General features: G+C 75.4%; 102 protein-coding genes, 1 tRNA gene, 1 other RNA gene and 1 pseudogene (1 of these 105 running past the window's edge). 58 read left to right on the plus strand and 47 right to left on the minus strand.

The window, feature by feature from the left end:
* Nucleotides 1-874 (plus strand): tetratricopeptide repeat protein (locus ACZ3J7_RS04375; RefSeq protein ID WP_465616729.1); only part of this gene is annotated, 874 nt, incomplete at its 5' end.
* Nucleotides 875-1,063: 189 nt separating this feature from the next.
* Here ACZ3J7_RS04375 and glnA read toward each other — a convergent pair.
* Nucleotides 1,064-2,425: a type I glutamate--ammonia ligase gene (gene glnA / locus ACZ3J7_RS04380; protein WP_014135480.1), complete on the minus strand. Its 1,362-nt coding sequence runs from the start codon at nt 2,423-2,425 to the stop codon at nt 1,064-1,066.
* Nucleotides 2,426-2,732: 307 nt separating this feature from the next.
* On the opposite strand from glnA, the gene ACZ3J7_RS04385 reads away from it, so the two are divergent.
* Together ACZ3J7_RS04385 and ACZ3J7_RS04390 are read left to right on the plus strand one after the other, a co-directional pair.
* Nucleotides 2,733-4,478 carry an NAD+ synthase gene (locus tag ACZ3J7_RS04385; protein WP_465616731.1) on the plus strand — a complete coding sequence of 582 codons (1,746 nt, stop codon included), beginning with the start codon at nt 2,733-2,735 and terminating at the stop codon, nt 4,476-4,478.
* Nucleotides 4,479-4,687: 209 nt separating this feature from the next.
* Nucleotides 4,688-5,464: a putative protein N(5)-glutamine methyltransferase gene (locus ACZ3J7_RS04390; RefSeq protein WP_465616733.1), complete on the plus strand. Its 777-nt coding sequence runs from the start codon at nt 4,688-4,690 to the stop codon at nt 5,462-5,464.
* Between the two features lie 10 nt (nt 5,465-5,474).
* On the opposite strand, the gene ACZ3J7_RS04395 is transcribed toward ACZ3J7_RS04390, so the two are convergent.
* The 3 genes from ACZ3J7_RS04395 to ACZ3J7_RS04405 form a co-directional block, all read right to left on the minus strand.
* Nucleotides 5,475-6,536 carry an endonuclease/exonuclease/phosphatase family protein gene (locus ACZ3J7_RS04395; protein WP_465616735.1) on the minus strand — a complete coding sequence of 354 codons (1,062 nt, stop codon included), beginning with the start codon at nt 6,534-6,536 and terminating at the stop codon, nt 5,475-5,477.
* 175 nt (nt 6,537-6,711) lie between these two features.
* Entirely contained in the window at nt 6,712-7,374 is a 663-nt protein-coding gene (locus ACZ3J7_RS04400; RefSeq protein WP_465616737.1) for a TetR/AcrR family transcriptional regulator, read from the minus strand.
* Nucleotides 7,375-7,397: 23 nt separating this feature from the next.
* Nucleotides 7,398-9,011 carry an MFS transporter gene (locus ACZ3J7_RS04405; protein ID WP_465616739.1) on the minus strand — a complete coding sequence of 538 codons (1,614 nt, stop codon included), beginning with the start codon at nt 9,009-9,011 and terminating at the stop codon, nt 7,398-7,400.
* Nucleotides 9,012-9,238: 227 nt separating this feature from the next.
* Here ACZ3J7_RS04405 and panB point away from each other — a divergent pair, with 227 nt between their 5' ends.
* From panB to ACZ3J7_RS04420, 3 genes are all read left to right on the plus strand, one after another.
* Nucleotides 9,239-10,114, plus strand: a complete 876-nt coding sequence (gene panB / locus ACZ3J7_RS04410) for a 3-methyl-2-oxobutanoate hydroxymethyltransferase (protein WP_465616741.1) — start codon at nt 9,239-9,241, stop codon at nt 10,112-10,114.
* A gap of 86 nt (nt 10,115-10,200) precedes the next feature.
* Nucleotides 10,201-11,181 carry an ATP-binding cassette domain-containing protein gene (locus ACZ3J7_RS04415; protein ID WP_465616742.1) on the plus strand — a complete coding sequence of 327 codons (981 nt, stop codon included), beginning with the start codon at nt 10,201-10,203 and terminating at the stop codon, nt 11,179-11,181.
* Nucleotides 11,178-12,005: an ABC transporter permease gene (locus ACZ3J7_RS04420; protein WP_465616743.1), complete on the plus strand. Its 828-nt coding sequence runs from the start codon at nt 11,178-11,180 to the stop codon at nt 12,003-12,005. The genes ACZ3J7_RS04415 and ACZ3J7_RS04420 overlap by 4 nt, the downstream gene beginning before the upstream one ends.
* An 18-nt stretch (nt 12,006-12,023) precedes the next feature.
* On the opposite strand, the gene ACZ3J7_RS04425 is transcribed toward ACZ3J7_RS04420, so the two are convergent.
* Nucleotides 12,024-15,353 carry an ATP-binding protein gene (locus ACZ3J7_RS04425; protein ID WP_465616745.1) on the minus strand — a complete coding sequence of 1,110 codons (3,330 nt, stop codon included), beginning with the start codon at nt 15,351-15,353 and terminating at the stop codon, nt 12,024-12,026.
* A 198-nt stretch (nt 15,354-15,551) separates the two neighbouring features.
* On the opposite strand from ACZ3J7_RS04425, the gene ACZ3J7_RS04430 reads away from it, so the two are divergent.
* Nucleotides 15,552-16,370, plus strand: a complete 819-nt coding sequence (locus tag ACZ3J7_RS04430; protein ID WP_465616747.1) for a site-2 protease family protein — start codon at nt 15,552-15,554, stop codon at nt 16,368-16,370.
* Between the two features lie 13 nt (nt 16,371-16,383).
* Here the strand turns inward: ACZ3J7_RS04430 and ACZ3J7_RS04435 are convergent, their stop codons facing one another.
* Both ACZ3J7_RS04435 and npdG read right to left on the minus strand, forming a co-directional pair.
* Complete coding sequence (locus ACZ3J7_RS04435) at nt 16,384-16,578, minus strand: hypothetical protein (RefSeq protein ID WP_465616749.1); 195 nt, start codon at nt 16,576-16,578, stop codon at nt 16,384-16,386.
* A 152-nt stretch (nt 16,579-16,730) separates the two neighbouring features.
* On the minus strand, nt 16,731-17,432 hold the full coding sequence (npdG, locus tag ACZ3J7_RS04440) for an NADPH-dependent F420 reductase (RefSeq protein ID WP_465616751.1): 702 nt from the start codon (nt 17,430-17,432) through the stop codon (nt 16,731-16,733).
* Nucleotides 17,433-17,479: 47 nt separating this feature from the next.
* Between npdG and ACZ3J7_RS04445 the strand changes: the two genes are divergently transcribed.
* Together ACZ3J7_RS04445 and ACZ3J7_RS04450 are read left to right on the plus strand one after the other, a co-directional pair.
* Nucleotides 17,480-18,058 carry a hypothetical protein gene (locus tag ACZ3J7_RS04445; protein ID WP_465616752.1) on the plus strand — a complete coding sequence of 193 codons (579 nt, stop codon included), beginning with the start codon at nt 17,480-17,482 and terminating at the stop codon, nt 18,056-18,058.
* A gap of 79 nt (nt 18,059-18,137) precedes the next feature.
* Nucleotides 18,138-19,454 carry an MFS transporter gene (locus ACZ3J7_RS04450; protein ID WP_465616754.1) on the plus strand — a complete coding sequence of 439 codons (1,317 nt, stop codon included), beginning with the start codon at nt 18,138-18,140 and terminating at the stop codon, nt 19,452-19,454.
* Nucleotides 19,455-19,464: 10 nt separating this feature from the next.
* Here ACZ3J7_RS04450 and ACZ3J7_RS04455 read toward each other — a convergent pair whose 3' ends face one another.
* Complete coding sequence (locus tag ACZ3J7_RS04455; RefSeq protein WP_465616756.1) at nt 19,465-19,689, minus strand: hypothetical protein; 225 nt, start codon at nt 19,687-19,689, stop codon at nt 19,465-19,467.
* Between the two features lie 113 nt (nt 19,690-19,802).
* Between ACZ3J7_RS04455 and map the strand changes: the two genes are divergently transcribed.
* A complete protein-coding gene (gene map, locus ACZ3J7_RS04460; RefSeq protein ID WP_465616758.1) occupies nt 19,803-20,648 on the plus strand; it encodes a type I methionyl aminopeptidase in 846 nt (281 codons plus the stop codon).
* Nucleotides 20,649-20,738: 90 nt separating this feature from the next.
* Here the strand turns inward: map and ACZ3J7_RS04465 are convergent, their stop codons facing one another.
* Nucleotides 20,739-21,443 carry a bifunctional DNA primase/polymerase gene (locus tag ACZ3J7_RS04465; protein ID WP_465616760.1) on the minus strand — a complete coding sequence of 235 codons (705 nt, stop codon included), beginning with the start codon at nt 21,441-21,443 and terminating at the stop codon, nt 20,739-20,741.
* 411 nt (nt 21,444-21,854) lie between these two features.
* Between ACZ3J7_RS04465 and ACZ3J7_RS04470 the strand changes: the two genes are divergently transcribed.
* Nucleotides 21,855-22,073 (plus strand): hypothetical protein, encoded by a 219-nt coding sequence (locus ACZ3J7_RS04470; protein ID WP_465616762.1) that lies wholly within the window; start codon nt 21,855-21,857, stop codon nt 22,071-22,073.
* A gap of 10 nt (nt 22,074-22,083) precedes the next feature.
* Here the strand turns inward: ACZ3J7_RS04470 and ACZ3J7_RS04475 are convergent, their stop codons facing one another.
* Nucleotides 22,084-22,758, minus strand: a complete 675-nt coding sequence (locus ACZ3J7_RS04475) for a PadR family transcriptional regulator (RefSeq protein ID WP_465616763.1) — start codon at nt 22,756-22,758, stop codon at nt 22,084-22,086.
* 161 nt (nt 22,759-22,919) lie between these two features.
* Between ACZ3J7_RS04475 and ACZ3J7_RS04480 the strand changes: the two genes are divergently transcribed.
* The 3 genes from ACZ3J7_RS04480 (at nt 22,920) to ACZ3J7_RS04490 (ending at nt 25,022) form a co-directional block, all read left to right on the plus strand.
* Entirely contained in the window at nt 22,920-23,318 is a 399-nt protein-coding gene (locus tag ACZ3J7_RS04480; protein ID WP_465616765.1) for an ACT domain-containing protein, read from the plus strand.
* An 89-nt stretch (nt 23,319-23,407) separates the two neighbouring features.
* Complete coding sequence (locus tag ACZ3J7_RS04485) at nt 23,408-24,433, plus strand: serine hydrolase domain-containing protein (protein ID WP_465616767.1); 1,026 nt, start codon at nt 23,408-23,410, stop codon at nt 24,431-24,433.
* A gap of 142 nt (nt 24,434-24,575) precedes the next feature.
* Nucleotides 24,576-25,022, plus strand: a complete 447-nt coding sequence (locus ACZ3J7_RS04490; protein ID WP_465616769.1) for a DUF7144 family membrane protein — start codon at nt 24,576-24,578, stop codon at nt 25,020-25,022.
* Nucleotides 25,023-25,158: 136 nt separating this feature from the next.
* On the opposite strand, the gene ACZ3J7_RS04495 is transcribed toward ACZ3J7_RS04490, so the two are convergent.
* Nucleotides 25,159-25,716 carry a GlcG/HbpS family heme-binding protein gene (locus ACZ3J7_RS04495; RefSeq protein ID WP_465616771.1) on the minus strand — a complete coding sequence of 186 codons (558 nt, stop codon included), beginning with the start codon at nt 25,714-25,716 and terminating at the stop codon, nt 25,159-25,161.
* 239 nt (nt 25,717-25,955) lie between these two features.
* Here ACZ3J7_RS04495 and ACZ3J7_RS04500 point away from each other — a divergent pair, with 239 nt between their 5' ends.
* Nucleotides 25,956-27,170 carry a sensor histidine kinase gene (locus ACZ3J7_RS04500; protein ID WP_465616773.1) on the plus strand — a complete coding sequence of 405 codons (1,215 nt, stop codon included), beginning with the start codon at nt 25,956-25,958 and terminating at the stop codon, nt 27,168-27,170.
* Between the two features lie 59 nt (nt 27,171-27,229).
* Entirely contained in the window at nt 27,230-27,859 is a 630-nt protein-coding gene (locus ACZ3J7_RS04505; RefSeq protein WP_465616775.1) for a response regulator, read from the plus strand.
* A 58-nt stretch (nt 27,860-27,917) separates the two neighbouring features.
* Here the strand turns inward: ACZ3J7_RS04505 and rnpB are convergent.
* The 3 genes from rnpB to ACZ3J7_RS04520 form a co-directional block, all read right to left on the minus strand.
* Nucleotides 27,918-28,319: RNase P RNA component class A (gene rnpB / locus ACZ3J7_RS04510), an RNA gene on the minus strand.
* Nucleotides 28,320-28,371: 52 nt separating this feature from the next.
* Nucleotides 28,372-29,835 carry an MFS transporter gene (locus tag ACZ3J7_RS04515; protein ID WP_465616777.1) on the minus strand — a complete coding sequence of 488 codons (1,464 nt, stop codon included), beginning with the start codon at nt 29,833-29,835 and terminating at the stop codon, nt 28,372-28,374.
* A gap of 75 nt (nt 29,836-29,910) precedes the next feature.
* Nucleotides 29,911-31,365: an RNB domain-containing ribonuclease gene (locus tag ACZ3J7_RS04520; protein WP_465616779.1), complete on the minus strand. Its 1,455-nt coding sequence runs from the start codon at nt 31,363-31,365 to the stop codon at nt 29,911-29,913.
* 98 nt (nt 31,366-31,463) lie between these two features.
* Between ACZ3J7_RS04520 and ACZ3J7_RS04525 the strand changes: the two genes are divergently transcribed.
* Together ACZ3J7_RS04525 and yaaA are read left to right on the plus strand one after the other, a co-directional pair.
* The gene (locus ACZ3J7_RS04525) at nt 31,464-32,003 is read left to right on the plus strand and encodes a DUF3995 domain-containing protein (protein WP_465616781.1); all 540 of its coding nucleotides are present in this window, start codon (nt 31,464-31,466) and stop codon (nt 32,001-32,003) included.
* A 165-nt stretch (nt 32,004-32,168) separates the two neighbouring features.
* Nucleotides 32,169-32,969 (plus strand): peroxide stress protein YaaA, encoded by an 801-nt coding sequence (gene yaaA, locus ACZ3J7_RS04530; RefSeq protein WP_465616783.1) that lies wholly within the window; start codon nt 32,169-32,171, stop codon nt 32,967-32,969.
* A 138-nt stretch (nt 32,970-33,107) separates the two neighbouring features.
* On the opposite strand, the gene ACZ3J7_RS04535 is transcribed toward yaaA, so the two are convergent.
* The 3 genes from ACZ3J7_RS04535 to ACZ3J7_RS04545 are packed head-to-tail and all read right to left on the minus strand — an operon-like array spanning nt 33,108 to nt 35,889.
* Entirely contained in the window at nt 33,108-34,271 is a 1,164-nt protein-coding gene (locus tag ACZ3J7_RS04535) for a bifunctional RNase H/acid phosphatase (RefSeq protein ID WP_465616785.1), read from the minus strand.
* Nucleotides 34,272-34,275: 4 nt separating this feature from the next.
* Nucleotides 34,276-35,016 (minus strand): zinc ribbon domain-containing protein, encoded by a 741-nt coding sequence (locus tag ACZ3J7_RS04540; protein ID WP_465616787.1) that lies wholly within the window; start codon nt 35,014-35,016, stop codon nt 34,276-34,278.
* Nucleotides 35,017-35,052: 36 nt separating this feature from the next.
* Nucleotides 35,053-35,889, minus strand: coding sequence for a Nif3-like dinuclear metal center hexameric protein (locus ACZ3J7_RS04545; protein ID WP_465616789.1), 837 nt, complete (start codon nt 35,887-35,889; stop codon nt 35,053-35,055).
* A gap of 515 nt (nt 35,890-36,404) precedes the next feature.
* Between ACZ3J7_RS04545 and lanL the strand changes: the two genes are divergently transcribed.
* From lanL to ACZ3J7_RS04560, 3 genes are all read left to right on the plus strand, one after another.
* A complete protein-coding gene (gene lanL, locus ACZ3J7_RS04550) occupies nt 36,405-39,185 on the plus strand; it encodes a class IV lanthionine synthetase LanL (protein WP_465616791.1) in 2,781 nt (926 codons plus the stop codon).
* 45 nt (nt 39,186-39,230) lie between these two features.
* The gene (locus tag ACZ3J7_RS04555; protein WP_465616793.1) at nt 39,231-41,138 is read left to right on the plus strand and encodes an alpha/beta fold hydrolase; all 1,908 of its coding nucleotides are present in this window, start codon (nt 39,231-39,233) and stop codon (nt 41,136-41,138) included.
* A 235-nt stretch (nt 41,139-41,373) separates the two neighbouring features.
* Nucleotides 41,374-41,526 (plus strand): hypothetical protein, encoded by a 153-nt coding sequence (locus ACZ3J7_RS04560; RefSeq protein ID WP_465616795.1) that lies wholly within the window; start codon nt 41,374-41,376, stop codon nt 41,524-41,526.
* Between the two features lie 143 nt (nt 41,527-41,669).
* On the opposite strand, the gene ACZ3J7_RS04565 is transcribed toward ACZ3J7_RS04560, so the two are convergent.
* Nucleotides 41,670-42,749: a Zn-dependent alcohol dehydrogenase gene (locus ACZ3J7_RS04565; RefSeq protein ID WP_465616796.1), complete on the minus strand. Its 1,080-nt coding sequence runs from the start codon at nt 42,747-42,749 to the stop codon at nt 41,670-41,672.
* Between the two features lie 145 nt (nt 42,750-42,894).
* On the opposite strand from ACZ3J7_RS04565, the gene ACZ3J7_RS04570 reads away from it, so the two are divergent.
* The 5 genes from ACZ3J7_RS04570 (at nt 42,895) to ACZ3J7_RS04590 (ending at nt 48,683) form a co-directional block, all read left to right on the plus strand.
* Nucleotides 42,895-44,238 (plus strand): M48 family metallopeptidase, encoded by a 1,344-nt coding sequence (locus ACZ3J7_RS04570; protein WP_465616798.1) that lies wholly within the window; start codon nt 42,895-42,897, stop codon nt 44,236-44,238.
* 71 nt (nt 44,239-44,309) lie between these two features.
* On the plus strand, nt 44,310-44,975 hold the full coding sequence (locus tag ACZ3J7_RS04575; RefSeq protein ID WP_465616800.1) for a class I SAM-dependent methyltransferase: 666 nt from the start codon (nt 44,310-44,312) through the stop codon (nt 44,973-44,975).
* Between the two features lie 240 nt (nt 44,976-45,215).
* Nucleotides 45,216-46,451: a hypothetical protein gene (locus ACZ3J7_RS04580; protein WP_465616802.1), complete on the plus strand. Its 1,236-nt coding sequence runs from the start codon at nt 45,216-45,218 to the stop codon at nt 46,449-46,451.
* A 7-nt stretch (nt 46,452-46,458) separates the two neighbouring features.
* A complete protein-coding gene (locus tag ACZ3J7_RS04585; RefSeq protein ID WP_465616803.1) occupies nt 46,459-47,481 on the plus strand; it encodes an N-acetylmuramoyl-L-alanine amidase in 1,023 nt (340 codons plus the stop codon).
* 236 nt (nt 47,482-47,717) lie between these two features.
* The gene (locus ACZ3J7_RS04590; protein ID WP_465616805.1) at nt 47,718-48,683 is read left to right on the plus strand and encodes a hypothetical protein; all 966 of its coding nucleotides are present in this window, start codon (nt 47,718-47,720) and stop codon (nt 48,681-48,683) included.
* 217 nt (nt 48,684-48,900) lie between these two features.
* Here ACZ3J7_RS04590 and ACZ3J7_RS04595 read toward each other — a convergent pair whose 3' ends face one another.
* Genes ACZ3J7_RS04595 through ACZ3J7_RS04605 form a run of 3 tightly spaced genes read right to left on the minus strand, consistent with a single transcriptional unit; the run spans nt 48,901 to nt 52,086 of the window.
* A complete protein-coding gene (locus tag ACZ3J7_RS04595) occupies nt 48,901-49,980 on the minus strand; it encodes a prenyltransferase/squalene oxidase repeat-containing protein (protein WP_465616806.1) in 1,080 nt (359 codons plus the stop codon).
* Entirely contained in the window at nt 49,977-50,717 is a 741-nt protein-coding gene (locus tag ACZ3J7_RS04600) for a class I SAM-dependent methyltransferase (protein ID WP_465616808.1), read from the minus strand. The genes ACZ3J7_RS04595 and ACZ3J7_RS04600 overlap by 4 nt, the downstream gene beginning before the upstream one ends.
* A 49-nt stretch (nt 50,718-50,766) precedes the next feature.
* Nucleotides 50,767-52,086: a glycosyltransferase family 4 protein gene (locus tag ACZ3J7_RS04605; protein ID WP_465616810.1), complete on the minus strand. Its 1,320-nt coding sequence runs from the start codon at nt 52,084-52,086 to the stop codon at nt 50,767-50,769.
* 215 nt (nt 52,087-52,301) lie between these two features.
* On the opposite strand from ACZ3J7_RS04605, the gene ACZ3J7_RS04610 reads away from it, so the two are divergent.
* From ACZ3J7_RS04610 to ACZ3J7_RS04635, 6 genes are all read left to right on the plus strand, one after another.
* Nucleotides 52,302-52,973 carry a TetR family transcriptional regulator gene (locus ACZ3J7_RS04610; RefSeq protein WP_465617247.1) on the plus strand — a complete coding sequence of 224 codons (672 nt, stop codon included), beginning with the start codon at nt 52,302-52,304 and terminating at the stop codon, nt 52,971-52,973.
* A 249-nt stretch (nt 52,974-53,222) separates the two neighbouring features.
* Nucleotides 53,223-54,611, plus strand: a complete 1,389-nt coding sequence (locus tag ACZ3J7_RS04615; RefSeq protein ID WP_465616812.1) for a prenyltransferase/squalene oxidase repeat-containing protein — start codon at nt 53,223-53,225, stop codon at nt 54,609-54,611.
* A complete protein-coding gene (locus tag ACZ3J7_RS04620; RefSeq protein ID WP_465616814.1) occupies nt 54,608-55,411 on the plus strand; it encodes an SCO2322 family protein in 804 nt (267 codons plus the stop codon). The genes ACZ3J7_RS04615 and ACZ3J7_RS04620 overlap by 4 nt, the downstream gene beginning before the upstream one ends.
* A 2-nt stretch (nt 55,412-55,413) precedes the next feature.
* A complete protein-coding gene (locus ACZ3J7_RS04625; protein ID WP_465616816.1) occupies nt 55,414-56,598 on the plus strand; it encodes an energy-coupling factor transporter transmembrane component T in 1,185 nt (394 codons plus the stop codon).
* Nucleotides 56,595-58,241: an ABC transporter ATP-binding protein gene (locus tag ACZ3J7_RS04630; protein ID WP_465616818.1), complete on the plus strand. Its 1,647-nt coding sequence runs from the start codon at nt 56,595-56,597 to the stop codon at nt 58,239-58,241. Before ACZ3J7_RS04625 ends, ACZ3J7_RS04630 begins: the two co-directional genes overlap by 4 nt.
* Nucleotides 58,238-59,074 carry an ECF transporter S component gene (locus ACZ3J7_RS04635; RefSeq protein WP_465616820.1) on the plus strand — a complete coding sequence of 279 codons (837 nt, stop codon included), beginning with the start codon at nt 58,238-58,240 and terminating at the stop codon, nt 59,072-59,074. Before ACZ3J7_RS04630 ends, ACZ3J7_RS04635 begins: the two co-directional genes overlap by 4 nt.
* A 61-nt stretch (nt 59,075-59,135) precedes the next feature.
* Here ACZ3J7_RS04635 and ACZ3J7_RS04640 read toward each other — a convergent pair whose 3' ends face one another.
* A complete protein-coding gene (locus tag ACZ3J7_RS04640; protein WP_465616822.1) occupies nt 59,136-59,450 on the minus strand; it encodes an antibiotic biosynthesis monooxygenase family protein in 315 nt (104 codons plus the stop codon).
* A gap of 32 nt (nt 59,451-59,482) precedes the next feature.
* On the minus strand, nt 59,483-59,998 hold the full coding sequence (locus ACZ3J7_RS04645; RefSeq protein WP_465616824.1) for an anthrone oxygenase family protein: 516 nt from the start codon (nt 59,996-59,998) through the stop codon (nt 59,483-59,485).
* Between the two features lie 102 nt (nt 59,999-60,100).
* Here ACZ3J7_RS04645 and ACZ3J7_RS04650 point away from each other — a divergent pair, with 102 nt between their 5' ends.
* Nucleotides 60,101-61,060, plus strand: a complete 960-nt coding sequence (locus tag ACZ3J7_RS04650; RefSeq protein WP_465616826.1) for an AraC family transcriptional regulator — start codon at nt 60,101-60,103, stop codon at nt 61,058-61,060.
* Between the two features lie 15 nt (nt 61,061-61,075).
* Here ACZ3J7_RS04650 and ACZ3J7_RS04655 read toward each other — a convergent pair whose 3' ends face one another.
* Nucleotides 61,076-62,443, minus strand: coding sequence for a cyclin family protein (locus ACZ3J7_RS04655; protein ID WP_465616828.1), 1,368 nt, complete (start codon nt 62,441-62,443; stop codon nt 61,076-61,078).
* Between the two features lie 337 nt (nt 62,444-62,780).
* On the opposite strand from ACZ3J7_RS04655, the gene ACZ3J7_RS04660 reads away from it, so the two are divergent.
* Entirely contained in the window at nt 62,781-64,223 is a 1,443-nt protein-coding gene (locus tag ACZ3J7_RS04660; RefSeq protein ID WP_465616830.1) for a peptidoglycan-binding domain-containing protein, read from the plus strand.
* Between the two features lie 18 nt (nt 64,224-64,241).
* Here the strand turns inward: ACZ3J7_RS04660 and ACZ3J7_RS04665 are convergent, their stop codons facing one another.
* Nucleotides 64,242-64,832: a TMEM165/GDT1 family protein gene (locus ACZ3J7_RS04665; protein WP_465616832.1), complete on the minus strand. Its 591-nt coding sequence runs from the start codon at nt 64,830-64,832 to the stop codon at nt 64,242-64,244.
* 149 nt (nt 64,833-64,981) lie between these two features.
* Nucleotides 64,982-66,607, minus strand: coding sequence for a dolichyl-phosphate-mannose--protein mannosyltransferase (locus ACZ3J7_RS04670; protein WP_465616834.1), 1,626 nt, complete (start codon nt 66,605-66,607; stop codon nt 64,982-64,984).
* A 127-nt stretch (nt 66,608-66,734) separates the two neighbouring features.
* On the opposite strand from ACZ3J7_RS04670, the gene ACZ3J7_RS04675 reads away from it, so the two are divergent.
* Nucleotides 66,735-67,742 carry a DNA polymerase III subunit beta family protein gene (locus ACZ3J7_RS04675; RefSeq protein WP_465616836.1) on the plus strand — a complete coding sequence of 336 codons (1,008 nt, stop codon included), beginning with the start codon at nt 66,735-66,737 and terminating at the stop codon, nt 67,740-67,742.
* A 76-nt stretch (nt 67,743-67,818) separates the two neighbouring features.
* Here the strand turns inward: ACZ3J7_RS04675 and ACZ3J7_RS04680 are convergent, their stop codons facing one another.
* Complete coding sequence (locus ACZ3J7_RS04680) at nt 67,819-69,108, minus strand: MFS transporter (RefSeq protein WP_465616838.1); 1,290 nt, start codon at nt 69,106-69,108, stop codon at nt 67,819-67,821.
* A 153-nt stretch (nt 69,109-69,261) separates the two neighbouring features.
* On the opposite strand from ACZ3J7_RS04680, the gene ACZ3J7_RS04685 reads away from it, so the two are divergent.
* Nucleotides 69,262-69,825 carry a MarR family winged helix-turn-helix transcriptional regulator gene (locus ACZ3J7_RS04685; RefSeq protein WP_465616840.1) on the plus strand — a complete coding sequence of 188 codons (564 nt, stop codon included), beginning with the start codon at nt 69,262-69,264 and terminating at the stop codon, nt 69,823-69,825.
* A gap of 122 nt (nt 69,826-69,947) precedes the next feature.
* On the opposite strand, the gene ACZ3J7_RS04690 is transcribed toward ACZ3J7_RS04685, so the two are convergent.
* The 3 genes from ACZ3J7_RS04690 to ACZ3J7_RS04700 all read right to left on the minus strand — a co-directional run bounded on the left by ACZ3J7_RS04690 (nt 69,948) and on the right by ACZ3J7_RS04700 (nt 73,146).
* The gene (locus tag ACZ3J7_RS04690; protein ID WP_465616842.1) at nt 69,948-71,753 is read right to left on the minus strand and encodes a glycosyl hydrolase family 18 protein; all 1,806 of its coding nucleotides are present in this window, start codon (nt 71,751-71,753) and stop codon (nt 69,948-69,950) included.
* Between the two features lie 266 nt (nt 71,754-72,019).
* Nucleotides 72,020-72,538 (minus strand): hypothetical protein, encoded by a 519-nt coding sequence (locus ACZ3J7_RS04695; RefSeq protein WP_465616844.1) that lies wholly within the window; start codon nt 72,536-72,538, stop codon nt 72,020-72,022.
* Between the two features lie 44 nt (nt 72,539-72,582).
* The gene (locus tag ACZ3J7_RS04700) at nt 72,583-73,146 is read right to left on the minus strand and encodes a DoxX family protein (RefSeq protein ID WP_465616846.1); all 564 of its coding nucleotides are present in this window, start codon (nt 73,144-73,146) and stop codon (nt 72,583-72,585) included.
* A gap of 114 nt (nt 73,147-73,260) precedes the next feature.
* Here ACZ3J7_RS04700 and ACZ3J7_RS04705 point away from each other — a divergent pair, with 114 nt between their 5' ends.
* Nucleotides 73,261-73,578 carry a barstar family protein gene (locus tag ACZ3J7_RS04705; protein ID WP_465616848.1) on the plus strand — a complete coding sequence of 106 codons (318 nt, stop codon included), beginning with the start codon at nt 73,261-73,263 and terminating at the stop codon, nt 73,576-73,578.
* A gap of 17 nt (nt 73,579-73,595) precedes the next feature.
* Entirely contained in the window at nt 73,596-74,237 is a 642-nt protein-coding gene (locus ACZ3J7_RS04710) for a MarC family protein (RefSeq protein ID WP_465616850.1), read from the plus strand.
* 67 nt (nt 74,238-74,304) lie between these two features.
* On the opposite strand, the gene ACZ3J7_RS04715 is transcribed toward ACZ3J7_RS04710, so the two are convergent.
* Nucleotides 74,305-74,736: an Lrp/AsnC family transcriptional regulator gene (locus tag ACZ3J7_RS04715; RefSeq protein ID WP_465616852.1), complete on the minus strand. Its 432-nt coding sequence runs from the start codon at nt 74,734-74,736 to the stop codon at nt 74,305-74,307.
* Between the two features lie 165 nt (nt 74,737-74,901).
* Here ACZ3J7_RS04715 and ACZ3J7_RS04720 point away from each other — a divergent pair, with 165 nt between their 5' ends.
* Both ACZ3J7_RS04720 and kynU read left to right on the plus strand, forming a co-directional pair.
* Nucleotides 74,902-75,732, plus strand: a complete 831-nt coding sequence (locus ACZ3J7_RS04720) for a tryptophan 2,3-dioxygenase (RefSeq protein WP_465616854.1) — start codon at nt 74,902-74,904, stop codon at nt 75,730-75,732.
* A 17-nt stretch (nt 75,733-75,749) separates the two neighbouring features.
* Nucleotides 75,750-76,979: a kynureninase gene (kynU, locus tag ACZ3J7_RS04725; RefSeq protein WP_465616856.1), complete on the plus strand. Its 1,230-nt coding sequence runs from the start codon at nt 75,750-75,752 to the stop codon at nt 76,977-76,979.
* Between the two features lie 67 nt (nt 76,980-77,046).
* On the opposite strand, the gene ACZ3J7_RS04730 is transcribed toward kynU, so the two are convergent.
* Nucleotides 77,047-78,474, minus strand: coding sequence for a choice-of-anchor A family protein (locus ACZ3J7_RS04730; RefSeq protein ID WP_465616858.1), 1,428 nt, complete (start codon nt 78,472-78,474; stop codon nt 77,047-77,049).
* Between the two features lie 160 nt (nt 78,475-78,634).
* On the opposite strand from ACZ3J7_RS04730, the gene ACZ3J7_RS04735 reads away from it, so the two are divergent.
* Nucleotides 78,635-79,294: a 4'-phosphopantetheinyl transferase family protein gene (locus tag ACZ3J7_RS04735; protein ID WP_465616860.1), complete on the plus strand. Its 660-nt coding sequence runs from the start codon at nt 78,635-78,637 to the stop codon at nt 79,292-79,294.
* Between the two features lie 39 nt (nt 79,295-79,333).
* Here the strand turns inward: ACZ3J7_RS04735 and ACZ3J7_RS04740 are convergent, their stop codons facing one another.
* A complete protein-coding gene (locus ACZ3J7_RS04740) occupies nt 79,334-80,119 on the minus strand; it encodes an inositol monophosphatase family protein (protein ID WP_465616862.1) in 786 nt (261 codons plus the stop codon).
* Between the two features lie 94 nt (nt 80,120-80,213).
* On the opposite strand from ACZ3J7_RS04740, the gene ACZ3J7_RS04745 reads away from it, so the two are divergent.
* Both ACZ3J7_RS04745 and ACZ3J7_RS04750 read left to right on the plus strand, forming a co-directional pair.
* On the plus strand, nt 80,214-81,200 hold the full coding sequence (locus ACZ3J7_RS04745; RefSeq protein ID WP_465616864.1) for an Lrp/AsnC family transcriptional regulator: 987 nt from the start codon (nt 80,214-80,216) through the stop codon (nt 81,198-81,200).
* Nucleotides 81,201-81,238: 38 nt separating this feature from the next.
* The gene (locus ACZ3J7_RS04750) at nt 81,239-81,475 is read left to right on the plus strand and encodes a DUF2277 family protein (RefSeq protein WP_014135580.1); all 237 of its coding nucleotides are present in this window, start codon (nt 81,239-81,241) and stop codon (nt 81,473-81,475) included.
* On the opposite strand, the gene ACZ3J7_RS04755 is transcribed toward ACZ3J7_RS04750, so the two are convergent.
* From ACZ3J7_RS04755 to ACZ3J7_RS04770, 4 genes are all read right to left on the minus strand, one after another.
* Entirely contained in the window at nt 81,444-81,929 is a 486-nt protein-coding gene (locus ACZ3J7_RS04755) for a hypothetical protein (RefSeq protein ID WP_465616866.1), read from the minus strand. The genes ACZ3J7_RS04750 and ACZ3J7_RS04755 overlap by 32 nt on opposite strands.
* Before the next feature lie 101 nt (nt 81,930-82,030).
* Nucleotides 82,031-82,579: a carboxymuconolactone decarboxylase family protein gene (locus ACZ3J7_RS04760; RefSeq protein WP_465616868.1), complete on the minus strand. Its 549-nt coding sequence runs from the start codon at nt 82,577-82,579 to the stop codon at nt 82,031-82,033.
* A 142-nt stretch (nt 82,580-82,721) separates the two neighbouring features.
* On the minus strand, nt 82,722-83,540 hold the full coding sequence (locus ACZ3J7_RS04765; RefSeq protein WP_465616870.1) for a S1 family peptidase: 819 nt from the start codon (nt 83,538-83,540) through the stop codon (nt 82,722-82,724).
* Nucleotides 83,541-83,674: 134 nt separating this feature from the next.
* A complete protein-coding gene (locus tag ACZ3J7_RS04770; protein WP_465616872.1) occupies nt 83,675-84,301 on the minus strand; it encodes a TetR family transcriptional regulator in 627 nt (208 codons plus the stop codon).
* Between the two features lie 99 nt (nt 84,302-84,400).
* Here ACZ3J7_RS04770 and ACZ3J7_RS04775 point away from each other — a divergent pair, with 99 nt between their 5' ends.
* Nucleotides 84,401-84,541, plus strand: a complete 141-nt coding sequence (locus ACZ3J7_RS04775) for a hypothetical protein (protein WP_465616874.1) — start codon at nt 84,401-84,403, stop codon at nt 84,539-84,541.
* On the opposite strand, the gene gcl is transcribed toward ACZ3J7_RS04775, so the two are convergent.
* Nucleotides 84,531-86,312 (minus strand): glyoxylate carboligase, encoded by a 1,782-nt coding sequence (gcl, locus tag ACZ3J7_RS04780; protein WP_465616876.1) that lies wholly within the window; start codon nt 86,310-86,312, stop codon nt 84,531-84,533. The two genes, ACZ3J7_RS04775 and gcl, sit on opposite strands and share 11 nt — an antisense overlap.
* Nucleotides 86,313-86,588: 276 nt before the next feature.
* Here gcl and ACZ3J7_RS04785 point away from each other — a divergent pair, with 276 nt between their 5' ends.
* Complete coding sequence (locus tag ACZ3J7_RS04785; protein WP_465616878.1) at nt 86,589-87,239, plus strand: NAD(P)-dependent oxidoreductase; 651 nt, start codon at nt 86,589-86,591, stop codon at nt 87,237-87,239.
* Between the two features lie 63 nt (nt 87,240-87,302).
* On the opposite strand, the gene ACZ3J7_RS04790 is transcribed toward ACZ3J7_RS04785, so the two are convergent.
* The gene (locus tag ACZ3J7_RS04790; protein ID WP_465616880.1) at nt 87,303-88,844 is read right to left on the minus strand and encodes an APC family permease; all 1,542 of its coding nucleotides are present in this window, start codon (nt 88,842-88,844) and stop codon (nt 87,303-87,305) included.
* Nucleotides 88,845-89,168: 324 nt separating this feature from the next.
* On the opposite strand from ACZ3J7_RS04790, the gene ACZ3J7_RS04795 reads away from it, so the two are divergent.
* Nucleotides 89,169-90,554: an acyltransferase gene (locus ACZ3J7_RS04795; protein WP_465616882.1), complete on the plus strand. Its 1,386-nt coding sequence runs from the start codon at nt 89,169-89,171 to the stop codon at nt 90,552-90,554.
* Between the two features lie 44 nt (nt 90,555-90,598).
* On the opposite strand, the gene ACZ3J7_RS04800 is transcribed toward ACZ3J7_RS04795, so the two are convergent.
* Nucleotides 90,599-91,147: a flavoprotein gene (locus tag ACZ3J7_RS04800; RefSeq protein ID WP_465616884.1), complete on the minus strand. Its 549-nt coding sequence runs from the start codon at nt 91,145-91,147 to the stop codon at nt 90,599-90,601.
* A gap of 118 nt (nt 91,148-91,265) precedes the next feature.
* Here ACZ3J7_RS04800 and ACZ3J7_RS04805 point away from each other — a divergent pair, with 118 nt between their 5' ends.
* The 7 genes from ACZ3J7_RS04805 (at nt 91,266) to ACZ3J7_RS04835 (ending at nt 98,758) form a co-directional block, all read left to right on the plus strand.
* Nucleotides 91,266-91,796 carry an NUDIX hydrolase gene (locus ACZ3J7_RS04805; protein WP_465616886.1) on the plus strand — a complete coding sequence of 177 codons (531 nt, stop codon included), beginning with the start codon at nt 91,266-91,268 and terminating at the stop codon, nt 91,794-91,796.
* 1,409 nt (nt 91,797-93,205) lie between these two features.
* The gene (locus ACZ3J7_RS04810; protein WP_465616887.1) at nt 93,206-93,376 is read left to right on the plus strand and encodes a hypothetical protein; all 171 of its coding nucleotides are present in this window, start codon (nt 93,206-93,208) and stop codon (nt 93,374-93,376) included.
* Between the two features lie 6 nt (nt 93,377-93,382).
* The gene (locus ACZ3J7_RS04815) at nt 93,383-93,862 is read left to right on the plus strand and encodes a hypothetical protein (RefSeq protein ID WP_465616889.1); all 480 of its coding nucleotides are present in this window, start codon (nt 93,383-93,385) and stop codon (nt 93,860-93,862) included.
* 207 nt (nt 93,863-94,069) lie between these two features.
* Nucleotides 94,070-94,357: a hypothetical protein gene (locus tag ACZ3J7_RS04820; RefSeq protein ID WP_465616890.1), complete on the plus strand. Its 288-nt coding sequence runs from the start codon at nt 94,070-94,072 to the stop codon at nt 94,355-94,357.
* 818 nt (nt 94,358-95,175) lie between these two features.
* Nucleotides 95,176-95,418, plus strand: coding sequence for a hypothetical protein (locus tag ACZ3J7_RS04825; RefSeq protein ID WP_465616892.1), 243 nt, complete (start codon nt 95,176-95,178; stop codon nt 95,416-95,418).
* Nucleotides 95,419-95,507: 89 nt separating this feature from the next.
* A complete protein-coding gene (locus ACZ3J7_RS04830; RefSeq protein ID WP_465616894.1) occupies nt 95,508-96,593 on the plus strand; it encodes a glycosyltransferase in 1,086 nt (361 codons plus the stop codon).
* The gene (locus tag ACZ3J7_RS04835) at nt 96,593-98,758 is read left to right on the plus strand and encodes a hypothetical protein (protein ID WP_465616896.1); all 2,166 of its coding nucleotides are present in this window, start codon (nt 96,593-96,595) and stop codon (nt 98,756-98,758) included. Before ACZ3J7_RS04830 ends, ACZ3J7_RS04835 begins: the two co-directional genes overlap by 1 nt.
* 248 nt (nt 98,759-99,006) lie before the next feature.
* Here ACZ3J7_RS04835 and ACZ3J7_RS04840 read toward each other — a convergent pair.
* Nucleotides 99,007-99,078 (minus strand) — tRNA-Val (locus ACZ3J7_RS04840).
* Nucleotides 99,079-99,259: 181 nt separating this feature from the next.
* On the opposite strand from ACZ3J7_RS04840, the gene ACZ3J7_RS04845 reads away from it, so the two are divergent.
* Both ACZ3J7_RS04845 and ACZ3J7_RS04850 read left to right on the plus strand, forming a co-directional pair.
* Nucleotides 99,260-100,513: a hypothetical protein gene (locus ACZ3J7_RS04845; protein WP_465617249.1), complete on the plus strand. Its 1,254-nt coding sequence runs from the start codon at nt 99,260-99,262 to the stop codon at nt 100,511-100,513.
* A gap of 26 nt (nt 100,514-100,539) precedes the next feature.
* The gene (locus ACZ3J7_RS04850; protein WP_465616898.1) at nt 100,540-100,755 is read left to right on the plus strand and encodes an FmdB family zinc ribbon protein; all 216 of its coding nucleotides are present in this window, start codon (nt 100,540-100,542) and stop codon (nt 100,753-100,755) included.
* 124 nt (nt 100,756-100,879) lie between these two features.
* Here the strand turns inward: ACZ3J7_RS04850 and ACZ3J7_RS04855 are convergent, their stop codons facing one another.
* The 3 genes and pseudogenes from ACZ3J7_RS04855 to ACZ3J7_RS04865 form a co-directional block, all read right to left on the minus strand.
* On the minus strand, nt 100,880-101,698 hold the full coding sequence (locus tag ACZ3J7_RS04855) for an HAD family hydrolase (RefSeq protein ID WP_465616900.1): 819 nt from the start codon (nt 101,696-101,698) through the stop codon (nt 100,880-100,882).
* 31 nt (nt 101,699-101,729) lie between these two features.
* A pseudogene (locus ACZ3J7_RS04860) lies at nt 101,730-104,247 on the minus strand (phosphoribosyltransferase).
* 245 nt (nt 104,248-104,492) lie between these two features.
* A complete protein-coding gene (locus tag ACZ3J7_RS04865) occupies nt 104,493-105,665 on the minus strand; it encodes an HpcH/HpaI aldolase/citrate lyase family protein (RefSeq protein ID WP_465616902.1) in 1,173 nt (390 codons plus the stop codon).
* Between the two features lie 314 nt (nt 105,666-105,979).
* Between ACZ3J7_RS04865 and ACZ3J7_RS04870 the strand changes: the two genes are divergently transcribed.
* Entirely contained in the window at nt 105,980-107,041 is a 1,062-nt protein-coding gene (locus ACZ3J7_RS04870; RefSeq protein WP_465616904.1) for a TerD family protein, read from the plus strand.
* 40 nt (nt 107,042-107,081) lie between these two features.
* On the opposite strand, the gene ACZ3J7_RS04875 is transcribed toward ACZ3J7_RS04870, so the two are convergent.
* Nucleotides 107,082-107,825, minus strand: a complete 744-nt coding sequence (locus ACZ3J7_RS04875; RefSeq protein ID WP_465617251.1) for a TerD family protein — start codon at nt 107,823-107,825, stop codon at nt 107,082-107,084.
* A 216-nt stretch (nt 107,826-108,041) separates the two neighbouring features.
* Here ACZ3J7_RS04875 and ACZ3J7_RS04880 point away from each other — a divergent pair, with 216 nt between their 5' ends.
* Nucleotides 108,042-109,190: a DUF2637 domain-containing protein gene (locus tag ACZ3J7_RS04880; RefSeq protein WP_465616906.1), complete on the plus strand. Its 1,149-nt coding sequence runs from the start codon at nt 108,042-108,044 to the stop codon at nt 109,188-109,190.
* A 79-nt stretch (nt 109,191-109,269) separates the two neighbouring features.
* Here the strand turns inward: ACZ3J7_RS04880 and ACZ3J7_RS04885 are convergent, their stop codons facing one another.
* Both ACZ3J7_RS04885 and ACZ3J7_RS04890 read right to left on the minus strand, forming a co-directional pair.
* Nucleotides 109,270-110,352: a DUF475 domain-containing protein gene (locus ACZ3J7_RS04885; protein WP_465616907.1), complete on the minus strand. Its 1,083-nt coding sequence runs from the start codon at nt 110,350-110,352 to the stop codon at nt 109,270-109,272.
* Nucleotides 110,353-110,412: 60 nt separating this feature from the next.
* On the minus strand, nt 110,413-110,988 hold the full coding sequence (locus tag ACZ3J7_RS04890) for a TerD family protein (protein ID WP_465616908.1): 576 nt from the start codon (nt 110,986-110,988) through the stop codon (nt 110,413-110,415).
* Between the two features lie 400 nt (nt 110,989-111,388).
* Between ACZ3J7_RS04890 and ACZ3J7_RS04895 the strand changes: the two genes are divergently transcribed.
* Nucleotides 111,389-111,539, plus strand: the 5' end (the start) of a protein-coding gene (locus ACZ3J7_RS04895) for a protein kinase domain-containing protein (RefSeq protein WP_465616910.1). The gene runs 2,222 nt beyond the window's last position; 151 of the gene's 2,373 nt are visible here — the first part of the coding sequence; it begins with the start codon at nt 111,389-111,391; its stop codon lies beyond the right edge, outside the window.

The following is a 111,539-nucleotide window of genomic DNA, read 5'->3' on the forward strand; positions in this document are numbered from 1 at the left end:
CTACGAGACCACCCTGGTCCAGAGCGAGCAGGTCCTCGGCGACACCCACCCCGACACCCTGATGAGCCGGAACAACCTCGCCGGCGCCTACGAGTTGGTCGGGGACCTGGATCGCGCCATCCCGCTCTACGAGACCACCCTGGTCCAGAGCGAGCAGGTCCTCGGCGACACCCACCCCGACACCCTGATGAGCCGGAACAACCTCGCCGGCGCCTACGAGTCGGCCGGGCGCCTGGATCGCGCCATCCCGCTCTACGAGACCACCCTGGTCCAGAGCGAACAGGTCCTCGGCACCACCCACCCCCACACCCTGATGAGCCGGAACAACCTCGCCGCCGCCTACGAGTTGGTCGGGGACCTGAGCCGCGCCATCCCCCTCTACGAGACCACCCTGGTCCAGAGCGAACAGGTCCTCGGCGACACCCACCCCGACACCCTGACCAGCCGGAACAACCTCGCCGGCGCCTACGAGTCGGCCGGGCGCCTGGATCGCGCCATCCCGCTCTACAAGGCCACCCTCGCCCAACGGGAGCAGGTCCTCGGGGACACCCACCCCCACACCCTGATCAGTCGGAACAACCTCGCCTACGCCTACAGTTCCACCGGGGCCCTGGACCGCGCCATCCCCCTCTACGAGACCACCCTCGCCCAGCGCGAGCAGGTCCTCGGCGACACCCACCCCCACACCCTGATCAGTCGGAACAACCTCGCCGCCGCCTACGAGTTGGTCGGGGACCTGGGCCGCGCCATCCCGCTCTACGAGGCTGCTTTCGCCCAGAGCAAGCTGGTTCTCGGCGCTACCCACCCTGACACCCTGACCATCCGCGCCAACCTTTCAGCGGCGGTGGAAGCGTCGAGCAGAGCGGTTGAGTGACCCTGCCGTCCCGTTCGGCCCCCGATGCGCGACGGACCCTGCCCTTGACGCACCTTGGGCCGCGCATCCGGTGAGCCAGGCATGTGCGGGAATTCCCACGGCTCAGGCGGCCCAGGAGCGGGAGAAGCCCCGTCGCGGGTGTCGTTTCCGCACCTGCGACGGGGCCTCTCCCGTGTCCGGGCCCAGGGCCTACAGCACCTGGAGGACCTTGCGCAGCTCGAACGGCGTGACCTCGGAGCGGTACTCCTCCCACTCCTGGCGCTTGTTGCGCAGGAAGAAGTCGAAGACGTGCTCGCCCAGGGTCTCGGCGACGAGTTCGCTGCGCTGCATGAGGTCGATGGCCTCGCCGAGGTTCTGGGGCATCGGCTGGATGCCGAGGGCGCGGCGTTCGGCGTCCGTCAGGGCCCAGACGTCGTCGTCGGCGCCGGGGGGGAGTTCGAGGTTGTCCTCGATGCCCTTGAGGCCGGCGGCGAGGGTGACGGCGTAGGCGAGGTAGGGGTTGCAGCCGGTGTCGAGGGAGCGGACCTCGATGCGGGTGGAGCCCTGCTTGCCGGGCTTGTACATGGGGACGCGGATGAGGGCGGAGCGGTTGTTGTGGCCCCAGCAGATGTACGAGGGGGCTTCGCCGCCGGCGCCCGCGGTGCGCTGGGAGCCGCCCCAGATGCGCTTGTAGGAGTTGACCCACTGGTTGGTGACGGCGGCGGTCTCGGCGGCGTACTTGAGCAGGCCGGCGATGAAGGAGCGGCCGACCTTGGAGAGCTGGTACTCGGCGCCGGACTCGTGGAAGGCGTTGCGGTCGCCCTCGAACAGCGACACGTGGGTGTGCATGCCGGAGCCGGGGAAGTGCGAGAACGGCTTGGGCATGAAGCTGGCGTGGACGCCCTGTTCGAGGGCGACCTCCTTCATGACCAGGCGGAAGGTCATGATGTTGTCGGCGGTGGAGAGCGCGTCGGCGTAGCGCAGGTCGATCTCCTGCTGGCCGGGGGCGCCCTCGTGGTGGCTGAACTCGACCGAGATGCCCATGGATTCGAGCATGGTGATGGCCTGGCGGCGGAAGTCGTGGCCGATGCCGCGCGGGGTGTGGTCGAAGTAGCCGGACTGGTCGGCGGGGGTCGGCGGGGTGCCGTCGCCGGGGAGGTCCTTGAGGAGGAAGAACTCGATCTCGGGGTGGGTGTAGAAGGTGAAACCGAGGTTGGAGGCCTTCTCCAGGGTGCGCTTGAGGACGTAGCGCGGGTCGGCGTAGGAGGGCGAGCCGTCGGGCATCAGGATGTCGCAGAACATCCGGGCGGTGCCGGGGTTCTCGGAGCGCCACGGCAGTATCTGGAAGGTGGTCGGGTCCGGCTTCGCGATCATGTCGGACTCGTAGACCCGGGCGAAGCCCTCGATCGCCGAGCCGTCGAAGCCGATGCCCTCCTCGAAGGCCTGTTCCAGTTCCGCCGGGGCCACCGCCACCGACTTGAGGAACCCGAGCACGTCGGTGAACCACAGCCGGACGAACCGGATGTCACGCTCTTCGAGCGTACGAAGCACGAACTCCTGCTGCTTGCCCATGGGGACAGTCTCACCTCTGCTCTTTACGCCCGTGTTACGCCGCCCGCACCGGCCGGCCCGGCCCGGCGAAGACCTCGCCCGGACCGCGTCGCCACCCATCATGGCGGATCTTCGCCCGGTTGCCGATCCCTGGCGGCTCCGGGAGGGAACCGGGAGCGGAACGAACGGGCACCGGGCCGGAACGGGCGGCCACCGGGCCGGAACGAGCGGGCACCGGGCCGGAACGGGCGGCGGAACCGGGCGTCCGACCTGCCGACGGGGGGTACCCCCGCGACATAGCGTCAGTTAGACGATTACACTCGGGGGCATGCCGAATCTGCGTCTCGCCCTGTGCCAGATCGACCCCTGGGTCGGTGACCTCGCCCGCAACAGCGAGGAGGTGCTGCGCTGGTCGAAGCGGGCCGCCGAGTCCGGCGTCGACCTGATCGCCTTCCCGGAGATGGTGCTCACCGGGTACCCGGTGGAGGACCTCGCCTTCCGCGGCTCGTTCGTCGAGGGCTCGCGCGCCGCGCTGGTCGACCTGGCGGCGAAGCTGGCCGCCGAGGGCCTGGGCGACGTCCCGGTGGTCGTCGGCTACCTGGGCCGCGGCGAGCCGGGCAGCCGGTACGCGGGCCGGCCGCAGAACTGCGCGGCGGTGCTGCGCGGCGGCGAGGTGGTGACCCGGTTCGCCAAGCACTTCCTGCCGAACTACGGCGTGTTCGACGAGTACCGGTACTTCGTGCCGGGTGACCAGCTGACGGTGCTGCGGCTGCACGGCGTGGACGTCGCGCTGGCGATCTGCGAGGACATCTGGCAGGAGGGCGGCCGGGTCGCCGCCACCGGCCAGGCCGCCGCCGGCCTGCTGCTGTCGATCAACGGTTCGCCGTACGAGCGCGACAAGGACGACGTCCGGCTGGAGCTGGTCCGGCGCCGGGCCGCCGAGGCGGGCTGCCCGCTGGTGTACCTGAACATGGTCGGCGCGCAGGACGAGCTGGTCTTCGACGGCGAGTCGATGGTGGTCACCGCCGACGGCGAGCTGCTGGCCCGCGGCCCGCAGTTCGAGGAGGCGCTGCTGGTCCTCGACCTGGAGCTGCCGGCCGCGGCCGAGGACGGCCTGCCGGACGGCACGGTCCTCGCCGACGGCCTGCGGCTGACCCGGGTCGACCTGGGCGGCGCGCCGAAGGAGCGCCCGGCGGAGCCGATCGCTCCGGAGGTCGTCGAGCGGCTGGACGACGAGGCCGAGGTGTACGCGGCGCTGGTCGAGGGCACCCGCGCGTACGTCCGCAAGAACGGGCTGCGCTCGGTGCTGATCGGCCTGTCCGGCGGCATCGACTCGGCGCTGGTCGCGGCGATCGCGGTGGACGCGGTCGGCGCGGAGAACGTGTACGGCGTCTCGATGCCCTCGCGCTACTCCTCGCAGCACTCCCGGGACGACGCCGCCGAGCTGGCCCGCCGCACCGGCCTGCACTTCCGCACGGTGTCGATCGCCCCGATGTTCGACGCGTACATGGGGGCCACCGAGCTGACCGGCCTGGCCGAGGAGAACCTGCAGTCCCGGCTGCGCGGCACGCTGCTGATGGCGATCTCCAACCAGGAGGGGCAGATCGTCCTGGCGCCGGGCAACAAGAGCGAGCTGGCGGTCGGCTACTCGACGCTGTACGGCGACTCGGTGGGCGCGTACGGGCCGATCAAGGACGTCTACAAGACGCTGATCTTCAAGCTGGCGCGCTGGCGCAACGCGGCGGCCGAGGCCCGCGGCGAGGTGCCGCCGATCCCGGAGAACACCATCGTCAAGCCGCCGTCCGCCGAGCTGCGGCCGGACCAGGTGGACACCGACTCGCTGCCCGACTACGACCTGCTGGACGCCGTGCTGGCCCGGTACGTCGAGGGCGACGAGGGGCGGGACGCGATCGTCGCCGCCGGGTTCCCGGCCGAGGTGGTGGACCGGGTGGTGCGGCTGGTGGACACCGCCGAGTACAAGCGGCGGCAGTACCCGCCGGGCCCGAAGGTCTCGCCGAAGAACTTCGGCCGCGACCGCCGGCTGCCGATCACCAACCGCTGGCGCCAGGGGTAGCCGGCCCCGGGCCGGGAGCGGCTGGCAGCGGGGGGAGCGAACGGCTAGGGTGAGCGCCGCGGCGCGCGCCAGGCGCGCCGAGTGCGCGCCCGGCGCGCCCGGACCGAGGAGGTGGGAGAGATCACCGTGCAGGTCATCGAGGTGCTCCCCCGCCACCAGGTCGCGGCCTGACCGGACGGGGAGCCCGCCAGGCTCTTCGAGAGGTCCCCGTGTCACTCCCCCCTTCCCCCGTGATCGACCGGCTGCGCGCGGCCGGGTGCGTCTTCGCCGAGGACGAGGCCCGGCTGCTGCTGGCCGCCGCCCCCGACCCCGTCCGGCTCCGCGAGATGGTCGAACTGCGCTGCGCCGGCCACCCGTTGGAGCAGGTGGTGGGCTTCGCCGAGTTCGCCGGGCTGCGAGTCTCGCTCGCGCCCGGCGTGTTCGTGCCGCGCCGCCGCAGCGAGTTCCTGGTCGAGCGGGCCGCCGCGCTGGGCCGCCCGGACGCGGTGCTGCTCGACCTGTGCTGCGGCTCCGGCGCGATCGGCGCGGCGCTGGCCGCCCGGCTCGGCCCGGACGTCGAACTGCACGCCGCGGACGTCGACCCGGCCGCCGTGGCCTGCGCCCGCCGCAACCTCGCCCCGTACGGCGGACGGGTGCACCTGGGCGACCTGGACGCGCCGCTGCCGCCCGACCTGCTCGGCCGGGTCGACCTGCTGCTGGCCAACGCGCCGTACGTGCCGACCGGCGAGATCCCGCTGCTGCCCCCGGAGGCCCGCGACCACGAGCCCGCCACCGCCCTGGACGGCGGCGCGGACGGCCTGGCCGTGCAGCGCCGGGTCGCGGCGGCCGCCCCGCGCTGGCTGGCGCCCGGCGGGCACCTGCTGATCGAGACCAGCGCCCGCCAGGCCCCGGCCACCGCCGCCCTGCTGGCGGCCGCCGGGCTCGCGCCCCGCACCGAGCAGGACGAGGAGCGGGACGCCACCGTGGTGGTGGGCGTCCGCGGGTAGGGCGGACGGCTCAGTAGCGGTAGTCGGCGGCCACCGCGAGGTGGTCGCTGGCGTCCGCCGGGAGGGTGCGGGAGTCGGTCGGGACCAGGCCGCCCTTGCTGAGGATCTGGTCGATCCGGGCCATCGGGAAGGACGCCGGCCAGGAGAACCCGAAACCGTCGCCGACCGCGCCCTGGGCGGAGCGCAGCTGCGAGGTGATCGGGGCCAGGCTGCGGTCGTTCATGGTGCCGTTCAGGTCGCCGAGCAGCAGCACCTTGCGCAGCGGCTCGTGCTCGATCGCGTCGCCGAGCGCCTGCGCGCTGACGTCGCGCCGGCCGGCCGTGAAGCCGCTGTCGAACTTGACCCGGACCGAGGGCAGGTGCGCGACGTACACCGCGAGCGGGCCCTTGGGGGTGGTGACCTCGGCCCGGAAGGCCCGGGTCCAGCCCATCTTGAGGTCGACCACCGCGACGTCGTCGATCGGATAGGTGGACCACAGGCCGACGGTGCCCTCCACCACGTGGTACGGGAAGGCGCCGGCCAGGCCCTTCGCGTACACGGGGGCGGCGGCCGCGGACAGCTCCTCCAGCGCGACGATCTCGGCGCCGGAGCCGGTGAGCATCCGGATGGTGCCCTGCGGGTCGTCGTTGGCGGCGGCCACGTTGTGGGTGAGCACGGTGAAGTCGCCGGGCCCGCTGCCCTTGTCGACCAGCAGCGCGCCGAACAGGTTCAGCCACACCGCGCCGGGCAGCAGCGCCGCGACCAGCGCCGCCCCGGACCGCCGCCACAGCGCGAGCCCGAGCAGCACCGGGACGGCCAGGCCCAGCCAGGGCAGGAAGGTCTCCAGCAGGCTGCCCAGGTTGCCGACCGCGTTGGGCACCTGGGCGTGGAACACCAGCAGCACGGTGACCAGCAGGCCGAGCACGGTGAGCGGCCACCCGCGCCGCCAGTGGAACCAGCGGCGCAGCGCCGCCCGCCGGCCCTCGCCCGGCCCGTCGGCCGTTCCGTCCACCGGTGTGCCGCCCGGCCCCCCGGCCGGACCCCCGTCGGGCCCGTCCGCCGCCGCCACCGCCGGGCCGTGCGCCCGCACCATCCACCACTCCTCGCCGCCGTGCCGGCCGGCTCTCCCGCCGACCCCGTCCCCGACCTGCCCCGATCCGATTCTCGGCTCAGCCTATGACGGGATGGACGCGGCGAGGCGCCCGGGAAGTTCCGCCCCTGCGCCGGACGGGGGCCACCGGGACGGAACCGGGACGGAACCGGGACGATCAGCGCACGGCCGCCGGGACGGGGACGGCGCCGATGCCCTGCAGGACGGCGTCGACCATCTGCCGGGGCAGGTCCGGGTCCTCCAGCGGGGCGTCGTCCCACAGGAGGGTGCGCACCAAGATCGGGCCGATCAGCAGCTCGCAGAGCAGCTCGACGTCCAGGTCGCCGCGGAGTTCGCCGGCCTCGACGCCGCGCCGGACGATCTCCCGGACCATCTCGCGGCGGGGGCGCACCACCCGCTCGTGGTAGACGTGCTTGAGCTCGGGCCAGGCGTTCATCTGGCCCAGCGCGGACTTGACGATCCACCGGGAGCGCTTGAGCAGGCCGCGCCGGCGCATGTAGTCGACGGCGCTGATCAGGTCGTCCCGGTAGGTCGGGCCGTGCATGGCGGGCGGCGGCTCCTCCAGCCGGGCCACCACGTCCACCAGCAGGGCCTCCTTGTTGGACCAGCGCCGGTAGATGGTGGCCTTGCCGACGCCCGCCTCGGCGGCGATCCGCTCGATGGACAGCTCGGAGAGGCCGTTGCCGCCCTCCATCAGCTTCTCGACCGCGGCGTAGATGGCCTGTTCGGCGGCCTCGCTGCGCGGGCGGCCCCGCCGCGGAGCGTCCTGCTCCGCGGCGGGGCCGTGGCACGGCTGGAGCGGAGTGTCGGCGCTCGTCATGGCCCCATTCTCCACCCTCGGCCTCACACCTTGGCGCTGCTCGCGCCGGACGCGGCCCGGTCCTGCGGCCCGCCCGCCGGGGCCGGTGCCCCGGGCGCGGCGCTCCGGCCGGGCAGCAGGAGCAGCGCCAGCACCGCGCCGAGCACGGTGACGCCCGCCGAGACGCCGGAGACCACGTGCATGGCGTGGATGAAGGCGTCCTTGGCCGGGTCGACCAGCGCGGGCAGGTGCAGCTTCTCGGCCGTTCCGAGGGTCGACTCGATCGACTCGCCGGCCCGGTCGCGGAACTGCTCCGGGACGTTCGCGAGGTGGTCCTCCATGCCGTTGCGGTAGACCGTGGAGAGCAGCGCGCCGAGCACCGCGATGCCGAGCGAGCCGCCGACCTGGCGGAAGGTGTTGTTCAGCGCGGAGCCCGCGCCGGCCTTCTCGCGCGGCAGCGCGCCCATGATGGCGACCGTCACCGGCGGCATCACGTGCGCCATGCCGGTGCCCATCACGAAGCCGAGCACGATCAGCAGCCAGATCGGGCTGCTCGCGGTCAGGAAGGCGTAGCCGAGGAAGCCGAGGGTGACCAGCAGCATGCCGCCGGCGCAGGTCGCCCGGATGCCGAAGCGGTCGACCACGAGGCGGGCCCGGGGCGCGAAGACCAGCTGGGCGACCGCCAGCGGCAGCATCAGCTCGCCGGCCTCCAGGGCGCTGTAGCCGCGCACGCTCTGGATGTAGAACACGCCGAAGAACGAGACGCCCATCAGCGCGAAGAACACGATGCCGACCACGCCGATCGAGGCGGAGAACACCTTGTTGCGGAACCAGGTGACGTCCAGCGCCGGGTGCCGGGTGTGCTTCTCGAACAGCACGAAGCCGACCAGCGCCAGTAGGCCGACCAGGGTGGGGACCCAGGCCTCGGGGGCGGTGAAGTCGGCGAGTTCGCCGCCCTTGATGATGCCGTAGATCAGCGCCACCAGGCCGACGATGGACAGCAGCACGCCGACCGGGTCGAGCTTGCCGGGGTTGGGGTCCTTGGAGTCCGGGACCAGCCAGCCCATCAGGCCGAGCGCCACGAGCACGATCGGGACGTTCACCAGGAAGACCGAGCCCCACCAGAAGTGCTCGATCAGCAGGCCGCCGGTGATCGGGCCGATCGCGATGGCCAGGCCGACCGCGCCGGCCCAGATGCCGATCGCCTTGGGCTGCTCGTGGCGTTCGAAGACGTTCATGATGATGGCCAGGGTGGCGGGCATCACGAAGGCGCCGCCGAGGCCCATCACCGCGCGGTAGCCGATCAGTTCGCCGGGGCTGGCGGCGAGCGCCGACAGCAGCGAGCCGAGGCCGAAGACCAGCATGCCCGCCAGCAGCGTCCACTTGCGGCCGAAGCGGTCGCCGAGCAGGCCGGCGGTGAACAGCAGGCCGGCGAAGACCAGGGTGTAGGAGTTGATCGCCCACTCCAGGTCGCTCTGGCTCGCGCCGAGGCCCACCGGGGCGGGGGTGGCGATGGTCTTCATCGCCACGTTGAGGATCGAGTTGTCGAGGACGACGACGAGCAGGGCGAGCACCAGGGTGCCCAGGATCCACCAGCGTCGGCGGTGCACGGCTTCCGGGACCCGGGGGGCCTGGGGAGCGGGGGTCGGCGAGGTCATGCGGACAGCCTAGCGAGGTTTTCAATACGAGACGGTCTCGTATCGCTGTCCGCAGGGCAAGGAAGGGTAAAGACTTCCCGTCGGCGCCCGCCGCCCGCCGGCCGCCCGCCGCCCGACACGGAAGGGACTCCCGACTCTTTGCGCACGGCCCGGGGCGTGCAAGCATGGAGCCAGATCCGGGGACGCCGCACGGCGCCACGAGACGACACACACCAGGAGTCTGTTCGATGAACGCCTCTCCGCTCCAGCCTGCCCAGACGCAGGACGCGCCCGTCGGCACCACCCTCTACGGCGGCGTCACCAGCCGCCGGGTGACCGTCCGGGACCTCGCCAAGGCCAAGCGCAACGGCGAACGCTGGGCGATGCTCACCGCCTACGACGCCCTCACCGCCGGAGTCTTCGACGAGGCCGGCATCCCCGTCCTGCTGGTCGGCGACTCGGCGGGCAACTGCCACCTCGGCTACGAGACCACCGTGCCGGTCACCATGGACCAGATGGTGATGCTCTCCGCCGCCGTCGTCCGCGGCACCCGGCGCGCCCTGGTCGTCGCCGACCTGCCGTTCGGCTCCTACCAGGAGTCCCCCGCCCAGGCCATGCACAACGCCGCCCGCCTGATGAAGGAGGCCGGCGTCCAGGCCGTCAAGCTGGAGGGCGGCGAGCGCAGCGCCCGCACCATCGAGCTGCTGGTCGACGCCGGCATCCCGGTGATGGCCCACATCGGCCTCACCCCGCAGTCCGTGCACGCCTTCGGCGGCTACCCCGTGCAGGGCCGCGGCGACGAGGCCGCCCACCAGCTGCTGCGCGACGCCAAGGCCGTCCAGCAGGCCGGCGCCTTCGCCGTCGTCCTGGAGGCCGTCCCCGCCGACCTCGCCACCCAGGTCACCGAGCACTCCGCGATCCCCACCGTCGGCATCGGCGGCGGCAACGGCACCGACGCCCAGGTCCTGGTCTGGACCGACTTCGCCGGCATGACGGCCGGCCGCGTCCCCAAGTTCGTCAAGCAGTACGCCGACCTCCGCGCGACGCTCGCCCGGGCCGCCACCGAGTTCGCCGCCGACGTCCGCGAGGGCACCTTCCCGGGCCCGGAGCACAGCTTCAGCTGACCGCCCGCTCCTCCGTCAGCCCGCTGTCATCCCCCCTGACAGCGGGCTGACAGCCGGGTGACAGCCGCCCCGGGCACGGTGTTCCCATGACACGAATCGAGCGGAACGCCGTGGAGGTCCACGGCATCGTGAAGCACTACGGGGAGACGAAGGCCCTCGACGGGGTCGACCTGACGGTGCGCGAGGGGACGGTGCTGGGGCTGCTCGGGCCGAACGGGGCCGGGAAGACCACCCTGGTGCGGGTGCTGTCGACGCTGATCAAGCCGGACGCGGGCAGCGCCGTCGTCGGCGGCTACGACGTGCTGCGCCAGCCCAAGCAGCTGCGCCGCACGATCGGCCTGACCGGCCAGTACGCCTCGGTGGACGAGCTGCTGTCGGGCTACGAGAACCTGTACCTGATCGGCCGGCTGCTGGACCTCTCCGCCAAGGACGCCAAGGCCCGCGCCGCCGAGCTGCTGGAGCGGTTCTCGCTGACCGAGGCGGCCAGGCGGCCCGCCAAGGGCTACTCGGGCGGCATGCGCCGCCGCCTGGACCTCGCGGCGTCGATGATCGGCCGCCCGAAGGTGCTGTACCTGGACGAACCCACCACCGGCCTGGACCCGCGCACCCGCAACGAGGTGTGGGACGAGGTGCAGCGGATGGTCGGCGAGGGCTCGACGGTGCTGCTGACCACCCAGTACATGGAGGAGGCCGAGCAGCTCGCGCAGGCCCTGACCGTGATCGACAAGGGCCGGGTGATCGCCAACGGCGGCGTCCAGGAGCTGAAGGAGCAGGTCGGCGGCCAGCGCCTGCAGGTGCGCCCGGCCGATCCGGCGCAGCTGCCGGAGATGGTGCGCGCCCTGCGCGAGGCCGGCATCCCGGCCACCCTCTCCGCCGAGACCGGGCTGCTCTCGGTGCACCTGACCGACGACGCCCAACTGACCACCGTGATCGGGGTGCTGGGCACCCGCGGCTTCCCGGTCGCCGGGATCGACACCCAACTGCCCAGCCTGGACGAGGTGTTCCTGACCATCACCGGCAAGTCCGCCGTCCCCGCCCAGTCCCGCGCCAAGGAGGCCGTCGCATGAGCACCGCCACGCTGAACCCCGCTCCCGCCGCCGCTCCGGCCGGCCCCGACGACACCCGGATCGGGCCGCGGGCGAACCTGCGGCACCTGGGCGCGCTGACCCGCCGGAACCTGATGCGGATCAAGGCCGACCCGGAGTCGATGCTGGACGCGCTGCTCGTCCCGGTCATCATGATCGTGCTGTTCGTCTACGTGTTCGGCGGCGCGATGGCCTCCGACCAGCACACCTACATGCAGTACATGGTGCCCGGCCTGCTCGGCACCACCGGCCTGAACCTGGCGATGGCGCTCGGCACCGGCCTGAACACCGACTTCCAGACCGGCGTGATGGACCGCTTCCGCACCCTGCCGATCGGGCGCTCGGCGGTGCTGCTGTCGAAGATGATCGCGGAGACGCTGCGCGCGGTGGTGGCGTTCGTGGTGCTGATCGGCTTCTCGATGGTGCTCGGTCTGGACGTCGCGGGCGGGCCGCTGAAGCTGCTGGCCGCGGTCGGCCTGTCGCTGGTGTTCGGCTCCTCGCTGATGTGGGTGTCGATGCTGCTGGGCATGTCGCTGCGCAGCGCCCAGGCGGTGCAGGGCATGTCGATGCTGGTGATGATGCCGCTGCAGTTCGGCAGCTCGATCTTCGCCGACCCGACCACCATGCCGGGCTGGCTGCGGGCCTTCACCGCGCACAACCCGCTGTCGGCGCTGGCCGACGCCTGCCGGGCGCTGATCAACGACCAGCCGGTGGGCGGCTCGGTGGTCACGGTGCTGCTCTGGTCGGCGGCGATCACCGTGGTGACCGCGCCGCTGGCGGTGGCCCGCTTCCGCAAGCGCACCTGAGCGACGGCGGCGGTGCGGTCAGAACGAGCCGGGATCGTTCAGCAGGGCGGACGCCTCGCGCAGCGTGAGGCGTCCGCCCTGCTCGTAGGCGGCCAGGTAGTCGTCCTCGCCGAGCAGTTCGCGGGCGGCGGCGGCGCTGCGGGCGTGCTCGGCGCGCTCCATGAAGGAGCCGGGCATGCCGCTGATGCCGTCGTGGGCGCCGAGCAGGACGGCGGCCCGGCGGGCGGCGGCGGGCTCGCCGTGCACCCGGGCGTACTCGACCAGGGCGCCGGCGATCGGGGTCATCAGCATCATCGCCATGTGCTCGACGAAGATGGTGGCGCCGCCCTCGACCTCGGTCATCGCGCGGCGGCCCGCGCGGGCCAGTTCGAGGCCGGCCGCCGGGTCGCCGGCCCGGGCGGTCACCCAGCCGCGGACGCAGGTGACGATGCCGCCGAAGACCGAGGGGACCGGGCCGCGCAGGCCCGGGTCGGCGGGCAGTTCGTCGAGCACGGCGAGCGCCTCGGCGTGGTCGCCGCGCCGCACCGCCAGGTTGCACAGCACCAGCCGGCCGTACATCCGGGCGCCCTCGGCGTCGGCGCTGTCCTCGGCGGCGTCGGCGACGGCCTGGCGGACCATCGCCTCGCCGCCCGCCGGGTCGCGTTCGGCCAGCACCTCGCCGAGCCGGGCCCGCAGCATCGGCACCTCCTGGTGGGCGCCGAGCTGGACGGACAGCTCGATGGCCTGCCGGAAGGCCTGCTCGGCCTGGACCGCGTCGCCGGACTTGGTGGCGTTCTCGGCCTTGCCGGAGAGCGCGTCGGACATGCCCCAGCGGTCGCCGAGCGCGGTGTAGAGGGCGAGCGCCTCCTCGCTGTCGGCGATCGCCTGGTCGAGGCCGCCGGCCAGGTCGTTGAGCAGCCGGGCGCGCAGTTGCAGGGCGAAGGCCAGGTCGAGCGGGCCGCCGTGGACCCGGGCGCCGGCCACCGCGTCGTCCATCACCTCGCGGGTGCGGGACATCTCGCCGGTGAGGAAGACGGTGAAGACCCGGCCGAGCACCGGCTGCCGGTAGGACTGCGGCAGGGCGGGGGTGTAGGTCTCCAGGATCCGCCGGGCGGTGTCCAGGGCGCCGGAGTCGTCGAGCATGCTCATGTCGCCGGAGAACAGGCTGATCAGCCGGTGCAGGCCGAGTTGGCGGCGGGCCTCGTCGAGCAGGTCGGGCGCCATCGGCGGCGGCGCGGCCAGCGGCCCGGTGGTGAGCGGGACGGGCGGCGGGGCGTCGTCGGCGTACGGGTCGGGGCCGAGCGCGGCGACCGCCTCGTACCAGGCGCGGGACTCGGTGCGGTAGTCGCGCAGCATCCAGTAGCCGGCCATCGACAGCACCAGCACCAGGCCCTCCTGCTCCTGGCCGGTGTCGACGGCGCGGCGCAGCGCGGCCCGGACGTTCTCCTGCTCGCGGTCGAGGCGGGCCAGTTCGTCGAGCTGGCCGGGGCCGTGCAGGCCGAGGTGGGCGGTGCGGGCGAGTTCGCGGTAGTGGGCGGTGTGCCGGTGGCCGGTCCCGGGTTCGGCGGCCTCGGCGAGGCGCTCGGCGGCGTACTCGTGGATGGTCTCCAGCATCCAGTAGCGCGGCTGCTCGCCGAGGCCGGCGACCACCAGGGACTTGTCGACCAGCGAGAGCAGCAGGTCGGCGACGTCCTCGCGGCGGACGAGTTCGCCGTCGGCCAGGACCTGCTCGGCGGCCTCCAGGGTGCAGCCGCCGGCGAACACCGAGAGCCGGCGCAGCACGGCGCGCTCGCGGGTGCCGAGCAGGTCCCAGGACCAGTCGACGACGGCGCGCAGGGTCTGCTGGCGGGGCAGCAGGGTGCGCGATCCGGCGGTGAGCAGGGCGAACCGGGAGTCGAGGCGGTCGGCGAGCTGGCGCGGGGTGAGGCCGCGCAGCCGGGCGGCGGCGAGCTCGATGGCCAGCGGCAGGCCGTCGAGGCGGCGGCAGAGCTCGGCGCAGGCCTCCGGGTCCTGGTCGGTGCGGAAGCCGGGGCGGGCGGCGGCGCCGCGTTCGGCGAGCAGCCGCAGCGCGGTCGGGTCGGGCAGCGGTTCGACCGGCAGCACCGACTCGCCGGGGACGCCGAGCGGTTCGCGGCTGGTGGCCAGCACGGTGACGCCGGGGCAGTCGGCGAGCAGCCGGTCGGCGAGGTCGGCGGCGGCCTGGACGACGTGCTCGCAGTTGTCGAGCAGCAGCAGGACGCGGCGGCGGCCGAGGTGGTCGACCAGCCGGGAGACCGGGTCCTTGCGGCCGCCCTCGATCGCCTCGGCGACGGCGCCGCCGGTGTGCAGGACGGTCTCGCGCAGGCCGAGCGCGGAGGCGACCGCGTCGGGGACGGCGGCCGGGTCCTCCAGCGGGGCGAGTTCGACCTGCCAGACGCCGCCGGGCCAGCGGGCGGCGTCCTGTTCGCGGCGGCCGGCCTCGACCGAGAGCCGGGTCTTGCCGGAGCCGCCGGGGCCGGTCAGCGTGGTGAGCCGGCCGGCCGCCAGCGCCTCGGCGACGGTGCCGAGTTCGCCGTCCCGGCCGACGAAGCTGGTCCGCCCGGGGCGGAGGTTCCCGGCGGCGGGTCCGGCCTGGGCCGGTACGGGGGCGGGGGCCGGGGCGGGGGTGGGGATCGGCTCGGCCCGCAGCAACTCGCGGTGCAGGGCCCGCAGTTCGGGGCCGGGGTCGGTGCCGAGCTGCTCGGCCAGGGTGCGCCGGACCTCCTCGTAGCCGCCGAGCGCCTCGGCGGTCCGGCCGGCCGCCCGCAGGGCGCGCAGCCGCAGCGCCTGGAGCTGCTCGTCGAAGGGGTGGTCGCGGCAGAGCTCGGCGAGTTCGGCGGCGACCTCGGCGGTGCGGCCGAGCGCGAGGTCGGCGGTCAGCCGGTGCCGGCGGGCCTCGGCGCGCTGGGCCTCCAGCCGGGCGGCGGGGGCGGTGCGGTCGGGCAGGTCGGCGAGCGCGGGGCCGCGCCACAGCGCGAGGGCGGCGGTCAGCTGCTCGGCGGCGGCGGCCGGGTCGCCGGTGCTCAGCGCGCGGGCGCCCTCGGCGGCCCGGCGGCGGAACTCGGCGACGTCGGTGCGCGGGTCGGTCAGCCAGTAGCCGGCCGGCCCGGAGCCGACCTCGGCCCGGCCGACGGTGCGGCGCAGCCGGCCGACCAGGGTCTGCAGCGCGGCCGCGGCGTCCTGCGGCGGCTCGTCGGCCCACACCTCGTCGGCGAGCAGTTCGGCGGGCACCGGGCGGCCCTCGCGCAGCGCGAGGGCGGCCAGCAGGGCGCGCAGCCGGGCGCCGCCGAGGGCGACCGGGGTGCCGTCGTCGTGGTGGGCCGTGGTGGTGCCGAGGATGCCGTAGTGCACCCGCCCATTCTGGGGGACGCGCCGACGCGCCGGGCGCACACCCGTGCGGAAGGCCGGTGCGGGCGGTGGAGGCCGGGGCCGGACCGCCGGAACGTCCGGTCGCTCCCGGACGTTCACCCGGCGCCGCTTGTCCGGCGTGCCCGGTGGACGGCATGATCGGACGCCCGTCCCGCCACCACCTCCCGGAGCCCCCTCGCCATGACCTACGCCAGCACCGGCCAGCGCAGCGCGGAGAGCCGGGTCAGCCCGATCTTCCTGGCCCTGGCCGCCACCCTGCTCGCCTCCGGCTGGGCCCTGGCCACCGGCTGGGGCAACGACCGGTTCGGCGTCTTCCTGTTCGTGGTCTCCGGCTGGATGGTCTCGCTCTGCCTGCACGAGTACGCGCACGCCCGCACGGCGCTGGCGGGCGGCGACATCACGGTCGGCACCAAGGGCTACCTGACGCTGAACCCGCTGAAGTACGGGCACGTGGTGCTGAGCTTCGTGCTGCCGGTGGTCTTCGTGATCATGGGCGGCATCGGCCTGCCCGGCGGCGCGGTCTACATCGAGCGGGACCGGATCGCGGGCCGGCTCAAGCACAGCCTGGTCTCGGCGGCCGGTCCGCTGGTGAACATCGCGTTCGGCGTGGTGACGCTGGTGCTGGTCAGCCAGGGCTGGTTCGACGACCCGGGCGTGCCGGCCCACTACGACGGCCAGGAGCTGTGGTTCTCGCCGCTGCCCGCCGCGCTGGGCTTCCTCGCCTACCTGCAGGTGACGGCGGCGATCCTGAACCTGCTGCCGGTGCCCGGCCTGGACGGCTACGGCATCGTCGAGCCCTGGCTGTCGTACAAGGTCCGGCGGGCGGTCGCCCCGTACGCGCCCTACAGCATGCTGCTGCTGTTCGCGCTGATGTGGCAGAGCAAGGCCGGGCAGTGGATCTACGACCTGGCGGTGTGGATCTTCGGCCTGTTCGGCGCCGACCCCCGGTACATCGACCTGGGCCGGATCCTGTTCTCGTTCTGGAAGACCTACTCGTAGGCCCCGCGCGGGCTCAGCCCCGGTCGGCGGCGGCCGGGGCGGAGCGCTCGGCGCGGGCCCTGCGCAGGTAGTACCAGGCGATGTTGCTGGCCACGCCGGCCATCAGGACCCACACCACGCCGTACCACTCGCCGTGGGCGAACGAGACCACCGCGGCGGTCACCGCCAGGACGAGGACGATCACGGCGTACAGGGCGTTGCGGGGCATGGCGGGGGCTCCTCGGGGTGGCGGTGTGCCCGTCCATTCTCGCCGACCGAACGGGGCCGCCGGGGCCGGGGTGGTGCGGGGCGGGGCGGGAGGTGGTGCGGGAGCGGGCGCGCGCCGGGGGCGCGGGGCGGGCCTCGGCGCGCGCCCGGCGCTCACACGTCGGTGATGCGCAGGCCCGCGTGGGCCTTGTAGCGGCGGTTGACCGCGATCAGGTTGGCGACCAGCGACTCGACCTGGTGGGCGTTGCGCAGTCGGCCGGCGAAGATGCCGCGCATGCCGGGGATCCGGGAGGCCAGCGCCTGGACGACCTCGGTGGCGGCCCGGTCCTCGCCGAGCACCATCACGTCGGTGTCGATGCGCTCCACGCTCTCGTCCTGCAGCAGCACGGCAGACAGGTGGTGGAAGGCGGCGGTGACGGTGGAGTCGGGCAGCAGCGCGGCGGCCTGCTGGGCGGCCGAGCCCTCGGGCACCTGGAGCGGGTAGGCGCCCTGCTTGTCGAAGCCCAGCGGGTTGACGCAGTCGACCACGATCTTCCCGGCGAGTTCGGCGCGCAGTTCGGTGAGCGTCGCGGCGTGGCCCTCCCACGGCACCGCGACGATCACCACGTCGCTCCCGGCGGCGCAGGCCGCGTTGTCGGCACCGCGGATGCCCAGGCCCAGCTCGGCGGCGCAGGCCTCGGCGCGTTCGGCGCTGCGGGAGCCGACCACCACCCGCTGTCCGGCCTTGGCGAGCCGCAGGGCCAGGCCCCGGCCCTGGTCGCCGGTGCCGCCGAGGACACCGACCACGAGCTGGGAGACGTCGGGCAGGTTCCGGCCCGGGCCGGCCGTCGCGTTCACTGAATCGGGTTGCGTCATGCCGGAGATCCTGCCAAATGCGGCCCCGGGGCCGCATGCTGTCGCGCATGGACGCGGTGAGAGTTTCCGCACTCCGGCAGTCGCTGGCCGGCACCGGCTGGCCCGAGCGGGCGGGCGCCTTCGCCACGACCCTGCGCGGCGCGGTGACCAGACGCAGCGCGAGCGGCCTGCTGCTGGTCGGCACGCCCCGGTACGAGCCGTGGCACCTGGCGGCGCACCTGAGCGACGAGGCCGCGTACGGCGGCCTGCCGGAACTGGCCCCGACGCTGCTGCGGCACTCCGTCCCGGCGGGCGCCCCCGGGCACCTGGCGTGCGGCCTGCCCCGGCTCGCGGAGGCGCGCGCGGGCGCGACGGTGCTGCTGGTGGCCCCCGGCCCGGCGGACGCGCCGCTGCTGGAACGCCTGGACGACGCCCGCCGGGCCGGGGCGGTGCTGCTGGCCCTGGACGACGGCGACCCGGAGCTGACCGACCTGGCCCACGAGCGCCTGACCGTCCCGGGCGCCGGCCCGGAGCCGTTCGAAGTGGTGCAGCACCTGGTCAGCTCGGCGACCTCGGCGGCCCCGCCGCGCTCCCGGCTGTCCCGGCTGGCCGAGCGCCTGACGGCCTCGCCGGTGCTGCGCTGGTAGCCCCCGGGCCGCCACCGGCGCGGCCCCGGGGGGAAAACCCGTTGCGGGGCCGGTGCCGTGTCACGCAGCATCTGGCCACGTGACCGAAGACGCCCCGTTCCTGCGCCGACTGCTCCCGGACCTCGCGCCCTGGCGGGCCTCCCGGGACTTCCGGCTGCTCTGGCTCTCCGGGTGCGTCACCGGCTTCGGCAGCTTCCTGACCTTCGTGGCGCTGCCGATCCAGATCAAGGAGCTGACCGGCTCGACCTTCGCGGTGGGGCTGGTCGGCGCGTTCGAGCTGGTGCCGCTGGTGGTGTTCGGCCTGTGGGGCGGCGCCCTGGCGGACGCGCTGGACCGGCGCCGGCTGGTGCTGCTCAGCGAGGCCGGGCTGGCGCTGCTGTCGGCCCTGATGCTGGCCAACGCCCTGCTGCCGCACCCGATGCTGTGGCCGATCTACCTGGTCGCGGCACTGGTCGCGGCGCTGGACGGGCTGCAGCGCCCGGCGCTGGACTCGATGGTCCCCCGGGTGGTGGCGCACGACCAGCTGCCCGCCGCGTTCGCCCTCAACTCGCTGTACCGCAACGTCGCCTCGGTGGCCGGCCCGCCGCTGGCGGGCGTGGTGGTCGCGGTGGCCGGCGCCCGCAGCGCCTACGCGCTGGACCTGCTGACCTTCCTGGTCTCGCTGGCGCTGATCGCCCGGATGCGCCCGGTCCCGCCCGCCGGGAGCGCCGGGGCGCCCTCGCTGCGCAGCATCGGCCAGGGCCTGGCGTACGCCTGGAGCCGCAAGGACCTGCTGGGCACCTACGCGATCGACCTGGTGGCGATGCTGTTCGCCTACCCGGTGGCGCTGTACCCGTTCCTGGCCGCGACGCTGGACGCCGAGTGGGCGCTCGGCCTGCTGTACGGGGCGACGGCGGCCGGCGCGCTGCTGGTCGCGGCGACCGGCGGCTGGACGGCCCGGGTGCACCGGCACGGGCGGATGCTGCTGTTCGCGGCGCTCGGCTGGGGCGGCGCGATGGCGCTGGCCGGCCTGGCCGGGAACGTCTGGCTGGTGCTGCTGTTCCTGGCGGTGGCGGGCGGCGCCGACCAGGTCAGCGGGGTCGCCCGGTCGACGATCTGGAACCAGTCCATCCCCGACGAGCTGCGCGGGCGGCTCGCCGGGGTGGAGCTGCTGTCGTACTCGGTGGGCCCGCAGCTGGGCCAGGTCCGGGCCGGCGGCATGGCCGCGCTGACGGGCGTGCGCGGCTCGATCTGGGCCGGCGGGCTGCTGTGCGTGGCGGGCGTGGTCGCGCTGACCGCGGCGATCCCGAAGCTGCTCGCCTGGGACTCGCGCACCGACCCGCACGCGCTGGCGGTCAAGGCCCAGCACGAGCGGCGGGCGGCGGCTGAGGCGGCGGAGGCCGCCGGGGTGTCGTGACGGGCGGGCGTCAGCCCTCCGCGCGCGGCTCCCGGTCGTTCCAGCGCGGGTCGTCCCGCCACTCCTGGTTGCGCTCGGCGGCGGTCTCCAGGGCCCGGGCGGCCTCCTCCCGGGTCGGGTAGGGGCCGAGCCGGTCCTTGGCCGGGCAGTCCGGGCCCTCCTCGACCTTGCCGTGCTTGATGCAGTAGAACCACTCCCCCGGCTGCCCGGTGGGCTTGCTGCGCCCGAACACCATCGTCTGCTCCTCCCGTCCTGCCGGCACCCCGGCGGTCACCGGTGATCTTTCCCGCGGCCCCGGCCGCGCACACGGCCGGGGCCGGCCGGGCGGCGGCCGATAGACTCGCCGTCATGGCTCTGGTACCCGGCACGCTGTCCCCCACCCGCAAGGTCCCCGCGCACATCGCGCGTCCGGAGTACGTCGGCAAGCCCGCGCCGACCCCGTACACCGGCCCCGAGGTGCAGGACGCCGAGACGATCGAGAAGATGCGGATCGCCGGCCGGATCGCGGCGCGGGCGATGGCCGAGGCGGCGAAGCTGATCGCCCCCGGCGTCACCACCGACGAGCTGGACGCCGTCGCGCACGCCTACATGTGCGACCACGGCGCGTACCCGTCGGACCTCGGCTACCGGGGCTTCCCGAAGTCGATCTGCACCTCCGTCAACGAGGTGATCTGCCACGGCATCCCGGACTCGACCGTGCTGCGGGACGGCGACATCGTCAACATCGACGCCACCGCGTTCATCCACGGCGTGCACGGCGACCTGAACGCCACCTACCCGTGCGGCGAGGTGGACGAGGAGTCCCGGCTGCTGGTCGAGCGCACCGAGGAGGCGCTGAACCGGGCGATCAAGGCGGTCAAGCCGGGCCGGCAGGTCAACGTGATCGGCCGGGTGATCGAGTCGTACGCCAAGCGCTTCGGCTACGGGGTGGTGCGCGACTTCACCGGCCACGGCATCAACACCTCGTTCCACTCCGGCCTGATCATCCCGCACTACGACAGCGAGCGGGCCACCGAGGTGATCAAGCCCGGGATGACCTTCACCATCGAGCCGATGCTCACCCTGGGCACCCACGACTACGAGATCTGGCCGGACGGCTGGACGGTGGTCACCAAGGACCGCAAGCGCACCGCCCAGTTCGAGCACACCCTGCTGGTCACCGCGGACGGCGCGGAGATCCTCACCCTGCCCTGACCGGGCACCACGACCGGACACCACGGCGGCCCGCCCCCCACGCGGTACGAGGGGGCGGGCCGCCGTCAGCACAACCGTTCCTGCGCGGGCTCAGCCGATCAGCCACTGCTCCTGGGCCACCGCGCCGACCTCGGTGCAGGCGTCGGTCAGCACGTCCAGCACCCGCAGCGGGTCCGGCAGCGGGTGCTCGGGGCCGCGCAGCCAGCGCACCTCGGAGCCGTCCGGCAGCGCGGCCGGCGGGACGAGGGTGTACGAGCCGCGGCAGTGCCAGCGCAGGCCGGGGTGCTCGGAGACGGTGTCGGGGGTGGAGTCCAGCGCGCTGGTCCACCACTCGTCCTCGTCCTGCGGGGTGCCGCGGGTGGCGGTGAAGAAGAGGTACCGGTCGGCGCCGACGGCGGCCACCGGGCCGACCACGCCGAGCGCCGCCAGCCGCTCCAGGGCCAGCACGCCGGCCTCGGCCGGGACGTCCAGCACGTCGTGCGCGCGGCCGGTCGCGGTGACGAAGTTCGCCTCCGGGTCCCGGGACAGCCAGTGCGCCAACTGCTCGGCGTCGGTGGTGGCCTGGGACTGCCAGGCGAAGGACAGCGGGTGCTGGGCCGGAGCCGGACAGCCGACCCGGTCGCACGAGCACCGGTGCCCGGCCGGGTGCGCGGCGGGCGCCATCGGGAACCCCGCCCCGGCCGCCCCCAGCAGCAGGTCCAGCCTCGCGGCCGCGTCCCCTCCGGTCCCGGCGGCCTCCTGGCGTTCCCGCCGGTCCCGCCGCCACCAGGACGTCCACCTGCTGCTGGCTTCCATCTGGCCCCTTCCGCCCGCACCTGCCTGAGCTGCCGTGCCAGGTACGGCACGGCCACCTACGCAACAAACGACGCCAACGCACGGACCCACCCGCTGCTTCCCGAGGGCCCGCCGCGCGCTCCGGCGTCCTGCCGCCGGCCTGGCCGGGATCTCCGGCAGCCGGCGTCCGCGGCGGGTACGGGGCGCTCGGTCGCGCTCGACGGACGGGCGCGCCTCGGCGCGCCCCGCCCGGCCCGTACGGGCCCGCGGACCCGGGTGGACCCCGGGGGCGTACGTAGCAGGATAAGGCTCCCGGGACCCTCCGGATGACCGGGGGCGGTGCCGCCCCCGTCACACCCGCTCCACACCGCCGCTGCGCGACCCCCACACCCGGCCCGGCCGGACGGCCCGGGCCGCGCCTACCCTGGACGGGTGAAGAGCGCCGACACCGAGTTCATCGGGGGCCCGCTGGACGGCCGGGTCCTGCCCGTGCCGCTGGGCATGATGCACACCGTCCCGAAGGTCTACCGGGTGCCCGTCCCCGCGTACGGGGACACCCCGGCGGTCACCCTGGTCTACCGCCGCGCCAAGGAGTACGGCCCCAAGGGGGGACGCTACCGCTGGCGCTACGAGTACGACCCCGGGACCTGAGCCGGTCCCGTCAGGCCTCCTCGGCCAGGATCAGGTACAGCTTCTTCTTCGTCTCGGCCAGCACCGCGAGACCCTTGGCCCGCTGCTCCTCGGTGCCGGTCGCCATCACCTGCCGCACCGCCTGGTCGACCGCCGCGAGCGCGGCGCCGACCTCCTGCACGGCCTCCCAGTCGTCGCGCCGGCCGGCCTCGTCCCACGGGGACGCGCCGCCGCGCCCGGCCTCGGCCCGGCCCTGCTCGGTCAGTTCGAACAGCTTCTTGCCGGACGTGTCGTCGGCCTTGACCAGCCCCTCCTCCTCCAGCATCTGGAGGGTCGGGTAGACCGAGCCCGGGCTGGGCCGCCAGACCCCGCCGGTGCGCTCGCCGATCTCGGTGATCATCTCGTAGCCGTGCATCGGGCGCTCCCGCAGCAGCGCGAGCAGCGAGGCCCGCACGTCACCGCGCCGGGCCCGCCCGCCGCGCCTGCCACCGCCGCCGTGCCCGCGCGGGCCGTGCCCCCCGAACCCCCGCCCGCGCGGACCGAACCCCGGCCCGAACGGCGGCACCGGCCGCTCCGGCACGCCGAACGGCCCGAACGCCGGCCGCCCCTCGAACCCCTCGGCCCCCTCGCCGGGCACGCCCGGCCGCCCCGGGCCGCCGGCCCAACGACGCCGGCCCTCACCACTGAAACGCCTGTCGCCACGCATGACGACCACCTGCCTTCCCTCGGGAACGGACACTCCTCTTCTCGAAGCATCCCGATAACTCGACGATATATCGCTAAGTATCGGAAGACAACCCCTCCCGATCGCCGCCCGGCCGGTGCGCCGCCGCCCGCGCGCTCCGCCGGACGCACTACCGTGACGCCATGGCAGGCGAACAGGACCTCGACGAACTGCTCTCCGGGCTGCGCCCCGTCCGCAACCCGGGGCGCTACGTGTACTGCACCCTCCCCGGGCGGGTGCCCGCCGGACTGCGGCCGGTGGTGACCGTGGCGGAGCCCGAGGGGGTCACCTTCGTGGTCGCGCAGGAGGAGGCCGACGCGCTCGGCCTGCCCTACGCGTACGTCGCGGCCTGGCTGACCCTGCAGGTGCACTCGGCGCTGGAGGCGGTCGGGCTGACCGCCGCCGTCGCGACCGCGCTCGCCGGGCACGGCATCGGCTGCAACGTGGTGGCCGGCTTCCACCACGACCACCTGTTCGTCCCCGTGCACGAGGCCGACCGCGCCCTGGAAGCGCTCGCCGCGCTCGCCGCGTCCCGCTCCTGAACGGGTCCGGTGGCCTGGTTCCGGCGCCCTGGTTCCGGCGCCCTGGGCGGGTGACAATCCGGGAGGGGGATCCGGAGGAGGGGGACGCCGTGCCGACCGATCCGCAGGAGTGGGCGCGGGCCACCGCCGCCGCGCTGGGCGCCGTGCTGGGCGAGGCGGTGGACGCCGGGCGGTTCCCCGGCGGGGTGCTGGTCGCCGGGCAGGCCGGGGCCGGGCGCGCGGTGGCCGGGCGCGGGCTGGTCGCCCCCGAGTGCGGCGACGCCCGGCCCGACGAGCACACCCGCTACGACCTGGCCTCGCTCACCAAGGTGCTCGCCACCTGGCCGCTGGTCGGCGAAGCCGTCCGGGCCGGACTGCTCGACCCGGACGCCCCGCTGCGCGCCGCCTTCCCCCGACTGCCCTCCCCCGGCGCCGACCTGACGGTCACCCAGCTGCTGAGCCACACCTCCGGACTGCTCCCGCGCACCGGCCTGGCCCGGTACGAGCACACCGGCCGGCCGCTGGTCGAGCACCTGTGCGCCGAACCGCTGGTCTCCGCGCCCGGCGCGCTGCACCGGTACGTCGACCGCGGCTTCGTGCTGCTCGGCCTGCTGCTGCCCGAACTGCTCGGCCGCCCGCTGCACGAGCTCGCCGCCGACCTCTGGCGCGGACTCGGCCTGACCGCCACCGCCTACGGCCCGCTGCCGCGCGGGCCGCGGCTCGCCCCGACCGAGCAGCGCCTCGGCGGCGCGCCCCGCACCTGGGGCGTCCCGCACGACCCGAGCGCGGCCCTGCTCGGCGGGGTGGCCGGGCACGCCGGGGTGTTCTCCACCGCCGCCGACCTGGCCGGCTACGCCGAGCACCTGCTCGGCCCGGACGGGCCGCTGCCCGCCTGGTTCGCCCGCAGCCGCCGCCCGCTGGCCGCCGTCGAACCGGGCCTGCACCGCGGCCTGGCCTGGCTGGTCACGGCCGACGGCGCGGTGGCCTACCACCACGGCTTCACCGGCACCAGCCTCTACCTCGCCCCGGGCACCGGCCGGTACGTGGTGCTCTGCACCAACGCGGTCTACCACGGGTGGGACCGGGCCCGGCTGGCCCCGCTGCGGGCGCTGGCGCTGCGCGCGCTGCGGCCCTGAGCCTCCGGGTCCGGTCCGGGCGGGCGGTGGCGGCGGGGGCGGTCCGGGCCGGGGCGTTCACCCGGATGGAGTCGCCCGAATGCCCGGGGGCGGGCGGTGGCGGAGGGTCGGGGGCAAGACCTGCTTCGGCCTAGGAGGTTCCATGAGCTCGTCTGTCGGTCCCACCGCGACACCGCCGCCCGCCGGATCACGCGCCGGTGCGGCCAGGCCCCCGCAGAACAGGGGCTGGGTCTCCGGAATGGTGCTGTTCGCCGGTGTGGTCATGCTGGTGACCGGTGTCCTCGAAGTGTTCCGCGGCATCATGGCGATCGCCGAGGACGACGTGTTCGTCACCACGCCCCGCTACGTCTTCAGGTTCGACCTGACCTCCTGGGGCTGGATCCACCTGGTGATCGGCGTGCTGGTGGCGCTGGTCGGCTTCTTCGTGGTCAAGGGCGCGGCCTGGGCCCGGATCGCCGGTATCTTCCTGGTCTCGCTCGGCCTGATCGGCAACTTCCTGGACCTGCCGTACTACCCGCTGTGGTCCCTGGTGATCATCGCGCTGGACGTGTTCGTGATCTGGGCGCTGGCCGTCTACCGGGAGGACTGAGCCCGGGGACCGCACCCGGGAACCGGCCCCGGACACGCCGGACGGCCCCGTGGGCCCGCTCGTCGTCGAGCGGGCCCACGGGGCCGTGCGCCACCCGGCCGCGGGGGGTCGGCCGGGCGCCGTCACCGGGGGCGGGTCACTTGTTGAGCGCGTCCACGCCGGCCTGGGCGAACTGCTCGTCCTGGTCCCCGCTCGGGGCGCCGGCCACGCCGACGGCCGCGATCGGGGCGCCCTTGACCTGGACCGGGGCGCCGCCGCCCAGGAACAGGGTGCCGGGGATGTCCTTCAGGTTCGGGGCCTGGGCCAGGCGCTTGACCAGCTCGGAGGTCGGGGCGTTCCAGGACACCGCGGTATAGGCCTTGCGCTCGGCCGACTCGAAGGACTGCGGGCCGGCGCCGTCGCCGCGCAGCTCGACGATCACGTTGCCGTTGCGGTCCACGACGGCGACGGAGATCTTCTGGCCGGCCTTGGCGGCGGCGTCCAGGCTGGCCTGGGCGGCCTTGGTGGCGGCCTCGACCGTCAGGTGGGTGGACTGGAAGGTGTTCTTGTTCTGCACGTCGGAGGTGGCGGCGGTGGCGGGGGCCACGTTCGGGGTCTCGGCGCTGGCGGTGACGGCGCCGACGACGCTGGCTCCGACCGCGGCGACCGCGACGGCACCGGTGACGACGCGGGTGCGGGTGCTCAGCTTCTTCATGTTCGGCTCCTGTGACTGGGCCCCGGGGGGCGGCGGTTCGTCGCCGGATTCCTGTGTGCTCCGGCCTCGCCCTCCATGTTTCGTCCCGGACCCCCTTCCCCGGATCGGCGAACCGGCTCGCTCCGCGGAGCATGATGGACGACGTCCGTGTCAACCGATCGGCTGATGCGCGGGCCGCCGCCGGGGTCCACCATCCCCCTGTGGGCGGGACGGAACCGGCCCGGAGCGAGGAGGCAGGCATGATGCGTCACCCCATGTCCCGGTCGGTCGACCCGGACGCGGGCTGGCTCACGGTCGTCATGCGGCTGGCCTTCCTGCTGCTGCTCGGCACCTCCCTGTACCGGTACCTGGCGCACCACCTGCACAGCCCGCTGACGCCGTGGGTGGTGGGGCTGAGCCTGGCCCTGGCGGCGGGCCACCTGACGGGGCTGTCCGAGCGGCGGCCGGCCTGGCTGGCGGCGGTGCTGGCCTGCTGGGCGGTGCTGGTGCTGATGGCGCCGAGCTTCGCCTGGTGCGCCGTCCCGCTGGTGTACAGCGTGCTCCGGACGCTGCCGCCGCGGGCCGCGATCCCGCTGGTGACGGCGCTGACGGTGCTGGTGGTGGTCTCCGAGCTGCGGCTGCCGGGCGGCTTCGACCCGACGATGGTGCTGCTGCCCCCGGCCGTCGCCGCGCTGGCCACCGCCGTGTTCCTGTACATGCAGCGGCAGGGCGCCCGGCAGCGCGAGCTGATCGTCGACCTGATCCGGACCAGGCGGGAGCTGGCCGCGGTGGAGCGCCGGCAGGGCGCGCTCGCCGAGCGGGAGCGGCTGTCCGTCGAGATCCACGACACCCTCGCCCAGGGCCTGTCCAGCCAGCAGATGCTGCTCCAGGCCGCGGAGCGGACGTGGCGGAACGACCCGGCGGCCGCCCTGGAGCACGTCCGGACGGCCGCCTCGATCGCCGCCCGGAACCTCGCCGAGGCCCGCCGCTTCGTCCACGACCTCGCCCCGGCCGACCTCGCCGAGCAGGGCACCCTGGAGGCCGCGCTGGAGGCGCTGGCCGACCGGGAGGCCGCCGAGAGCGGCCTGACCGTCCGCTTCCACCTGGACGGCACGCCCGCCCCGATGCCGGCCGCCGCGCAGTCCGCGCTGCTGCGGATCGCCCAGGGCGCGCTGGCCAACACCCGGGAGCACGCCCGCGCCGGGCAGGCCTCGATCACCCTGTCCTACCTGGGCGACCAGGCCGTGCTGGACGTCGCCGACGACGGCTGCGGCTTCGCCCCGGCCCGCACCGGCCGGGGTGAGCGGGCCGAGCGCGGCGAGCGCGGCGAGCAGCGCTCGGCCGACGGGAGCCGGGGGCACGGCCTGCCCGCGATGCGGGCCCGGCTGCGCCAGCTCGGCGGCACCCTGACCATCGAGTCCGCCCCGGGCGAGGGCACGGTGGTGTCCGCGGCCATCCCGCTGGCCGACCGCTGAGCCGCGGCCGGCGGGGTGCGCCCGCACCGGTAGCGTCGACGGCAGGAGAGGAGAGGTTCATGAACGACACCGTGCGGCTGGTCATCTGCGACGACCACGCCATGGTCCGGGCCGGGCTGCTGGCCCTGCTGTCCAGCGACCCGGCGATCGAGGTGGTCGGCGAGGCCAGCACCGGGGAGGAGGCCGTCTCGCTGGCCGCCGCCCTCCGGCCGGACGTGGTCCTGATGGACCTCCAACTGGGCGGGGGCATCGACGGCGTGGAGGCCACCCGGCGGATCCTGGCCGGCCCCGGCGCCAGCCACGTCCTGGTGCTGACCACCTTCGACACCGACACCGACATCAGCCGGGCGATCAACGCGGGCGCCACCGGCTACCTGCTGAAGGCCGAGAAGCCGGAGGAGCTGTTCGCCGCCATCCGCTCCGCCGCGGCCGGCCGCCCCGCCCTCTCCCCGCCGATCGCCTCCCGGATGATGGCCCAGATGCGCTCCCCGCTCCCCCAGCTCACCGACCGCGAGCAGGACATCCTCGACCAACTCGGCCAGGGCCTCGGCAACCGGGAGATCGCCCGCGCCCTCTTCATCAGCGAGGCCACCGTCAAGACCCACCTCGGCCGGATCTACGCCAAGCTCGGCGCCGACACCCGCTCCGGCGCGGTCGCCATCGCCAAGGAACGCCGCCTGCTGCGCTGAGGACCCGCCACCGGCGGAAGGCGGCCGGAACGCCCTCCGGGCGGGGCCCGGAGGGCGGCGGACGAGTCGGCCTGTACGCCGGGTTCTGTCTCCCTGGTCGCTCGCGCGGCCGGGGGAGGCGGCCATCCATCTAGGGCTGCCGTTGCCGACAGCCTCGTGCGGTCTACCCGCGAGCTCGGGCGAGCAGCCCTCGAACACTCGCGCACGGTGCCCGGGGGCACCGATCTTGACCTTGCTCCGAGTGGGGTTTACCGAGCCGGCCGAGTCACCTCGGTCGCTGGTGGTCTCTTACACCACCGTTTCACCCTTACCCTCCGCCGAAGCGGTGGGCGGTCTGTTTTCTGTGGCACTGTCCCGCGGGTCACCCCGGGTGGGCGTTACCCACCACCCTGCTCTGTGGAGCCCGGACGTTCCTCGGCGGGTCCTCGAAGGGACCCGACGCGACCGCCCGGCCGGCTCGTCCGCCGTACTGGCCATCGTATCGGCTCCGCGGGGTGCCGCCGCACCGCGGGTCAGCGGGTGCAGCGGGCGGCGTCCGCGGGGGCCGGGGCGGGGAGGCGGTCGGAGCGGGCGGCGACCCGGGCGGCGGTGGCGGTCGCCCAGGGGGTGGTGGTGAGCAGGCCGAGGGCGAGGACGGTCAGGCCGAGGCCGGTGACGATCCACCAGCCGACGTGGGTGGCGGGGGCGAAGCCGCCGGCCCGGGCGACCGCGCTGGTGACCGCGGCGCCGATCACGGCGACGCCCAGCGACTGGCCGACCTGCCGGCTGGTGGAGGCGACCGCGGCGGCCACCCCGGCCTGGGAGAGCGGCATGCCGGAGACCGCGGAGTTGGTGATCGGGGCGTTCGCCATGCCGAAGCCGAGGCCGAACAGCGCGTACGCGGGCAGCAGCAGGAGCGCGGAGGAGTCGGCGGTCATCCGGGTCAGCAGCAGTCCGCCGGCGGCGATGCCGCCGCCCGCCACCAGCAGGGGCAGGCGCGGGCCGCGCCCGGCCACGATCCGGCCGGAGAGCGGGGCGCCGAGCAGGGCGAGGCCGGCCATCGGCAGCGTCCACAGGCCGGCCGCCACCGGGCCGAGGTGGCGGACGTCCTGGAGGTACAGGGCGTTCAGGAAGAGGAAGCCGCTGAGCGAGGCGAACGCGCAGACCGCGGTGACGGTGGCGCCGGTGAACGGGACGCTGCGGAAGAACCGGGGGTCGACCAGCGGTTCGGCGACCCGGCGCTCCCAGAGCGGGAAGGCGACCAGCGCGACGAGGGCGAGCGCGGCCAGGGCGAGGATGCCGGGCGAGGTCCAGCCGTGGCCGGGGCCCTCGATGATCGCGGCGGTGCCGCAGCCGAGCAGCGCCACCATCAGCAGCTGGCCGACCGGGTCGAGCCGGCGGGCCCGGGGCGCCCGGGACTCCGGCACGTGGCGCAGCGTCAGCAGCCAGGCGGCCAGCCCGATCGGGACGTTGATCAGGAAGATCGACGGCCAGCCCGCGGTGTCCACCAGGAAGCCGCCGACCAGCGGGCCGAGCGCCATGCTGACGCCGATCACGCCGCCCCAGACGCCGATCGCCCGGGCCCGCTCGGCCCGGTCGGTGAAGGTGTTGGTGATGATCGACATGGCGACCGGGTTCATCATCGACCCGCCGACCGCCTGCACCGCGCGGAAGCCGATCAGCCAGCCGAGTCCGGGCGCGAGGCTGCACAGCAGCGAGCCGAGGACGAACAGCAGCAGGCCGGTCGTGAAGACCCGCTTGCGGCCGATCCGGTCGGCCACCGAGCCGGAGAGGATCAGCAGCGAGGCCACCACCAGCGTGTAGGCGTCGATCACCCACTGCAGGCCGGAGGCGGGCGCGTCCAGGTCCCGCTGGATGGCCGGGAGCGCGAGGTTGGCGACGGTGTTGTCCAGGCTGGCGACGAACAGGCTGGAGCAGCAGACGGCCAGGATCAGCAGCCGGCGCCGGCGGTCCGGAGCGGTGCTCGGTCGAGTCACCGTCCGATCATCGCACCGTGTACCTGACACTTCGACAGGTGTTCGCATGCCGAGACGGCGGTCCGGATCGCGGGATCACGGCGCCGCGGCCAGCGCGAACCGGACGGTCCGGGTGGCCGGGTCGGCCAGCGCCAGCCGGACCGTCACCCGCCGGCCCAGCGGCAGCCCGCCGGGGGCGTCGCACTTGGCGACCACCGCCGGGTCGCGCAGCTGCACGGTGCCGACGGTGGGACGCCGCTCGTCCACGTCGACCACCACCGCCTCGAACTCCTCGCCCTCCCGGCCGCGCAGCAGCTCGGCCTCCACCAGGTCCACGCAGGCCCGCTCGACCTCGTGCGCCCGCCGGTCGCCGGACTCCATCAGCCCGGGCACCAGCGGCAGCGCGTCGCGCACCCAGCCCGGCACCTCGGTGCCGCCCGCCACCGCCGCGCAGACCTCCAGCGCGTACCGGTCGCCGAGCCGGCGCAGCGGCGCGGTGCAGTGCGCGTACGGGGCGGCCAGCGCGGCGTGGCCGGGGTCGGCGGGCGGGGCGGTGCCGCGGGCGGTGTCGAAGGCCCGGTAGCCGGCGCCGCGCAGCAGGCCGGTGCACTCGTTGAGGAAGGCGGCGTCGGCGGTCCGGGCCGGGTCGAGCGAGCGGACCAGCGCCGGGTAGGGCACGTCCGCCGGCCAGTCGACGCCGAGCGCGGCGGCGGTGCGGCGCAGCCGGGCGTACGCGGACTCGGGCGCGGCGGGCAGGGTGCGCAGCAGGCCGGTCCCGGCGTCCAGCATGAGTTCGGCGGCGGCCATGCCGGTGAGCAGCGAGATCTGCGCGTTCCAGCCCTCGGCGGGACGCGGGGCGCGGTAGCCGAGCCGGTAGCCGCCGTCGACGGCGGACACCTCCTGCTCGGGGACGGGCAGGCTGACCCCGCCGCGCTCCGCCTCGCGGGCCTCGCGCAGCGCGCCGACCTCGGCGAGCAGCAGCAGCTGCTCGTCGGCCCGGCCCGCGTCGATCGCGGCCTGGGCCCCCGCGTAGTCGAGCCGCCGCCGGGAGCGGACCCGGGCCCGGCGCAGGTCGGCCAGCACCAGCGCGCCGTCCGCGTCCAGGTCGAGCTGCCAGAGCAGCGCGGGCCGCGGTTCGCCGGGCAGCAGGCTGGCCGCGCCCTCGGACAGCCGGGCCGGGTGCAGCGGCACGTTGCCGTCCGGGAAGTACAGCGTCTGGACGCGGTGCCCGGCCTCGGTGTCGACCGCCCCGCCCGGGGTGACGAACGCGGCGACGTCGGCGATCGCGTAGTGCACCCGGTAGCCGGTGCCGCGCCGGGCCAGCCGCATCGCCTGGTCGAGGTCGAGCGAGCCCGGTGGGTCGAGCGTGAACAGCTCCAAGTCGGTGGCGTCGAACTCCGGCAGCCGGGGCAGCGCGGCCGCCCGGTCGGCCTCCGCGAGGACCTCCGGCGACCAGTCGGTGCGGATCTCCAGGCGGGTCCTGAGGTCGGCGAGTTCGGTGTTGATCCTGGCGGTCTGGGCGGCCCGGACGCTGAGGTGTCGGCGCGGCATGCTCGCAGCGTAAGCGGCGCTAGCGTGGAAGGCGCGGTGAAACAGCCGTGAAGGCGGTTGTGGCGCACGGGGATTGACCACCGGAAGGGGTGACGGCCGTGGCGGTGCGGACGGGTACGGGAGAACTGGCCTGCGACGGGTGCGGGCGGCGGGCCTGCGACGGGTGCCGGCCGCCCGGGCGCGGCGCCGGCGGGGAGGTGGCGGCGGCCGGGCCCGGGGTGCGGACCACCGCGCTGGCGGTGGCCGGCGCGCTGGCGGCCCTCGGCGGGTTGCACGCGGTGTGGGCGCGCTCGCCCTGGCCGTGCCGCGACCGCGCGGAGTTCGCCGAACTGGTGGTCGGCACCGTGCCCGAACGCCTCCCCTCGCCGGCGGCCTGCCTCGGTGTCGCCGGCCTGCTCGGCACCGCGGCCGGCCTGGTCGCCGCCCGGGGCGGCGTCCTCCCGCCCGTCGGTCCGCGCCGCGTGCGGGCCGTCGGCGCGGCGGGCGTCGCGGCCGTCCTGCTGGCCCGCGGCCTGGCCGGCCCCCTCCTGCTCGCCGATCGCGGCCCGCGCTTCGTCCGCCTCGACCGCCGCCTGTACGCGCCCCTGTGCGCCGCCCTCGGCACGGGCGCGGCGGTGGTCGCCGCGAAGGGCCGCTGACCGGGCCCGCGCCCGGTGCCGTACGCCCCGCCCGCCCGCGCCCACCGGGCGTTCCCGCTGCGCCGGCCGGGTGCGGCGGGATTCGGGGGGCGGGCGGGCCGGTCGTTAGGGTGGGGCGGGTTCGGGTGGCGAGGGTCGCCGAGGGTTGTCGCGAGGAGTTTCGCCGTGCTGGTTCTGCTGCCGCCGTCGGAGGGGAAGGCCGCGCCGGAGGCGGGCGCGCCGGTGGACCTGGCGGAGCTGTCGCTGCCGGAGCTGACCGGGGCGCGGCGGCGGGTACTCGGGGCGCTGGTGGAGCTGTGCGCGGGGGACGGGGACCGGGCCGCCCAGGTGCTGGGGCTGAGCAAGGGGCTGCGCGGGGAGGTCGACAAGAACGCCGGCCTGCTGACCTCGGGGGCGCGCCCGGCGGGCGAGGTGTACACCGGGGTGCTGTTCGACAACCTGGGCCTGGCCAAGCTGGACGAGGCCGCGTACGCCCGGGCGGAGCGTTCGCTGCTGGTGTTCTCCGGGCTGTGGGGGGCGGTGCGGATCGGTGACCGGATCCCGCCCTACCGCTGCTCGATGGGCGTGAAGCTGCCCCCGCTGGGCGCGCTCGGCCCGTACTGGCGGGGCGAGTCGGACGCGGCGCTGGCCGCGGCGGCCGGCGACGGCCTGGTGCTCGACCTGCGCAGCTCGGCGTACGCGGCGGCGTGGAAGCCCGCGGGCGCGGTCGCGGGCCGGACGGTGACGGTGCGGGTGCTGCAGGAGCGCGAGGTCGACGGCGTGCTGAAGCGCTCGGTGGTCTCGCACTTCAACAAGGCCACCAAGGGCCGCCTGGTCCGCGACCTGCTCGCGGCCGGCCTGGAGCCGACCGCCCCCGGCGAACTGGTCGACGCGCTGGAGCAGTTGGGCCACCGGGTGGAGGTCTCGGCGCGCGGCACCGACCGCAAGCCGTGGCAGCTGGACGTCGTGGTGACCGACGTCCACTGACCGGGGGCGGACGGGGGCGGGCGGGGGCGGGCGGGAGCAGGCGGGCGACGTCAGTCGAGGAGGTTGACGGTCGTCAACTGTTTGACGTCCGACAACTGATGGACGTCGGTAGTCGAGCCGCCGTCCGGCCGCGCCCGCTCAGCGCAGGTGCGAGGTGTCGTTGAGCAGCCGCAGCGAGGCGTTGCCGTCGCTGTAGTACTGGACGGCGCTGAGCGCGGCGGCGGACAGCTCCATCCGGTGCACGGCGTCCGGCGGGGCGCCGAGGGCGAGCCGGACCAGGGTCTTGATCGGGCTGACGTGCGAGACCACCAGCACGGTCTGTCCGGCGTGCCGGGCGGCGATCAGGTCGCGGGCCCGGGCGACCCGTTGGGCGAGCGTGGTGAGCGACTCGGCGCTGCCGGTGGGCTTGGCCCGGGGGGAGCCGAGCCAGGTGGTGAGGTCGGCGGGGTGGCGTTCCATCACCTCGGCGAAGGTGAGGCCCTCCCAGGCGCCGAAGTCGAGTTCGCGCAGGCCCTCCTCGATCCGCACCTCCAGGCCGAGCCGGCAGGCGGTGGCCTCGGCGGTCTGCCGGGTGCGGAGCATCGGGGAGGCGACCACGGCCTGGACGGTGCCTCGGGCGGCCAGCGCGTCGGCGGCCCGCTCGGCCTGCCAGCGGCCCTTCTCGGAGAGGCCGGGGTCGCTGCCGGTGCTGCCGGAGAAGCGCTTGAGCGGGGTGAGCGGGGTCTCGCCGTGCCGCAGCAGCACCAGGGTGGTGGGGGTGCCGAGGTCGGCGGGCGCGGCCCAGCCGGCCCGGGGGGCGGACGCGGCGGACGCGGCGGGCAGCGGTTCGTCGGCGGTGGCGCCGGAGACGGGCGCGGCGGGCCGGGGGGCGGGCTCCCACGGGCGGCCGCGCTGTCCGGCGTCCATCGCCTCGTTGGCAAGCCGGTCGGCGTCCTTGTTGCGCTCGCGCGGGATCCAGCCGTACGTGACGTTCCCGGCCGGCAGGACGGCGCGGGCCTCGGCGGCCAGCGGGCGCATGTCGGGGTGCTTGACCTGCCAGCGCCCGGACATCTGCTCGACGACCAGCTTGGAGTCCATCCGGACCTCGACCCGGGCGTCCGGGTCGAGGTCGCGGGCGGCCCGGAGGCCGGCGATCAGTCCCCGGTACTCGGCGACGTTGTTGGTGGCGTGGCCGATGTACTCGGCGGCCTCGACCAGGACCTGCCCGGTGTCGGCGTCGCGGACCACCGCGCCGTAGCCGGCCGGCCCCGGGTTGCCCCGGGATCCGCCGTCGGCCTCGACCAGGTACCGGGCGCCCGCCACCGGGTCAGACGCCCGACTCGCCGGTGCGGACCAGGATCCGGCCGCAGTTCTCGCAGCGCAGCACCTTGTCCGCGGGCTCGGCCTTGATCGCGTTGAACTCGGTGATCGAGAACTCGGTGCGGCAGCCCTCGCAGCGGCGCTGGTAGAGCCGGGCCGCGCCGACGCCGCCCTGCTGCTCGCGCAGCCGCAGGTAGGTCTTCATCAGGTCGGCGGGGAGGACGTTGGCGATGGCCTCCCGGTCGCGGCGGACCTTCTCGGCCTCGGCGTCGAGCTCGGCGAACTTGGCGTCCCGGCGGCCCTCGGCCTCGGCGACCACCACGGCGGAGTGCTCCAGGCGGGCGGTCAGCTCGACCACCCGGGTCTGCGCGGACTCCAGGCGCTCCATCACCTCCAGGACGATGTCCTCCAGGTCGCCCTGGCGCTTGGCGAGCGAGGCGTTCTCGTGCTGGAGGTTCTCCAGGTCCTTGGGCGAGACCGCGCCGGAGTCCATCCGCTGCTGGTTGCGGGCGGCCCGGCTGCGGACCTGCTCGACGTCCGCCTCGGCCTTGGCCTGCTCGCGGGTGGTGTCGCCGAGCTGGGCCTGGGCGGCGACGACCAGGTCCTTGAGGGCGTTGTGGTCGGCGGTGGCCTTGTCGATCTCGGCGTGCTCGGGCAGGGTGCGGCGCCGGTGGGCCAGCTGGTCGAGGCGGGAGTCGAAGGCCTGCAGGTCGAGCAGGCGGATCTGGTCGGCGGGCGCGGCGTTCACGCGGCAGGGCTCCTGTTGAGTTGGTTCGGCGGGAGGTCAGGGGGCGTACGGCATCGGCGCGTGCGCCGTCCACGGGTCGGTGACCCGGGTGGAGACGCGGGTCTCCAGCGGCCAGCCGCGACGGTCGGCGCGGCCGGTGAGCTCGCGGGCGGCGAGGGTGAGCCAGGGCCACTCGGTGGCCCAGTGCGCGGCGTCGACCAGGGCGACCGGGGCCGCCTCGACGGCCTCGGAGGCCGGGTGGTGCCGCAGGTCGGCGGTGACGTACGCGTCGACGCCGGCCTTGCGGGCCTCGGCCAGGAAGGAGTCGCCGGAGCCGCCGCAGACCGCGACCCGGCGCACGGGGCGCTCCGGGTCGCCGGCGGCGCGGACGCCCGCGGCGGTGGCGGGCAGCCCGGCGGCGACCCGGGCCGCGAACGCGGCCAGCGTCATCGGCTCCGGGAGCTCGCCGATCCGGCCGCTGCCCCGGCGGCCCGCCGGGTCGGTCGGGTCGGCCACCAGCGGGCCGGTGACCTTGAGTCCGACGGCCTCGGCGAGGGCGTCGGAGACGCCCGGGTCGGCGTGGTCGGCGTTGGTGTGGGCGACGTGCAGCGCGATGTCGTGCTTGATCAGGGTGTGCACCACCCGGCCCTTGAAGCCGGTCGCGGCGACCGTGGTGGTGCCGCGCAGGTAGAGCGGGTGGTGGGTGACCAGCAGGTCGGCGCCCCACTCGACGGCCTCGTCCACCACGGCCTGCACGGGGTCGACGGCGAACAGCACCCGGCGGACCTCCGCCCCGGGGTCGCCGCAGACCAGGCCCACCGCGTCCCAGGACTCCGCCCAGTGCGGGGGGTAGACCTCTTCGAGCACGGCGATGACGTCGGACAGTTTCGGCACCTGTCGAGACTACCGCGTGCCACGGCCGGGCCCGGCCGCGCTCCCGAACGGGCTCCCGGTCGGGCTCCCGGTCGGGCTCCCGGTCGCGGGCGGGACGGCGGCCCGCCCCGGCCCGTCGCACACCCGCACGTCAACCCCGCGCCTCCGGCCCCGGACGCCCCGCCGCCCGCCCGCTCGGCCCTCGACCGGCGCCACCCCCGGCCGCACGCGGGGGTGCGGGCGCACGCCGAACCCGGAGCCGATCACCCTTACGGGTGAAGTGACCCGACCGGTGTTGAGTCACACCCGCCCCGAAAGTAAATTCTGGTCCTGCGAACGGGAGTTACCCCGGCCCGGGGGGTCGGAAAAAGCGGTCCGCCGGAATTCCCCCGAGGAATTCGGCGACCGCCCCGGGGTCCCGTGACTTCCGCAGACCGTTCGGTCGAGTCCACCGCGAAGGGGTGTGAGCACACATGGGGGCGGGCACACCGCTGCGCAGGGCGGGAGGACCGGGGACGGTCGACGACGAGCCGGGTGTGGACGGCACGTTGGTGGAGGTGGCACGGGCGGCCGTCACCGGCAGCAGGGCCCGGGGAGGCGGCGGCGACTGGACGGTCGCGGTCGAGGGCTCCTGGTGCACGGTGCGGCCGCCCGGCCGCGAACCCCCCGCCCAGGGCTGGCGGCTGCACGTCAGCGCGGCCTCCTCGGTCGCCTTCGAGGTGCTGTCCGCGGTCGCCGCGGCCGTCGCCGAGGACCCGTGTCCGTTCTCCTTCCCGGCCGACCGCGGGAAATTGCACGACATCAACGCGCGGGACCGGGAATTCGAATCGTCCGGGAAATTCATCACCGTCCACCCGCGGGACGACGGGCAATTCCGGCGGCTCGCCGCGGAACTGCACCTGGCCACCGCCGGACTGCCGGGGCCGACCGTCCCGACCGACCGCCCGTACCGGCCGGGCAGCCTGGTGCACTACGGCTACGACGCGTCCGCCGCCCGGCCCGTGCTGGGCAACGACGGCGACTACCGGCCGGTGCTGCGCACGCCCGGCGGCGCCCTGGTCCGGGCGGTGCCCGGGCGCCGCCCGCCCTGGGTGGCCGACCCCGTCGAGGGGGCGGGATCGACCACCGGCGGCAGACCCGCCGCCGCAGGACCCGCCGCCGCGGGACCCGCACCCGGGGGACCCGCCGGGGCGCTGCCCGCCCGGCCCGGGCCCGGTGCGCGGCACGGCGGCGGCGGGCTGCTGGACGGCCGCTGGGCGGCCGTCCCCCGCCCGGGGAGCGGGCGCTGGGTGTTCCCCGGCCTCGACCGGACCACCGGGGAGCCGGTGGTGGTCAAGCAGGCCCGGGCGCACACCGAGACCGACCGGTCCGGCACCGACGCCCGCGCCGCGCTGCGCCGCGAGGCCGCGCTGCTGGACCGGCTCGCCGACAGCGGCCTCACGCCCCGACTGCTCGCCCTGGTCGAGCGGTCGGACGCGCTGTTCCTGGTCCGCGAGCACCTGCCCGGGCTACCGCTGGGCGACTGGGTCACCGCCCGGCTGCGCCGCGACGGCACCCCCGGCGTGCCGTGGGAGGAGGCCCGCCCGGTCGCGCTCGCCCTGCTCGACCTGGTCGAGGAGGTGCACCGGCGCGGCCTGGTGCTGCGCGGCCTCTCCCCGGACAGCGTGCTGGTCTCCCCCGACGGCACGCTCCGCCTGCTCGACCTCGAAGCGACCGTCCCGGTCGGCTCCCCCGCCGCCCCGGGCGGCGTCCCGGGCTACCGCGCCCCCGAGCAGCGCGGCCTGCGCCCGGTCTGCCCGGCCGGCCCCGCCAGTGACCTGTACGCGCTCGGCGGGCTGTACTTCCTGCTCGCCACCGGCCACCACCCGCTGCTGCCGGACGACCTGCCGCTGGCCCGCCCGGTGGCCGAGCGCCTCGGCCGCTGGCTGGCGCTGGCCGCCCGCGAGGGCGGCACCGCCCGGCGGCTCGCCCCGCCGGTGCTGGGCCTGCGCGCCGAGAGCGCCGAACGCCGCTGGAGCACCGGGCGGGTCCGCGCCGCGCTGGCCGCCGCGCCCCCGGCCGCCGCTGCCGCCTCCGCCCCGCCGCCACTGGACCGGCTGCTGCACGACGGCCTGCGCCACCTCGCGCAGAGTGCCACCCCGCAGCGCGGCGACCGGCTGTGGCCGACCGTCCCGGACGGGGCGCGCACCGACCCGTGCAACGTCCGGTACGGCGCGGCCGGCGTCCTCGCCCTGCTGGCCCGGGCCGCCCGCGCCCCGCTGCCCGACCCCGCCCGGGAGCGGTCCCGGGCCACCGCCGCCGTGGCCGCCCACTGGATCGAGCGCCGCTGCGCCACCGAACCCGTCGTCCTGCCCGGCCTGCACCTGGGCCGGGCCGGCACCGCCTGGGCCCTGTTCGACGCCGCCGAGGCGCTCGACGACCCGGGCCTGGCCGAGCGCGCCGCCGGACTCGCCGCCCGCCTCCCGCTCGACTGGCCCGACCCCGGCCTCGCGCACGGCGCCGCCGGCGCGGGCCTCGCCCAGCTCCGCGCCCACCGGGCCACCGGCGCCCGCCCCTTCCTCGACCGGGCCGCCCGCTGCGCCCGCCACCTGCTCGCCACCAGCAGCGAGGGGCCGCCCGGCACGCTCTGGCCGGTCCCCGCCGACTTCGACTCCGCCCGGGCCGGCACCGCCCACCTCGACCACCCGCACGGCGCCGCCGGCATCGGCACCTTCCTGCTCGCCGCCGGGACGGCCCTGGCCGGCAGCGACCTGCCCGAACACGCCGCCACCGGCCGGGCCGCGCTCGCCGGGGCCGACCGCGCCGCCCGCACCCTCGCCGCCACCGCCCGCCTCGACGGGGGCGCCGCGTGGTGGCCGCACGACCCCGCCGCCCCCGCCCCCGCCCCCGCGTCCGCGGCCGCCGCCGAGGACGGCACCGCGCGGCGCTGCGACGGGACGGCCGGCATCGGCGCGTTCCTGCTCCGGCACTGGCGGGCCACCGGCAGCGCGCAGTCCCGCCTGCTCGCCCTCTCCGCCGGCCGTTCCGTGCTGGACGCCCGCTGGCACCGCGACACCACCGCGTACGGTCTGGCCGGCGACGGCGAGTACCTGCTCGACCTGTTCCAGGCGACCGGCGAGAGCCGCTTCCGGCACGCCGCCCACGACCTGGCCGCCCTGATCGCCGCCCGCACCGCCCTGCGGGACGGTCTCCTCGTCCTCCCCGACCGCACCGGTACCGCCGCCACCCCGGCGTACCACACCGGTACCGCCGGCCCGCTCGCCTTCCTCCTCCGCCTGCGCCACGGCGGGCCGGGCCTGTGGACGGTCCCGCAGTGACGGGGCCCCGGCGGCCCGTCCTCCCCGTGCGCCGAAAGGTTTCCGATGGACACGCAGCCCGTACGGCGGGTCGGCTTCACGTTCGCCGGTGACGGCTCGCACGCCGCGTGCCTGGCCGCGCGGACGGACGGCGGCTGGTTCGTGGAGAGTTGGCGGCTGCCGGGGGCGGGGGCGGCGGTGCCGACCGGGCTGCCGTCGGTGGAGGACCTGCGGGCGCGTCCGCTCGCGCTGCCGGACGGCCGGGTGCTGGTGTGCCGGACGGACGGGGAGCGGCACGCGGTGGTGCTGCTGGCCGCCGGGGAGCCGGAGGCGCCGCTGGCGGGGCTGCGGGCGGCGGGGCTGCGGATGCTCGCGCTGCCGGGCCGGGCGCCCGCCGCGGTGCTGCTGGGGACGGACGCCCGCCCGGCGACGACGGTGTGGCGGCTGGCGGTGGACGGTTCGGCGCCGAAGGCCGTCGCGGAGCTGCCGGGGGTGTGCGGCGGCGGGGTGTGGCTGGACGCGGCGGGGCGGCTGCTGGCGCTGGACCGGCTGTTCGACGGGGTGCTGCGGACCGTCGTGCTGGATCTCGAACTGGGCACCTCCACACCGCTGTTGGAGCTGGGTGAGCGCAGCAACGACCGGCTGGTGCTGTTCGACCCGGCGACCGGTTTCGGCATGCTGCGCAGTGACGCCCCGGGCGTGGACCGGCTCGGCTGGGCCGTGGTCGGCGGCGGGGAGCCGGCCCGTTTCCCGGACTGCCTGCACCAGCCGGGGCGGCTGCTGCGGCCGGTCGCGGCGGCGCCGGGGCCGGAGCCGCAGGTGGTGCTGCAGGTCGACCACGGGGCGGCGTCCTCGCTGGTGCTGTGGCGGGCGGGCGAGAAGCGGCTGCGTCCGCTGCCGGTGCCGCCGGGCCGGCTGGGCGCGGTCGGGCACTGGTCGGCGGCGGGCCTGCGGATGCCGTACTCGGCGCCGGACCGTCCGGCCGGGCTGGCCACCCTGGACGTGGCGGCGCTGCTCGCCGCCGGGCCCCGGCCGGGGCCCGCCCCGATCGCCCTGCCGCTGGCGCTGGCCCCGCTGGGCGGCGGCGCGGCGCACCCGGAGCCGCCGGGGCATCCGGGGCACCCGGAGCCGGCCTCAGCCCCGGCGGGTTGGCGGCTGGACGGGTCGGCGCGGCCCGGGGACGGCGGCCGGTGGCGGCCCGCGCAGTGCCTGGAGCTGGCCGGCCCGGCCGGTCCGATCGAGGCGGTGGTGTACGGGGGCGAGTCCTGGCTGGCCGCCCCGCAGCTGGTGCTGGCGCTGCACGGCGGCCCGGCGGACGCCTGGCGGCTGGAGTTCGACCCGGCGCTGCAGCGGATGGCGGCGGACGGCCTGGCGGTGCTGGCCCCCAACCAGCGCGGCTCGACGGGCTACGGCCCCGGGTACGCGGCGGCGGTCCACGGCGCGTGGGGCGGGCCCGACCTGGAGGACGTGCTCGCCCTGCTGGACGGGGTGGCGGGGCAGCGGGCCGCGCTGGGCCTGGCGGCCCCGGCCCTGTTCGGGGTGAGCTACGGCGCGTTCCTGGCCCTGCTCGCCACCGCGCACGCCCCGGCCGGTTCGGTCTCGCGCTGCGCCGTGGTGTCCCCGTTCCTCTCCGGTGGTCGGCTGCTGGCCGAGGCCGCCGCCCCCGTCCGGGCCCTGACCCGCCGCCTGGGCGGCGACCGCCCGCTCGACGACCGCCTCGGCCCCCGCGACGTCCTGCCGCTGGTGCCCCGGCTGCACGCGCCCCTGCTGGTCCTGCACGGCGACCGCGACGAGGTCGTCCCGGTCACCCAGTCCCGCGCCCTGCGCCGGGAGCTCCTGCGCCACGGCCGCGCCGAGGGCGTCGACCTCCACTACGTCGAAGCCGCCGGCGCGGGCCACGACCTCCTCGCCGAACAGGGCTCCGCCGTCCTGCACGAACTCCTCGCCACCTTCCTCCGCACCGGGCGCCCCTGACCCCGGCGTCCCGAAGCGGCCGAACGCCTTCGGCCCCGGTTCCGCATCCCGCCCGGAGGTTCACCGCGCGCACGAGCGCCGTTTCGGTAGGCTCCGGAGCGATTCGGCCGTTGTCGTGGTCCCGTTCGGTTCGGGCCGCCGCGAGGACGGCCGGTTGCGTGCTGCCCGGGCGCCGTCCGGCGGCGCCGACCACAGACCGCCGACCGCTTTCCCCCGCACGGAGAAGACTGACCTGATGTCCGAGTCCATCGACGACACGACCGAGCACGGCCACCGCGCGCCGGGCGCCGACGAGACCGCCGACGGCGGGGCGCACGGGCGGCACCGGGGCGGCAGCGCCAGCGACGACGCTCCGGAGGCGGACCCGCACGGCCGCCACCGGCGCTGACGCCGGGCGCCCGGTCGCGGCGGGAGCAGACAGACCACACCGCACCGTCGACGCCCCCGGTTCCGGTCACCGTCCTGACCGGCGACCGGGGGCGTCGGCCGTTCGACGACGGACGCCGGTCGGCCGGCGCCGGTCGGCGGACGTCAGTCGGTGAGCAGGACGGTGCGCAGCGCCTCGCCCGCGCGCATCTGGGCGATCGCCTCGTTGACGCCTTCCAGCGGCAGCCGGTGGGTGACCATGCCGGCCAGGTCGAGCCGTCCGGCGCGCCAGAGGTCGACGGCGAGGTCGACGGTGCGGCGGACGTCGCCGCCGCCGTAGAGGGAGGGCAGCAGGCGCTTCTCGTTGAAGAAGAGTTCGCCCATGTCGAAGGAGACCTTGTCGTCGCCCGCACCGGCGCCGATCACCACGACGGCGCCGCCGCGGCGGGCGGCGTCGTAGCCGGCCCGGACGGTCGCGGCGCGGCCGACGGCCTCGATCACGTGGTCGTAGCCGCCGGCGGGCAGCCGGCGGGCGGCGCGCTTGAGCTCGTCGGGGGCGAGGGCGTCGGTGGCGCCGAAGGCGAGGGCGCGTTCGCGGCGGGAGGGGACGGGGTCGACGACGGTGATCCGGGCGGCGCCGCTGATCCGGGCGCCCTGGACGGCGGCGATGCCGACGCCGCCCGCGCCGAGCACGGCGACGGTCGAACCGGCTTCCACCTTGGCGGTGTTGACGACCGCGCCGAGGCCGGTGGTGACGCCGCAGCCGATCAGCGCGGCCAGTTCGTGGGGCAGGTCGGCGGGGACCGGGATGACGCTGTCGGCGGCGACCACCACCTCCTCGGCGAACGCGCCGGTGCTGTAGAAGCCGTACGCGTCGGTGTCGCCGCCGATCCGGAAGGTCGGGGTGGTGAGGCGGCGCAGCGAGGCGGTGCACAGGTGGGTGCGGCCGGCCCGGCAGGCGGGGCAGTGGCCGCAGGGGGGCATCCAGCAGAGCACCACCCGGTCGCCGGGGGCGAGGCCGCGGACGGCTTCGCCGACTTCGGTGATCTCGCCGGCGCCTTCGTGGCCGGGGACGAACGGGGCGGGCTGCGGGAGGACGCCGGCCATCGCGGACAGGTCGGAGTGGCAGAGGCTGGCGGCCCGGATCCGGACCCTGACCCGGTCGGGGCCGAAGCCGACCGCTTCGACGTCGTCGCGGACGTCCAGGGTGTCCTGTCCGGTCTGTCGCAGGATCGCTGCGCGCACGGGCTGCTCCGGGGGGTGAGGGCGGCGGAGGGAGGGGCGGCGGACCGTCCTCCGTGTGTATAGCGCATCGGCCGCCCGGCGGTGGCGGTCTCCGTCCGTGGAATCCGCTTCCGCCGGGCGGCCGGTTGTGGAAGCATCCGCCGCCGTGTCCACTACCGATGCCCCTGTGACCGTGGTCGAGCGCTGCCCCGGGTGCGGGAACGCGCTGGCCTCGAACGAGCGCTTCCCGACCTGGTGCCCGTCCTGCGAGTGGAACCTGCTGCCGCCGGCGCCGGCCCCGGAGGACCTGCCGCCCCGGGAACGGCGCCGGGCCGCGCGGGCGGAGCGGCGCGAGGAGAGGCTGCGCCGGGAGACCAGGGCCCGGACGGAGCAGGTGTTCGAGCTGGTGGCGGCGGGCGACTCGGCGCTGCGGCACGGCGCGGCGGTGGGCGCGTTCCTGCTGGCGGGCGTGGTGCACCTGGTGTCGCTGGCGGTGCTGCTGACCGGGGTGGCGCTGCTGGCGGGGTGGCCGGTGGCGAGTTGGCCGCTGCGGGTGCTGGGGGTGATCGCGCTGGTGGTGGCGGTGCTGCTGCGGCCCCGGCTGGGCCGGGCGAAGCGGGCGGGGGTGCTGTCGCGGCAGGACGCGCCGGCCCTGTACGGCCTGGTGGACCGGGTCGCGGCGGAGCTGGGCGCGCCGAAGGTGGACTCGATCGTGGTGGACGGCCGCTTCACCGCCTCGTTCGGGGTGCTCGGGCTGCGCCGTCACCGGCAGCTGACGATCGGCCTGCCGCTGTGGACGGTGCTGGAGCGGCAGCAGAGGGTCGCGCTGCTCGGCCACGAGATCGGGCACTGCGTGAACGGCGACAACCGGCGCGGCCTGTGGACGTGGGCGGCGCTCCGCGCGCTGTCCGAGTGGTGGTACCTGACCCTGCCGGGCCGCGACAACCAGGACTACAACAACTTCATCACGTCGATCGCCTCGGTGGTCGCCAACGTGGTGCTGGGCGCGGTGCACCTGGTGGTGCGGGCGCTGACCGGGTTGATGCACCGGCTGTGCCTGCGCAGCGGGCAGGCCGCCGAGTACCGGGCGGACGGGATGGCGGCCCGGCTGACCTCGGCCGCGGACGCCCGGGGCATGCTGCTGGCGCTGTTCAACGAGGCGACGCTGGAGACCGTGCTGGTCCGGCAGCGGGCGCTGTCGGCCCGGCGCGGCGGCGGGCGGGCGGGGCGGGCGGGCGCCGCGCCGGAGCCGGACCTGTGGGAGGCGATGGCCGCGGCGGCCCGTTCGGTGCCGGCCACCGAGGTGGAGCGCCGGGTGCGGGTCTCCGAGCGGGAGGTGTCGACGGTCGACTCCTCGCACCCGCCGACCTACCTGCGGCTGCGGATGCTGGCCGTCGCCCCGCCGCCGCCGACCGACCGGCACCCGGTGGTGCTGGACGCCGGGCAGGCCGCCGCGATCGAGGCCGAGCTGGCCCCGCGCCGGGCCCGGATCGCCGCCGACCTGCTGTGACCGGCCGCCGGACGCTCCCTACCATCCAGTAGGGTCCTGGGCAGTCACCCCCGGCCCGGCAGGAGCGCCCGATGTCCGACCCCACCCCCGCCGTCGCGTCCGCGTCGCCCGCCGAGCCGGTGCTGGCCGCGTTCCGGGCCGCGACCGGGTTCATGCCCGAGGACGAGGGCCTGGCGCTGTACGCGGCGGCGCTCGACGCGGCCGGGCGGACCGGGCTGCCGCTGCTGGAGATCGGCACGTACTGCGGGCGTTCGGCGATCCTGCTGGCGGACGCGGCCCGGCGGGCGGGGACGGTCGCGCTGACCGTCGACCACCACCGGGGCTCCGAGGAGCAGCAGCCGGGCTGGGAGTACCACGACCCGTCGCTGGTCGACCCGGAGGTCGGCCTGATGGACACCCTGCCGAGGTTCCGCCGCACCCTGCACGCGGCGGGCCTGGAGGAGCACGTGATCGCGCTGGTCGGCCGGTCGCCGCAGGTCGCGGCGGTGTGGCGGGGGCCGCTGGCGCTGGTGTTCGTGGACGGCGGGCACACCGACGAGCACGCCACCGGCGACTACGAGGGCTGGGTGCCGCACCTGGCCGCGGACGGCCTGCTGGTGGTGCACGACGTCTTCCCGGACCCGGCGGACGGCGGCCAGGCCCCGTACCGGGTGTACCTGCGGGCGCTCGCGGAGGGTTTCGAGGAGCTCTCGGTGACGGGTTCGCTCCGGGTGCTGCGCCGCCCGGCCGGGGCCTGACCCGGGCGCCCCCGCTGACCTGCCGCGCGGCGCCGGACGGCCGTCCGGGCCCGGAATTCCCGGCCCGCGGCGGGAACGATCACCGGCGCTGCTGCGTCGTCCCCTCCGCGACGCGTTGCCGATCCGCCGTGACCGCCCCCACCGGTGGCCGGTACGGTGTCGGCGGCAGACGACGAACGGTCCGGACGGGGAGCGGCCGTTCGGAGCAGGGCACCGGTCAGTTGGGGGCGAGGGCAGGGCATGACGGAACAGGGCAGTGCCGCGAGGGCGGTCTGGGACCCGACCGCGAACAACGGCGCGGGCGGCTGGGTCCGCCGTCCGGTGGCGGACGACCCTGCCGCGGCGGGCCCGCCCACCACGGCGATCCCGCTGCCGCCGCTCCAGGCCGCACCGCCCGCCCCCGCACCCGCACCCGCTCCGGTGCCGCCGCCGGCCGGCGCGCCGTTCCCGCCGCAGCAGCAGTCGCAGCCGCCGCAGTCGCAGTCGCAGTCCGCGCCGCCTCCGCAGCAGCCGCAGCCGCCGCAGACCTTCGGCGGGCAGCAGCCGGGCTTCACCCCGCCCCCGCAGCAGCAGTTCCCGCCGCAGCATCCGCAGCAGACCTTCGGCGGGCAGCAGCCGGGCTTCACGCCGCCGCCCCCGCAGCAGTTCCCCCCGCAGCAGACCTTCGGCGGCCAGCAGCAGTTCGGCAACGGCCCGGGCGGCTACGGCGGCTACCAGGAGCCGGAGTTCGACTACGACGAGGATCCGCGCCGGCGCCGCACCCCGCTGCTGGTCGGCGCGGCCGCGGTGCTGCTGCTGGTGATCGGCGGGGCCGTGGTGTGGGCCGTGCAGAACAGCGATTCGACCGACAGCGCGGCCGCGAAGGGCGGTGGCGGCGCGCCGACCGCGCAGCCGAGCGCGGGCAGCGCCGTGGGCGGCCAGGGCGGTTCGCCGACCGCGTCGGCGCCCGCGTCGCCGTCGGCCTCGGCCTCGGCGTCGGCGTCGGCGTCCGGGTCGCCGTCGGCGGGCCCGGAGGCGCAGGCCCAGGCGAAGGCGCTGGACGCGCTGCTGACCGAGGGCGAGAGCGCGAAGGCTCCGATCGGCAACGCGGTGGCGAAGGTGCGCAGCTGCCCGGCGAAGGCGGAGGTCGACAGCGCCGCGCAGGTCTTCGACACCGGCGCCCAGCAGCGCGACACGCTGCTGACCAAGCTGGCCGGCCTGAAGACGGACAGCCTGCCGGGCGGCGACGAGGCGGTCTCCGCGCTGAAGACGGCGTGGCAGACTTCGGCGGACATCGACCGGGCGTACGCGGCCTGGGCGCGGACCGTCTCGGAGAAGGGCTGCGGCGCGAACAACCAGGTGCCGAGTACCGCGGACCTGTCCCGCGCCAACGACCTCAACCCGAAGGCCACCCAGGCGAAGCAGGACTTCGCGGCGAAGTGGAAGCCGATCGCCCAGGCGTACGGGTTGACCACCCGCACCGGGGACAGGATCTGAGGAACACGTGACTGGCCGTACCACCCCCCACCCCGTCGACCCCGACGACCGGGACCCGCACGCCGATCCGGCGCGGCGGACCGCCGCCTGGCGGCCCGCCGCGAAGGCGGCCGCCGTGGTGCTGCCGGTCTGCCTGATCGGCTGGCTGGGCTGGCAGGCCGTGGCGAACAGCTCGCGGGACGTCACCTCGCACGCGTCCGTCCGGGAGGCTCCGAGCTACGCGGAGGGCGACCGGGTCGGCGGCGGGGACGAGGCCCGGGCCGCGACCTCGCCGGACTCCACGGGGTCGGCGGAGTCCGCCGCACCGTCGTCCGCCGCACCGGCGTCGTCCCCGGCGGCCGCGCCGGGCGGGGCGGGCGGGCCGCTGGCGGGCCGGACGGTGCTGCTCGACCCGGGGCACAACGCGGGCAACGCCAAGCACACCGCCGAGATCAACCGGAAGGTCGACATCGGCAACGGCCACAAGGAGTGCGACACCACCGGCACCTCGACCAACGCGGGCTACCCGGAGGCCGAGTTCACCCTGGACGTGGTGCACCGGGCCCGGCTGATCCTGCAGGGCCGGGGCGCCACCGTGGTCCTCACCCAGGACGGCGACCGGGCCTGGGGGCCGTGCATCGACGAGCGCGCCCGGATCGGCAACGAGACGAAGGCGGACGCCGCGGTCTCGGTGCACGCGGACGGCGCGCCGGCCGCCGGCAACGGCTTCCACGTGATCATGCCCTCGGAGGTGTCGGCCGGCCCGGCCGACACCTCCGCGATCGTCGGGCCCTCGCAGCGGCTGGGCGTGCTGCTGCGCGACGCCTTCAAGGCGGGCACCGGCGAGCCGTACGCCGACTACATCGGCCGGCAGGGCCTGGACACCCGCGGCGACCTGGGCGGTCTGAACCTGTCGAAGGTGCCCAAGGTCTTCATCGAGTGCGGGAACATGCGCAACGCGGGCGACGCCCAGCGGATGACCGACCCGGAGTGGCGCCAGCGCGCCGCGCAGGCCCTCGCCGACGCCCTGACCAGCTACCTCAGCGGGTGAGCCGCCCGGCGCACCCGTCCCACCGACCCGTCCGCCACCCCGCCCCATCCCGCTCAACCCCTGCTCCACCCTGACAACCGGCGCCCTCCCGCGTACCGATTCGGTGCGGATCCGGAGGGTGCCGTGCACGCGGCGTCGCCTTGGCTCTAGGCTTTTGCCCCGTCGTACCGACCCGGTACCACGGGGGCCCGGTCAACCGCCCGCCGACCACGACTACACCAATGAGGGGAACGTCAGTGAATCTGCGCGCTCTCACCAGGGGAGACGCCGCCGTCGCCGGTGCGGCCGTATTGCTCCTGATTTCGTCCTTCCTGCCCTACCGGAAGATCGACTGCGGCGCCTTCGGCTGCGGCAACGTCGACTCGTCCGCCAACGCCTGGGAGTCGGACTTCTTCCCGGTCCTCCAGTCGGTCTTCCTGCTCGGCATCATCGGTGCCGTGCTGATCCTGCTCTTCCGCTTCCAGAAGGCGACCCTGGGCAGCAAGCAGATCATCGGTCTGCGGCTGGACCAGTGGGGCACCGCCGCGATCGTCATCGCCGTGTGGGACGTCCTGTGGTCGCTCGGCGGCGGCCCGGACCAGCTGAAGATCGGCGTCGGCGCCTGGCTCGCCCTGGTCTCGCTGCTCGTCATGGGCGGCGTCGTCATCGCCGGCTCGGCCCTGCCCGCCCTGCAGGCCCCGCTCGCCTCGGCCGCCCCGGCGGCCGGCCAGCAGTTCCCGGCGTACGGCGCCCAGCAGCAGGGCGCCCCCGGCGCCTACGGCTACCCGGGTGCTCCCGGCCAGCAGCAGCAGCCGTTCCCCGGCCAGCCGCAGCCCGAGCAGGGCGCTCCCGGCCAGCAGCAGCCGTTCGGCCAGCCGCAGCCGGCCGCGGGCGGCTACGGCTACCCGCAGGCCGCCCAGCAGCAGGCCCCGGCGCCGTCCGCGGCCGCCGCGGCGGTCGCGCCGCTGCCCACCGCGGTGCAGCCGGCCGTCCAGGACCAGGTCCCGGCGCAGTCCGGCGCCCCGTTCTCCCCGTTCTGGTTCGCCGTCCCGGCCGTCCGCCAGCTCGGCAACAAGGACAACCCGGCCGCCCCGCCGGTCGGCGAGCTCGTCCCCGGCACCTGGTACCTCGCCGTCGACCAGCGCGGCACCGCCCTGGTCGCCCAGCTGCCCGACGGCACCCACGGCGTCCTGAACGACACCACCGGCATCCAGCGCGGCTGACCGCGCCCCGCCGCGCACGAAGGGCCCGCCCCGGAGGAACTCCCCTCCGGGGCGGGCCCTTTCCCCCTCCCGCCACCCGTTCCCGCAGGGGTGCGGGGAGCCGCGCGCGGCGGGAGGCACCCACGCCGAAGGCCCGCCCCGGAAGGGAACTTCCCTCCCCGGGCGGGCCTTTCGCGTCGCGGCTCGCGGCTCGCGGGTCGCGGCCCGCGAGCCGGAGCTAGCAGCAGTCGCCGACCGTCAGCCCGGCCGGCAGCTCCTCGCCGCCGAAGACGCTGACCGTCGCGTGGTCGCCGCCGAGGGCGGCGACGGCGAGGAGGAGGGCGCCGGCGGTCCAGGTGGTGCGCTCCTCGGGCCAGATCGCGTGGTCCTCGTAGACGTAGCCGGTCCAGTAGGAGCCGTCCTCGTGGCGCAGGTGCTGGATCCAGCGGAGGATCTCGACGGCCCGGTCGGACTGTCCGGCGGCCCAGAGGGCGAGGGCGAGTTCGGCGCTCTCGCCACCGGTGACCCAGGGGCGGTCGCTGACGCAGCGGACGCCGAGGCCGGGGACGACGAAGCGGTCCCAGTCGGCGTCGAGCCGGCGGGTGGCGTCGTCGCCGCGCAGGGCGGTGCCGAGGACGGGGTAGTACCAGTCCATGGAGTAGCGGTCCTTGTCGAGGAACCGCTCGGGGTGGTGGGCGATGGCGTGCCGCAGGCGTCCGGCGGCGAGTTCCCAGTCGGGTTGCGGCCGGTCGAGGTGGTCGGCGACGGCGAGTCCGCAGCGCAGGGCGTGCAGGATCGAGCAGGAGCCGGTCAGCAGGGCGTCCTCGGCGGCCGTGCCGTCCTCGTCCTGGCGCCAGGCGATCGCGCCGCCGGGCAGGCTCAGCCGGACGGTGTGGTCGAGGGCGCGGCTGACGGTGGGCCAGATCCGTTCGAGGAAGCCGTCGTCGCCGGTGGCGAGGTGGTGGTGCCAGGCGCCGACGGCGACGTACGCGCAGAAGTTGGTCTCGCGGGCGCGGTCGGTGACGGTGCCGTCGGGGGTGCCGGGCTGCCCGTAGGCGTAGGCGGCGTACCAGGAGCCGTCGGGGTTCTGCCGGTCGGCGAGCCAGCGGTAGGCGGCTTCGGCGGCGGCGTGTTCGCCGGCGGTGTCGAGGGCCATCGCGGCCTCGGTGTGGTCCCAGGGGTCGAGGTGGCCGCCGTGGAACCAGGGGATGGCGCCGTCGGGCTGCTGGTGGGCGAGGATCGAGCGGACGGTGTCGGCGGCCTGCGCGGCGTCCAGGACGCCGTCGAGCAGCAGGGCGGCGGGGACGGCGGCCGTCACGCGCCGGTCCCGGGCAGGTGGGGCTTGCTGGCGTAGACGACGAAGGACTTGCCGAGGACGGGGTTGAGGGCCTTCTCGGCGGCCCTGGTGAGGGTGGAGACGACGGGGGTGCCGACGATGTCCCAGACCAGCAGCCGGTGGTAGGCGCGGACCGGCAGCGCCTTGTCGTTGTTCACGCCGACCGCGCACTTGATCCACCAGTACGGGGAGTGCAGGGCGTGCGCGTGGTGGCTGCCGTACGGGGTGAGGCCGGCCCCGCGGACCTTGTCGACGAGTTCGTCGCCCTTGTAGATCCGGATGTGGCCGCCCTCGACCTCGTGGTACTCGTCGGAGAGCGCCCAGCAGATCTTCTCCGGCAGGTAGCGCGGCACGGTCACGGCGAGCAGCCCGCCGGGCTTGAGGACGCGGACCATCTCGGCGAGCACGCCCTTGTCGTCGGGGATGTGCTCCATCACCTCGGAGATGATGATCCGGTCGAAGGTGTCGTCGTCGAAGGGCAGGTTGAGCGCGTCGCCCTCCATCGCGGTGGCGCTGGCCCCGGCGGGGGCCTCGCCGGCCTCCTCCATGGCGGCGAACCACTTGCGGACCTCGGCGATCTCCTCGGCGTTGCGGTCGAGGGCGACCACGTTGGCGCCGCGCCGGTAGCACTCGAACGCGTGCCGGCCGCCGCCGCAGCCCAGGTCGAGCACCCGGTCGCCGGGGGCGAGCGGGAAGCGGGAGAAGTCGACGGTCAGCACTGCGGGGCTCCCATTCGCGAAGGGGTGGTACTGCGGGGTTGACCGGCCGTCAGCCGACGTAGCGCCAGCCGGGGCCGGAGCGGGCGGCGGCGCCGGTGCCGGTGGCGATCGCGGCCCGGTAGCGCTCGGCGGTGAGTTCGGCGGCCCGGGCCCAGGTGAAGCGGGCCAGGACGCGTGCGCGCCCGGCGGCGCCGAGCCGTCCGCGCAGCGCGGGGTCGTCGAGCAGCCGGCCGAGCGCGGCGGCCAGCGCGCCCGGGTCTCCGGGCGGGACGGCCAGGCAGGTCTCGCCGTCGGGGCCGGCGACCTCGGGGATGGCGCCGCCGGTGGTGGCGACCAGCGGGGTGGCGGTGGCCATCGCCTCGGCGGCGGGCAACGAGAAGCCCTCGTACAGCGAGGGGACGCAGGCGGCCTCGGCGGAGCGGTACAGGTCGACGAGTTCGGCGTCGGTCAGGCCGGTGCGGAACTCGATGTGCGCCTCCAGGCCGAACCGGCGGACCGCCTCGGCGACCGGGCCGGCCTCCTTCTGCGGCTTGCCGACCACGACCAGGTGGGCGTCCCGCTCGGTGCGGACCTTGGCGAGGGCCTCGACCAGGTGCACCAGGCCCTTGAGCGGGACGTCGGCGCTGGAGGTGGTGACGATCCGGCCGGGGACCCGGGCGACGGCGTCGGACGGCGACCAGAGCCGGGTGTCGGCGCCGATCGGGACGACCGAGACGGCGCCCGGGGCGGCGCCCAGCTGTTCGGTGATCTCGGCCTTCGAGCTCTCCGAGACGGTGATGACGTGGTCCAGCCGGGCGGTGACCCGGCGCTGCATCCGGGTGAAGGCGTACCAGCGGCGCTTGCCGATCCGCTCCAGCCGGGTGCGGGCCGCGTCGAGCTCCAACCGCCGGTCCACGGTGACCGGGTGGTGCACGGTGGTGACCAGCGGGAAGCCGTGCCGGGCCAGGCCGAGCAGGCCGTAGCCGAGGGTCTGGTTGTCGTGGACGACGTCGTAGCGGCCCTTGTGGCGGGCCAGGAAGGCGCGGGCGCGCAGCGAGAAGGTCAGCGGCTCGGGGAAGCCGCCGGTGCGCATCACCGCGTACTCCAGCAGGTCCACCGGGCCGCGGAACTCGGCGGCGGCGGGGGTGCGGAACGGGTCGTCGGTGCGGTACAGGTCGAGGCTGGGCAGTTCGACCAGGCGGACCGAGCCGGGGCCCTCGACCTCGTCGAGCACCGGGTACGGCTGGGCGCCGACCACGTCGACGTGGTGGCCGAGGCGGGCCAGTTCGCGCGACAGGTGGCGCACGTACACGCCCTGGCCACCGCAGAACGGGTCGCCGCGGTACGACAGCAGGGCGATCCGCAGCGGTGGCGGCGACACAGCGGTCATCCCCAGTCCCCTTCTTGGCTACTCACCGGGACCGGCGGCGGACAGCGGCCGCCGACCGGTAAAGTAGATCACGTTTCACAGCGGTGCGGGCTCGTCGTTGGAGAAAGTGAACAACGAGAGTCCTCGAAGATTACCGGCCCGTAGCTTGTGGTCAGGAGCCGTGGCGGGTGATTCGCACCACGCCGCAGCCGCGCCCCCGCCGCCCCGCCCCTGGAGTGCCCGTGACCGCCACCGCCGCCGACGGGCCGCTGACGCCGCGTCAGGCCGAGCGCCGTCGGGGCATCCTGCGGGCGGCCACCGCGCTGGCCGCCCGCGGCGGGTACGAGGCGGTGCAGATGCGCGAGGTCGCGGAGGGCGCGCAGGTCGCGCTCGGCACGCTGTACCGGTACTTCCCGTCCAAGGTGCACCTGCTGGTCGCGGTGATGCGCGGGCAGTTGGAACGCCTGGCCGAGCAGGTCCGGCGGCATCCGCCGACCGGCGCCGACCCGGCCGCCCGGGTCGCCGAGGCGCTCACCGACGCCTTCCGCGCGCTGCAGCGCGAACCCCGGCTGGCGGAGGCGATGGTGCGGGCGCTGTCCTTCGCCGACCGCTCGGTGGGCAGCGAGGTGGACGAGGTCGCCCAGGCCACCGGCGCCATCGTGCTGGCCGCCGCCCGGCTGCCCGGGCCGCCCAGCGCCGAGCAGCAGGCGGCGCTGCGGGTGATCGGCCACACCTGGCACGCCACCCTGCTGGTGTGGCTGTCCGGACGGGCCTCGCTGGCCGAGGTCCGGGCCGACCTGCACACCGCCGCACGGCTGCTCGCCCCCGCCGGGCCGGCCCCCGACCGGCGGCCGGAACTGGAACCCGTTCCACCACCTGCCGCCGGGGCCGGGCGCGCCGACGGCTAGAGTCTTGGGGGCGCGGCCCGGCCCGACCGGGGCGCGCGACAACTTCACATCCGCCTCCGAGGCCGGGGGAAGCCGGTGCGATTCCGGCACTGACCCGCAACCGTGAGCCGCCCCGCACCGCCGGGCGCGGCGCAGTCGGACTGCCCGGCCGGGGGCGAGCGGCCCTCATCCGTCGTGGGTCTACGGGCGAAGAACCCGGGGTGCGCCCCGGCCCGCTGCGACCGCTCACCGAAAGGCTCCCCCTCCCCCATGCCGACCACCGCCCGCCTCGGCGCCGCCGCGCTCGCCGCCGCCCTGCTCGCCGGCACCGCCGCCGCGCCCGCGCTCGCCGACACCGCCTCCCCGTCGCCGACGCCCTCCGCCGGCTCCGGCTCCGCCTCGTCCAGCGCGTCCCCGTCGCCGTCCCCGGGCGTGCCGGCCGGGCTGTACGGCAAGGGCGACCCGCAGTACGACGGGGTGTGGCGGCAGTCGCTGGCGCTGATCGCGCTCAAGCAGGAGAAGGTCGAGCCCGCCGACGCCGCCGTGCAGTGGCTGCTCGGCCAGCAGTGCGAGGACGGCGGCTGGCCGTCCTACCGGGCCGAGGGCACCCCGTGCACCCCCGCCACCGAGGACACCAACGCCACCTCGCTGGCCGTCCAGGCGCTCACCGCGCTCGGCGGCCACCAGCAGCCCGTCACCCGCGGCACCGACTGGCTGCGCGCCCAGCAGAACCAGGACGGCAGCTGGGCGTACAACCCGGGCGCGCCCGGCGACGCCAACTCCACCGCCGTGGTGCTGAACGGCCTGCTCGCGGCCGGCCTCGACCCGGCCTCGGTCGGCGCCGCCGGCCGCACCGGCTGGGACGGCCTGGCCTCCTTCCAGCTCGGCTGCGCGAACGCCGCCGACCAGCGCGGCGCGTTCCTCTACCAGCCCGCCGAGGGCGTTCCGGCCGCCGCCAACACCATCGCCTCCGCGCAGGCCCTGCTGGCCGCCGCCGGCGGACACCTCCCGGTCACCACCACCGACCGGAAGGACGCCCCGCCGAAGGCCCTCGCCTGCGCCGACGGCCAGAGCACCGGGCCGGTCGCGCACGCCGACGCCGCCGAGGCCGACGCCGCCTGGCTGACCGGCCGCCTCGCCGCCGGCGGCCAGCGCCTGCTCGCCACCACACCCGGCGCGGACACCACCACCCCCGACTACAACTCCACCGCCTGGACCGTCCTCGGCCTGGTCGCCGCCGGCCACCCCGCCGAGGCCGCCAGCGCCGCCGACTGGCTGGCCGGCAACGCCTACCCGTGGGCCGCCCAGGGCAAGAGCGGCACCGACCCGGCCGCCACCGCGACCCTGGTGCTGACCGCCCGCGCCGCCCAGCTCGACCCGTACAACTTCGGCGGCGCCAACCTCGTCCAGCTGCTGCTCGACTCCGGCCCCAAGCCCAGGTCCGCCCCCGCCGCCGGCGACCCGCAGGCCACCCGCGCCCCCGGCGCCGCGATCACCGAACCCGACGAGAACAGCGGCTTCTCGGCCGGCTGGATGATCGCCGTCGGCCTCCTCGTCGGCGTCGGCGCCGGCCTGCTCCTCAGCCTCAACCGCCGCCGCCACAAGGCCGCCCCGCCCGCCCCCGAGACCTCGGAGCAGCAGCCGGAGCAGGACCGATGACCCCCCGCCACCCGGCCGCCCCCCGCCGCCCGGCCGCCCTGCTCCTCTCCCTCCTCACCGCCTGCGCCGCGCTCCTCGGCCCCGCCGCCGGAACCTCCTCGGCGGCCGGCCACCGCTCGCCCCGCGCCCCCCTCCCCTCCCTCCGCACCACCCCCCGCCGCCCGGCCGTCCTGCTCCTCTCCCTCCTCACCGCCTGCGCCGCGCTCCTCGGCCCCGCCGCCGGAACCTCCTCGGCGGCCGACTACCGCTACTGGTCGTTCTGGAAGGGCGGCCCGGACGGCTGGGCGTACCAGCAGGTGGGTCCGGCCGGGAACGTTCCGGCGGACGGGGCGGTGGACGGCTGGCGGTTCGTGCTGAGCCCGGACGGCGGGCAGGACACGCCGCGGCCGGGCCCGGCGCCCGACTTCGGGTCGGTCTGCGGCGGCACCGCGCCCAGCGGCGGCCACAAGCGGGTCGCCGTGGTGCTGGACTTCGGCACCGCGCAGGACGCCCCGAACGGTGAGCAGCCGCCCGCCGCCCGCTCGTCGTGCGCGTCGGTGCCGACGGCGGCGAACTCCGCCGAGGTGCTGGCCGCGGTCGCCGCGCCGCTGCGCTACGACTCGGGCGCGATGCTGTGCGCGATCTCCGGCTACCCGCACGCGGGTTGCGGCGAGCAGGTCGCGGCCGGCGCCGGCTCCGCGGCCGCCGGCGGCGGTCCGGGCGGCGGCGGCCCGAACCTCGGGCTGGTCGCCGGGGCGGGCGCGGTGGTCCTGCTGGGCGCGGGCGCGGTCTGGCAGGCCCGTCGCCGCCGCACCCGCTGACCGTGTCCGTCCACCGCCTGCCGCGCGTCGCGGACGCCGACTCCCTTGCCGTGCCCGGCCGTTCGGCGGCCGCGCACAGCCGCGCGCTGCCCCGGCAGCTGCACCCGGGGGCGTGGTGGCTGTGGTCGCTGGGCCTGGCCGCGGCGGCCAGCCGGACCACCGATCCGCTGCTCCTGCTGCTGATCCTGGCGGTCGCGGGCTACGTGGTGGCGGCCCGCCGGGGCGAGGCGCCCTGGTCGCGCTCGTACGCGGCGTTCCTCCGCCTGGGCCTGCTGGTGCTGGCCGCCCGGATGGTGCTGGCGGTCCTGCTGGGTTCGCCGGTCGGCGGCACCCACGTGCTGTTCACGCTGCCCCAGGTCCCGTTGCCCGCGTGGGCGCAGGGCGTCCGGCTGGGCGGTTCGGTGACGCTGGAGGGGGTGCTGTTCGCGCTGTACGAGGGCCTGCGGCTGGCGGTGCTGCTGGCCTGCGTGGGCGCGGCGAACGCGCTGGCCTCGCCGTCGCGGCTGCTGCGTTCACTGCCGGGCGCGCTGTACGAGGCGGGGGTGGCGGTGGTGGTGGCGATGACCTTCGCGCCGAACCTGGTCGAGGACGTCCGGCGGCTGCGCGCGGCGCGCCGGCTGCGCGGCCGGACGGACCGGGGCGTGCGGGCGGTGCTGTCGGTCGGACTGCCGGTGCTGGAGGGCGCGTTGGAGCGTTCGGTGGCGCTGGCCGCGGCGATGGACACCCGGGGTTTCGGCCGGACCGCCCCCGTCCCGCGCCGGGTGGTGCGCACCGCCGGGGCGTTGACGCTGCTGGGGCTGCTGGCGGTGTGCTCGGCGACGTACGGGCTGCTCACCGCGGGCAGTCACCCGTGGGCGCCGCCGGTGCTGCTGGCGGGTGTCGGCGCGGCCGCGGGCGGTCTGGTGCTGGGCGGGCGGCGCTCGGTGCGGACCCGTTACCGGCCCGACCCGTGGGCGGTCCCGGAGTGGCTGACGGCGGCCTCGGGGGTGCTGGTGGCGGCCGCGCTGATCTGGTACGCGGGCCGCTGGCCGGGCGCGCTGTCGCCGAGCGTCGTCCCGCCGACCGCGCCGACCCTGCCGCTGCTGCCCGCGCTGGCCGTGCTGCTCGGCCTGCTGCCCGCCTTCGCCACCCCCGAGCCGCCCCGGCCGCGGCCCGTCTCCCCGTCCCCTCCCCGGAGCGCCCGGTGATCACTTTCGAGCAGGTCGGCGTGCAGTACGCCGACGCGTCCGCGCCCGCCCTGTCCGGCGTCGACCTGACCGTCCCCGAGGGCGAGTTGTGCCTGCTGGTCGGGCCGTCCGGGGTCGGCAAGTCGACCCTGCTCGGCACCGTGTCCGGCCTGGTGCCGCACTCCACCGGCGGCACCCTGACCGGCCGGGTCACGGTCGCCGGGCGGGACACCCGCACCCACCGGCCGCGCGACCTGGCGGACGTGGTCGGCACCGTCGGGCAGGACCCGGCCGCGCACTTCGTCACCGACACCGTCGAGGAGGAACTCGCCTACGGCATGGAGTCGATGGGCCTGCCCCCGGCCGTGATGCGCCGCCGGGTCGAGGAGACCCTCGACCTGCTCGGCCTGGCCGACCTGCGCGGCCGCGCGCTCTCCTCGCTCTCCGGCGGGCAGCGCCAGCGGGTGGCGATCGGCTCGGTGCTGACCGTCCACCCGAAGGTGCTGGTGCTGGACGAGCCGACCTCGGCGCTCGACCCGGGCGCCGCCGAGGAGGTGCTGGCCGTCCTGCAGCGGCTGGTGCACGACCTGGGCACCACCGTCCTGCTGTCCGAGCACCGCCTGGAGCGGGTCGTCCAGTACGCCGACCAGGTGCTGCTGCTGCCCGGGCCCGGCGAGCCGCCGGTGCTCGGCGACCCGGCCGCGCTGATGGCCCGCTCGCCGGTGCGGCCGCCGGTGGTCGAGCTCGGCCTGCTCGCGGGGTGGACGCCGCTGCCGCTCACCGTCCGCGACGCCCGCCGCCGCGCGGCCCCGCTGCGCGGGCAGCTCCCGCCGCCCGCGCCCCGGGCGGACCCGCCCCCGGCCCCGCCCGTCGCCACCGTCAGCCGCCTGGTGGTCTCCCGCGGTCCCGTCCCGGCCCTGCGCGGCGTCGAACTCGCCCTCGTCCCCGGGCAGGTCACCGCCCTGATGGGGCGCAACGGCGCCGGCAAGTCCACCCTGCTCGGCAGCCTGGTCGGCCTGCACGCCCCCGACTCCGGCAGCGTCCGGGTCGGCGGCCTCACCCCGCACAAGGCCCGCCCCAAGCAGCTGATCCGCTCGGTCGGACTCGTCCCGCAGGACCCGCGCGACCTGCTGTACGCCGAGACCGTCGCCGAGGAGTGCGCCGCCGCCGACCACGACGCCGACGCCGCCCCCGGCACCTGCCGCGCCCTGCTGGCCGCGCTGCTGCCCGACGTCGCCGACGACCGGCACCCCCGCGACCTCTCCGAGGGCCAGCGCCTCACCCTCGCCCTCGCCGTCGTGCTGACCGCCCGCCCGCCGCTCGTCCTGCTCGACGAGCCCACCCGGGGCCTGGACTACGCCGCCAAGGCCCGCCTGGTCGGCGTCCTGCGCGCGCTCGCCGACGACGGCCACGCCGTCCTGCTCGCCACCCACGACGTCGAACTCGCCGCCGAACTCGCCCACCGCACCGCCGTCCTCGCCGAGGGCGAGATCGTCGCCGACGGCCCCACCCCGGACGTCGTCCTGGCCTCCCCGACCTTCGCCCCGCAGACCGCGAAGATCCTCCCGCCCCACCTCACCGTCGCCGGCGTCGCCGACGCCCTCGCCTCCCTCACCCCCCTGACCACCCCCGCCGCCCCCACCGCCGTCGAGCCGCCCCGATGACCGCCCCCCTCGCCCCGCTCACCCCGCCCGCCCTCGGCCGGCCCGTCCCGCTCGGGCGGCGCGCCGCCCTGCTCCTCGTCCTGGTCTCCGCGATCGGCGTCGCCGCCTTCGGCTGGCCCCTGCTCGCCGCCCGCGGCTCCGACCTGGTCGGCCACTCCGCCGACGCGCCCTGGCTGTTCGCCCTGCTGATGCCGCTGCTGCTGGCCGTCGCGGTCGCCCAGCTCGCCGCCGGCCGCGACGCCACCGGCGCCCCCGGCCTGGACGCCAAGGCCGTCGCCATGCTCGGCGTGCTCGCCGCGGCCGGCGCCGCGCTGCGACCGCTCGGCGGGGGCACCGCCGGCCTGGAGCCGATGTTCTTCCTGATGGTGCTGGCCGGCCGCGCCCTCGGCCCGGGCTTCGGCTTCGTCCTGGGCGCGCTCGCCATGTTCGCCTCCGGCCTGCTCACCGGCGGCGTCGGCCCCTGGCTGCCGTTCCAGATGCTCACCATGGGCTGGGTCTGCCTCGGCGCCGGCCTCCTCCCGGGCGCCGCCCGCCTGCGCGGCCGCGCCGAACTCCTGCTGCTCGCCGCCTACGGGATCGTCGCCTCCGTCGGCTACGGCACCGTCATGAACCTCCAGGGCTGGCCGTACATCAGCGGCCTCGGCCTCTCCCTCTCCTTCGTGCCCGGCGACCCGCTCCCCGCCAACCTCACCCGGTTCGCCGTGTACTGCCTCACCACCTCCCTCGGCTGGGACCTCTCCCGCGCCGCCCTCACCGCCGTCCTCTGCCTCAGCGTCGGCGGCCCCCTGCTCCGCACCCTCCGCCGCGCCACCCGCCGCGCCGCCTTCCGCTGACACGCCGGAGCGGGGCCGGCCTCCCCGCGGCCGGCCCCGCTCCCCCTCCCCCGCTACCGCCCTACCGCTTGGGCCCCGTCTGCTGCACGACCTCGAACGACCACACCTCGGACCCGCTGGCCGCCGGCCGCGGCCGGTCCCCGCCGCCCTGGTGCGCCTGCTTCATCGGCCCCTCCATCCAGGCCCGGAACGACTCCTCGTCCCGCCACCGCGTGTACACCAGGTACTGGTCCGTCCCCTCCACCGGCCGCAACAGCTCGAACCACTCGAACCCGTCCGACCCCTCCACCGCACCGGCCCGCGACGCGAACCGCTGCTCCAGCACCTCCCGCTGCTCCGCGGGAACCGTCAGCACGTTGATCTTCACTACGCTCATGCCCCCATCCTCCCCCACCTCGCACCGCCGGGTCAGTCCGCGACGGCGAGGGCCCAGACGAGGCAGCCGAAGGCGGCGGTGGAGGTGACGGCGCGGACGAGGTTCCAGCGGACCCAGGTGTCCTCGAAGGCGGCGCGGACGGCGGCGGGGTCGGTGAGGGCGTCGGGGGCGCCGGCGGCGGCGAGGGTGTTGTTGAGGGGGACGTTGACGGCGGCGGTGACGGCGAGCATCGCGACGTACAGGACGGCGGCGGCGCAGATCCACAGCAGGGCGGTGCGGCTGCCACCGCGCCACTGGAGCAGGGCCGCGGCGGCGGTCAGCAGCAGGGCACCGAGGAAGCCGAGCATGAACCAACCGTTCAGGATGGCCGTGTTGATGCGCTGCATGGTGTCGACGAACGCCCGGTCGTCGACCTTGGCCAGGCCCGGCATCACCGAGCAGGCGTAGGAGTAGAACAGTCCGGCGCTGAGCCCGCTCAGCAGGACCGCGCCGACCAGTGCCACCGTGCGGAGAACCGACATGCCCCGCGCCTCCGTTCGTGTCGTCATGCCGGTCAGTCAACCGTGGCCCGCGAGCAAGATCCATGGCCGGGAAGCTCGTTGGCATGCGCGAGCGTCCAACGCGCCGCCGCGCGCCGTACCCTGACGGGCATGGATCCGCTCACCGCGCTGCTGACCGGTCCCCGGGCCCGCGGGGCGTTCCTGTTGCGTTCGGTGTTCGACCCGCCGTGGTCGCTGCGGATCGCGGACGGGGCGCCGCTGACGGTGCTGGCCGCGGTGCGCGGCGGGGGCTGGGTCGTGCCGGACGGCGCGGAGCCGGTGCCGTTGCGGCCCGGCGAGCTGGTGGTGGTCCGCGGCCCGGCGCCGTACACCGTCGCGGACCGGCCGGGGACGGCGCCGCAGGTGGTGATCCACCCGGGGCAGGTGTCGACGACGGTCGGCGGCGAGCGGCTGTGCGAGGAGCTCGGCCGGGGCGTCCGCACCTGGGGCACCGGCAGCGGCCGGGACGCGGAGACGGTGCTGCTCAGCGGCACCTACCAGCTGCACGGCGAGGTCAGCGGGCGCCTGCTGCGGGCGCTGCCGCAGGTGCTGCGGCTGGACGCCCGGGAGTGGGACTCGCCGCTGGTCGCGCTGCTGGAGGCGGAGATCGGACGGGACGAGCCGGGCCAGGAGGCGGTGCTCGACCGGCTGCTCGACCTGCTGCTGATCTCCGCGCTGCGCCGCTGGTTCGCCCGCGGCGGCGACCGGGCCCCGGCCTGGTACCGGGCGCACTCCGACCCGCTGGTGGGCCGCGCGCTGGGCCTGCTGCACGCCGATCCGGCCCGGGCCTGGACGGTGGGCGCGCTGGCGGCGGAGTGCGGCGCGTCCCGGGCCGCGCTGGCCAAGCGGTTCACCGAGCTGGTCGGCGAGCCCCCGATGGCGTACCTCACCGACTGGCGGCTGGCCCGCGCCGCCGACCTGCTCGCCGAACCGGACGCCACCCTGGCCTCGGTCGCCCGCCGGGTCGGCTACGGCAGCGGTTTCGCCCTGAGCGCCGCGTTCAAGCGCGTCCGAGGCGTCAGCCCGCAACACTTCCGCGAGCGGACCGGCGCCCCCGAGCCGGACGCCTGAGGCCCCGCCCGGACCTCAGACCCCCTCCGCGCCCCCGCCCTCCCGGCCGTCGCCGCCCTGGCTACCGACACCCTGGCTATCGGCACCCTGGCCGTCGCCGCGCCGCCGGAGCACCCGTCCGGCGATCCCGCCGGAGAGCCGGCCGGTCGCGGTCCGGGCCCGGTCGAGGGTCTCGCCGCCGAGGCGGACGGCGGCGCTGACCCCCTCGGTACCCGTCTCCATCGCCTTGTCCCGCACCCCGACCGCCGTGTCGAGCGCCTTGTCGCGCACCCCGGCGGCCGCGTCGAGCGCCTTGTCCCGGGCCTCGGCCGCCGCGTCCGTCCAGCGGCGGGCGCCTCGTTCGCGCCGGTCGTGGTCGCTGCCGATCCGGGCGTGGAAGTCGGTGACGGCGAGCGCGGCCCGGTTGCCGGCCTGGGCCGCCGCCGGGGAGGCGGAGGGGTGCAGCAGGACCTTCGCGTTGGCCTCGCCGACCGCCGCGTCCAGGCGGGTCAGCAGGCGGTCGGTGGTGCGCCGGATGAGTTCGGTGCGGTTCTCGCGGGCGGTGCGGAGGCCGAGGCGGTGCCGCTCCAGTTCGTCGGGGTCGGCGTCGAGCACCCGGTCGAGTTCCAGGACGGCGAGCGCGTCGTGCAGTTGGAAGCAGCGGGCGAGTACGGCGAGCCAGTCCCGGACGGTGGTCTCGGCGTCCTTGGCCGTCTTCGCGAGGTCGCCGATCTTGCCCTTGCGCTCCATCTTCTCGGCGAGCGCGTCGAGTTGGCGCAGCGCGTAGGCCTGGGTCCGGACGACGGTCATGGAGGTGGCCTGCACCTTCGACCAGGTGGTCTCGGAGACCCGGCCCACCTGCTCGCGGATGATGACCGCCTCCTCGATGACGAGGCCGGCGCCCACCATGTCGGCCAGCACCGCGTCCTCCTGGGCGCGGAGTACGTCCTCGACCTTGGCGTCGATCGCGGCGAGGTAGTCGGTGATCTCGTCCATGGTCTGCTGCATCGCGAGCTGTGCCATGAGCGTCGCCGCGCCGGCCAGCAGCGCCGGGTTGGTGAGGGACGAGCCTCGCTTGGAGAGCACTTCGAGGTGGCCCTTGAACTTCTTGCCGTCCATCAGGAAGGCCCGGTCGACGCCCGGGCGCGAGCCCTTCATCAGACCGTGCTTCCGGACGGCCCGTGCGGACTGCTCGGTCAGCTTGATCCAGCGGGCGGACTCGGCCGCGATCCCGGAGCCCGCCTTCGCGGCCTCGGACGCGGCGCCGAGCACGGCGCCGAGCCTGGGCAGCCCGAGGTCCCGCGAGGGGAGGCCCGTGGAGGTCAGGAAGCGGTCGACCGCCGCCGACGTGCCGATGACCGCCAGGCCGTCGCCGTCGCTGATCAGCTGTATCTCGTCGTCCACCGGCGGCTCCTCGTCAGCTGGGGGCGCGGCCGGAGGGCCGCCGCCCGCCCGAACGCTACCGCCCCCCGCCCCCGCCCCGCCCGGGCTTGCCCCCGCCGGGGAGCCGCAGCGGGTCCGCGGCGGGCTCGCGGTGGCCCCGCGGTGGTCCTGCGGCGGCTCCGGAACGGCCCCCGCGCCCGCGGAACCGGCGCCGGGAGGCGGTGCGCGCCCGGCGCGAACGCCCGCAAAGGCTGACGAACCGGGCGGGATGCGGGCCGGGGGCCGGGCGTCCCTGTCGCCCCGGGGGATGCTCCTGCATAATCACCCCGTTCGATTCCGACCCGAGGAGGACCGGCCCATGCCGGCAGAGCGCTGCCCCCGCTGCGGCACCGCACGCACGGCCGGCAGTTGCGCCTGCGGCGCCGCCTCCCCGGTCGAGGAGACCGCGGTCCTGCCGCACCTGGAGGGCCCGCCGCTGGTCCGGCCGTACGTGGCCGGGACGCCCGTGCTGGAGCCCGGCGACCCGGCCGGCGACCCGTTCGCCACCCGGCTCGCCCCGCCCCCGTACGCCGCCCAGCCGCCCGCCCCGCCCGTCCCGCCGCCGGCTCCGGCGCCCCCGGTGCCGCCGGTCGCGGTGCCGACGTCCGCCGCCCGGCCGCCCGCGGTGCAGCCGATCACCGGGCCGCCGTCCGCCCCGCCGCCGCAGCCGGGCCGCCCGCCGCACGTCCCGCAGGCCGCCAGCCCGTTCGGGCCGGTGCAGCCGCGACCGGACGCGGCCGCGACCCAGCTGTTGCCGCCCGTACCCCCGCAGCAGGCCCCGCCCCAGCAGGCCGCATCGCAGCAGGTGCCGCCGCAGGGCGCGCCGGGCCGCTTCGCGCCGACCCCGCCGGTCGAGCAGACCATGCCGCTGGCCCGGCCCACCCGGCACGCCTCCCCGACGGCCGCCGCCTACCCGCCCGTCCAGCCCGACGCCCACGCCCCCGCGCCCACCCCCGCCCCCGCCGAGTCGGTCGAGGCGACCCGGCTGATCCAGCTCGACGGGTACGAGGGCGGGTACGAGGACGAGCCGCCCAGGGGCCCCGCCGCCGACCTCGGCATGTTCACCTTCCGCGAGGACGGCGAGGCGGACCCGGCCGGGCGGGCCGACCGGCGCGAGCGGCGGCGGCAGAGCGCCGACCGCCGCCGGCTGGTGATCGCGGGCGGTGCGGTCGGGGTGACGGCGCTGGGCGCGAGCCTGGCGATGCTGCTGTCCTCGTCGCCGACCGCCGGCGTCGACCGGGCGCTGCCCGCGCCGACCGGTCCGGCGGTGTCCGCCCCGGCCGAGGTGTCGCCGAGCCCGGCCGAGACCCCGCAGGTCGCCGAGTCGTCCGCCCCGGCGGAGCCGAGCCCGTCGCCGAGCCGGACCACGGCCCGGCCGACCCAGGCGGTGACCAGCAAGGCGGCGGCCGCGCCGACCGTCCAGGCCCCGGTGGAGCCGCCGCCCAGCACCTCGGCCGCCGCGCCGAGCAGCACCCCGCCGCCGTCCCCCGCCAAGGCGCTGCGGTTCGGTGACACCGGCCCCGAGGTGACGCAGATGCAGCAGGCGCTGATGGCGTACCGGTGCAACCGGATCGGCATGCTCACCCTGGACCGCACCCGCAGCGGCCAGCCGGGCTTCGGCGACTGGACGCGGCAGGTCCTGCACGACGTCCAGCAGGACCTGTTCGGCGGCGCCAAGCCCAGGCCGGCGTACCAGGACGGCGTCTACGACGCGCCCACCCAGGCGGCGCTGGCCCAGACCCCGCAGGGATCGAACTGCTGACCGCCGCCCCGGCGGGCGTCAGCCGGTGGCCGCCTTGAACAGGCTCCACCCGGCCAGGACGAGCATCACCAGCGCGGCGATCCGCACGATGACCTTCATCGGCACGTACTGGAGCAGCTTCTGCCCGCCGGCGATCGCGATGCCGCCGACCGAGCAGAGCGCGAGCCAGGCGCCCAGGCCGACGGCCACCGGGTCGTCGTACTTGGCGGCGAGGTTGGCGGTCATGATCTGGGTGAGGTCGCCGAACTCGGCGACCGCGACGATCGCGAAGCTGGTGCCGGCGACCTTCCAGAAGGAGTCGTCGGCGGGTTCCCGGCCCTCGGCGCCGTCGTCCTCCTCGTCCTCCCGGTGCCACAGCAGCATGGCGGCGCCGCCGAGGAACAGCAGGCCGGTGATGCCCTCGACCCAGCGCTGCGGGAGCAGCGCGAGCAGGCCGCCGGCGACCAGGGCGAGGCCGACCTGCAGGGCGAACGCGGCGGCGATGCCCGCGAAGACGTGGCGCGCCCGGTACTTGGTGCCCAGGACCAGGCTGGCCAGCGCGGTCTTGTCCGGGAGTTCGGCGAGGAAGACGACGCCGAAGGTCAGCGCGGCGACGGTCAGGGCGTTCATCGGTGCCGGGGGCCTCTCCGGATCGGGGACGCCGCCGCCCGGCGGCACCGCTTCATGGTCACAGCCGGACGGCCGCGGACCCGGCCGACACCCCGACCGTCCGCGCCCCGTCCGCCGGGCCCCCGCTCCGTCCCGCCGGGCTCCGGCCGTCAGATCCAGCTGGTGAACCACATCCGGGTGTGCCAGTCGGACATCGGGATCACCTCCGCCGTGTACAGCGGCAGGAAGAACGCGAAGCACCCGATGATCGCGACCACGATCAGCCCGGCCCCGGCCGCGCCCCAGCGGCGCCGGGCGGGCGTGCTGCCGGCCGGGCCGAGCATCGCGCCGAGCATCTGCGCGACGGCCAGGCACAGGAACGGCACCAGCACGACCATGTAGAAGGAGAAGACGGTGCGCTCCTGGTACCGGAACCAGGGCAGGTAGACGGCGGCGACGGCGGCCAGCAGCGCGCCGGAGCGCCAGTCGCGCCGGAAGAACCAGCGGTAGAGCGCGTACGCCAGTGCGAAGCAGGCCGTCCACCAGAGGAGCGGGGTGCCGAGCGCGAGGATCTGGCTCGCGCAGCCGCCGGACGCGGTGCAGCCCTTCTGCCCGGGCTGGAGCTGCTCCCAGTACATGGAGACCGGGCGGCCCTGGACCAGCCAGCTCCACGGGTTGGACTGGTAGGTGTGCGGGGAGTGCAGGTTGGTGTTGAAGCCCCAGATCTCCGAGTGGTAGTGCCACAGGCTGCGCAGCGGCGCGGGCACCCAGGTCATCGGGGCCTGCGGCAGCGGGATCCCGAGGACGCTGCCGGTCGAGAGTCCGGCCCGGTCGTCGGCCCAGTGCCGGTCGTAGCCGCCGTCGGTGGCCAGCCAGCCGGTCCAGGAGAGCAGGTAGGCGAGCAGCGCGGCGAGCGGCATCGACAGCGCGGCGGGCCACAGGTCGCGGCGCAGCGTCGAGCGCCAGGCGCGTCGGGCGCCCGCGGCGCGCCGTCCGGCCTGGTCCCAGAGCAGGACGAGGACGGTGAACACCAGGAGCACGGGTGCGCCGGTCCACTTCACGGCGCAGGCGGCGCCGAGCAGCACGCCGGCGGTCAGGCGCCAGGGGCGGAAGCCGAGGCCGATCCGGTCGGCGGCGAGGCCGCCCTCGGCGCGGGCGGCGCGCAGCAGGTCGCGGGTGCGGTCGCGGTCGACCAGCAGGGCGCCGAACGCGCCGAGCACCAGGAACGCGGAGACGCCGTCGAGCAGGCCGACCCGGCTCATCACGAACTGCAGGCCGTCGACGGCGAGCAGCAGTCCGGCGACGCAGCCGATCAGGGTGGAGCGGAACAGCCGGCGGCCGATCCGGGCGACCATCAGCACGCCGAGGGTGCCGAGCAGGGCGACGGCGATCCGCCAGCCGAAGGGGTGCAGGCCCCAGACGTGGGTGCCGAGGCCGATGATCCACTTGCCGAGCGGCGGGTGCGCGATGAACGCGGCGGCCTGGCCGAGCGGGATGACCTGCGGGTCGCCGAGGATCAGCTGGTTGGCGTTGTCCGGCCAGGTCGACTCGTAGCCCTGCTGCCACAGCGACCAGGCGTCCTTGGGGTAGTACGTCTCGTCGAAGACGAAGGCGTGCGGGTACCCCAGGTTCCACAGCCGCAGCACCCCGGCGAACACGGCGACCGCGAGCGGTCCCCACCACCGGTACCTGTCCTTGGCCGGTGCGGCGGGCACCGTCTCCCGGTCCTGCCGCCGCTCCGTCACCGCCAGCGCCATGTCCTCCCCGTCCGACCGCAGTTGACGACTTGTCCGCATTGTCCGCATCCTAGCCTGCGCGCGGACGTCCGCGGCGCCCGGCCCGGGCGCTCGCAGCATTCTCCCCCGGGGCCTCCGCGCGGCTACGGTTGACCCTCGACCAGGTCGAGGGACCAGGCTCCGGGACGTGGAGAGCACCAGCACCATGCGCAGCATCGGCGAGACGGCCCGGGCCTGCGGCCTCAGCCCCGGCACCCTGCGGTTCTACGACGGCGCGGGCGTGTTCGTCCCGGCCGCCGTGGACCCGCGCACGGGCTACCGCTGGTACGCGGACGAGCAGCTGGCGGACGCCCGGCTGCTGGCCCGGCTGCGCCGGGTCGGGATGCCGCTGGCCGGGATCACCCGGGTGCTGACCGGCACCCCGGCCGAGGCCCGGGCCGAGCTGGCGGCGCACCTGCGCCGCTTGGAGGACGGTCTGTCCGACGCCCGCCGGGAGCTCTCCGCCGTCCGTGCCCTGCTCGACTCCCGGGAGTGCCCCGTGCCGATGACCCGCCTGACCGTCCCCGCCCCCGCCCTGGCCGCCGCCCTGGACGCGGTGCGCTTCGCCGCCCCGGCGGACGCGGCACTGCCCGCCGTCGCCGGGGTCTTCCTCGATGCCGAGGACGGCGCGCTCCACCTGGTCGCCACCGACCGCTACCGCCTGGCGGTCGCCGACTGCCCGGCCGTCCTGGCCGGCCCGCCGGTCTCCGCGCTGCTCCCGACCGCCCTCGCGGACGCCGCCCGGGCCCTGCTGGGCGACGCCGAGGAGGCCGAACTCACCCTCGACGGCGACCACTTCACCATCCGCGCGGCCGGCCGCTCGCTCTCCGGCGAACGCGCCCCCGAGGACTTCCCCGACTACCGCCGCCTGCTCCGCCTGGAGCCGACCCACCGCCTGACCCTGACCGCCGCCGAACTCCGCGCCCTCCCCGCCGCCGACGGCTCCGCCACCCTCACCGCCACCCCCGCCCACGCCCTCCCCCGCGCCGCCGCCCCCGCCGAGCTGCTCGTCCACGTCAACCGCGACTACCTGCTGGAGGCCGCCGGCACCGCCGAGCAGCTCGTCCTCGAACTCGGCGGCCCGATCGCCCCGCTCGCCATCCGCTTCCCCGCCCGCGCCGACACCTTCTCCCTGCTGATGCCGATCGCCCACTGACCCTCCCCCGCCCCCGGACGGAAAGGCGGAGGGCCGGAGACGCCGAGGCGTCTCCGGCCCTCCGGGGGGTCGGTGCTCAGGCCGCCGTCTGCAGCTCCCGCGTCCCGCGCGGTTCGCGCTGCGGGACGGGCAGCACCCGGACGTTGTCCTGGGCGGGCGTGAGGTGTCCGCGCAGGCGGACGGCGAGGGCGACGATCAGCAGGGTGCAGAGCGCCATCGCGGCGAGGTAGAGCGGCCAGGTGCCGGAGCCGACCAGCAGGACGCCGACGGCCGGGCCGACGGCGACGGCGGTCTGCTTCACCAGGGCGTAGCCGGCGTTGTAGGTGCCGAGCAGCCGGCTGGGGGCGAGGTCGGCGACGATCGGGCCCATGGTGGGGGCCAGCAGCGACTCGCCGACGCCGAACAGGGCGTACACGGCGACGATCGCGACGGTCGCCGCCACCGCCTCGGTGCGGACCAGTCCGGCGACCACGGCCATGCCCCAGGCGCCGAGCCAGACCAGGCCGGCGGCGGCCATCGCGGTGGTGCGGCGACGGCGCTCGGTGATCCGGACGACGAACATCTGCAGCAGGACGATGGTCAGCGCGTTGGCGCCGATGGCCAGGCCGAGGGTGGACGGCGCGGTGCCGACGGTGTCGGTGGCGAACGCCGCGACACCGGACTCGAACTGCCCGTAGCAGGTGAAGAAGATCAGCCCGGCGAGGACGCACAGCCGCAGCATCGCCTTGTCGGCGACCATCGCCCGCAGTCCGCCGCCGCGCCTGTCGGCGGCGGCCCCGGCCGGGGCCGGTTCGACGGCGGTCGGCGGCATCTTCGCGGTGCCGGTGACGGCGGCCAGGCCGAGGAAGGTCACCGCCTCGATGGTGAACAGCCGGGTCAGGCTGGCCGGGTCGGCGGTGTCGACGATCTGGCCGCCGACCAGGGCGCCGATGCCCATGCCCAGGTTGACCAGGGTGAACTGGAGCGCGAAGGCGCGGGAGCGCTCGGCGCGCCCGGTGCAGCGGACGATCATCGTGGCGAGCGCGGGCTGGCAGGTGGTGACGCCCGCGCCGAACAGGAAGGAGGAGAGCAGCAGCCCGGGCGTGCTCGCGGCCTGCCCGAAGGCGAACGCGCCGACGGCGGCCAGCGCGGTGCCGGCCAGCAGCACCGGGCGCGGCCCGTACCGGTCGATGCCGCGGCCGGTGAACGGCAGCACGGCCAGCGCGGCCAGCGCGAACACGACGAACACGGCGCTCGCCGCGGCGGCGCCGAGGCCGCGCACCTGGTCCACGTACACGAACATGTACGGCAAGGTGAAGCCGCTGCCGAACGCGCTGAGCGCGTTCCCGACCTGGACGCGGCGCAGTCGGCCGCCCCACTCCTTCACTGCACACCCCTCTTCGCACGTCGAGCCGGGCCCTCGGCCCGGCTTTACTCCGCAATATTTCAGACCTAAAGTCTTACCATCCAAAGGCTAAGCGGTCAAAGGCTGTGAGGTCAAAGGCTTAACAACTGCACCCTGCGTGGGAGAATGAGCACCATGAGCACACGCAGAGCGGAGCCCCAGACCGCCACCGAGCTCGGCATCGCCGAACAGGTGGCCGTCTACCAGCGGGAATTCCCCACCGTGGACCCGCAGGTGGAGACCATCGTCTCCACCCTCTCCCGGCTCTCCCGCCGGATGAACGTGGCGTACGGGCGCCAGCTGGCCACCCTCGGCATCACCTCCGCCGAGTGGGAGGTGCTCAAGGCGCTGGTGTTCGCCGGCGCCCCCTACCGCCTGGGGCCGGGCGAGCTGGCCAAGCGGCTCGGCCTGACCCCCGCCGCGATGACCCACCGGGTCGACCGGATGGTCACCGAGGGCCTGGTCACCCGGGAGCGGGACGAGGCCAACCGGGTCCGGGTGATCATCGAGCTGACCTCCGAGGGCCGCGACAAGTGGCTGGAGCTGATGCGGATGGCCACCGTCTTCGAGGCCGACCTGCTCCAGGACGTGGCCGGCGAGGCCCGCCCCGAGCTGGCCGCCACGCTGACCCGGATGCTGCGCCGGATCGAGGAGACCCAGCCGGACGCGCTCGGCCGCACCGACGACCTGACCTGCTGAGCGCGCCGTCCGACCGGGGCGGGGAAACGGAACGAGGGGCGCGGGGAGATCTCTCTCCTCGCGCCCCTCGCGGGGTTCGGCCCGGCCGGGGTTCAGCTCAGCCGGTCAGCGGTGCCGGTGGTTCAGCAGGCGCCGTTGTCGGTCCAGACGCCCCACTGGCCGCTCAGGCTCGGGTCCTCGTTGGTGGTCCACCACTTGTTGGTGTAGTAGTGGCCCTTCCAGGAGACCTTGGTCGGGGTGGCGTACACGGTGGCGGCGCTCCAGCTCGGGGCACCGGCGCAGGCACCGGTCGAGGCGGACGCGGAGGCCGAGGCCGAGGCGGACGCGGAGGCCGAGGCGGACGCCGAGGCCGACGCGGACGGGCTGGCCGACTGCGAGGCGGAGGCCGAGGCGGTCGGGGAGGCCGAGCCGGTCGGGGCGGCCGGGCAGGACGCGGCGGAGCCGTTGGTGGCGGTCACCGTCTTGTCGAACAGGCCGGTCTGGGTGCCCAGGTCGTACATCGAGAACATGAACGAGCCGCCGAGGCCGTTGCAGTGCGCGTAGTCGAGCTTGGCCTGGATGGACTGGGCGTTCTCGCCGGACCAGAAGGTGGTGCCGTCGTAGAAGTAGGCGGTCTTCGCGGCGTCGTCCCAGTAGGTGTAGTTGGGGTTGTCGACGAAGCCGTTCAGCTCCTTGAACATCTTGATGCCGGCGACGCCGCCGGAGTAGGTGCCGCCGGGGGCCGGGGCGGACGCCTTCTGGAACAGGCCGTGGGTGGTGCCGGCGGAGACACCGGTCCAGCCGCGGTAGTAGAACGGGATGCCGACGTTGATCTTCTTCGCCGGGAAGCCGCCCGCGATGCCGTACTGCGGGTCACCCACGGTGTAGGCCTTGACCGCCGCGTCCACCGAGTACTTGCCGTTGCCGCCCGGGACCGGGTTCATCGGGTCGTTCGGGTTGGTGTAGATCGGGGCCTGGTGGTTGGTCGGGCCCTGGGCCTCCCAACCGCCGTGCATGTCGTACGTCATGATGTCCAGGAAGGTCAGGTACTGACCGATCTTGTCCGTCTCGACGTTCTTGATCTTGTCCTGGCCGGCGCCGACCGCGGCCGCGAGGCCGTAGGTGCGGCCGTCGGTCTTGGTCTGGGCGTCCAGCTGGCTGCGGAACTCGGCGAGCAGCGCGGTGAAGTTCTGCTTGTCGTTGGGGGAGGCGTGGTTGCCGGTGTGGCCGCCGCCGCCCGGGTACTCCCAGTCGAGGTCGAAGCCGTCGAAGATGCCGGCCGCGGTGCCCGCGCCGCCGTAACCGCCCTCGACGGGCAGGTTGCCCTTGATGAACATGTCGACGCAGGACGAGACGAACTTCTTGCGCGCGGCGTCGCTGGCGGCCACGTCGGAGAAGTACTTCGAGTAGGTCCAGCCGCCGATCGACATCAGGACCTTGAGGTTCGGGTTCTTCGCCTTCAGCTTCTTCAGCTGGTTGAAGTTGCCGACGATCGGCTGGTTCCAGGTGTCGCCCACGCCGTCGACCGAGATGTCGGCGCCGAAGCTCTTCTGGTAGTCGGCGAAGGAGTCGCCCGCGCCGTCACCGGCGTTGGGGTCGTCCTCGTTCTGCGACGCGGCCTTGTTGGCCTCGAAACAGGTGCCGTTGGTCGGGTGGATGTTCGCGAAGTCGTAGATGATGTAGTCGAGCTTGCCCGCGGCGCCCGTGTCCTGCATCGTCTTGAGGTAGTACGCGTTCGAGTAGATCGACCACTGGTCGAAGTACGCGACCTTGATGCCGCCGCTGGTGGCCGGGGCGCCGGTCGAGTTGGTCGGCGCGGCCTGGGCGGTGCCGCCGGTCAGCGCGAGGGCGCTGCCGAGCAGCAGGGAGGCCGCGGTGCCGGCCGCGAGCGCGGACCAGCTCTTCGGCCGACGGCGCGCGGGCGCCTCGGGGGAAACGGAACGAAGCATGGCTGCGTGACTCCTGGTTGTGGGGGTCCCGTCAAGTCCAGGCACGAACCGTACGAGGTGGGGTCGCACGACCTGGGCATGACAGGGGAATCGAGCGTTGGCCTGCACAAACACCGGGTGCGGGTAAGCCGAACCGGCGCCGGTGGTCTAAACCACCGGCGCCGGCCCAGGGGCTCCCTGCACCTGCCAAGTAAAATGGACTAGACCAACTCAGGCGTCAAGAGCGGGTTCTGACGCTTACGCCCCGCTTAAGGTTCGGTGTCGGGTCAGTACCGCAGCGCGTTCGCGACCACCGGCGTCACACTGCCCTCCAGCGAACGGTTGCTCTCCGCCGTGGCCTGCGCGGACGCCCCCGCCGCCACCTCCGGCACGTTCACCACCACCGCGTCCAGCAGGTTCCCCGACCCGTCGTCGAAGTTGACCTGAATCGTGTACTTGCCGGCCTGCGAACCGTGGTTGGTGACGGTCAGCGGCACCGACAGCTTGCCGTCCGAGCCGGTGGCGGCCTTGCCCAGCTCCACGTCGTCCTTCGCGTCCAGCCCGCCCTTGACGCCGGCCAGCGCCGAGGAGGCGGCGGCCTGCGCGGAGGCGCCCAGCGAGGCGGCGGCCGAGCCGATCGCCGCCGTCGCCGAGGAGGCCGCCGAGGCCACCGCCGACTTGGCGCCCTCCAGCGCCGAGGACGCCGCGGGGGACGGCGAGCCGTCCGAGGAGCAGCCGGCCAGCGCCGCGCCGCCCAGCAGGGCGGCGGCCGTCCAGCCGGCGACGGCCCGCATCGATCGCTTCATCAGTGGGGATCCCTTCGGTCGGGTCGATTGAGGAGTCCGGCGGGTCAGGAGAGTCCGCTGCCGTCCTCCCGGGCCGCCTCGTCGGCGGCCCGCGCCTCCCGGCGGCGGACCTCCTCCTGGCGGCGCGCCACCACCGCGGCGGCGCCCGCCGCGCTGGCCGCGAACGCCAGCGCGCCCACCCAGGGGCGGGCCAGCCGGTGCCCGAGCGCGGCGTCCAGCGAGTAGCGGCCCGCGCCGGCCACCCCCAGCGCCAGGCCGCAGGCGCCCAGCAGGGCCGGGTACTCGTAGCCGCCGCCGTGCGCGAAGAAGCCCGCCGGGGCGTGCACCGAGATCGCGCCCGCCATCGTCCCGGCGACCACCGCGCCCGCGGCCGGCGTGGCCAGCCCGAGCGCGAGCAGCGCCCCGCCGCCCGCCTCGCCCAGGCCGGCGGCCCGCGCGCTGCGCTCCCCGGGCACGAAGCCCATGTGCTCCATCGCCTGTGCGGTGCCCTCGGGCCCGGCGCCGCCGAACCAGCCGAACAGCTTCTGCGCCCCGTGCGCGAACAGGACTCCGCCGACGGCCCCGCGCAGCGCCAGCAGGCCGAGATCCTTGCGGTGCAGACTGGTCATGGTGTTGCCCCTGGTGTGGAAGAGAAGACTTAGGGCCCATCCCAGCGCGCGCACCGGCCCCGATCGACCCGGAGAAGCCATCCGGGCGACGCCCACCAGCAGAACGGAGCCCCGATGACCACCGCACCGCAGCCGCCCTCGTACGTCCTGCACGGCGAGCGGATCGCCGACGAGCCCTCGTTCTGGGCCGAACTCGGCCGCGCCGTCCGGGCCCCGGGCGGCTACTACGGCCGCAACCTGGACGCCCTCGCCGACTGCCTGCGCGGCGGCTTCGGCCCGGTGCCCCCGTTCACCCTGGTCTGGCAGCGGGCGATGGACTCCGCACAGCTCCTCACCCGCCGGGTGACCGGACCGGACGAGGAGGAGCGCTCCTACTTCGACGCGCTCCTCGACGTGCTGCGCCAGGGTGGCGTCACCGTCCGGCTGCGCTGACGCCCCATCATGGGCGCATGTCGGCCATCACCCTGAGCACCGTCTTCGTCACCTTCTTCGCCGTGGTCGGCCCGCCCAAGGTGCTGCTCGCCTTCGCGCAGCTCAGCCGGGGCCGCACCCCGGCCGAGCTGCGCAGGCTCACCCTGGTCTCCTCGCTGGTCGCGGCCCTGGTCGGGCTGGTGCTGGCCTACAGCGCGGACTTCATGGCCGCGCTGTTCCACATCTCCGACCAGTCCCTGCAGATCGCCGGCGGAGTGATCTTCTTCGTCTACGCGATGGCCCTGGTGCTGGGCGTCCACCTCGGCGGCGGCGGCAAGCACGACGAGCACCTCGCCAACCCCCTCGCCGACGGCATCCGCGAACTCCTGCTGCCGTACGTGGCCAGCCCGCTCGCCATCACCGCGCTGCTGGTCGAGTCCCTCACCCGGGACACCCTCGGCTGGCACTCCACCGTCGCCGCGATGTACGTCGCCGTGATCGCCGTGGACTGCCTCTGCGTGCTCCTGCTCGCCCCGCTGCTGCGCGCCAGCCGCCGCACCTCGCTGGAGGTCCTCTCCCGCCTGCTCGGCCTGCTGCTGGCCGCGGTCGGCGTCGAGATGGTCCTGTACGGCCTGGAAAGCCTGGGCGTCCACCTCGCCGACCCCCAGAACGGCCACTGAAGCCCGCCGGACGGCGCCGGCCCTCCCGCCCCCGCCCGGACCGCCCGCCGCCGCGGCCCGCCCCGACTCAGGGGCTGAGCGGGCGCCACGGCACCGGGCTGGACAGGATCATCGAGCTGGTCGGCTGCCCGTAGCCGCCCAGCCGGTCGGTGAGCCGTTCGAAGGCCGGCATGTCCGGCACCCCGACCAGCAGCACGCAGCACGCCCCGCCGGTCACCCGGTGCAGTTGGAACACCTCCGGCCAGGTCGCCACCTCGGGGTCGCGCAGCAGGCAACGCACCCCGTAGCACTCGACCGTGACCAGGGCCATCACCGCCGCCCCGGCCTTCGCCGGGGCCAGGTGCGCGTGGTAGCCGGTGATCACCCCGTCGCCCTCCAGCCGGCGGACCCGCTCCGCGACGGCCGGCGGGGACAGGTTCACCCGGCGCGACAGCTCGTTGTACGAGAGCCGGGCGTCGGCCTGCAGTTCGGCCAGCAGCAGGCGGTCCACCGCGTCCACGGGGGCTCCTTCACGTTCGTCAGGCGATCGGGGCGCAACGCCTTGCGATCGGCAGGCGGATGCCCCCATCCGGGCTACGACGCCCATTCAAGAGCAGGCCACCGCGCCGCACAATGGGTGGCGCCCGCCGCACCCCGAGCGGGCGGAACCAAGGAGGCCACGGCCATGACCGGCCAGACCCACCGTCCCCACCTGCGGTTCGAGCCCGACCGGAGCGACCCCGGCACGGGCACCCCCTACGCCCGGTACGTCCGGCTGGCCGAGCTGCACGCGCTGCAGCAGCCGCGCAGCGCGGAGCCCGCGGAGTACTCGTTCATCGTCACCACGCAGGTGATGGAGCTGCTGTTCGACCTGCTGGAGCGCGACTGGTGCGCCGCCCGCACCGCCCTGCGCGCCGACGACCTGGACGCCGCGCTGGCCGCGCTGCGCCGCGGGCAGCACACCCAGGACGTGCTGGTCGGTTCCTGGGACCTGCTGGCCACCATGACGCCCGCCGAGTTCGGCGCCTTCCGGCCGGTCCTCGGCGAGGCGTCCGGTTTCCAGTCCTCGGCCTTCCTGCGGCTGGAGTTCCTGCTCGGCAACCGCAGCGAGGGCCTGCTGGAGATGTACCGGGACTCCCCCGCCGAGTACGACGGGCTGTTCGCCGCGCTGCGCACCCCGAGCCTGTACGACGAGGCGCTGGCCGTGCTGGCCCGGCGCGGCCTGGAGCTGCCGGTGCGGCCGGTGACCGCCCGGCACCGCCACGACGAGGCCGTGGAGGCCGCCTGGCGGGCCGTGTACACCGATCCGGGGCTGGCCGACCTGGTCCGGCTCGGCGAGGCCCTGCTGGACACCGCGGAGCGGGTCACCCGCTGGCGCCAGCGCCACTACTCCTCCGTCAAGCGCACCATGGGCGGCAAGCCGGGCACCGGCGGCTCCAGCGGCCTCAGCTGGCTCAAGCACTCCGCCGACCAGGACGTGTTCCCGGAACTGTGGACCGTCCGCAACGACCTCTGACCGATCCGGGAGCTGCTGTGACCCCCACCCGTGCGCAGTGCGCGGCGCTCGACGCCGCCGATCCGCTGCACGCCCTGCGCGCCGAGTTCGACCTCCCCGCCGGGGTGCTCTACCTGGACGGGAACTCGCTCGGCGCGCTGCCCCGCCGCACCCCCGGCCACCTGGCCCGGGTGGTGGCGGAGGAGTGGGGCACCGGCCTGATCCGGTCCTGGAACGAGGCCGGCTGGTTCCACCAGCCCGCCCGGCTCGGCGACCGGCTCGGCGCCCACCTGCTGGGCGCCGCGCCCGGCCAGGTGGTGGTCTGCGACTCGACCTCGGTCAACCTGTTCAAGGTGCTCGGCGCGGCCCTGCGGCTGCGCCCGGACCGCCCGGCCCTGCTCGCCGAGCGGCACGCCTTCCCCACCGACCTGTACGTCGCCGACGGCGTGGGCGCGCTGCGGCCCGGCACCCGCACCGTCCTGCTGGACACCGCCGCCCAGCTGGACGCCGTGCTGGACTCCGAGGCCGCCGCGGTGCTGCTCTCGCACGTCGACTACCGCACCGGCGAGCTGCTGGACATGCCCGGCCTGACCGCGCGGATCCACGCCGCCGGGGCGCTCGCGGTCTGGGACCTGTGCCACACCGCGGGCGCGCTGCCGGTCGAACTGGACGCGGCGGGCGTGGACTTCGCGGTCGGCTGCGGCTACAAGTACCTCAACGGCGGCCCGGGCGCACCCGCCTTCCTGTACGCCGCCGCCCGCCACCAGGAGGCCGCCCGGCAGCCGCTGACCGGCTGGTTCGGGCATGCCCGGCAGTTCGACTTCGAGCCCGACTACCGGCCCGCCGAGGGCGTCACCCGGTTCCTCACCGGCACCCCGCCGATCCTCGGACTGGCCGCGCTGGAGGCGGCGCTGGAGGTCTGGGAGCTGGCCGACCCGGCCGCCGTCCGGGCCAGGAGCCTGGAACTCACCGACCTGTTCCTGGAGTTGACCGCCGACCTGGACGTCGAGCCGGTCACCCCGCGCGCGCACCACCGGCGCGGCAGCCAGGTGGCGCTGCGCCACCCCGACGGCTACGCGGTGGTGCAGGCGCTGATCGCCCGCGGCGTGATCGGCGACTTCCGCGCCCCCGACCTGATGCGCTTCGGCTTCACCCCGCTCTACCTCTCCCGCGCCGACGTGCACGACGCGGCGGGCGCGCTGCGCGAGGTGCTGGCGAGCGGCGAGTGGCGCGAGGAGCGCTTCGCCCGCCGGGGCGAGGTCACCTGACCCTCCCCGCCCGCGCGCGCGACGGCCGGAGCCCGCGGGCTCCGGCCGTCCTGCTCCGGCGCGCCGGTCAGCTGTGGCGGCCCCTGGCCCGGCGGGCCAGCGCGATCACGCCGCCGCCCAGGCCGAGCAGCACCGCGGCGGCCCCCGCCGCCGGGGCGACCAGGTCACCGCCGCCGGTGTCCGGCAGCGGCGGCCCGGCCGGGGTCGAGGTCGACCCGGACGGCTCGGGCGTGCTCCCGCTCGGCGTCGGCGCCGGGCTGGTGCTCTCGCTCGGCGACGGGGTCGGGCTCGGGCTGGGGCTCTCGCTGTTCGACGGCGACGGCGAGGGGCTGGTCGAGTCGCTCGGCGACGGGGACGGCGAGGGGCTGGTCGAGTCGCTCGGCGAGGGCGACGGCGAGGGGCTCTCGCCGCAGACCGGCAGGTCACCGTCGAACGGGTAGTTGTGGATCTCGGTGCCCGCGCTGCCCTGCTGCAGCAGGCTGCCCGCCAGGTAGACGCGGCCGTTGGTGCCCGGGTTGGAGAGCGTGGTGGTGCTCGCCGGGTTGCCCGCCATGATCGAGCCCTGCCACTGGGCGGTGCCCTTGACCTCCACGCTGGTGGCGGTCGGGAAGTTCCACATCAGGTGGGACCGCAGGGCGGTCAGTTCGTCGTCGACCGCGCCGGTGCCGCTGCTGGTGTTGACGACGACGTTGCCGCCCGTCATGTTGACGATCACCGTCGCGCCGGCCGGGATGCCGTTGAAGTCGAGCAGCCGGATGCCGCCGTCGGTGCCGATGTTCTGGGCGTAGTTGAAGACCTGCCGGGCGCTGGTGCCGTCGCCGGTGAAGGTGACGGTGGTGCCGTCGTCCACCACCGTGCCGGTGGCGGTCTGCTGGGCCATGCAGGCGGAGTGGTCCTCGATGACCGGCGTCAGGTTGGTGAACGCGTCGATGGCCGCCGGGTCCTGGATCGCCTGGCCGGTCGGGGTGATGTCGTACAGGCCGGTCAGCGTGGTGCCGTACTTGAGGTTGCCCCAGAGCGCGGCGGGCGGGTTGACGAAGAAGTCGGTGCCGCCGATGAACAGCCGGCTGGGCAGCGCCTGCGAGTTGTCGATGGTGACCGAGCCGCCGACCGTGACGTGGTCCGAGCCGTTCGGCGGGGTGACCATCGAGCCGACGCCGACCACGCCCATGTTGAACGCGCCGCCGTTGGCCTTGTTGATGTCGAGGTTGCCGACGACCGCGATCTTGCCCTCGACCTCGGCCGCGTTCTGCCGGACCAGGTAGTCGCCGCCGACGTAGACGTTGAGCGAGGCGTCGGAGCCGTTGAACGGGCCGGTGTGCGGCGGGTCCCAGGTGCTCGGGCAGTTGGGGCCCGAGCACGGGCCGAGCGGCGGGGCCATCTGGTCGGCCTGGCCGATCGAGGCCAGCGTGAGCAGGGGGGCGGCGGCGAGTGCCGCCACCACGGCGATTCTGAGCAGCGGGTTCTTGCCTCGGACGCCGGGTCGCACGGACACTCCTCTCCTTGACGGGGGGTCAGCGGGCAGCCGACCCGACCAGCCAAGGGGAAGCGGCGTACCGTTCACTGACAGCCGCAGACGGACGCGCCGAAAAGTCATTCGAACGGACTATTTTGATAGCGCGTCAGCGCAGGTGCCCGTCAGGAGAGGGAGAACCGTGTCGAACCCGCCGCTCGCCATGCTCGCCACCACCGCCGAGGTGCTCGCCCGGCCGGGCGCCGACGAGCGGCTGCTCACCGACCACGAGCGGGAGCGGCTGCGGCGCTTCCACCGGCCCGCCGACCGCGACGACTACCTCGCCGCGCACCTGCTGGTCCGGTACTGCGCCGCCGCGCACCTGGGCACCGACCCCGCCGAGGTCGCCTTCGGCCAGCGCTGCCCCGGCTGCGGCGACACCACCCACGGCCGCCCCCACCTCACCGACCGGCCCGGCATCCACCTGAGCCTCTCGCACAGCAGCGGCGTCGTCGCCGCCGCTGCCGGCCCCGTCCCGGTCGGCGTCGACGTCGAGCACCTCGGCGCCCGCACCACCGACCCGGCCGCCCTGGAGCACGTCCTCACCCCCGCCGAGAGCGCGCTGGTCCGCGCCCACCCGGACCCCACCGGCGCCTTCCTGCGCCTGTGGGTCCGCAAGGAGGCGCTGATCAAGCTCGGCCGCACCACCCTCGACGGCCTCGCCGAACTCGACCTGTCCCACCTCCCGCTCACCCCGCTGGCCGGCCACCGCGACGGCGACCTGCACTACCTCGAACTCGCCACCCCCACCGCCGTCTTCACCGCCGCCGCGACCCTGCCCCTCGAACTCGCCGCGCCGTGACGCCCGGACCGGGCCGGAGCCGGCCGCGGGGCCCCGGCGTCACACCCCCCGCAGCACCTCCAGGAGTTCCGCGTGGGCGCCGGGCGCCGAGGCGACGAAGGACGGGGCGGCGGGCGTCCACGGGGCACCCCGGGCGTCGGTGACGCGGGCGCCGGCCTCGGCGGCGAGCAGGGCGCCGGGCAGCAGGTTGGCGGGGTCGGCGCCGTACTGCCAGAACAGGGTGAGGTGCCCGGAGCCGACCCGGGCGACCTGCAGGGCGGTGGGGCCGAGGGTGCGGACGGCGGGCACGTGCGGCAGGACGGCGCTCAGCGCGGCGCCGGCGGCCCGCAGCGCGGCCGGGTCGCGGGCGACGTCCGGGGGCTGGGAGGTGGCGGCGACGGCGGTGGCCAGGGTGCGGGCGCGGGGGGTGCGGGGGCGGCCGTTCAGCCGGGTGCCGCCGCCGGCCGTCGCGGTGTAGGTGGCGTCCTCGCGCGGGGCGTGCACCACGGCGAGGACGGGGGCGCCGTCGCGCAGCAGGGTCGCGGTGACGGCCCAGTGCGGGAGGGCGCTGAGGTACTGGACGGCGCCGTCGGTGGCGTCGCACAGCCACCACTCGCCGTCCGTCGGCACCTCGCGCGCCCACTCGTCGTCCAGCCATCCGGCCCGCGGGCGCAGTGCGGCGAGGCGTTCGCGCAGTTCCCGGGCGGCGGGGGCGTCGACGGCGGCGAAGGCCGCCCGGGCCTCGGCGGGGGTGGCGGCGTCGAGCGGTTCGGCGGGCTGCCGCCCGGCCAGTCGGCGGCCGGTCTCGCGCACGGCGCGTTCGGTGGCGTCCAGTAGGTCCCGCACGGTCGGCTCCTTCGTTCCGGTGGTGGGTCAGGAGTACCGTCGGTGTGGCGGTTCGGGACGTCCCCGGCGCCGGTTCGACGGGGAACGGACGGTCATGGACACCGATGCGGCGGATCCGGCCGGCGTGCTGGACGCGTTGGACCGGCGGCTGGTGCACGCGCTGCAGGTGGACGGGCGGGCCGAGCCGGGGCGGATCGCCCAGGTGCTGGGGGTGTCGGCGCGGACGGTGTCGCGGCGGCTGGGGCGGCTGCTGGGGACGGGCGCCGTCCGGGTGGTGCGGATGCCGGACGCCCGGGCGGCCGCGCTCGGCGCGCTGCTGCTGCGGGTGCGGGTGCCGCACGGGCGGGCGGACGGGATCGCGCTGGCGCTGGCCGCGCAGGACGGGGTGCCGTTCGTCGACGTGATGCTCGGCGGGCAGGAGGTGTCGGCGGTGGTGCTGGCCGACGCGCCCGCCCGCGACCGGCTGCTGTACGGGCGGCTGCCGGCCACCGGCGCGGTGCTGGAGTCGGCGGCGCACGCCGTGCTGCACCTGTTCGCGGACGCCTCGGCCTGGCGCTGCGGCGCGCTGACGGCCGCCGAGGAGGCCGCGCTGGCCCCGCCGCCCCCGCCCGCCGGTCAGCGGCCGCCCCCGCTCCTGGACGCGCTCGACCACCGGCTGCTGGACGCGCTGGGGCAGGACGCGCGCCGCTCGCACGCGGCGCTGGCGGGCGCCCTGGGGGTGCCGGAGTCGACCGTCCGGCGGCGGCTGCACCGACTCGGCGCGGGCGGGCTGCTGCGCACCCACGTCAGCGTGGACCCGCGGCTGCTGGGCGTCGGCGTGGACGCCAACCTGTGGCTGGACGTCGAGCCCGGCCGGCTCGCGGCGACCGGGGCGGCGCTGGCCGGGCACCCGCAGGTGCACGGGGTGCTGGCCACCAGCGGGCCGAGCAACCTGATGGCCGCCGTGTTCTGCCCGGACCACGCGGCGCTGTACCGGTTCCAGACCGAGGTGCTGGGCCCGCTCGGGGTGCGGCGGGTGGAGACCGCGGTCGTGGCGCGCGCGGTCAAGCGGGCCGGGGCGCGGCTGCGGCAGCTGCCCTGAGGGCGGGCGGTGTCGGCGGGGCGCGGCAGACTGGGGGCATGTGCCGAAGCATCAAGACGCTCCGTCCGCCGATGACGCCCGACGCCACGCCCGAGGACGTGCACGCGGCGGCGCTGCAGTACGTCCGCAAGGTCTCCGGGTTCCGGGCGCCGGCCGCGCACAACCGGGCCGCGTTCGACGCGGCGGTGGCCGCCGTCGCGGCCGCGACGGCGGAGCTGCTGGCCGCGGTCGAGGTCCGCGGGGTCACGAACCGGTCGTCGACCCCGGCCGGATGACCATCAGGACCAGGACGACCGCCCACAGCAGGTTGAAGACGCCCGCCGTCATCGGCAGCAGCTTCAACTTGGCGGTGGCGCGGGCCGTTTCGGCGTCCCGGTCCTCGGTGGCGTCCAGCGCGTCGATGGTCGCCTGCTGACCGGGCAGCACGAACAGCAGCAGCACGCCCGCGGCGACGGCGGTCAGCACGATCGAGGTGACCAGCCAGGCGTTGCCGAGCACGTCCATGGCCTGCGCGGTGCCGATGCCGAGCACCGGCACCGCGAGCCCGATCAGCGCGTACACGTTGCCGATCCGGTGCAGCAGCCGCACCGAGGCGCGGGCGCCGTCCTGGTCCGGGCCGGCCGCGAGCGCGGCCTTCGCCCTGCGCGGGAACATGCTCACCGCGACGGCGACCGGCCCGATGCACAGCGCGACGGCCAGCAGGTGCAGACTCAACAGGAACTTGGCCATCGCGGGCGCGACCCTTCCAGCACGACGGAACCTCGACGGCCGCCACGCTAGCAGCGCTTATCCCCGAGGCCGTCCGCGCACCCGGGGGCGGAGGGGGCGGCTCAGCGGGCCGGCGGGGCGTAGCCGCGGGTGACGATCCGCTCCGCGCCCTCCTCGTAGTAGCCGGGGTCGGTCGGGAGTTCGGTGTCCAGGCAGGTGACGTACCGGTTGAACAGGCAGAACGCGGCGGCGATCAGCACCGTGTCGTGGATCTGCTCGTCGTCGGCGCCGAGCGCCCTGGCCTCGGCCACCAGTTCCGCGGGCAGTGCCCGGACCGGTCCCCGCACGGCGGCGGCGATCCGCAGCAGGGCGCGGAGCCGCGGGCTGACGGGCGCCTCGTCGGGTCCGCTCAGCACCACCTTCACCAGGTCCGGTCCGCCGTCGAGCTGGGCGGCGGCGAAGGCGCTGTGCGAGGCGGAGCAGAACTCGGTCTCGTTGAGCTCCGAGGTGTAGGCCGCGATCAGTTCGCGCTCGCCGCGGCTCAGCGCCGAGGAGGCCGGGCTGCGCAGCAGCGTCTCGGCCAGTTGGTTCAACGGGGCGGCGGTGTCGGGGCGCTGGGTCATCAGGCCGCTGATGCCGGGCAGGTCGTTGCCGAGGCTGATGTGGGGCATGGCTGTCGTCTCTCCGCGGGGTCGGCCGGACGGAACGGGCGGTCCATGCTGGGGCCTCCCGGGCGCCGGGGCCCACTTCCAGGTTGCCCTCCTCGCCGCCGGGGGCGGTCCGGGGCCCGGCGCGGGCCCCGGACCGCGGCGGTCACGGGCGGGGCAGCACGCAGCCGGCCCGGGTGAGGTCGAGGACGTTGCCGGGCGCGAAGCAGTTGGGGATGGTGTAGGTCTCCTGCGCGTAGCCGATGCCCGGGTGGATCGTGACGGTGCCGCTCTGGTCGACCTCGCAGGGGTTGTTCAGGGTGCAGGTCTGGCCGTCCTCGTTGAGGGTGTTGTTCACCGCGACGACCTGGCCGGTGGTGGTGTCGACGACCGGCGAGCCGGAGGTGCCGCCGATGATGTCGCAGCCGGAGGTGTAGCGGACCGAGTCCTTGAAGGTCCAGCCGCCCTCCTTGAGCCGGTAGGCGAAGCCGTCGACGTTGCAGGAGTAGATCCGCTTCCAGTAGCCGGAGACCACCTTGATCGAGCTGCCGGCCACCGGGTGGGCGGTGGACATGGTCAGCGGGGATATCCCGTAGCGGCTCTTGATCGTGGCGTAGCTGGTGCTCAGCCGGTAGAGGGTGACGTCGGTGTCGGTCATCGTCGAGTAGAGGACGCGGTTGGCCCGCACCGTGCCGAGGTTGCCGCCGCTCGCGTTGAGCAGGGTGAAGCTACGGGTGGAGGCCTGGTTGGTGATCACCTGCCCGGCGGCGGGCATGCCGCTCTCCAGGCAGTGGCCGTTGGTGAGGATCAGGCCGGGGTCGCTGTCGACGGAGTTCGGCATCCGGACCAGCGAGCCGGAGCAGTTGCTGAGCGCGACCGTCCCGGCGAAGTTGACCGTCACGGCGGCCGCGGGGGTGGCGGTGGCCAGGGCGGTGGCGCCGGCGAGGGTCAGCGCGCAGAGGGCGCCGGTGAGCGGCTTCTTCATGAGGGTGCCTCTCGGAGGTGTGGGGGTGCCACGGGGGTGCCGCGCGGGGTTGCGCGCGGGGTGCCACGGGGGGTTCCCCTAAATTGGCGCGCCCATGACACCGTGTCAAGAGCGCGACCGCCTCCGGCGCTCCGTCAACTCCCCTGCCAGTGACGGCTTCCGAGGTTGATGAGCCGCAGCTGCGCCCGGGTCGTCAGCGCGATCGCCTCCCGCTCCCCCGCGTCCGCCTCGACCAGCGCCAGCGCGGTGGACACCATCCGGTCCACGTACAGCTCGGCCAGCATCCGGCGCTCCCCCGCCGCCCAGTCGGCGGTGCCCGGCCGGGCGGCCATCAGCTCCGCCAACTCCTCGGCGAAGAGCGCCAGCTGGGCCGCGATGGCGTCCCGGACGGGCTTCACCCCGCCGTGCCGCTCGCGGGCCAGGAAGCGGAGGTAGCCGGGGTGCGCCGCCACGTGCGCGGCGATCACCCCGACCGAGCGGTCGATGAGCAGCTCGGGTTCGTCGCCGCCCGCGAACACCGCGCGGACCATGGCGTGCAGGTTCGCCAGCGACTCCTCCACCAGCACCACGCCCAGCTCGGCGAGGTCCGCGAAGTGCCGGTAGAACCCGGCTGGCGAGAGGCCCGCCGCCCGGGTCACCTCGCGCACCCCGAGCCCGGCGAGGTTCTGCTCCGCGAGCAGGGCGAGGGCGGCGTCCAGCAGGGCCCGGCGGCTGGCCTGCTTGCGGACCTGGCGGACACCGGCGGCGGAGGGGGTCGTCACGGCGTTCAGTAAACAGTCGTTTGCCGAGTTTGGCCAGCCCCGCTAGAGTACTGACCGGAAGTCAGCGAACATTCGTTCACCGAAATCGGAGGCGCCGCCGTGCTGCTCGTCGCCCTGCTCGCCCTCACCGTCCTCACCTGGTCGATCTCCCACCTCGCCGCCCCGGTCCTGCTGGTGAGCACCGCCCTGCTCGTGGGCGGGCTCGCCGCCCGGGTGCTGCGGGCGCGCCTCAGGCCGTGAGCGGGCGGATCGCCGTCGGGGCGTCGCCGGGCCCGGTGGCCAGCTCCTCCCACTCCACGACCTTGTCGATGTCGGCGGCGGCCATCGAGATGTTGGTGACCCGCTCCAGGACCGCCTCGACCACCACCGGGACGCGGAACTCCGCGGCCAGCTTCTTGGCCCGCTCGAACGCGGGCAGCAGCTCCTCGGGACGGGTGACCCGGATCGCCTTGCAGCCCAGGCCCTCGGCGACCCGGACGTGGTCGACGCCGTAGACGCCCAGCTCGGGGGCGTTGACGTTCTCGAACTCCAGCTTGACCTGGAAGTCGATGTCGAAGGCGCGCTGCGCCTGCCGGATCAGCCCGAGGTAGGCGTTGTTGACCAGCACGTGCACGTACGGGATGCGGTGCTGGGCGCCGACCGCCAGCTCCTCGATCATGAACTGGAAGTCGTAGTCGCCGGAGAGCGCGACCACCTGGCCCTCGGGGTCGGCGGTGGCGACGCCGAGCGCGGCCGGGACGGTCCAGCCGAGCGGGCCGGCCTGGCCGCAGTTGATCCAGTGCCGGGGCTGGTAGACGTGCAGCATCTGCGCGCCGGCGATCTGTGAGAGGCCGATGGTGGTGACGTACCGGGTCTCGGGGCCGAAGGCCCGGTTCATCTCCTCGTAGACCCGCTGCGGCTTGAGCGGCACGTCGTCGAAGTGGGTCTTGCGCTGCAGCGCGGCCCGCCGCGCCTGGGTGCTGCGGGCCCACTCCCCGCGGTCCTTCAGCTCGCCGGCGGCGGCCAGTTCGCGGGCGACCTCGATCAGCAGCTCCAGCGCGGCGCCCGCGTCGGAGGCGATGCCCAGCTCGGGCGCGAAGATCCTGCCGATCTGGGTCGGCTCGACGTCGATGTGGACGAACGTGCGGCCCGCGGTGTAGACGTCCAGGCCGCCGGTGTGGCGGTTGGCCCAGCGGTTGCCGATGCCGAGGACGAAGTCGGAGGCCAGGAAGTTCTCGTTGCCGTAGCGGTGCGAGGTCTGCAGGCCGACCAGGCCGGCGTTCAGCTCGTGGTCGTCGGGGATCACGCCCCAGCCCATCAGGGTCGGCACCACCGGGACACCGGTCAGCTCGGCGAACTCCCGCAGCGCCCCGGCCGCGTCGGCGTTGATCACGCCGCCGCCGGCCACGATCAGCGGCCGCTCGGCGGCCTGCAGCAGGGCGATCGCCTTCTCGATCTGGACCCGGTTGGCGGTCGGCCTGTAGACCGGCAGCGGCTGGTACGCCTCCGGGTCGAACTCGATCTCGGTGAGCTGGACGTCGATCGGCAGGTCGATCAGCACCGGCCCGGGCCGGCCCGAGCGCATCAGGTGGAAGGCCTGCTGGAACACGCCCGGGACCTGCGCGGCCTCCAGCACGGTGGTCGCGGCCTTGGTGACCGGCCTGGCGATCGAGGCGATGTCAACGGCCTGGAAGTCCTCCTTGTGCAGCCGGGCGACCGGGGCCTGGCCGGTGATGCAGAGGATCGGGATCGAGTCGGCGGTCGCCGAGTACAGGCCGGTGATCATGTCGGTGCCGGCCGGGCCCGAGGTCCCGACGCAGACCCCGATGTTGCCCGCCTTCGCCCGGGTGTAGCCCTCGGCCATGTGCGAGGCGCCCTCGACGTGCCGGGCCAGCGTGTGCCGGATGCCGCCGGAGGCCTTGAGCGCGGCGTAGAAGGGGTTGATCGCGGCGCCGGGCACGCCGAACGCCACCTCGACGCCTTCGAGCTTGAGGATCTCCACGGCCGCGCGGGCGGCTGTCATGCGGGGCATCGGCTACTCCTGCCGTCGACGCTCTCTTCCGCGATGCGGAAGAATAGTTTTGGAATGCGAAAGCAAGCTAAAGCGGCCGCGCCGGGGCCGTCAAGGTACGTTTCAACAAAACGTTGCAGAGTCGGACGCCGGAGCCGGGGAAACGTCCGCCCGGCTGTCCGTTTTTCACCATCCCCTGTCGGCCCGGCACCTCGCCCACCTGCCCGCAGCGCCCGTACGGTCGAACCGACGACGGAAAACGCCAAGCGGCGAACCCACAGAGGAGACACGTCCACGATGAGCACCATCACCCTGTACGGCGCCACCGGCACCATCGGCTCCCGCGTGCTGGACGAGGCGCTGCGCCGCGGCCACACCGTGACCGCCGTGGTCCGCGACCCCGCCAAGCTGACCACCACCCACCCGGCGCTGACCGTCGCGGTCGGCGACGTGCTCGACCCGGCCTCGGTCGCCGCGCACGCCAAGGGCGCGGACGTGGTGGTCAGCGCGGTCGGCGGCGGCGACGGGCCGGGCCACCAGGCGCTGATCGCGCCGTCCTTTGAGTCGCTGGTGGCGGGGCTGCGCACGCTGGGCGCCGACGCGCCGCGGCTGCTCACGGTCGGCGGCGCGGGCTCGCTGCGCACCCCCGACGGCAAGCAGGTCTGGGACACCCCCGGCCTGCCGGAGTTCCTGCTGCAGATCATGCACGCGCACGGCGACGCGCTGGACTACCTGCGCACCGTCACCGACCTGCGCTGGACCAACCTCTCCCCGGCCGGCACCATCGCCCCCGGCGAGCGCACCGGCGCCTACCGCCAGGGCCTGGAGGACCTGCTGGTCGACGCGGACGGCGAGAGCCGGATCTCCACCGAGGACTACGCGGTGGCGCTGCTGGACGAGGTCGAGGAGCCCCGGCACCTCGGCGAGCGCTTCACCGTCGCGTACTGATCCCCCCACCACGCCGGAGGGCCCCGAACCGCGCGGTTCGGGGCCCTCCGGGTGCTCCCCGGCTCAGTCGGGGATGACCAGGGCGGGGGTGTCCCGGGTGAGCACCTCGCCGCGGAAGAACGCGGGGCTGCGGCGCGTCATCACCGCCATCACCACCAGGCCGAGCGCCAGCAGCCCGGCCCCGACCACGAACACCGAGCCGACGCCGAACACCGAGCTGCCGCTGCCGTACGCGGGGTCGACCATGTCGACCAGCGACTTGCCGAAGATCGCGGCCAGGGTGAGCCCGCCGAGCAGCGGGAACACGCACTTGAGCAGCGCGTCGCGCACCGAGTTGCGGAAGTCGCGCCGGAAGTACCAGGCGCAGGCGAACGCGGTCAGCGAGTAGTAGAAGCAGATCATCAGGGTCAGCGCGGCGATGGTGTCGGCCAGCACGTGCGAGCTGACCAGGGTCATCACGGTGTAGAACGCGCCGGTGCCGACGCCGGCGGTGACGATCGCCCGCCCCGGGGTCTTGTAGCGGTCGTTGACCCTGGTGAAGGAGGCGGGCAGCGCCTCGTACACGCTCATCGCCAGCACGGTGCGGCTGACCGGGATGAACGTGGTCTGCAGGCTGGCGGAGGCGGAGGCCAGCACCGCGACGAACAGCAGCACGCCCAGGCCGGTGCCCATCACCGGGCCGGCCAGCACGGCCAGCACGTTGGAGGAGGTCTCCGGGTTGCCCAGGCCGGTGCCGGTGGTGCCGACGCCCGCGTACATCTGCACCGCGACGGCGGTGAACAGGTAGGAGCCGACCAGCACGGCCATCGCCAGCATCGCGGCCCGGCCGGGGGTCTTCTCGCTGCCGCCGGTCTCCTCGTTGGCGCTCAGGCAGGCGTCCCAGCCCCAGTACATGAACAGCGAGAGCGACAGGCCCGCCACGAAGGAGGTGAACGAGCTGGCCTGGAACGGGTCGAGCCAGCTCCAGGAGAAGTGCAGCGAGCCGGCCGCGCCGTGGCCCGCGGCCTTGGCGATCGCCATCACGCCGAACAGGCCGAGCACGGCGAGCTGCAGCCCGACCAGGGCGTACTGGACGCCCTTGGTGGCGGTCATGCCGCGGTAGCTGATCAGCGTCGCGGCGGCGATCAGCGCCAGGCAGGTGACCACGTGGACCAGCCTGTTCCCGTTCAGCTCGGCGACCGAGTCGTTGCGGGTGATCTCGCCGAGCAGCAGGTACAGGTACTCGGTGGCGACGCCCGCGAGGTTGGACAGCACGATGATCGTCGCGATCACCAGGCCCCAGCCGCACATCCAGCCGATCTTCGGGCCGAACGCCTTGACCGTCCAGGTGAACGAGGTGCCGCTGTCCGGGATCGCCTTGTTCAGCTCCCGGTAGGCGAAGGCCACCAGCATCATCGGCAGGAAGCCGGCCAGGAAGAGGGCCGGCATCCGCAGGCCGACGGCGGCCACCGTGGTCCCCAGGGTGGTGGTGAGGCAGTACACCGGGGCCACCGTCGACACGCCGATCACCGCGTTGCCGAGCAGGCCCACCGAGTCGCTGTTGAGGCCCTTGGAACGGACGCCACCGGGGGGTTGGGGCGTCGGGCGGTCGTGGAGCTGAACCATGCCGGAACCGTAACTCCCACTGTTTCCGCAGCGGGGTGAGGGCGAAGCCGGTTGATCCCCTGGGTTTCATCGAAGTGATAGGGTCAGTTTCCGTTGATTGCATGATCTTTTAGCCTGAAGCGCCTTCGTTTCAGCCTTCCAGATCGCCGATCGGCCGGGGACGGAAACCGCACACCCCCCGGTTTCCGCCTTTTCGGGCATCGGTATGAGAAACGCCACATACCCGTACGGAGCGGAACCGACCGTTCGGACACCTCTGGTGTCCCCCGCCCGCGGGCCCCTATCGTTCCCCCGTCGTTTCAGGCAGCTGGGGAGGGGACCGGGATGGCCGGCACGCTGACGTCCGACGCCGAGAACGCCGCCGCGGAGGCCGGTGGGACCGTCCGCACGGTCCGGGCCGGCCGCCCGGGGGCCGGGCCGGTGCGCTGCTCCGTCGGCGACCTGCTGCTCGCCGACCTGCCCGTCTCGGTGGTCTTCTTCCACGACGGCCCGCTCGACCCCGACGCCCTGGCCGCCGGCCTGGCCCGCGCCCTCGCCGACCTGCCCGAGTTCGCCGGCCGGCTGCGCACCGACCCCGACGGCGGACTGTGGATCGACACCGACGACTCCGGCGTCCCCTTCACCGTCGCCGACTCCCCGCACACCCTCGCCGAGGCCTTCGACCGGATGGCGCTGCCCGCCGGCGGCCTGGTCGACCACGTCCGCGCCACCGAGGCCCGCCGGGAACCGCTGCCGCTGCTCACCGTCCGGCTCAACCGGCTCGCCGACGGCGGCAGCGCGCTCGGCGTCTCCTGGCACCACGCCGTCGGCGACATGCAGACCTTCGCCCTGCTGGTGCGCGCCTGGTCGGCCGGCACCGAGGGCACCGCGCCGCCCGCGATCGTCCGCGCCGCCGACCGGGACGCCCAGCTCGACGCCCACCTGCCCGCCACCGACTGCGGCACCCCCGCACTGCGGCTGCCCGACCCCGCCGAGGCCGCCGAACTGCGCCGCGCCGTCACCGGCGCCTCGCTCGCCAACCGCACCGTCCAGGTCTGGTTCTCCCCCGCCGAGACCGAACGGCTGCGCGCCGCGTACAGCGCCGACGCCGGACGCCGGCTCTCCGCCAACGACGCGCTCTGCGCCCACCTGCTGCACGTGCTGCACGAGGTCGACGGCGCCGGCGACGGCGACGGCGACGCTGACCGGACCCTCACCATGCCGGTCAACCTGCGGCGCGTCCTCGGCCTGCCCGACGGCGCCCCGGGCAACCTGCTCGGCGAGATCCGGCTGCCCTACCGCACCGGCACCGCACCCGCCCGGTACGCCGCCGAACTGCGCACCGCCATCGAGGAGTTCACCGAGAAGCACCTGAGCGTCCGGAGCAACCTGCGCTTCCTCGAACAGGTCGGCCGCGACCGCGCCGCCGAGTGCGTCCCGGTCGGCTTCGACCCCGGCCGCCGCACCCTCACCGTCTCCAACTGGTGCCGCCTCGGCCTGCAGGACCTCCCGCTGGCCGGCCGACTGCCCGTCGCCTTCAGCCCCGCCGCGACCCTCCAACTGCCCTGGACGTCCTGGCTGGTCGAGGGCCCGCGCGGCGAGGGCCACCTCTACACCCTGGTCCTCCCCGCCCGCGCCGCCGCCCGGCTCCGCGCCGCCGCCGACCTGCTCCACCCGCACCGCCGCCCCGACGACCCCCGGCCCGCGCTCGCCCCGCGCAAGCTGCTCTGACCCGCGGTCCGCGGCCGCACCCCGCACCCCGACGCGGGCGCCCCTCACCCCAGCGCGCGGGCCACCGCGTCCAACGCGGCCCCCCACGGGTACGGGGCGCCCGCGCCCGGCTCGTCCGGCACGAAACCGCCCTCCCCCAGCAGCACCCGCATCCCGGCCTCGCGCAGCGCCGCCACGCTGCGCGGGAACTGCGGGTGCGCGGCCAGCGCGGTGTTCACGCAGGGCATCACCAGCACCGGGACGCCCTTGCCCGCCGCCTCCGCCGCGTAGCCCACCACCCAGGACGAGGTCAGGCCCAGCGCCAGGGCGTTCACCGAGTTGAAGGTGGCCGGCGCGAACAGCACCGCGTCCGCGGGCGGCAGCACGTCCGGCTGCCCCGGCCGCCGGTACGCCGACTTCACCGGGTGGCCGGTCAGCTCCTCCCACTCCGGCACCCGCTCCGCCAACCACTCCCGCGCCGACGGCGTCAGCCCCACCGCCACGTCCCACCCGCGCGCCAGCCCGGCCCGCACCGCGTCCCCGAGCCCGGCCACCACCCCCGCCGCCGACCCGAACAGGTACACCACCGGCCGTCCGGCCCCCGTCTCCGCCATCCCCCCATGCAACCCGCTCCACCCGCGCCCCCGCAACGCCCCGCCGCGCAGCGCCGCGCAGCGCCGCGCCGCGCCGCGCCCGGACGCGCCTGGGGTGGTCCGTGGCATGATCGCCGCCATGAGCGAGTGGACCGTGCACGGCAGCCGCCCCGTCTACCGCAGCCCCTGGGTCGGCCTCGACCTGGTCGAGGTCGAACCCCCCGGCAACCCCCGCTACGAGCACCACCTCGTCCGGTTCGCCCCGGTCGTCGCCGTCGTCGTCCTCAACGACCGCGACGAGGTGCTGATGCTGTGGCGCCACCGCTTCACCACCGACACCTGGAACTGGGAGGTCCCGGCCGGGATCGTCGACCCCGGCGAGACCCTGGAACAGGCCGCCGCCCGCGAGGTCGAGGAGGAGACCGGCTGGCGCGTCACCGCACTCGAACCCCTCGCCTACACCCAGCCCATCGGCGGCATGACGGACGCCGAGCACACCGTCTTCCTCGCCCGCGACGCCCGGCACCTCGGCCCGCCCGTCGACACCCACGAGGCCGACCGGATCGAGTGGATCCCCCTCACCCGCGTCCGCTCCATGATCGACCGCCGTGAGATCGTGGCCGGCGTCGCCTTGGTCGGCCTGCTCCGCCTCCTCGCCGACCGCCCCTGACCCGCGGAAACGACGCCCACCCGGCCCCCGCGGAGCACTCCTCGAAGGCGGCCACGGCCTGCTCGTGCGGGTGATCGGCGCGTACGGCGGCGGCGTCGGGCCGCGGTGACCGTGGTCGCGGGCGGGCGCCTCGACGGTGCTGCCGTGGGCCGCCTCGGCCCGCATGCCTGCGCACCCACGAACGGGCGGCACCGGACCGCCCGGGAATGGACCTGACGCACCGTGAGAACGGACGGGGCGTCAGCCCGCCTCGCCCGCACGGTCGAGGCCGCCCGAAGAGCCGACCGCTCGGCCGGCGGTGTGAATTAACGGCCCGGGCACGGGCCGCTGCCGGTCGCCGCCCGGCCTGCGCTCCTACCGTCGGAGATCCGTCTGCTCGGTCCGCGTGCGGGGGCAGCGCTGGATCGCCTTTTCGGTTGGAACCGTTGGCCTGGAAGGAGTCGGTACCGTGCCCCAGGGCCGTGGAGCCACGTCGAGGGGCCGCAGGGCGCTGGGCCCGGTCGCCGAGAAGGTCATCGCGGGGACCGCCGCGGTCGGGGTGGCGTCACTGCTGATGGCCGGGCCCGCTTGGAGCGCCACGACGTGGGGGACCGAGCAGGCCGCGGACGGCCAGTGGATCCGCGCCCGCCCGACCACGGACTCGGAGATCCTCGGCTCGTACGACCACGGCGACCGGGTGCCCGTGGCCTGCTGGACGGCCGGGGCGGAGGTCTACGGGAACCCGAGCTGGTACCGACTCGCCCGCCGTGACGGGTGGGTCAGCGCCAAGTACATCGGCCTCGCCGGAGTGGTCCCCAGGTGCGGCCCCGGCCCGCACCACGACCGGCACCACGGCCGCCCCGGCCGCCCCGGCCCGACCGGCCCGACGGGCGCCACCGGCCCGGCAGGCCCTCAGGGGCCCCTCGGCCCCGCCGGACCTGCGGGTCCTGCCGGCGCGGAGGGCGACACCGGTGCGCAGGGACCGGCAGGCGCTGCCGGCGCAACGGGCCCTCAGGGCCCGGCGGGCGCCGCCGGCGCCCAGGGACCGACCGGCGACACGGGCGCCACCGGCCCCCAGGGGCCGGAGGGCACTGCCGGCACAACGGGTACGACGGGCGCCCAGGGCCCGGCGGGCCCTGCCGGCCCTGCCGGCCCGGCAGGTCCGACGGGCGCGACGGGCCCTGCCGGTCCTGCTGGTGCTCAGGGTGCGACCGGCGACACAGGCACGACCGGCGCCCAGGGACCGGCAGGCGACACAGGCGCAACAGGCGCCCAGGGTCCGGCGGGTGCTACAGGCGCGACCGGCGCTGCAGGTGCTGACGGCGCAACCGGCGCGACGGGCGCCCAGGGTCCGGCAGGCGTTGCTGGCCCGGCGGGCGCGACTGGTCCCCAGGGACCGGCGGGCACTACTGGCCCAACGGGCGCACCCGGTGCGACCGGCGCACAAGGGCCAGCAGGCATTGCTGGTCCGACAGGCGCTACAGGTGCGACGGGCGCTCAAGGACCGGCAGGCGTTGCTGGCGCGACCGGCGCAACAGGTGCTCAAGGGCCCGCAGGCGTTGCTGGCGCGACGGGTGCAACCGGTGCTCAAGGACCGGTAGGCGCTGTTGGTGCTCAAGGGCCGACCGGCGACACAGGCGCGACGGGCGCTCAAGGACCGGCAGGTACTGCGGGCCCGACAGGCGCAACAGGTGCGACAGGCACCCAAGGACCAGCAGGCGCTGCGGGCCCGACGGGCGCAACGGGCGCAACGGGCGCACAAGGACCGGCAGGTGCGACCGGCGCAACAGGCGCAACTGGCGCTCAAGGACCGGCAGGCGCTGCGGGCCCGACGGGCGCAACGGGCGCAACGGGCGCTCAAGGACCGGCAGGCGCTGCTGGCGCGACAGGTGCGACAGGCGCCCAAGGACCGGCAGGTACTGCGGGCCCGACAGGCGCGACCGGCGCTCAAGGGCCGGCGGGCGTTGCTGGCGCGACCGGTGCGACGGGCGCTCAAGGACCAGCAGGGGTTGATGGCGCAACCGGTGCGACGGGCGCAACAGGCGCACAAGGCCCGGCAGGCGCGACAGGCGCTCAAGGACCGGTAGGCGCTGTTGGTGCTCAAGGGCCGACCGGCGACACAGGCGCGACGGGCGCCCAGGGCCCGGCAGGCGCTGCGGGCCCGACAGGCGCAACAGGTGCGACCGGCACCCAAGGACCGGCAGGCGCTGCTGGCGCACAAGGGCCGACCGGCGACACAGGCGCAACTGGTGCTCAAGGACCGGCAGGTGCTGCGGGCCTGACGGGCGCGACAGGTGCGACCGGCGCTCAAGGACCGGCGGGCGTTGCTGGCGCGACCGGTGCGACCGGCGCGACCGGCGCTCAAGGGCCGGCGGGCGTTGCTGGCGCGACCGGTGCGACCGGCATCCAAGGGCCAGCAGGCGCTGCGGGCCCGGCAGGCGCGACCGGTGCGACGGGCGCCCAAGGACCGGCAGGGGCTGACGGCGCAACTGGTGCAACGGGTGCAACAGGCGCACAAGGCCCGGCAGGTACTGAGGGCCCGGCAGGCGCGACCGGCGCAACTGGCGCTCAAGGACCGGTAGGCGCGACGGGCGCGACCGGCACCCAAGGACCGGCAGGCGTTGCTGGTGCTCAAGGGCCGACGGGCGACACAGGCGCACAAGGGCCGACCGGCGACACAGGCGCGACGGGCGCCCAGGGCCCGGCAGGCGCTGCGGGCCCGACGGGTGCGACAGGTGCGACCGGCGCTCAAGGACCGGCGGGCGTTGCTGGCGCGACCGGTGCGACCGGCATCCAAGGGCCAGCAGGCGCTGCGGGCCCGGCAGGCGCGACCGGTGCGACCGGCGCCCAAGGGCCAGCAGGCGCTGCGGGCCCGGCAGGTGCGACCGGCACCCAAGGACCGGCAGGCGCTGCTGGCGCTCAAGGGCCGACCGGCGACACAGGCGCAACTGGTGCTCAAGGACCGGCAGGTGCTGCGGGCCCGACAGGCGCAACAGGTGCGACCGGCGCCCAAGGGCCAGCGGGCGTTGCTGGCGCGACCGGCGCGACCGGCGCACAAGGGCCAGCAGGCGCTGCGGGCCCGACAGGCGCAACAGGTGCGACCGGCGCTCAAGGACCGGCGGGCGCTGCTGGCGCTCAGGGCCCGACTGGCGACAGAGGTGCGACCGGCGCTCAGGGACCGGCAGGCGCGACCGGTGCGACCGGTGCTCAAGGGCCGGCCGGTGCTGTCGGTGCCACCGGCGCGGTCGGCGCCACGGGCCCTACTGGTCCCATCGGTCCCACCGGTCCCACCGGCCCAGCTGGTGCCGTTGGCCCGACCGGTCCGACCGGCGCCACCGGCGCCAGGGGTGCGACCGGGGCGACCGGGGCGTCCGGTCTGTCGAACCTGACGGGTTCGTTCGTGAGCGGCAGCACGGTCTCCCTCGGCCCGGGCACCTTCAGCACGATCCTCGGTGGCGACTGCGCCGCACCCGCGGTGGCCGTCGGCGCCAGCCTCCTCTACGACGGCAGCCCCGGCGGCATCAACGGCATGGTCGTCGTCAGCGTCATCGGGAACACCACCAACTTCGGCTACAGCATCTCGAACACCACCTCTTCGAGCCACAACGTCACGGTGCAGACCCGTTGCATCGCACCGAGCTGATGGGAGACACCGTGGCTGCGGCACCCCGCCCGACCCCCGCGACCCCCTCGGTCCCGTCCGCCCGGGGCCGATCGACGATCTGCCTCTGCATGATCGTCAAGAACGAGGCGCGGGTCCTGGCCCGTTGCCTGGAGTCGGTGCGCGACCTGATCGACTACTGGGTGATCAGCGACACCGGTTCCACCGACGGCACCCAGGAGCTGGTCCGGCGCCTGCTCGCGGACGTCCCCGGCGAGCTGCACGAGACCGAGTGGCGCGACTTCGGCCACAACCGCACGGAGAACATCAGGCGGGCCGCCGGGCGGGCGGACTACCTGCTGCTCGTCGACGCCGACATGGTGCTCCGGGTCGACGCCGCACTGCCCGCGCTCACCCTCGACTCGTACCTGCTCCGGCACGCGGGCGACAGCGAGTACCGGGTCAAACGCCTGGTGCGCGGCGACCTGCCCTGGCGCTACGAGGGGGTGACGCACGAGTACCTCACCTGCGACAGCACCGACCGGTCGGCGCACCTCGACGCGCTGGTCGTCGAGCACTTCGCGGACGGCGGCTCGCGGGCCGACAAGTTCGAGCGCGACGAGCGGCTGCTCACCGCCGCGTTCGAGCGGCACCCGGAGAACACCAGGACGGTCTTCTACCTCGCGCAGACCTGCCGTGACCTGGGCGACACGGAGCGCGCCGTCCGGCTCTACGAGAGGCGCGCGGAGATGGGCGGCTGGGCGGAGGAGGTCTACTTCTCGCTGCTCCAGGCCGGCGTCCTGCGCGCCGAGTCCGGCGACCTGGCGGGTGGGATCGACGCCCTGACCCGGGCCTGGCAGGCCCGGCCGGGCCGGCTGGAGGCGTGTTACGAACTGGCCTCCCGCCTGCGCGTCGCGGGCCGCCACCACGCCGCGCACGCGTTCGCCGCCACCGCCCTGACCGATCCGCGGCCCCCGGCCGAGGACGTGCTCTTCGTCTGGCCCTGGGTGTACCGGTGGGGGCTGCTGTTCGAGTACTCCATCACCGCCTACTGGACCGGAGACCCCCGGGCGTCGCTCGACGCCTGCGACCGACTGCTCAGCGACGACGGCCTGCCCGCCCGGTACCGGGCGCAGACCCTGGAGAACCGTGAGTTCGCGCTCGCCCGGCTCGGGGTTCCCGCCCGGGTCCCGGCCCGCGTGCAAGAGAGGGTGTAGTGAACCTGAACCTGAACCTGCGGCTGAGCGAGGCGCTCAGCGCGCTGCTGCCCCCACAGACGGACTCCCCGGAGGCCGAGCCGGCCGGCGTGCCGCCCGCCTCCCGGAGGTCCCCGGACTCCGCAGCGTCCGACGGGCACGGTGAGCCGGGAGCGTCGGGTGAGCCGGGTGAGCCGGAAAAGCCGGGCGGACCGGCCGAGGGGGCCAGGCCGTCCGCCGCCGTCAGCCCGCGCACCGCCCTCACCGTCACGGGCGGTGCGGCGGCGCTCTCGGCCGCGCTCTACGTCTACGTGTTCAGCCTGCCCAAGGCCCTGACCGGCGCGCACGGCTACGACGACGGCGTGCTCCTCGCCGCCGCTCTCCGGCTGGTCCACGGCGTGCTGCCGTACCGGGACTTCACCTTCCTGCACCCGCCGGGCCTGCCGCTGCTGATGGCGCCCGTCGCCGTGGTCGGGACCGTCGTGGGCCAGCCGGTGGCGCTGGTGATCGCCCGCCTGCTGACCGCGCTCGCCTCGGTCGGCGTGGTGGCGGGTGGCACGCTGCTCGCCCGTTCCCGGGGCCGGACCGCGATGGTCGTCACCGGCCTGCTCCTCGCCTGCTTCCCCCTCACCTACCTCTCCGGGCAGAGCCTGACGCTGGAGCCCTGGACGACCCTGTGCTGCGTGATCGGGGCGCTGGCCGCCTTCGAGTTCGACGGCACGCCCACCCGGTCCCCCCGGCGGCTGCGGTTGGCCGGCTTCGCCCTCGGGATCGCCTGCACGATCAAGCTGTGGGCGCTGCTGCCCGCCGTGGCCCTGCTGGTCGCCGTGCGGGTGGGCCGGGGCCGGCGGCCCGGCGAGCGGCTGGAGCGCCGGATCGGGGCGGCCCTGCTGGTCGGCGTCACCGTCCCGCTGCTGCCGTTCCTGCTGCTCGCGCCGGGCCGGCTGTTCCACGACGTGATCGCCACCCAGCTGCTGCGCGAGTCCCTGGGCGCCCCGGTGGGAGAGCGGTTGCGCTTCGTCGTCGGGCTCGGCGACGGTCCCTCGGGCCTGCACGTCTCGACCGGCGTCGCGGTCGCCCTGCTGCTGGCCGTGGCCCTGGCGGCCGGGGCCGTCTACCGCGCGGGGCGCAACACCGCCCAGGACTGGTTCCTGCTCGGTGCGAGCGTCCTCACGGTGACGGCGGTCTGCTTCTCCTCGTCCTTCTACGCGCACTACGGGTACGCGCCGGGGGTGTTCCTGGGGCTGCTCGTCGGGGCACTGGTCGGGCGGGCCGTCAGGCGCGTGGACAGCGAACTGGTGCGCGGCGGCGGCATGGCGGCCCTGGCGATCATGGCGGTCCTGATGGTCCCCCAGGTCTGCGCCTCGGTACGCGGCTACCTCGGCGGCGCGACGGACCCGGGCCCGCGCCTGGCGGCGGCCGTCAGGCCCGGTTCCTGCGTGCTGTCCGACGACCCGGCCCGGCTCATCACGGCGGACCGCTTCGGTGCCGGTTCGGGCTGCCCGATCCTGGTCGACCCGTTCGGCAGCTGGTTGGCCGACGACCCGGCCCACGAGCCCTCGCAGTCCAACTCCACCCCACCGGAAGCGGTCGCGCGGGTCTGGCTGCAGGGCATGCGGCAGGCCGACTACCTGCTCCAGGTCGCCGAGCGGAGCACGTTCGTCCCCTGGACCCCCGAGGTGACGGACTACTTCGAATCGCACTACGTCCTGATCGACAACTCCCCGGGGGCCTTCCTCTACTTCCACGTCGCACAGCCCGCCCGGCTCGTGGACGCGCGTGACGCGCTGAAGAACCTGCCCGCCCACGTCGCGGCCGAGCGGCTGGTGTACCTCGGCATGGCCGCCCAGCGCGGGCACGACGCCGACCTGGCGGCGGCGGCCTACCGGACCGCCACCGGGATCGACCCCGCCGACCCCTTCCCGCACTACGACCTCGGCACGGTCCACCAGGCGGCCGGGCGGGCGGACGCGGCGGCGGCCGAGTACCACGAGGCCCTGCGGCTCGACCCGAAGATGGCGAGGGCGCTCTACAACCTGGGCACGCTGGCCGAGCCGACCGACCACGACGCGGCCGCGCGGTACTACGCGCAGGCGCGGCAGATCGACCCCGGCCTCGGCCAGGCGGGCCCGGACCAGGCCGCCCAGGACGCTCCGGGAACGCCGGGGTCGCAGGCCGGCCACTGATCCGGCGCCGCCACCCGGAAGCGCCGGAGGCCCGGACCGTCGGAACGGTCCGGGCCTCCGGCGTGGTGGCGCGATCGGACGGGGCGCGGTGGGCCGGCCGCCGACGGGCGACCCGCTCGGCGACCGACCCCGCCGGGGGCGGCCGCCTCGGGACGTTCCGGGTCACCGCTGCGTGCCGCAGGCGCGCCGCAACGCCGGACGCCCTCCCGCCGAAAGGGCGAAAGGGCGTCCGACCTGCATCTTCATTGTGGGCGCAGACGGTTTCGAACCGCCGACATCCGCCTTGTAAGGGCGGCGCTCTACCGCTGAGCTATGCGCCCTCGCCGAAGTGGACCGGCTCGGCCGGTCGCACGACGAGTCGACAGACTACCTGGTCCCGGGGGTGCTTCGCCGCCCCGTCTCAGGGGGTGCGGGACGGGGGGTGCCGGGTGGGGCGGGTGATCGGCAAGAATGGCGGGGAGAGCGGCGGAACGGATACGGAGCGGGGAGCGCGTGGTGAGGGTGGCCGGCGGCGGTGGCGGAGGGCGGGGCGGCTGGTGGGGCGGCGGCCGTCGGGACGGCGCGCGTGCGGACGCCAGGGCGGCCCGGGAGGCGGCCCAGGAGTCGTTCTACGAGCTGGACTCCGCCCAGCGGGACGCGCTGCTCGCGGTGGAGACCGTGAAGTCCGCGGGCGACCCGGCCGCCGCCCGCCGGGTCGAGCGGGAGTTCGCCGACCTGACCGCCCGGATCGACCAGGTCACCGTGGCCTACCTGGGCGCGCTGGACGCCGTCGACCTGGAGTCCGCCGAGAGCGACCCGGGCGCGGTGGCCCGGGCCCGGCAGCAGCTCGACCAGGCCAAGCGCGAGCTGGACGCCAAGCGCGCCGAGCTGGACACCTTCGTCAACCGCCTGCAGCCGGCCCTGGACCAGGCCGAGGCCCAGCTGATCCGGGTCACGCCCGCCGTCGAGCAGGCCCGGCAGGCGCTGCTCGGCGCGACCACCGCGCTGGAGCAGGCCCGCGGCGCGGGTCTGCGCGCGGACGACCTGGCGGCCCGGCTCGCCGAGCTCGCGCCCGAGCTGACCCGGCTGAACCAGGGCGTCGCCCAGCACGGCGTCCCCGCCACCCTGCAGCGCGCCGAGGACGTCACCCGCCGGGCCGAGGCGATCCGCACCGAGGCCGCGCAGCTGCCCGAGCGGGCCACCGAGATCGACCACCGGGTCGCCTCGCTGCGCACCCGGATCGACGCCCTGGAGAACCGCGCCCCCACCGTCGACCCGGCGCTCAGCGAGCTGCGCCGCCGGTTCTCCACCTCCTGCTGGCAGGACCTGCAGCAGGTGCCCGCGCAGACCGCGGACGCCGTCCGCACCGCCCGCGGCAGGCTGGCCGAGGCCGTCCGGGCCCGCGACGAGCAGCGCTGGGCGGACGCGACGGCGGCGATCGGCACCGTGCGCGCGCTGCTCGACACGGCCGGGGGCGCGGTCACCGCCGTCAACGAGCGGCTGCGGCAGCTCAACGAGGTCCAGCACGACCCGCAGCGCGAGATCGAGCGGGCCCGGTTCGCGATCCGCGACGCCCAGCGCCTCGCGATGGCCGGCCGACAGGCGCCCGACCCGCGGCACGCCGGGCCGCTCGACGCCGCCGTGGGCCGCCTCGACCGGGCCGTCGCCGCGCTGGAGGAGTCCGGCCGGCACCCCGACTACTGGCACTTCCTGACCGAGCTGGCCGCCGTCCGGGAGACCGCGGCCGAGGTGGTCACGATGATCCGGGGCCACTGAGCCGTCCGCTGGGTACCCTGCTCGGTATGCCTCGTTACGACTTCCGCTGCCGCTCCTGCGGCACCACCTTCGAGCTCGACCGCCCGATGGCCCGGGCCAACGAACCGGCCGCCTGCCCCGCCGGGCACCCCGACACCGTCAAGCTGCTCTCGGCGGTCGCGGTCACCGGCGCGAAGGCCTCCGCGCCGAGCGGCGGCGGGGGTGGCGGGGGCGGCTGCTGCGGCGGGGGCTGCTGCGGCTGAGCCCCCGGGTGGTCCGGGACCGGAGGCGTCCTGCCGTTTCCGGTCCCGTCCCGGCGCTCCGCCCTTCCGGCGTTCCGGCGTTCCGGCGTTCCGGCGTTCCGGCGTTCCGGCGTTCCGCGGAGCGTCAGGCGATGTGCTTGAGCATCTGGCGCAGGATCTCCTCCCCCGCGCGCACGCCGGTCTCGGCGAGCGCGGTGACGCCGTCCGCCGTCCAGCCGGTCTCGGCGAGTTCGCCGTGGCCGGGGCGCCAGGCGTGGTCGGCGGCGCGGAGGAGGTCGACGTCGAGCAGGGAGTCGCCGGCGGCGAGGACGGTGTCGGCGCCGGTGCGCCGGCGGACCTCGTCGAGCGCGGTGCCCTTGGAGAGCGGGGCGGGGACGGCGTAGACCTTGCGGCCCTGGAGGGAGACCGTCCAGCCGCGTTCGGCGCACCAGGCGGTGAGGTCGTCGATCCAGCCGGGCGGGAGGTCGGCGCGCTCGACGACCAGGTAGACGAAGAGCTCGTCGGCGATCCGCCGCTTGTGGGTCCACTCCGGGTCGGCGGCGAGGGCGAGGTGCTCGACGACCTGGGCGAGCGGGGCGCTGCGCTCGTCGAGGCGGGTGCGGATCTCCTGCTGCCAGTCCTGGTCGGGGACGCCGTCGACCAGCAGCTGGCCGCCGTTGGCGCAGACCGCGTACGGGGGGACCCAGGCGGCGTCGGGGCCGGGGAGGTGGATCCGCTCGTACTGGGCGCGGGTGCGGGTGGTGACCGGGACGACCGGGACGAGGGCCGCGATCTCGGCGAGCAGGGCGGCGGCCTGCTCGGTCATGAAGGAGAGCGCCCTGCCGTCGTGCACCTCCACCGCGAGGAGCCGCGGGGCGAGCCGGTCGGGCACGTCCAGGGCGAGGGCGCGGTTGGAGTAGACGAGGGTGCGGTCGAGGTCGCTGGCGACCAGGAACTGCGGCACGGGCGGGGTCTCCTTCGTTCGGGGGCGGGGGTCAGGTGTGGACGGCGGTGCCGTCCGGGCCGGTGGCCCCGCGGGTGTAGCGCGGGTGGATCAGGCCGACGCAGGTGTACGGCAGGTCGTCGGTCTCCTCGACCGGGACGCCGCGCTGCTCGGCCAGCAGCCGGACGTGGTCGAGGTCGGCGCCGGCGCCCCGGCGGGCCAGGATCCGCCAGGGGACGCGGCGCAGCAGGACCCGGGTGGTCTCGCCGACGCCGGGCTTGACCAGGTTGACGCTGTCGATGCCGTACTCGGCGCTGATCCGTTCGACGGCGGCCCAGCCCTCCCAGGTGGGGGTGCGGTCGGTGGTGGCGAGCCGGGCGGTCTCGGCGGCGACGGCGTCGGTGACGGCGGGGAACGCGGCGGCGACGGTGTCGACGAAGTGGCGGGAGACGTCGGCGCCGGCCAGCTCGCGGTAGAACTTGGCGCCGTGGAACTCGTCCGGTCCGGTCAGGTCGGCGCGCAGCACGGTGCGGGAGACCAGGCCGGAGACGGTGGAGTTGAGGCAGGCGGAGGGGATCAGGAAGTCGTCCCGGGTGCCGTAGGTGCGCACGCAGCCGCCGGGGTCGGCGAGGACGGCGAGGTCGGGGTCGAAGCCGGTGCCGGCCAGGGCCTGGTCGAGTTCGCGGGTGATGGCGCCCTTGCCCGTCCAGCCGTCGACGAAGACGACGTCGGCGGGGCGGTGGTGGGCGGCGAGGTGGCGCAGGGCGACCCGGTCGATGCCGCGGCCGCGGACGATGGAGACGGTGTAGTGCGGCACGTCGAGGCCGTGGGCGTGGGCGAGCCAGCGGCGGATCAGGATGCCGACGGGGGTGCCGGCCCGGGCTAGCGAGGCGAGCACCAGGTGCGGGCCGCGCTCGCGCAGCAGGGTCTCGGCGACGGCGCCGACGGCGGTGGCCAGCCGGGTGGTGGAGGCGCCGAGGGCGGTGTGGAAGAGCTGCTGGTAGGCGGCGCTGGGCTGGTACTCGACCGGCAGCGACTCGGCGTAGTGGGCGCCGCCGGACTGCACGGCCTCCTCGCGCTCCTCGGTGGGCGCTTCGAGGTGGACGTCGGAGAGGTCCTTGAGCAGCCAGGTGACGTCGGCGGCCGGGTAGCTGGAGAAGGCCGGCCCGTGCAGCGGGCGGGCGGCGGGCGGGGAGGGGACGGTGTGTGCGGTCATGCGGGTGCCTTCGACGGGTACGGAGTCATGCTCGGGCAGCGGGGCGTCGGGCGGGTGGCGCGGGGCGGTACGACGGGAGAACGGCGAGCACCACCCGGTCGGTGGTGGTGCGCAGGGCGGGCAGCAGGGCGGCGGGGCCGTGGTGCAGGGCGGGGGTGTCGGCGGGGTCGTCGACGACCAGGACGACGGTGTCGAAGCGGCGGGCGGGGTCGGCGCCGGCGGCGACGTTGTAGGCGTAGCGCTCGGTGGTGCGGTCGGCGGGGTCGTCGTGGGCGGCGAAGGCGAGGCGGGTGCGGATCGCGTAGCCGGGGTCGTCGAGGGCGAGGACCGGGGAGCGGGTGGTGGTGGAGAACCGCACCTCGGTGTCGGGACGGGCCCGCTGGAGGGCTTCGGCGAGCCGCAGCGGGGCGTACATCAGCTCCTCGCAGCCGAGCACCAGCACCCGGCGGGCCCGGGGGCCGACGGCGGTGGCGAGGGCGGCGCCGAGGTCGGGCAGGGCGGCGTCGAGGCGGCGGCGGTGGGCGGGGGTGAAGCCGTGCCGGCCGCCGTCGGGCAGGTCGGCGGGCCAGGGCAGGTCGGCCCGGGCGAGTTCGCCGGGCGGGCCGGCGGGGGGCCGGGGCGCGGGGGCGGCGGCGATCAGTTCGCGGGCCCGGTCCAGGACGCCGTCGGGCAGGTCGACGCCGCCGGCGGCGGTGGCGACCAGGTCGAGGCGGGCGCCGAGCTCGGCGGCGGCGGCGCGCAGGCGCTCGCGGTCGGCGGGGGTGCGCAGGTCGACCAGGGCGACGGCGACGTACCGCTCGCGCGGGTGGGCGGCGTGCAGGGCGCGGATGGTGTTGATGACGGTGGTGCCGGTGGAGAACTCGTCGTCGACCAGGACGAGCGGGCCGTCGCCGGCCAGCAGCGCGGGGTCCTCGGGGAGCAGCAGGTGGCTGGTGGCGTGCGAGTGCTCCTCCTCGAAGCCGCCGAGCGGAGCGACGCCGGGGACGGGCCGCCGGGTGGAGTGCAGGTAGGGGGCGTCGAGGCCGTCGGCGACGCTGTGGCCGAGGGCGGTGGCGGTCTCGGCGTAGCCGAGCACGACGGCGCGCGCGGCGTCCGCCGGGCCGAGCAGGTCGGCGACCCGGCGGCCGAGGTCGACCCCGGCGCCGTGCACGACCTCGGGCCGCTGCGGGACGTGCTTGCCCAGCACCCGGGAGACCAGCAGGTGGGCGCGCTTGGGGTTGACCCGCAGGGCGAGGCCGATCAGTCCGGGCAGCCCGGGGTCGCCGGTCAGGCGCAGGCCGAGCCGGTCGGTGACCCACTGGCCGGTCCAGGGGTCGGCCCCGACGGGCCCGGGGGCGGTGGTGTCGGCGGTCATCGGGGGCTCCTCTCGACGAGCAAGGCGGTGCGGGCGGTTCGGGCGGGGCGGGCGGCGGTGCGGAGGGGGCGGGTGGTGCTGGTGGGACGGACGCGGGCGCGCGTCCGCCCGGTTCGTTGTCGAGGGTACGGGGCCCGGCGGCGCCCGCGGATCAGCCGACCGGCCGGGCGGGCGGCACCGTCGGCCGGCCGCCCCGTCAGCCGCTCGGTCGACCCGGCGTCAGGAAGCCTCTATGGAACGGCACTTCAGCCGATGCAGGCGGACAGCAGCTCCGCGAAGGTGACCTCGGGCCGGGCGACGCCGAACACCTCGGCCCGCAGCAGCACCCGCTCGGCCCAGGCGCGGTGCGGCTTGGCCTCGTTCATCTTGTTGGTGTACGCCGAGCGGCTGACCCCGCCGCCGCCGCGGTGCTGCTGCAGGATGTCCCGGGCGTCGCACAGCTCCTCGTGGGTGACCACGGAGAGCGCGTGCACGGCGGCGACGTGGCTGGGGTGGATGCAGGTCTTGCCGAGCAGGCCGTTGGCCCGGTCGAGTTCGATCTCCCGGATCAGGCCGTCCAGGTCGTGCTCGATCAGCCGCTGGCGGACCCGGTCGGCGGGCGGGGTGACCTCGGCGAACGGGGTGCGGCGCAGCTGGGGCTTGAACATCCGCTCCTGGAGCGGGAAGTACTCCCAGACCGGTCCGGTGACGGTGTGCCCGGTGCCGTCGGCCCGGCCGAGCACGTTGACCACGTCGCCGATCACGCCGGCCACCAGGGCGACGTCGTAGGCGGTCAGGTCGGGCGAGCGGCGCAGCCCGTACGCGGAGCACAGGTCGGTGACGCCGAGCCGGACGGCCAGCACGCGGGCGCGGTGCTTGTCGAGCAGCCGGGCGATGCCGTGCAGCTGCTCGCGGCGGCTCTCCAGGTGGGCGAGTTCGGGCGATTCGAGCACCGGCATGACGAACAGCCGCTGCCCGGTGCGCTCCTCGGCGGCGGTCAGCGCCTCCAGGAAGGGCAGGCCGCTGTCCTCGGTGAACTTGGGCACCACGAAGCCGCTGAGCAGGCGCAGCGCCGGGCCGAGGCGGGCGGCCAGGTCGGTGATCTGCTCGGCGGCCCGGACCCGGACGAACAGCAGCGGCAGGTCCGCGTCGGCGTCCTGTCCGGCGAGTTCGGTGAGCTGGGCGACCAGGTTCTGCTCGGCGTCGTCGACCTCGTGGTCGGCGATCGCGTCCTCCAGGCAGAGCACCATGGAGACCACGCCGCGGGCGGCCTGCTTGCGGACGTCGCGGGCCAGGGTGGTCCGGGTGGCGGGGCTGTAGAGCGTGGCGCCGAGGGCGGTGGCGAGGACGGCGGCCTCGCTGTCGCGGTCGAAGGGGGCGGGCTGCTCGTGAAAGAGCCGGCTGCGGACGTCGTCCGCGAGATGCCCGAAGTGGCGCAAGGTGCTCTCCCGCTGTGGTCTGGTGGGCCCCGCCGGCGGCGGGAACGGCTGACGCCTTCGTCCTCACCTTGGGACGGTCGGCGCGGCCGGAAAGTTCGCCGGAACGCCGGCGCCGTCACGGGGTGGGGACCACCGGGGCCGTTGGCCGCTTATCGTACGACCGGATGACCTCGACCAAAGAGTTCGAAACATCGAATTCTCGCAACATTGTCGGCCCCGTCATCGACTCCGCCGTCCGGCCCGGCGGCTCACCGGCGCGCCGTGCCGCGCCCCGCGTTGTCCCGGGCCCCCGGCAGGCGGCAGGATGGTGCGCTATGACGCACGTGATGGCGAAGGGCGCCAACATCCCGCTGACGGCCGCCGCCGTCCGTGCCGTCCTGTGCTGGACGGACTCCCCGGGCATCCCGGACGTGGACGCCTCGGCCCTGCTGCTGACCGCCCACGGCAAGGTCCGCGACGACTCCGACTTCGTGTTCTACAACCAGCCCCGGCACCCGTCCGGCCTGGTCCGGCACCTGCCGAAGCAGGTCGTGGACGGAACGGTCCGGGACGGGCTGGAGATCGACCTGTCCCAGCTGCCGTCCGAGGTCGACAAGGTGGTGCTGGCCGGCTCCGCGGAGGGCGGCGCCTTCCCGGCGGTGCCGGACCTGCGGGTGCTGCTGTTCGACGCGGCCGCGCCCGAGGGGACGCCCGCGCTGGCCGAGTTCGCGGTCGACGAGCAGGAGCCGGTGACCGCCCTGGTGGCCGCCGAGCTGTACCGCCGGGCCGGCGGCTGGAAGTTCCGCGCGGTCGGCCAGGGCTACGCGGACGGGCTGGTCGCGCTGGCCACCGACTTCGGCATCGCCGTCGAGGACGAGGCCGCGTCCGGCCCCGTCGACGGCTCCGCGGTCGACCTGACCGACCGCAGCGGCGACCCGCGCGTCCCCGGCCCGAGCGCCCCCGAACCGGAGCCGGAGCCGCAGCGGCGGCCCGCGCCGCTCCCGGTCGACGAGGACGACTGGACGCTCGCCCCGGCCACGCCCACCCCGGCGCCGCCCGTGCGGGCCCCGGCCGCCCCGCCGCCGCCCCCGCCGGCGCTGCCGCCGACCGTCCACCACGCCCAGCAGCCCGGTTACGGCTACCCGCCGCCGCAGCCGGGCTACGGCTACCCGCCCCAGCAACCCCCGCAGCAGCCGCAGCAGCCGCCCGGCGGTTACGGCTACCCGCAGCCCGCCGCCGCCCAGGGCTACGGCTACCCGCCCCAGCAGCCGGGCTACGGCTACCCGCCGCAACAGCCCCAGCAGCCCCCGCAGCAGCAGCCCCAGCCGCAGCCCCCGCAGCAGGCGGGCCCGCCGTTCGCGCTGCCGCCGCAGGGCCCGCAGTTCCAGCCCCGCTGAGCCGCCGGCCCGACCCCCTCCCCGCCCACCGGGACCACGATCAACTCCCGGGCGCGGAGGGGGTCTTGTAGCCGCGCTCCCACTGCATGCCGAAGCCGTACAGCCGGTCCAGGTCGGACTGGAACCCGTGCACGTACCGCACCTCGCGGCGGATCGTCAGCTTGCCCTCGCCGTCGTTCTCGATCAGCACCACCGCGCACGAACGGGCCGCCGGGGCGCGCTCGTCGAGCTTGATCTCGATCCGCGGGCCGCTCTGCGGGACGATGGTGACCACCGCCTGGGTGCGGTCGAAGGCCGGGGTGTCGTCGTAGATGTAGACGAACACCAGCAGGCGCTTGAACTGGTCCTTCTTCTCCAGGTTGACGTGCATGGTCTCGCCGGAGGGCGCGCCGGAGACGTCGTCGCCGGAGAGCTTGATGTACGGCGGCTTGTTCAGGTCGCCGAAGAGCCGGCCCAGCGGTTGCACCACGCCCCGGGTGCCGTCGGCGAGTTCGTACATGCAGGCCAGGTCGAGGTCGACGCCGACGGGCGCGGCGCCGCCCGCCGCGGTGTCCAGCGGGCGCAGGATCCGCGGGTCGAAGAAGCGGCGCAGCGCGCCGGCGGCGCTGGGGCGTTCGACGGTGCGGGTGGACCAGTGCAGGTTGATGTAGAGGTAGCCGGTGGTGGCCGCCGTGCCGGTGATCGCGTGGTGCGGTCGGGACTTGGTGAGGGTGATCTTGAACTGCCCCCCGGTGTCGAAGCTGTCGCCCCGGTCCCCCTTCAGGAACTCCCACACCGAAACCATCGTGTCCTCCCCCAGCACCGGTACCTTCTCGCCCTCTCCATACCCACCCGGAGGGTCCTGAGTCAACGTCAAGCGTACGGTGCGGCCTGCTGGCAGAGGGTTCGTCACTCCCGTACGATGCCTGCCCCCCGGACGCGATATCGTCTCTCCGCACAGGTGTACCGTGCGTCACCTCTCTTCCCCCCTGCCCTGCGGAAAGCCGAGGCCCTCCCCGCGATGAACCTCTCCTCCATACAGCTGGTCTGGGCCGTGGTGGGCGGTGCAGCACTGCTGTTCACCGCCATCCTGGTGGCCTTCCTGCGCTTCAAGAACAACAGGTCCGACGACTCCTCCTCGTCGGGCGACTCGTGGGAGCGCAGCGAGGAGCGCCGCCGCCGCAAGGAGGCCATCTACGGCGGCGCCTCGTACGTGCTGCTGTTCTGCTGCGCCGGCGTGGCCGCCGCGCTGTCGTTCCACGGCCTGGTCGGCTTCGGCCAGCAGAACCTGAACCTGTCGGGCGGCTGGGAGTACCTCGTCCCGTTCGGCCTGGACGGCGCGGCCATGTTCTGCTCGGTGCTGGCCGTCCGCGAGGCCAGTCACGGTGACGCCGCGCTCGGCTCGCGCATGCTGGTCTGGCTGTTCGCGGTCGCCTCGGCGTGGTTCAACTGGGTGCACGCCCCGCGCGGCGGCGCGCACGACGGCGCCCCGCAGTTCTTCGCCGGCATGTCGATCTCGGCGGCCGTGCTGTTCGACCGGGCGCTGAAGCAGACCCGCCGGGCGGCGCTGCGCGAGCAGGGCCTGGTGCCCCGCCCGCTGCCGCAGATCCGGGTGGTGCGCTGGCTGCGCGCCCCGCGCGAGACCTACGCGGCCTGGTCGCTGATGCTGCTGGAGAACGTCCGCAGCCTGGACGAGGCCGTCGAGGAGGTCCGCGAGGAGCGGCAGGCGAAGATGGACGCGAAGCTGCGCGCCCGCAGCGCCGACCGCCGCGAGCGGGCCGAGCTGAAGGCGATCGCCCGCCAGGGCGGCGTGCTGGCCCGCGCCCGGCACGCCCGCCAGGTGCCCGCGCTGGCCGCGGCCGGCGGCGACGCGTCCTCCGCAACGGAGCCTGCCCTAGCCCCCGAGGAGACCACCCTGGACCGGGTGAGCGCCTCCGCCCTGGAGCCCGCCGCCCTGAACGCCGGCCGCCGCCCCCGCGCCGCCGTCGAGTCCACCAGCACCGGCTCCTCCTCGTCGTCGTCCTACTCGTCGAGCGGCGCCGACTCCTCCCCGTACGGCTCCTCGTACTCCTCCAGCGTCGACCTGACGACGGACGAGGACACCCTGTCGATGCCGAAGCTGGACTCGCTGGAGCGCAAGCTCCGGGCGATCGAGCAGCAGCTCGGCTGACCCGCCCGCAGTACGCCGAAGGCCGCACCCCCGGGGATCCCCCCGACGGGCGCGGCCTTCGGCGTGCGTGGGCGTCCGGCTAGCCGTCCGCGCCCTCCGGCACCTCCTGGTGCCGCTTGTTGCGGATGATCGAGGAGGCCAGCGCCGCGCCGATGAAGGCGACGCCGATCAGGCCGGTGACGATCTCCGGGATGTGGTACTTGATCGAGGCGAGCAGGATCAGCGCCAGCGCGCCGATCGCGTAGTGCGCGCCGTGCTCCAGGTACACGTAGTCGTCCAGGGTGCCCTTGCGGACCAGGAAGACGGTCAGCGACCGGATGTACATGGCGCCGATGCCCAGGCCCAGGGTGATCTGGAAGATGTCCTGGGAGATCGCGAACGCGCCGACCACGCCGTCGAAGGAGAACGACGCGTCGAGGACCTCCAGGTAGATGAAGAGGAAGAACGCGGCCTTGCCGCCGACCTGGACGATCGACTTGCCGCTGCGCTCGGCCGCCTCCTCGGCCTCCTGCTGCTCCTCCAGGCCGGACTCGAAGACCTCGGAGAGCCCGTTGACGGCCAGGTAGGTGGCGAGGCCGCAGACACCGGCCAGCAGCACCGTCTCGGCGCGGTCACCGGCGAAGAAGCGGGAGGACAGGGCGAGCACCACCAGGGCGACGACCGAGGAGAGCGCGTCCAGCCGGCCGATCTTCTCCAGCGGCTTCTCCAGCCAGCGCAGCCAGTTGAAGTCCTTCTCCTCGAAGATGAAGTCGAGGAAGATCATCAGCAGGAAGACGCCGCCGAAGGCCGCGATGGCCGGGTTGGCCATGTCGAGGTACTCGGCGTAGGTGTGGCCGTCGTGGGTCTTGCCGGAGTCGAGCGCCAGCTCGATGACGGTGCCCGGGCTGAGGTGCGCGGTGAGGCCGACGACCAGCAGCGGGAAGACCAGCCGCATGCCGAAGACCGCGATCAGCACGCCGACCGTGAGGAACAGCTTCTGCCAGAAGGCGTTCATCCGCTTCAGGACGGTGGCGTTGACGACGGCGTTGTCGAAGGACAGGGAGATCTCGAGGATCGAGAGGATCAGGACGACGCCGAATCCTTCGGCCCCCCAGATCAGGCCGGCGGCGATCAGGCCGGCGATCGTGATGGCGAAGGACCATCCGAACGTACGGAGGAACACGGGGTCAGCTGCCTTTCTGGCGGCCGGGAACGACCTCGTCCCGGCTTGACGGTGGTGCGGTTACTGGACGTTGACGCCGAAGTCGAGGGCGATGCCGCGCAGGCCCGAGGCGTAGCCCTGGCCGACCGCGCGGAACTTCCACTCGCCCTGGTAGCGGTAGAGCTCGCCGAAGATCATCGCGGTCTCGCTGGAGGCGTCCTCGGAGAGGTCGTAGCGGGCGATCTCGCTGCCGTCCTCCATGTTGACCACCCGGATGTAGGCGTTGGAGACCTGACCGAAGCTCTGCAGCCGGGCGTCGGCGTCGTAGATGGAGACGGCGAACACGACCTTGTCGATCTGGACCGGCACCAGGTCGAGGTGGACCTGCACCACCTCGTCGTCGCCGTCGCCGTCGCCGGTCAGGTTGTCGCCCTGGTGCTCGACCGAGCCCTCGGGGCTGCGCAGGTTGTTGTAGAACACGAAGTACTCGTCACTGGCGACCCGGCCGCCGGAGCACAGCAGCGCGCTCGCGTCCAGGTCGAAGGGCGCGCCGGTGGTGGACCGGGCGTCCCAGCCGAGGCCGATCTGCACCTGCGTCAGGTTCGGTGCGGCCTTGGTCAGCGAGACGTTCCCGCCCTTGGCGAGGGTGACGGACATCTGACTTCCTCCCAAGCTCCCGTCTCCGGGGCTCCCGGGGCGTGCGTTCGGTGGACTGCCGTCGGCCGCCCGGGAGGGCCTGGTCCGGCGGGGGCGCCCGGTGACGCACCCCCCAGAGATCTACGCCCCCGCGCGGCCGTGCAGTGCTGCACACCCGACTGAACTTCCTGAACTCGCCCGGCACCCGGCCAAGTCGCCCGCCCCGGCGGCCTCGGACCGCCCCGCGCACGCACCCCGGCCGGTGTGCGGACCGCCGCCGAATCTATCAAGCGCCCGCCCCCGTCCCCTCGCCGCCGACCCGCCGCCTACCCGCCGGGGGCGGCCGGTACGCTGCCGGGACCGCCGGGACGAACCATCGCGCGGCACCACCACACGGACGAACAGAGGGAGCGCGGTAGCGATGCCGTTCCAACCGCTCGACCGGACCGACCCCGAGTCGGTCGGCCCCTACCACCTGCTGGCCAGACTCGGCGTCGGCGGCATGGGCCGGGTGTACCTGGCCCGCTCCGCCGGCGGCCGGACGGTCGCGGTCAAGGTGGTCCGCGCCGACC

Source organism: Kitasatospora sp. NPDC015121 (assembly GCF_055562955.1).

Excerpts from the sequence above, each read along its gene's own strand:
- glnA (WP_014135480.1), bottom strand. The coding sequence starts at position 2,425 with ATGGGCAAGCAGCAGGAGTTCGTGCTTCGTACGCTCGAAGAGCGTGAC.
- ACZ3J7_RS04385 (WP_465616731.1), top strand. The coding sequence starts at position 2,733 with ATGCCGAATCTGCGTCTCGCCCTGTGCCAGATCGACCCCTGGGTCGGT.
- ACZ3J7_RS04395 (WP_465616735.1), bottom strand. The coding sequence starts at position 6,536 with ATGGTGCGGGCGCACGGCCCGGCGGTGGCGGCGGCGGACGGGCCCGAC.
- ACZ3J7_RS04400 (WP_465616737.1), bottom strand. The coding sequence starts at position 7,374 with ATGACGAGCGCCGACACTCCGCTCCAGCCGTGCCACGGCCCCGCCGCG.
- ACZ3J7_RS04405 (WP_465616739.1), bottom strand. The coding sequence starts at position 9,011 with ATGACCTCGCCGACCCCCGCTCCCCAGGCCCCCCGGGTCCCGGAAGCC.
- panB (WP_465616741.1), top strand. The coding sequence starts at position 9,239 with ATGAACGCCTCTCCGCTCCAGCCTGCCCAGACGCAGGACGCGCCCGTC.
- ACZ3J7_RS04415 (WP_465616742.1), top strand. The coding sequence starts at position 10,201 with ATGACACGAATCGAGCGGAACGCCGTGGAGGTCCACGGCATCGTGAAG.
- ACZ3J7_RS04420 (WP_465616743.1), top strand. The coding sequence starts at position 11,178 with ATGAGCACCGCCACGCTGAACCCCGCTCCCGCCGCCGCTCCGGCCGGC.
- ACZ3J7_RS04430 (WP_465616747.1), top strand. The coding sequence starts at position 15,552 with ATGACCTACGCCAGCACCGGCCAGCGCAGCGCGGAGAGCCGGGTCAGC.
- ACZ3J7_RS04435 (WP_465616749.1), bottom strand. The coding sequence starts at position 16,578 with ATGCCCCGCAACGCCCTGTACGCCGTGATCGTCCTCGTCCTGGCGGTG.
- npdG (WP_465616751.1), bottom strand. The coding sequence starts at position 17,432 with ATGACGCAACCCGATTCAGTGAACGCGACGGCCGGCCCGGGCCGGAAC.
- ACZ3J7_RS04445 (WP_465616752.1), top strand. The coding sequence starts at position 17,480 with ATGGACGCGGTGAGAGTTTCCGCACTCCGGCAGTCGCTGGCCGGCACC.
- ACZ3J7_RS04455 (WP_465616756.1), bottom strand. The coding sequence starts at position 19,689 with ATGGTGTTCGGGCGCAGCAAGCCCACCGGGCAGCCGGGGGAGTGGTTC.
- map (WP_465616758.1), top strand. The coding sequence starts at position 19,803 with ATGGCTCTGGTACCCGGCACGCTGTCCCCCACCCGCAAGGTCCCCGCG.
- ACZ3J7_RS04465 (WP_465616760.1), bottom strand. The coding sequence starts at position 21,443 with ATGGAAGCCAGCAGCAGGTGGACGTCCTGGTGGCGGCGGGACCGGCGG.
- ACZ3J7_RS04475 (WP_465616763.1), bottom strand. The coding sequence starts at position 22,758 with ATGCGTGGCGACAGGCGTTTCAGTGGTGAGGGCCGGCGTCGTTGGGCC.
- ACZ3J7_RS04480 (WP_465616765.1), top strand. The coding sequence starts at position 22,920 with ATGGCAGGCGAACAGGACCTCGACGAACTGCTCTCCGGGCTGCGCCCC.
- ACZ3J7_RS04490 (WP_465616769.1), top strand. The coding sequence starts at position 24,576 with ATGAGCTCGTCTGTCGGTCCCACCGCGACACCGCCGCCCGCCGGATCA.
- ACZ3J7_RS04495 (WP_465616771.1), bottom strand. The coding sequence starts at position 25,716 with ATGAAGAAGCTGAGCACCCGCACCCGCGTCGTCACCGGTGCCGTCGCG.
- ACZ3J7_RS04500 (WP_465616773.1), top strand. The coding sequence starts at position 25,956 with ATGATGCGTCACCCCATGTCCCGGTCGGTCGACCCGGACGCGGGCTGG.
- ACZ3J7_RS04505 (WP_465616775.1), top strand. The coding sequence starts at position 27,230 with ATGAACGACACCGTGCGGCTGGTCATCTGCGACGACCACGCCATGGTC.
- ACZ3J7_RS04520 (WP_465616779.1), bottom strand. The coding sequence starts at position 31,365 with ATGCCGCGCCGACACCTCAGCGTCCGGGCCGCCCAGACCGCCAGGATC.
- ACZ3J7_RS04555 (WP_465616793.1), top strand. The coding sequence starts at position 39,231 with ATGGACACGCAGCCCGTACGGCGGGTCGGCTTCACGTTCGCCGGTGAC.
- ACZ3J7_RS04560 (WP_465616795.1), top strand. The coding sequence starts at position 41,374 with ATGTCCGAGTCCATCGACGACACGACCGAGCACGGCCACCGCGCGCCG.
- ACZ3J7_RS04575 (WP_465616800.1), top strand. The coding sequence starts at position 44,310 with ATGTCCGACCCCACCCCCGCCGTCGCGTCCGCGTCGCCCGCCGAGCCG.
- ACZ3J7_RS04580 (WP_465616802.1), top strand. The coding sequence starts at position 45,216 with ATGACGGAACAGGGCAGTGCCGCGAGGGCGGTCTGGGACCCGACCGCG.
- ACZ3J7_RS04605 (WP_465616810.1), bottom strand. The coding sequence starts at position 52,086 with ATGACCGCTGTGTCGCCGCCACCGCTGCGGATCGCCCTGCTGTCGTAC.
- ACZ3J7_RS04615 (WP_465616812.1), top strand. The coding sequence starts at position 53,223 with ATGCCGACCACCGCCCGCCTCGGCGCCGCCGCGCTCGCCGCCGCCCTG.
- ACZ3J7_RS04620 (WP_465616814.1), top strand. The coding sequence starts at position 54,608 with ATGACCCCCCGCCACCCGGCCGCCCCCCGCCGCCCGGCCGCCCTGCTC.
- ACZ3J7_RS04635 (WP_465616820.1), top strand. The coding sequence starts at position 58,238 with ATGACCGCCCCCCTCGCCCCGCTCACCCCGCCCGCCCTCGGCCGGCCC.
- ACZ3J7_RS04640 (WP_465616822.1), bottom strand. The coding sequence starts at position 59,450 with ATGAGCGTAGTGAAGATCAACGTGCTGACGGTTCCCGCGGAGCAGCGG.
- ACZ3J7_RS04645 (WP_465616824.1), bottom strand. The coding sequence starts at position 59,998 with ATGACGACACGAACGGAGGCGCGGGGCATGTCGGTTCTCCGCACGGTG.
- ACZ3J7_RS04650 (WP_465616826.1), top strand. The coding sequence starts at position 60,101 with ATGGATCCGCTCACCGCGCTGCTGACCGGTCCCCGGGCCCGCGGGGCG.
- ACZ3J7_RS04660 (WP_465616830.1), top strand. The coding sequence starts at position 62,781 with ATGCCGGCAGAGCGCTGCCCCCGCTGCGGCACCGCACGCACGGCCGGC.
- ACZ3J7_RS04665 (WP_465616832.1), bottom strand. The coding sequence starts at position 64,832 with ATGAACGCCCTGACCGTCGCCGCGCTGACCTTCGGCGTCGTCTTCCTC.
- ACZ3J7_RS04670 (WP_465616834.1), bottom strand. The coding sequence starts at position 66,607 with ATGCGGACAAGTCGTCAACTGCGGTCGGACGGGGAGGACATGGCGCTG.
- ACZ3J7_RS04685 (WP_465616840.1), top strand. The coding sequence starts at position 69,262 with ATGAGCACACGCAGAGCGGAGCCCCAGACCGCCACCGAGCTCGGCATC.
- ACZ3J7_RS04690 (WP_465616842.1), bottom strand. The coding sequence starts at position 71,753 with ATGCTTCGTTCCGTTTCCCCCGAGGCGCCCGCGCGCCGTCGGCCGAAG.
- ACZ3J7_RS04695 (WP_465616844.1), bottom strand. The coding sequence starts at position 72,538 with ATGAAGCGATCGATGCGGGCCGTCGCCGGCTGGACGGCCGCCGCCCTG.
- ACZ3J7_RS04700 (WP_465616846.1), bottom strand. The coding sequence starts at position 73,146 with ATGACCAGTCTGCACCGCAAGGATCTCGGCCTGCTGGCGCTGCGCGGG.
- ACZ3J7_RS04705 (WP_465616848.1), top strand. The coding sequence starts at position 73,261 with ATGACCACCGCACCGCAGCCGCCCTCGTACGTCCTGCACGGCGAGCGG.
- ACZ3J7_RS04710 (WP_465616850.1), top strand. The coding sequence starts at position 73,596 with ATGTCGGCCATCACCCTGAGCACCGTCTTCGTCACCTTCTTCGCCGTG.
- ACZ3J7_RS04720 (WP_465616854.1), top strand. The coding sequence starts at position 74,902 with ATGACCGGCCAGACCCACCGTCCCCACCTGCGGTTCGAGCCCGACCGG.
- ACZ3J7_RS04745 (WP_465616864.1), top strand. The coding sequence starts at position 80,214 with ATGGACACCGATGCGGCGGATCCGGCCGGCGTGCTGGACGCGTTGGAC.
- ACZ3J7_RS04750 (WP_014135580.1), top strand. The coding sequence starts at position 81,239 with ATGTGCCGAAGCATCAAGACGCTCCGTCCGCCGATGACGCCCGACGCC.
- ACZ3J7_RS04755 (WP_465616866.1), bottom strand. The coding sequence starts at position 81,929 with ATGGCCAAGTTCCTGTTGAGTCTGCACCTGCTGGCCGTCGCGCTGTGC.
- ACZ3J7_RS04760 (WP_465616868.1), bottom strand. The coding sequence starts at position 82,579 with ATGCCCCACATCAGCCTCGGCAACGACCTGCCCGGCATCAGCGGCCTG.
- ACZ3J7_RS04765 (WP_465616870.1), bottom strand. The coding sequence starts at position 83,540 with ATGAAGAAGCCGCTCACCGGCGCCCTCTGCGCGCTGACCCTCGCCGGC.
- gcl (WP_465616876.1), bottom strand. The coding sequence starts at position 86,312 with ATGCCCCGCATGACAGCCGCCCGCGCGGCCGTGGAGATCCTCAAGCTC.
- ACZ3J7_RS04785 (WP_465616878.1), top strand. The coding sequence starts at position 86,589 with ATGAGCACCATCACCCTGTACGGCGCCACCGGCACCATCGGCTCCCGC.
- ACZ3J7_RS04790 (WP_465616880.1), bottom strand. The coding sequence starts at position 88,844 with ATGGTTCAGCTCCACGACCGCCCGACGCCCCAACCCCCCGGTGGCGTC.
- ACZ3J7_RS04795 (WP_465616882.1), top strand. The coding sequence starts at position 89,169 with ATGGCCGGCACGCTGACGTCCGACGCCGAGAACGCCGCCGCGGAGGCC.
- ACZ3J7_RS04800 (WP_465616884.1), bottom strand. The coding sequence starts at position 91,147 with ATGGCGGAGACGGGGGCCGGACGGCCGGTGGTGTACCTGTTCGGGTCG.
- ACZ3J7_RS04805 (WP_465616886.1), top strand. The coding sequence starts at position 91,266 with ATGAGCGAGTGGACCGTGCACGGCAGCCGCCCCGTCTACCGCAGCCCC.
- ACZ3J7_RS04830 (WP_465616894.1), top strand. The coding sequence starts at position 95,508 with ATGATCGTCAAGAACGAGGCGCGGGTCCTGGCCCGTTGCCTGGAGTCG.
- ACZ3J7_RS04850 (WP_465616898.1), top strand. The coding sequence starts at position 100,540 with ATGCCTCGTTACGACTTCCGCTGCCGCTCCTGCGGCACCACCTTCGAG.
- ACZ3J7_RS04870 (WP_465616904.1), top strand. The coding sequence starts at position 105,980 with ATGACGCACGTGATGGCGAAGGGCGCCAACATCCCGCTGACGGCCGCC.
- ACZ3J7_RS04875 (WP_465617251.1), bottom strand. The coding sequence starts at position 107,825 with ATGGTTTCGGTGTGGGAGTTCCTGAAGGGGGACCGGGGCGACAGCTTC.
- ACZ3J7_RS04880 (WP_465616906.1), top strand. The coding sequence starts at position 108,042 with ATGAACCTCTCCTCCATACAGCTGGTCTGGGCCGTGGTGGGCGGTGCA.
- ACZ3J7_RS04890 (WP_465616908.1), bottom strand. The coding sequence starts at position 110,988 with ATGTCCGTCACCCTCGCCAAGGGCGGGAACGTCTCGCTGACCAAGGCC.